The sequence below is a fragment of the Domibacillus sp. DTU_2020_1001157_1_SI_ALB_TIR_016 genome (genome assembly GCF_032341995.1).
Lineage (GTDB): Bacteria > Bacillota > Bacilli > Bacillales > Domibacillaceae > Domibacillus > Domibacillus indicus_A.
This window is the reverse complement of record NZ_CP135439.1, coordinates 807,400-922,742: the sequence shown is the minus strand read 5'-3', so window position 1 is coordinate 922,742 and position 115,343 is coordinate 807,400. Positions and strand designations below refer to the sequence as shown.

General features: G+C 45.3%; 117 protein-coding genes, 1 pseudogene, 1 riboswitch and 1 other annotated feature (2 of these 120 only partly in view). Of the genes and pseudogenes, 32 read left to right on the top strand and 86 right to left on the bottom strand.

Annotated elements, in window-relative coordinates:
- The 13 genes from sufD to RRU94_RS12375 form a co-directional block, all read right to left on the bottom strand.
- Positions 1-510, bottom strand: the 5' portion of a protein-coding gene (gene sufD / locus RRU94_RS12435) for a Fe-S cluster assembly protein SufD (RefSeq protein ID WP_315694614.1). It extends 801 nt beyond the left edge of the window; only the first 510 of its 1,311 coding nucleotides appear in the window; it begins with the start codon at positions 508-510; its stop codon lies beyond the left edge, outside the window.
- A 19-nt stretch (positions 511-529) separates the two neighbouring features.
- Complete coding sequence (gene sufC / locus RRU94_RS12430; protein ID WP_251269790.1) at positions 530-1,306, bottom strand: Fe-S cluster assembly ATPase SufC; 777 nt, start codon at positions 1,304-1,306, stop codon at positions 530-532.
- 175 nt (positions 1,307-1,481) lie between these two features.
- Positions 1,482-1,661 (bottom strand): YuzK family famiily protein, encoded by a 180-nt coding sequence (locus tag RRU94_RS12425; RefSeq protein ID WP_242234064.1) that lies wholly within the window; start codon positions 1,659-1,661, stop codon positions 1,482-1,484.
- 262 nt (positions 1,662-1,923) lie between these two features.
- Positions 1,924-2,778, bottom strand: coding sequence for a MetQ/NlpA family ABC transporter substrate-binding protein (locus RRU94_RS12420; RefSeq protein WP_315694612.1), 855 nt, complete (start codon positions 2,776-2,778; stop codon positions 1,924-1,926).
- A 34-nt stretch (positions 2,779-2,812) separates the two neighbouring features.
- Positions 2,813-3,481, bottom strand: a complete 669-nt coding sequence (locus RRU94_RS12415) for a methionine ABC transporter permease (RefSeq protein ID WP_315694611.1) — start codon at positions 3,479-3,481, stop codon at positions 2,813-2,815.
- Positions 3,474-4,499: a methionine ABC transporter ATP-binding protein gene (locus RRU94_RS12410; protein ID WP_251269793.1), complete on the bottom strand. Its 1,026-nt coding sequence runs from the start codon at positions 4,497-4,499 to the stop codon at positions 3,474-3,476. The genes RRU94_RS12415 and RRU94_RS12410 overlap by 8 nt, the downstream gene beginning before the upstream one ends.
- A gap of 71 nt (positions 4,500-4,570) precedes the next feature.
- A riboswitch (SAM riboswitch) is annotated at positions 4,571-4,676 on the bottom strand.
- Positions 4,677-4,764: 88 nt separating this feature from the next.
- Positions 4,765-5,061 carry a thioredoxin family protein gene (locus RRU94_RS12405; protein ID WP_315694608.1) on the bottom strand — a complete coding sequence of 99 codons (297 nt, stop codon included), beginning with the start codon at positions 5,059-5,061 and terminating at the stop codon, positions 4,765-4,767.
- Between the two features lies 1 nt (position 5,062).
- Positions 5,063-5,425: a toprim domain-containing protein gene (locus tag RRU94_RS12400; RefSeq protein ID WP_315694607.1), complete on the bottom strand. Its 363-nt coding sequence runs from the start codon at positions 5,423-5,425 to the stop codon at positions 5,063-5,065.
- A 202-nt stretch (positions 5,426-5,627) separates the two neighbouring features.
- Entirely contained in the window at positions 5,628-6,011 is a 384-nt protein-coding gene (gene gcvH / locus RRU94_RS12395) for a glycine cleavage system protein GcvH (protein WP_251269796.1), read from the bottom strand.
- A gap of 70 nt (positions 6,012-6,081) precedes the next feature.
- Complete coding sequence (locus tag RRU94_RS12390; protein ID WP_315694606.1) at positions 6,082-6,432, bottom strand: arsenate reductase family protein; 351 nt, start codon at positions 6,430-6,432, stop codon at positions 6,082-6,084.
- 550 nt (positions 6,433-6,982) lie between these two features.
- Complete coding sequence (locus RRU94_RS12385; RefSeq protein WP_315694605.1) at positions 6,983-8,749, bottom strand: acyl-CoA dehydrogenase family protein; 1,767 nt, start codon at positions 8,747-8,749, stop codon at positions 6,983-6,985.
- Positions 8,750-8,763: 14 nt separating this feature from the next.
- Positions 8,764-9,942 (bottom strand): acetyl-CoA C-acetyltransferase, encoded by a 1,179-nt coding sequence (locus RRU94_RS12380; RefSeq protein WP_315694604.1) that lies wholly within the window; start codon positions 9,940-9,942, stop codon positions 8,764-8,766.
- Positions 9,943-9,955: 13 nt separating this feature from the next.
- Positions 9,956-12,259: a 3-hydroxyacyl-CoA dehydrogenase/enoyl-CoA hydratase family protein gene (locus RRU94_RS12375; RefSeq protein ID WP_315694603.1), complete on the bottom strand. Its 2,304-nt coding sequence runs from the start codon at positions 12,257-12,259 to the stop codon at positions 9,956-9,958.
- Positions 12,260-12,444: 185 nt separating this feature from the next.
- On the opposite strand from RRU94_RS12375, the gene cls reads away from it, so the two are divergent.
- Entirely contained in the window at positions 12,445-13,971 is a 1,527-nt protein-coding gene (gene cls / locus RRU94_RS12370) for a cardiolipin synthase (RefSeq protein ID WP_315694602.1), read from the top strand.
- Positions 13,972-14,007: 36 nt separating this feature from the next.
- Here the strand turns inward: cls and RRU94_RS12365 are convergent, their stop codons facing one another.
- From RRU94_RS12365 to RRU94_RS12330, 8 genes are all read right to left on the bottom strand, one after another.
- A complete protein-coding gene (locus RRU94_RS12365; RefSeq protein ID WP_315694601.1) occupies positions 14,008-15,072 on the bottom strand; it encodes a M20 family metallopeptidase in 1,065 nt (354 codons plus the stop codon).
- A gap of 34 nt (positions 15,073-15,106) precedes the next feature.
- On the bottom strand, positions 15,107-16,318 hold the full coding sequence (locus RRU94_RS12360) for an MFS transporter (protein ID WP_315694600.1): 1,212 nt from the start codon (positions 16,316-16,318) through the stop codon (positions 15,107-15,109).
- An 11-nt stretch (positions 16,319-16,329) separates the two neighbouring features.
- Entirely contained in the window at positions 16,330-16,545 is a 216-nt protein-coding gene (locus tag RRU94_RS12355) for a hypothetical protein (protein ID WP_315694599.1), read from the bottom strand.
- A 70-nt stretch (positions 16,546-16,615) separates the two neighbouring features.
- On the bottom strand, positions 16,616-17,533 hold the full coding sequence (locus RRU94_RS12350) for an aldose 1-epimerase (protein WP_315694598.1): 918 nt from the start codon (positions 17,531-17,533) through the stop codon (positions 16,616-16,618).
- Between the two features lie 153 nt (positions 17,534-17,686).
- A complete protein-coding gene (locus tag RRU94_RS12345; RefSeq protein ID WP_315694596.1) occupies positions 17,687-18,397 on the bottom strand; it encodes a LutC/YkgG family protein in 711 nt (236 codons plus the stop codon).
- A complete protein-coding gene (locus RRU94_RS12340) occupies positions 18,394-19,824 on the bottom strand; it encodes a LutB/LldF family L-lactate oxidation iron-sulfur protein (RefSeq protein ID WP_315694594.1) in 1,431 nt (476 codons plus the stop codon). The genes RRU94_RS12345 and RRU94_RS12340 overlap by 4 nt, the downstream gene beginning before the upstream one ends.
- 13 nt (positions 19,825-19,837) lie before the next feature.
- The gene (locus tag RRU94_RS12335) at positions 19,838-20,554 is read right to left on the bottom strand and encodes a (Fe-S)-binding protein (protein ID WP_315694593.1); all 717 of its coding nucleotides are present in this window, start codon (positions 20,552-20,554) and stop codon (positions 19,838-19,840) included.
- Between the two features lie 131 nt (positions 20,555-20,685).
- Entirely contained in the window at positions 20,686-21,402 is a 717-nt protein-coding gene (locus RRU94_RS12330; protein ID WP_315695940.1) for a FadR/GntR family transcriptional regulator, read from the bottom strand.
- Positions 21,403-21,869: 467 nt separating this feature from the next.
- Here RRU94_RS12330 and RRU94_RS12325 point away from each other — a divergent pair, with 467 nt between their 5' ends.
- A complete protein-coding gene (locus RRU94_RS12325; protein ID WP_315694592.1) occupies positions 21,870-23,552 on the top strand; it encodes an L-lactate permease in 1,683 nt (560 codons plus the stop codon).
- A gap of 96 nt (positions 23,553-23,648) precedes the next feature.
- Here RRU94_RS12325 and RRU94_RS12320 read toward each other — a convergent pair whose 3' ends face one another.
- Complete coding sequence (locus tag RRU94_RS12320; protein WP_315694591.1) at positions 23,649-26,177, bottom strand: rhamnogalacturonan lyase; 2,529 nt, start codon at positions 26,175-26,177, stop codon at positions 23,649-23,651.
- Between the two features lie 405 nt (positions 26,178-26,582).
- Here RRU94_RS12320 and RRU94_RS12315 point away from each other — a divergent pair, with 405 nt between their 5' ends.
- Positions 26,583-26,753, top strand: a complete 171-nt coding sequence (locus tag RRU94_RS12315) for a hypothetical protein (RefSeq protein ID WP_315694590.1) — start codon at positions 26,583-26,585, stop codon at positions 26,751-26,753.
- Positions 26,754-26,800: 47 nt separating this feature from the next.
- On the opposite strand, the gene RRU94_RS12310 is transcribed toward RRU94_RS12315, so the two are convergent.
- The 3 genes from RRU94_RS12310 to RRU94_RS12300 form a co-directional block, all read right to left on the bottom strand.
- Positions 26,801-27,472 (bottom strand): DUF2306 domain-containing protein, encoded by a 672-nt coding sequence (locus RRU94_RS12310; RefSeq protein ID WP_315694588.1) that lies wholly within the window; start codon positions 27,470-27,472, stop codon positions 26,801-26,803.
- 12 nt (positions 27,473-27,484) lie between these two features.
- Positions 27,485-27,859 carry a DUF4181 domain-containing protein gene (locus tag RRU94_RS12305; RefSeq protein ID WP_315694585.1) on the bottom strand — a complete coding sequence of 125 codons (375 nt, stop codon included), beginning with the start codon at positions 27,857-27,859 and terminating at the stop codon, positions 27,485-27,487.
- A gap of 98 nt (positions 27,860-27,957) precedes the next feature.
- Positions 27,958-28,821: an STAS domain-containing protein gene (locus tag RRU94_RS12300; RefSeq protein ID WP_315694583.1), complete on the bottom strand. Its 864-nt coding sequence runs from the start codon at positions 28,819-28,821 to the stop codon at positions 27,958-27,960.
- A gap of 118 nt (positions 28,822-28,939) precedes the next feature.
- Here RRU94_RS12300 and RRU94_RS12295 point away from each other — a divergent pair, with 118 nt between their 5' ends.
- On the top strand, positions 28,940-29,263 hold the full coding sequence (locus tag RRU94_RS12295; protein WP_315694581.1) for an iron-sulfur cluster biosynthesis family protein: 324 nt from the start codon (positions 28,940-28,942) through the stop codon (positions 29,261-29,263).
- A gap of 29 nt (positions 29,264-29,292) precedes the next feature.
- On the opposite strand, the gene RRU94_RS12290 is transcribed toward RRU94_RS12295, so the two are convergent.
- From RRU94_RS12290 to RRU94_RS12275, 4 genes and pseudogenes are all read right to left on the bottom strand, one after another.
- On the bottom strand, positions 29,293-30,120 hold the full coding sequence (locus RRU94_RS12290; RefSeq protein WP_315694579.1) for a metallophosphoesterase: 828 nt from the start codon (positions 30,118-30,120) through the stop codon (positions 29,293-29,295).
- Positions 30,104-30,649, bottom strand: a pseudogene (locus tag RRU94_RS12285) (GNAT family N-acetyltransferase). The gene RRU94_RS12290 and the pseudogene RRU94_RS12285 overlap by 17 nt, the downstream one beginning before the upstream one ends.
- A 137-nt stretch (positions 30,650-30,786) precedes the next feature.
- Positions 30,787-31,251, bottom strand: a complete 465-nt coding sequence (locus tag RRU94_RS12280; protein ID WP_315694577.1) for a DinB family protein — start codon at positions 31,249-31,251, stop codon at positions 30,787-30,789.
- A gap of 26 nt (positions 31,252-31,277) precedes the next feature.
- A complete protein-coding gene (locus RRU94_RS12275; RefSeq protein WP_315694575.1) occupies positions 31,278-31,907 on the bottom strand; it encodes a GNAT family N-acetyltransferase in 630 nt (209 codons plus the stop codon).
- A 134-nt stretch (positions 31,908-32,041) separates the two neighbouring features.
- On the opposite strand from RRU94_RS12275, the gene RRU94_RS12270 reads away from it, so the two are divergent.
- Positions 32,042-32,230: a hypothetical protein gene (locus RRU94_RS12270; RefSeq protein ID WP_315694573.1), complete on the top strand. Its 189-nt coding sequence runs from the start codon at positions 32,042-32,044 to the stop codon at positions 32,228-32,230.
- A gap of 30 nt (positions 32,231-32,260) precedes the next feature.
- Here the strand turns inward: RRU94_RS12270 and RRU94_RS12265 are convergent, their stop codons facing one another.
- Together RRU94_RS12265 and RRU94_RS12260 are read right to left on the bottom strand one after the other, a co-directional pair.
- Positions 32,261-33,565: a globin-coupled sensor protein gene (locus tag RRU94_RS12265; RefSeq protein ID WP_315694572.1), complete on the bottom strand. Its 1,305-nt coding sequence runs from the start codon at positions 33,563-33,565 to the stop codon at positions 32,261-32,263.
- Positions 33,566-33,694: 129 nt separating this feature from the next.
- Positions 33,695-35,668 carry an alkaline phosphatase family protein gene (locus tag RRU94_RS12260; RefSeq protein ID WP_315694570.1) on the bottom strand — a complete coding sequence of 658 codons (1,974 nt, stop codon included), beginning with the start codon at positions 35,666-35,668 and terminating at the stop codon, positions 33,695-33,697.
- A gap of 167 nt (positions 35,669-35,835) precedes the next feature.
- Here RRU94_RS12260 and RRU94_RS12255 point away from each other — a divergent pair, with 167 nt between their 5' ends.
- A complete protein-coding gene (locus RRU94_RS12255) occupies positions 35,836-36,096 on the top strand; it encodes an HPr family phosphocarrier protein (RefSeq protein WP_315694569.1) in 261 nt (86 codons plus the stop codon).
- 71 nt (positions 36,097-36,167) lie between these two features.
- On the opposite strand, the gene msrA is transcribed toward RRU94_RS12255, so the two are convergent.
- Together msrA and RRU94_RS12245 are read right to left on the bottom strand one after the other, a co-directional pair.
- Positions 36,168-36,839, bottom strand: coding sequence for a peptide-methionine (S)-S-oxide reductase MsrA (gene msrA / locus RRU94_RS12250; protein ID WP_315694568.1), 672 nt, complete (start codon positions 36,837-36,839; stop codon positions 36,168-36,170).
- A 64-nt stretch (positions 36,840-36,903) separates the two neighbouring features.
- Positions 36,904-37,284: a hypothetical protein gene (locus RRU94_RS12245; RefSeq protein ID WP_315694567.1), complete on the bottom strand. Its 381-nt coding sequence runs from the start codon at positions 37,282-37,284 to the stop codon at positions 36,904-36,906.
- 183 nt (positions 37,285-37,467) lie between these two features.
- Here RRU94_RS12245 and RRU94_RS12240 point away from each other — a divergent pair, with 183 nt between their 5' ends.
- Positions 37,468-37,659: an alpha/beta-type small acid-soluble spore protein gene (locus RRU94_RS12240; protein ID WP_242234101.1), complete on the top strand. Its 192-nt coding sequence runs from the start codon at positions 37,468-37,470 to the stop codon at positions 37,657-37,659.
- Positions 37,660-37,741: 82 nt separating this feature from the next.
- Here the strand turns inward: RRU94_RS12240 and RRU94_RS12235 are convergent, their stop codons facing one another.
- The 4 genes from RRU94_RS12235 to RRU94_RS12220 all read right to left on the bottom strand — a co-directional run bounded on the left by RRU94_RS12235 (position 37,742) and on the right by RRU94_RS12220 (position 42,601).
- A complete protein-coding gene (locus RRU94_RS12235) occupies positions 37,742-38,443 on the bottom strand; it encodes a hypothetical protein (protein WP_315694566.1) in 702 nt (233 codons plus the stop codon).
- A gap of 108 nt (positions 38,444-38,551) precedes the next feature.
- A complete protein-coding gene (gene cysI, locus RRU94_RS12230; RefSeq protein WP_315694565.1) occupies positions 38,552-40,288 on the bottom strand; it encodes an assimilatory sulfite reductase (NADPH) hemoprotein subunit in 1,737 nt (578 codons plus the stop codon).
- A 28-nt stretch (positions 40,289-40,316) separates the two neighbouring features.
- Positions 40,317-42,146: an assimilatory sulfite reductase (NADPH) flavoprotein subunit gene (locus RRU94_RS12225; RefSeq protein WP_315695938.1), complete on the bottom strand. Its 1,830-nt coding sequence runs from the start codon at positions 42,144-42,146 to the stop codon at positions 40,317-40,319.
- Positions 42,147-42,355: 209 nt separating this feature from the next.
- A complete protein-coding gene (locus RRU94_RS12220) occupies positions 42,356-42,601 on the bottom strand; it encodes a hypothetical protein (protein ID WP_396120225.1) in 246 nt (81 codons plus the stop codon).
- 106 nt (positions 42,602-42,707) lie between these two features.
- Between RRU94_RS12220 and RRU94_RS12215 the strand changes: the two genes are divergently transcribed.
- On the top strand, positions 42,708-43,211 hold the full coding sequence (locus RRU94_RS12215) for a YceI family protein (protein ID WP_315694564.1): 504 nt from the start codon (positions 42,708-42,710) through the stop codon (positions 43,209-43,211).
- Positions 43,208-43,693, top strand: a complete 486-nt coding sequence (locus RRU94_RS12210; protein WP_315694563.1) for an immunoglobulin-like domain-containing protein — start codon at positions 43,208-43,210, stop codon at positions 43,691-43,693. The genes RRU94_RS12215 and RRU94_RS12210 overlap by 4 nt, the downstream gene beginning before the upstream one ends.
- A 51-nt stretch (positions 43,694-43,744) precedes the next feature.
- On the opposite strand, the gene RRU94_RS12205 is transcribed toward RRU94_RS12210, so the two are convergent.
- Entirely contained in the window at positions 43,745-45,214 is a 1,470-nt protein-coding gene (locus RRU94_RS12205; protein WP_410493021.1) for a flotillin family protein, read from the bottom strand.
- A 126-nt stretch (positions 45,215-45,340) separates the two neighbouring features.
- On the bottom strand, positions 45,341-46,513 hold the full coding sequence (locus RRU94_RS12200) for a Bcr/CflA family multidrug efflux MFS transporter (RefSeq protein ID WP_410493043.1): 1,173 nt from the start codon (positions 46,511-46,513) through the stop codon (positions 45,341-45,343).
- Between the two features lie 505 nt (positions 46,514-47,018).
- On the opposite strand from RRU94_RS12200, the gene RRU94_RS12195 reads away from it, so the two are divergent.
- Positions 47,019-47,825 (top strand): serine/threonine protein kinase, encoded by an 807-nt coding sequence (locus RRU94_RS12195; RefSeq protein ID WP_315694559.1) that lies wholly within the window; start codon positions 47,019-47,021, stop codon positions 47,823-47,825.
- Between the two features lie 299 nt (positions 47,826-48,124).
- On the opposite strand, the gene RRU94_RS12190 is transcribed toward RRU94_RS12195, so the two are convergent.
- The 17 genes from RRU94_RS12190 to RRU94_RS25700 form a co-directional block, all read right to left on the bottom strand.
- Positions 48,125-49,057: an aldo/keto reductase gene (locus RRU94_RS12190; RefSeq protein WP_315694557.1), complete on the bottom strand. Its 933-nt coding sequence runs from the start codon at positions 49,055-49,057 to the stop codon at positions 48,125-48,127.
- A gap of 60 nt (positions 49,058-49,117) precedes the next feature.
- Positions 49,118-50,149, bottom strand: a complete 1,032-nt coding sequence (locus RRU94_RS12185; protein WP_315694556.1) for a LacI family DNA-binding transcriptional regulator — start codon at positions 50,147-50,149, stop codon at positions 49,118-49,120.
- A 43-nt stretch (positions 50,150-50,192) separates the two neighbouring features.
- Positions 50,193-51,383, bottom strand: a complete 1,191-nt coding sequence (locus RRU94_RS12180) for an MFS transporter (protein ID WP_315694554.1) — start codon at positions 51,381-51,383, stop codon at positions 50,193-50,195.
- Between the two features lie 90 nt (positions 51,384-51,473).
- On the bottom strand, positions 51,474-52,325 hold the full coding sequence (gene fba / locus RRU94_RS12175) for a class II fructose-1,6-bisphosphate aldolase (protein WP_315694552.1): 852 nt from the start codon (positions 52,323-52,325) through the stop codon (positions 51,474-51,476).
- Between the two features lie 4 nt (positions 52,326-52,329).
- Entirely contained in the window at positions 52,330-53,208 is an 879-nt protein-coding gene (locus tag RRU94_RS12170; RefSeq protein ID WP_315694550.1) for a sugar phosphate isomerase/epimerase family protein, read from the bottom strand.
- 58 nt (positions 53,209-53,266) lie between these two features.
- Positions 53,267-54,301, bottom strand: a complete 1,035-nt coding sequence (locus tag RRU94_RS12165) for a bifunctional inositol 2-dehydrogenase/D-chiro-inositol 1-dehydrogenase (RefSeq protein WP_315694548.1) — start codon at positions 54,299-54,301, stop codon at positions 53,267-53,269.
- 46 nt (positions 54,302-54,347) lie between these two features.
- A complete protein-coding gene (locus RRU94_RS12160; RefSeq protein WP_315694546.1) occupies positions 54,348-55,763 on the bottom strand; it encodes a sugar porter family MFS transporter in 1,416 nt (471 codons plus the stop codon).
- Positions 55,764-55,780: 17 nt separating this feature from the next.
- Positions 55,781-56,674: a myo-inosose-2 dehydratase gene (iolE, locus tag RRU94_RS12155; RefSeq protein WP_315694544.1), complete on the bottom strand. Its 894-nt coding sequence runs from the start codon at positions 56,672-56,674 to the stop codon at positions 55,781-55,783.
- Between the two features lie 17 nt (positions 56,675-56,691).
- Positions 56,692-58,602: a 3D-(3,5/4)-trihydroxycyclohexane-1,2-dione acylhydrolase (decyclizing) gene (gene iolD / locus RRU94_RS12150; RefSeq protein WP_315694543.1), complete on the bottom strand. Its 1,911-nt coding sequence runs from the start codon at positions 58,600-58,602 to the stop codon at positions 56,692-56,694.
- A gap of 29 nt (positions 58,603-58,631) precedes the next feature.
- Positions 58,632-59,615, bottom strand: coding sequence for a 5-dehydro-2-deoxygluconokinase (gene iolC / locus RRU94_RS12145; protein WP_315694542.1), 984 nt, complete (start codon positions 59,613-59,615; stop codon positions 58,632-58,634).
- Positions 59,616-59,641: 26 nt separating this feature from the next.
- A complete protein-coding gene (gene iolB, locus RRU94_RS12140) occupies positions 59,642-60,457 on the bottom strand; it encodes a 5-deoxy-glucuronate isomerase (RefSeq protein WP_315694540.1) in 816 nt (271 codons plus the stop codon).
- 76 nt (positions 60,458-60,533) lie between these two features.
- Positions 60,534-62,003: a CoA-acylating methylmalonate-semialdehyde dehydrogenase gene (locus RRU94_RS12135; protein WP_315694539.1), complete on the bottom strand. Its 1,470-nt coding sequence runs from the start codon at positions 62,001-62,003 to the stop codon at positions 60,534-60,536.
- Between the two features lie 462 nt (positions 62,004-62,465).
- Positions 62,466-62,882 (bottom strand): hypothetical protein, encoded by a 417-nt coding sequence (locus RRU94_RS12130; RefSeq protein ID WP_315694538.1) that lies wholly within the window; start codon positions 62,880-62,882, stop codon positions 62,466-62,468.
- Positions 62,883-63,044: 162 nt separating this feature from the next.
- Positions 63,045-63,599 (bottom strand): histidine phosphatase family protein, encoded by a 555-nt coding sequence (locus RRU94_RS12125; protein WP_315694537.1) that lies wholly within the window; start codon positions 63,597-63,599, stop codon positions 63,045-63,047.
- A gap of 375 nt (positions 63,600-63,974) precedes the next feature.
- Positions 63,975-64,937, bottom strand: coding sequence for a sugar ABC transporter substrate-binding protein (locus RRU94_RS12120; protein ID WP_315694536.1), 963 nt, complete (start codon positions 64,935-64,937; stop codon positions 63,975-63,977).
- Between the two features lie 360 nt (positions 64,938-65,297).
- On the bottom strand, positions 65,298-65,921 hold the full coding sequence (locus tag RRU94_RS12115; protein WP_315694534.1) for an NUDIX hydrolase: 624 nt from the start codon (positions 65,919-65,921) through the stop codon (positions 65,298-65,300).
- Positions 65,922-66,273: 352 nt separating this feature from the next.
- Positions 66,274-66,357 carry a putative holin-like toxin gene (locus RRU94_RS25700; protein WP_375164517.1) on the bottom strand — a complete coding sequence of 28 codons (84 nt, stop codon included), beginning with the start codon at positions 66,355-66,357 and terminating at the stop codon, positions 66,274-66,276.
- Positions 66,358-66,734: 377 nt separating this feature from the next.
- Between RRU94_RS25700 and RRU94_RS12110 the strand changes: the two genes are divergently transcribed.
- Positions 66,735-67,184, top strand: a complete 450-nt coding sequence (locus RRU94_RS12110; protein WP_315694533.1) for a hypothetical protein — start codon at positions 66,735-66,737, stop codon at positions 67,182-67,184.
- A 103-nt stretch (positions 67,185-67,287) separates the two neighbouring features.
- On the opposite strand, the gene RRU94_RS12105 is transcribed toward RRU94_RS12110, so the two are convergent.
- The 3 genes from RRU94_RS12105 to RRU94_RS12095 form a co-directional block, all read right to left on the bottom strand.
- Positions 67,288-67,683 (bottom strand): hypothetical protein, encoded by a 396-nt coding sequence (locus tag RRU94_RS12105; RefSeq protein WP_315694532.1) that lies wholly within the window; start codon positions 67,681-67,683, stop codon positions 67,288-67,290.
- A 137-nt stretch (positions 67,684-67,820) separates the two neighbouring features.
- Entirely contained in the window at positions 67,821-69,626 is a 1,806-nt protein-coding gene (locus RRU94_RS12100) for a solute:sodium symporter family transporter (RefSeq protein WP_315694531.1), read from the bottom strand.
- Between the two features lie 228 nt (positions 69,627-69,854).
- Positions 69,855-70,259 (bottom strand): hypothetical protein, encoded by a 405-nt coding sequence (locus tag RRU94_RS12095; protein ID WP_315694530.1) that lies wholly within the window; start codon positions 70,257-70,259, stop codon positions 69,855-69,857.
- Between the two features lie 411 nt (positions 70,260-70,670).
- On the opposite strand from RRU94_RS12095, the gene RRU94_RS12090 reads away from it, so the two are divergent.
- Complete coding sequence (locus tag RRU94_RS12090) at positions 70,671-71,258, top strand: VanZ family protein (protein ID WP_315694529.1); 588 nt, start codon at positions 70,671-70,673, stop codon at positions 71,256-71,258.
- Positions 71,259-71,328: 70 nt separating this feature from the next.
- On the opposite strand, the gene RRU94_RS12085 is transcribed toward RRU94_RS12090, so the two are convergent.
- Both RRU94_RS12085 and RRU94_RS12080 read right to left on the bottom strand, forming a co-directional pair.
- Positions 71,329-73,251, bottom strand: a complete 1,923-nt coding sequence (locus tag RRU94_RS12085; RefSeq protein WP_315694528.1) for an S-layer homology domain-containing protein — start codon at positions 73,249-73,251, stop codon at positions 71,329-71,331.
- Between the two features lie 188 nt (positions 73,252-73,439).
- Complete coding sequence (locus RRU94_RS12080) at positions 73,440-74,846, bottom strand: N-acetylmuramoyl-L-alanine amidase (protein WP_315694527.1); 1,407 nt, start codon at positions 74,844-74,846, stop codon at positions 73,440-73,442.
- 242 nt (positions 74,847-75,088) lie between these two features.
- On the opposite strand from RRU94_RS12080, the gene RRU94_RS12075 reads away from it, so the two are divergent.
- On the top strand, positions 75,089-75,262 hold the full coding sequence (locus tag RRU94_RS12075) for a YjfB family protein (protein WP_315694526.1): 174 nt from the start codon (positions 75,089-75,091) through the stop codon (positions 75,260-75,262).
- 16 nt (positions 75,263-75,278) lie between these two features.
- Here the strand turns inward: RRU94_RS12075 and RRU94_RS12070 are convergent, their stop codons facing one another.
- From RRU94_RS12070 to RRU94_RS12040, 7 genes are all read right to left on the bottom strand, one after another.
- Positions 75,279-75,992, bottom strand: coding sequence for an SMI1/KNR4 family protein (locus RRU94_RS12070; protein ID WP_315694525.1), 714 nt, complete (start codon positions 75,990-75,992; stop codon positions 75,279-75,281).
- A gap of 29 nt (positions 75,993-76,021) precedes the next feature.
- Complete coding sequence (locus RRU94_RS12065) at positions 76,022-76,543, bottom strand: YfiT family bacillithiol transferase (protein WP_315694524.1); 522 nt, start codon at positions 76,541-76,543, stop codon at positions 76,022-76,024.
- A gap of 57 nt (positions 76,544-76,600) precedes the next feature.
- Positions 76,601-77,197, bottom strand: a complete 597-nt coding sequence (locus tag RRU94_RS12060; protein ID WP_315694523.1) for a dienelactone hydrolase family protein — start codon at positions 77,195-77,197, stop codon at positions 76,601-76,603.
- Entirely contained in the window at positions 77,187-77,507 is a 321-nt protein-coding gene (locus RRU94_RS12055; protein WP_315694522.1) for an antibiotic biosynthesis monooxygenase family protein, read from the bottom strand. Before RRU94_RS12055 ends, RRU94_RS12060 begins: the two co-directional genes overlap by 11 nt.
- 98 nt (positions 77,508-77,605) lie before the next feature.
- Entirely contained in the window at positions 77,606-78,430 is an 825-nt protein-coding gene (locus tag RRU94_RS12050; RefSeq protein ID WP_315694520.1) for a methyl-accepting chemotaxis protein, read from the bottom strand.
- Between the two features lie 179 nt (positions 78,431-78,609).
- On the bottom strand, positions 78,610-78,801 hold the full coding sequence (locus RRU94_RS12045; protein ID WP_242231693.1) for a hypothetical protein: 192 nt from the start codon (positions 78,799-78,801) through the stop codon (positions 78,610-78,612).
- Positions 78,802-79,074: 273 nt separating this feature from the next.
- On the bottom strand, positions 79,075-79,437 hold the full coding sequence (locus RRU94_RS12040) for a hypothetical protein (RefSeq protein WP_315694519.1): 363 nt from the start codon (positions 79,435-79,437) through the stop codon (positions 79,075-79,077).
- Positions 79,438-79,593: 156 nt separating this feature from the next.
- On the opposite strand from RRU94_RS12040, the gene RRU94_RS12035 reads away from it, so the two are divergent.
- The gene (locus tag RRU94_RS12035) at positions 79,594-79,971 is read left to right on the top strand and encodes a YkvA family protein (protein ID WP_315694518.1); all 378 of its coding nucleotides are present in this window, start codon (positions 79,594-79,596) and stop codon (positions 79,969-79,971) included.
- Positions 79,972-80,062: 91 nt separating this feature from the next.
- Positions 80,063-80,284, top strand: a binding site (T-box leader).
- A gap of 54 nt (positions 80,285-80,338) precedes the next feature.
- The gene (locus tag RRU94_RS12030; RefSeq protein ID WP_315694517.1) at positions 80,339-82,027 is read left to right on the top strand and encodes a 2-isopropylmalate synthase; all 1,689 of its coding nucleotides are present in this window, start codon (positions 80,339-80,341) and stop codon (positions 82,025-82,027) included.
- A 59-nt stretch (positions 82,028-82,086) separates the two neighbouring features.
- Here the strand turns inward: RRU94_RS12030 and RRU94_RS12025 are convergent, their stop codons facing one another.
- The 5 genes from RRU94_RS12025 to RRU94_RS12005 form a co-directional block, all read right to left on the bottom strand.
- The gene (locus RRU94_RS12025; protein ID WP_315694516.1) at positions 82,087-83,151 is read right to left on the bottom strand and encodes an ABC transporter ATP-binding protein; all 1,065 of its coding nucleotides are present in this window, start codon (positions 83,149-83,151) and stop codon (positions 82,087-82,089) included.
- A complete protein-coding gene (locus RRU94_RS12020) occupies positions 83,148-84,872 on the bottom strand; it encodes an ABC transporter permease (RefSeq protein WP_315694515.1) in 1,725 nt (574 codons plus the stop codon). The genes RRU94_RS12025 and RRU94_RS12020 overlap by 4 nt, the downstream gene beginning before the upstream one ends.
- An 11-nt stretch (positions 84,873-84,883) precedes the next feature.
- A complete protein-coding gene (locus tag RRU94_RS12015; RefSeq protein ID WP_315694514.1) occupies positions 84,884-85,912 on the bottom strand; it encodes an ABC transporter substrate-binding protein in 1,029 nt (342 codons plus the stop codon).
- 233 nt (positions 85,913-86,145) lie between these two features.
- The gene (locus RRU94_RS12010) at positions 86,146-87,894 is read right to left on the bottom strand and encodes a methyl-accepting chemotaxis protein (RefSeq protein ID WP_315694513.1); all 1,749 of its coding nucleotides are present in this window, start codon (positions 87,892-87,894) and stop codon (positions 86,146-86,148) included.
- Between the two features lie 121 nt (positions 87,895-88,015).
- The gene (locus RRU94_RS12005) at positions 88,016-88,471 is read right to left on the bottom strand and encodes a GNAT family N-acetyltransferase (RefSeq protein ID WP_315694512.1); all 456 of its coding nucleotides are present in this window, start codon (positions 88,469-88,471) and stop codon (positions 88,016-88,018) included.
- A 304-nt stretch (positions 88,472-88,775) separates the two neighbouring features.
- Here RRU94_RS12005 and RRU94_RS12000 point away from each other — a divergent pair, with 304 nt between their 5' ends.
- The gene (locus RRU94_RS12000) at positions 88,776-89,567 is read left to right on the top strand and encodes a YtvA family blue-light photoreceptor (protein ID WP_315694511.1); all 792 of its coding nucleotides are present in this window, start codon (positions 88,776-88,778) and stop codon (positions 89,565-89,567) included.
- 48 nt (positions 89,568-89,615) lie between these two features.
- On the opposite strand, the gene RRU94_RS11995 is transcribed toward RRU94_RS12000, so the two are convergent.
- Entirely contained in the window at positions 89,616-90,605 is a 990-nt protein-coding gene (locus tag RRU94_RS11995) for an S-layer homology domain-containing protein (RefSeq protein ID WP_315694510.1), read from the bottom strand.
- 549 nt (positions 90,606-91,154) lie between these two features.
- Here RRU94_RS11995 and RRU94_RS11990 point away from each other — a divergent pair.
- Positions 91,155-93,200 carry a bifunctional diguanylate cyclase/phosphodiesterase gene (locus RRU94_RS11990; protein ID WP_315694509.1) on the top strand — a complete coding sequence of 682 codons (2,046 nt, stop codon included), beginning with the start codon at positions 91,155-91,157 and terminating at the stop codon, positions 93,198-93,200.
- A 106-nt stretch (positions 93,201-93,306) separates the two neighbouring features.
- Here RRU94_RS11990 and RRU94_RS11985 read toward each other — a convergent pair whose 3' ends face one another.
- The 3 genes from RRU94_RS11985 to RRU94_RS11975 all read right to left on the bottom strand — a co-directional run bounded on the left by RRU94_RS11985 (position 93,307) and on the right by RRU94_RS11975 (position 94,944).
- Positions 93,307-93,900 (bottom strand): hypothetical protein, encoded by a 594-nt coding sequence (locus RRU94_RS11985; RefSeq protein ID WP_315694507.1) that lies wholly within the window; start codon positions 93,898-93,900, stop codon positions 93,307-93,309.
- Between the two features lie 278 nt (positions 93,901-94,178).
- Positions 94,179-94,379, bottom strand: coding sequence for a hypothetical protein (locus RRU94_RS11980; protein ID WP_315694505.1), 201 nt, complete (start codon positions 94,377-94,379; stop codon positions 94,179-94,181).
- 76 nt (positions 94,380-94,455) lie between these two features.
- Positions 94,456-94,944: a hypothetical protein gene (locus RRU94_RS11975; RefSeq protein ID WP_315694504.1), complete on the bottom strand. Its 489-nt coding sequence runs from the start codon at positions 94,942-94,944 to the stop codon at positions 94,456-94,458.
- A gap of 223 nt (positions 94,945-95,167) precedes the next feature.
- On the opposite strand from RRU94_RS11975, the gene RRU94_RS11970 reads away from it, so the two are divergent.
- Positions 95,168-95,986: a YwqG family protein gene (locus tag RRU94_RS11970; RefSeq protein ID WP_315694502.1), complete on the top strand. Its 819-nt coding sequence runs from the start codon at positions 95,168-95,170 to the stop codon at positions 95,984-95,986.
- A gap of 304 nt (positions 95,987-96,290) precedes the next feature.
- On the opposite strand, the gene RRU94_RS11965 is transcribed toward RRU94_RS11970, so the two are convergent.
- From RRU94_RS11965 to RRU94_RS11950, 4 genes are all read right to left on the bottom strand, one after another.
- Positions 96,291-96,542 (bottom strand): hypothetical protein, encoded by a 252-nt coding sequence (locus RRU94_RS11965; protein WP_315694501.1) that lies wholly within the window; start codon positions 96,540-96,542, stop codon positions 96,291-96,293.
- A 159-nt stretch (positions 96,543-96,701) separates the two neighbouring features.
- The gene (locus RRU94_RS11960; protein WP_315694499.1) at positions 96,702-97,562 is read right to left on the bottom strand and encodes an alpha/beta fold hydrolase; all 861 of its coding nucleotides are present in this window, start codon (positions 97,560-97,562) and stop codon (positions 96,702-96,704) included.
- 258 nt (positions 97,563-97,820) lie between these two features.
- Positions 97,821-97,985: a hypothetical protein gene (locus RRU94_RS11955; RefSeq protein ID WP_315694498.1), complete on the bottom strand. Its 165-nt coding sequence runs from the start codon at positions 97,983-97,985 to the stop codon at positions 97,821-97,823.
- 25 nt (positions 97,986-98,010) lie between these two features.
- Positions 98,011-98,487 carry a 2-thiouracil desulfurase family protein gene (locus RRU94_RS11950; protein ID WP_315694497.1) on the bottom strand — a complete coding sequence of 159 codons (477 nt, stop codon included), beginning with the start codon at positions 98,485-98,487 and terminating at the stop codon, positions 98,011-98,013.
- A 116-nt stretch (positions 98,488-98,603) separates the two neighbouring features.
- On the opposite strand from RRU94_RS11950, the gene RRU94_RS11945 reads away from it, so the two are divergent.
- The 3 genes from RRU94_RS11945 to RRU94_RS11935 are packed head-to-tail and all read left to right on the top strand — an operon-like array spanning position 98,604 to position 100,616.
- Complete coding sequence (locus RRU94_RS11945) at positions 98,604-99,062, top strand: OsmC family protein (RefSeq protein WP_315694495.1); 459 nt, start codon at positions 98,604-98,606, stop codon at positions 99,060-99,062.
- A 12-nt stretch (positions 99,063-99,074) separates the two neighbouring features.
- A complete protein-coding gene (hemG, locus tag RRU94_RS11940) occupies positions 99,075-100,469 on the top strand; it encodes a protoporphyrinogen oxidase (protein WP_315694494.1) in 1,395 nt (464 codons plus the stop codon).
- Between the two features lie 6 nt (positions 100,470-100,475).
- Positions 100,476-100,616 carry a hypothetical protein gene (locus RRU94_RS11935; protein WP_315694492.1) on the top strand — a complete coding sequence of 47 codons (141 nt, stop codon included), beginning with the start codon at positions 100,476-100,478 and terminating at the stop codon, positions 100,614-100,616.
- A gap of 40 nt (positions 100,617-100,656) precedes the next feature.
- Here the strand turns inward: RRU94_RS11935 and RRU94_RS11930 are convergent, their stop codons facing one another.
- On the bottom strand, positions 100,657-102,378 hold the full coding sequence (locus tag RRU94_RS11930; protein ID WP_315694491.1) for a methyl-accepting chemotaxis protein: 1,722 nt from the start codon (positions 102,376-102,378) through the stop codon (positions 100,657-100,659).
- A gap of 301 nt (positions 102,379-102,679) precedes the next feature.
- Here RRU94_RS11930 and RRU94_RS11925 point away from each other — a divergent pair, with 301 nt between their 5' ends.
- Positions 102,680-104,335, top strand: coding sequence for a sensor domain-containing diguanylate cyclase (locus RRU94_RS11925; protein WP_315694489.1), 1,656 nt, complete (start codon positions 102,680-102,682; stop codon positions 104,333-104,335).
- 87 nt (positions 104,336-104,422) lie between these two features.
- On the top strand, positions 104,423-104,560 hold the full coding sequence (locus RRU94_RS11920) for a YvrJ family protein (protein WP_315694488.1): 138 nt from the start codon (positions 104,423-104,425) through the stop codon (positions 104,558-104,560).
- A gap of 126 nt (positions 104,561-104,686) precedes the next feature.
- Here the strand turns inward: RRU94_RS11920 and RRU94_RS11915 are convergent, their stop codons facing one another.
- Positions 104,687-105,001 (bottom strand): winged helix-turn-helix transcriptional regulator, encoded by a 315-nt coding sequence (locus RRU94_RS11915; RefSeq protein ID WP_315694487.1) that lies wholly within the window; start codon positions 104,999-105,001, stop codon positions 104,687-104,689.
- Between the two features lie 132 nt (positions 105,002-105,133).
- Between RRU94_RS11915 and mgrA the strand changes: the two genes are divergently transcribed.
- The 5 genes from mgrA to RRU94_RS11890 all read left to right on the top strand — a co-directional run bounded on the left by mgrA (position 105,134) and on the right by RRU94_RS11890 (position 107,450).
- Positions 105,134-106,162: an L-glyceraldehyde 3-phosphate reductase gene (mgrA, locus tag RRU94_RS11910; RefSeq protein ID WP_315694486.1), complete on the top strand. Its 1,029-nt coding sequence runs from the start codon at positions 105,134-105,136 to the stop codon at positions 106,160-106,162.
- Between the two features lie 137 nt (positions 106,163-106,299).
- Positions 106,300-106,515 (top strand): DUF1659 domain-containing protein, encoded by a 216-nt coding sequence (locus RRU94_RS11905; protein ID WP_315694485.1) that lies wholly within the window; start codon positions 106,300-106,302, stop codon positions 106,513-106,515.
- Between the two features lie 17 nt (positions 106,516-106,532).
- On the top strand, positions 106,533-106,745 hold the full coding sequence (locus tag RRU94_RS11900; protein ID WP_315694484.1) for a DUF2922 domain-containing protein: 213 nt from the start codon (positions 106,533-106,535) through the stop codon (positions 106,743-106,745).
- Positions 106,746-106,790: 45 nt separating this feature from the next.
- Positions 106,791-107,081, top strand: a complete 291-nt coding sequence (locus tag RRU94_RS11895) for a hypothetical protein (protein WP_315694483.1) — start codon at positions 106,791-106,793, stop codon at positions 107,079-107,081.
- Positions 107,082-107,111: 30 nt separating this feature from the next.
- On the top strand, positions 107,112-107,450 hold the full coding sequence (locus tag RRU94_RS11890) for a hypothetical protein (RefSeq protein ID WP_315694482.1): 339 nt from the start codon (positions 107,112-107,114) through the stop codon (positions 107,448-107,450).
- Positions 107,451-107,723: 273 nt separating this feature from the next.
- Here the strand turns inward: RRU94_RS11890 and RRU94_RS11885 are convergent, their stop codons facing one another.
- Positions 107,724-108,530 (bottom strand): YitT family protein, encoded by an 807-nt coding sequence (locus RRU94_RS11885; protein ID WP_315694481.1) that lies wholly within the window; start codon positions 108,528-108,530, stop codon positions 107,724-107,726.
- A gap of 171 nt (positions 108,531-108,701) precedes the next feature.
- Between RRU94_RS11885 and RRU94_RS11880 the strand changes: the two genes are divergently transcribed.
- Together RRU94_RS11880 and RRU94_RS11875 are read left to right on the top strand one after the other, a co-directional pair.
- Positions 108,702-109,883, top strand: coding sequence for an AI-2E family transporter (locus RRU94_RS11880; RefSeq protein ID WP_251269911.1), 1,182 nt, complete (start codon positions 108,702-108,704; stop codon positions 109,881-109,883).
- Between the two features lie 57 nt (positions 109,884-109,940).
- The gene (locus RRU94_RS11875; protein WP_315694480.1) at positions 109,941-110,123 is read left to right on the top strand and encodes a CsbD family protein; all 183 of its coding nucleotides are present in this window, start codon (positions 109,941-109,943) and stop codon (positions 110,121-110,123) included.
- 100 nt (positions 110,124-110,223) lie between these two features.
- Here RRU94_RS11875 and RRU94_RS11870 read toward each other — a convergent pair whose 3' ends face one another.
- Positions 110,224-113,232, bottom strand: coding sequence for an efflux RND transporter permease subunit (locus RRU94_RS11870; protein ID WP_315694479.1), 3,009 nt, complete (start codon positions 113,230-113,232; stop codon positions 110,224-110,226).
- 130 nt (positions 113,233-113,362) lie between these two features.
- Here RRU94_RS11870 and RRU94_RS11865 point away from each other — a divergent pair, with 130 nt between their 5' ends.
- A complete protein-coding gene (locus RRU94_RS11865; protein ID WP_315694477.1) occupies positions 113,363-114,205 on the top strand; it encodes a TetR/AcrR family transcriptional regulator in 843 nt (280 codons plus the stop codon).
- Positions 114,206-114,252: 47 nt separating this feature from the next.
- Here the strand turns inward: RRU94_RS11865 and RRU94_RS11860 are convergent, their stop codons facing one another.
- A complete protein-coding gene (locus RRU94_RS11860) occupies positions 114,253-114,732 on the bottom strand; it encodes a hypothetical protein (protein ID WP_315694476.1) in 480 nt (159 codons plus the stop codon).
- Positions 114,733-114,914: 182 nt separating this feature from the next.
- Between RRU94_RS11860 and RRU94_RS11855 the strand changes: the two genes are divergently transcribed.
- Positions 114,915-115,343: the 5' portion of a methyl-accepting chemotaxis protein gene (locus RRU94_RS11855; protein WP_315694475.1), read on the top strand. 1,278 nt of this gene lie beyond the right edge of the window; 429 of the gene's 1,707 nt are visible here — the first part of the coding sequence; the start codon lies at positions 114,915-114,917; its stop codon lies off the right edge, out of view.

The following is a 115,343-nucleotide window of genomic DNA, read 5'->3' as shown; positions in this document are numbered from 1 at the left end:
AGGTTCTTGAATTTCAACATTTTTAGGCACGTATAAGAATACACCGCCGTTTACAAGCGCTGCATGAAGAGCGGTTAATTTATGCTCATCTGCTTTGACCACCTGCTGCATAAAGAACTTTTGGAAAACTTCGCTGTGTTCTCTTGCGGCTGTTGAAAAATCAGTAAAAATGACACCTGCTTCTTTCAATTGAGCTGATACGTTTAAAATAGAAGGCGTATTGTTGCGCTGTACATAAATGTTTTGTGAAGCTGTTTCTTCACCAATAACCGCTTGTGCAGCCTGTGGCAGCTGAGTAAGCTGGGTATACGCTGCACTTTGTACGCTGTGTGCGCCAAACTCGGTAAAGTTCCATTTATCGATTTTCGTTTTATCCGGCTTTGGAAGCGGAAGATCCGCCGCCTTGTTAAACGCATCCAGACGAAGGTTTAACAGCCATTCTGGTTCGTTGTTTGTAGCTGAAAAATCGCGGATTGCTGATTCATCAACTGACCATTTTGTTTCTGTCATGTTTGCTCCTCCTATACGATTACTGCACCGTTTCGTCTTCGATGCCAAGTTCCTGCTTGATCCAGTCATATCCTTCTGCTTCAAGGCGTTCCGCTAGTTCCGCTCCACCGGATTTCACGATTTTACCCTGCATCATAACATGAACATAATCAGGTGTAATGTAGTTCAGAAGACGCTGATAGTGCGTAATCATAAGGCAGCCAAAATCTTCGCCGCGCATTTTATTGATTCCTTTTGAAACCACTTTTAATGCATCGATATCAAGACCGGAGTCGATTTCGTCAAGGATCGCAATTTTCGGCTGAATTGTCATTAATTGAAGAATTTCGTTGCGCTTTTTCTCACCGCCGGAGAAGCCTTCGTTTAAGTAACGCTGTGCCATATCCTGGTCCATTTCAAGAACGTCCATGTTTGCATCCATTTGGCGGATAAATTTCATAAGGGAAATTTCATCGCCTTCTTCACGGCGCGCGTTTACAGCTGAACGAAGAAACTCAGCGTTTGTAACACCTGTAATTTCACTCGGGTACTGCATCGCAAGGAAAAGACCTGCACGTCCGCGCTCATCTACTTCCATCTCAAGCACGTCTTCACCATCAAACGTGATCGAACCTTCTGTTACTTCATATTTTGGGTGGCCCATGATTGCAGACGAAAGAGTGGATTTACCTGTTCCGTTCGGTCCCATGATCGCATGAAACTCGCCGCCTTTGATTTCAAGGTTTACCCCTTTTAAAATTTCTTTTCCGTCGATTGAGACGTGAAGATTTTTGATTGTTAACGTTGATTGTGACATCTTTTACCCTCCGTATTCATCGGCCGAGAAAACCGATTGTGTCTATTCTCAATTTATTCTCATTACAATCTTATAACAAATGAAATTTATATTCAACTTAGGAAAACGATTAAATAAAGTATTCTCAAATAAAAGCAGAAAAACCGGTTTTACAACCGGTTTTTCTGCTTATTCATTAGGAAAGGTGATTGGTAAATTTACGATTAAAGTCAGCAACCATACGTCTTGACTGTTGATAGTCTTCCTCACGGTTCTGCTCAATATCCATTCTCACTTCATGCTTCTGATTGTACTCCGCATAGCCGACACCATGCGATGCATGCATGGCTTTTTCCATACCTTCTGTGTACTTCATATCAAGTGAGTTACTAATGGGGAATCAATCCTTTTCGTTTTTTTTTGAAGAACTGGCTTTCGTTCTCTATCCTACCAGAGTCTTGCCAGGAGGCACAAAAGCCGTATGGCTTCTTCCAGCCTTCTCACACTGGGTGAGCTTCGTTACACTCCTTTATATAACCGCTGTCTCCGAATATAAACCTTTTACGCCCAAATTCTAAATTGCCAGAAAATAAAATAGGTAAAAAAAAGCGCCTGGCTGCATACCAGGCGCTTTTTTATTATTCTGTAACCGGAACGACTGCCCCGTTCCATTCTTTTGTAATGAAGTCTTGAATTTCTTTTGATTTCAATACTTCAACCAATGCTTTGATTTTCTCTGAATTTTCATCACCCGTACGTGTAACAATCAAGTTTGCATATGGTGAATCTGTGCTTTCAATCGCAACAGAATCTTTTGTCGGGCTGATGCCGGCATCAATGGCATAGTTTGAGTTAATCACAACTGCATCGCCTTCTTCGTTATTATAAATTTGCGGAAGAAGTGCTGGCTCGTAATCGTAGTCAAACTGAAGATCTTTTGGATTTTCAGCAATATCCTCAAGTGAAGCTTGGGTCTTATCGATACCATCTTTGATTTTGATTAAACCTTCTTTTTCTAAAAGCATCAATACACGGCCATGCTCAGCAACTGAGTTACTTAGGATGATCGTAGCACCTTTTGGAAGGTCTTTCAGGCTTTTATATTTTTTTGAGTAAACAGCCATTGGCTCAAGGTGAATAGCGCCAGCATTTGCAAAGTCATATCCTTGTTCCTTCTCTTGAAGCTCAAGGTATGGGATGTGTTGGAAGTAGTTTGCATCTAAATCGCCTTCTTCAAGCGCTGTGTTTGGAAGTACATAGTCCTGGAACGTTTCAATTTGCAGGTCGTAGCCTTGTTCTTTTAAGATTGGCTTTGCCTGCTCCAAAATAACTGCGTGCGGTGTGTTAGATGCTCCAACAACAATTGTTTTATCGTCTTCAGACGAACCGCCTGAAGACGATTCCTTATCTTCCGCTTTGTCCCCGCCGCCGCAAGCTGCAAGCACAAGCATAATGGCAGCTGTTAACAAGCCTAGAAGCCATTTTTTATTCATGGTTACATTCCTCCTAAAAAATAAATATATTTTATTAGCGTTTATCAAGCTTACGGACAGCCGTATCGCCGATAAACTGGATAATAAACACGATAACTAAAATCACAATCGTTGCCATTAAAGTCACATCACTGCGGCTGCGCTGGAAACCATCCAAGAAAGCAAGGTTCCCAAGGCCCCCTGCCCCAATCACACCTGCCATTGCCGTATAGCCGACAAGAGCGATGGCTGTGACCGTTAATCCAGATATAAGAGCCGGCAGTGATTCCGGGATCAGCACTTTGCGGATGATCGTCCAAGTGGACGCTCCCATTGCGCGGGCTGCTTCAATAACGCCACGGTCAATTTCGCGAAGGGCAATCTCAACCATACGAGCGTAAAACGGTGCTGCTCCAATAATTAAAGCAGGCAGTGCCGCGTTTTCACCAATGATCGTTCCTAATAATGCTTTTGTAAATGGAATCAGCAACACGATCAGTATAATAAATGGAATCGAACGGAACACATTGACAATGACGGCGGTGATGCTGTACACTGCTTTGTTCTGCCAGAGCTGTCCTTTTGATGTTAAAAACAACAGCAGTCCAAGTAGTATTCCTAAAACAAAGGTAATCACAACAGAAATACTGGTCATATAAAGTGTTTCATAGGTTGCTTCCCACATTTTTCCCCAGTCAACATTCGGAAACCATTGTTCAATCATACTCAATCACCTCCGAATCAACTTGCTGGGCATCCAAAAAGGCGACTGCCTTGTCCACTTCAGACGAATCGCCTGTAATTTGAACAAACAGCGTGCCATACGCGCCATTTTGTGTTTGAGAAATTTTCCCCTGCAAAATGTTTACTCCGACATTAAACGAACGAATCAATTCAGTTACAACCGGCTGTTCCACCGAAACGCCTACAAATGTCAGCTTGACGATTTTTCCTTCCGGATGCTCGGTAAGGAGGTGCTGAATTGTTTCTTTTGATTCCTCTGGTTCGGTGATCTGCTGAACGAACCGCTTCGTAATTGGCTGCTCCGGACGACGGAACACATCGAGTACCGGACCAAGTTCTACGATATTACCATTTTCCATTACGGCTACCCGGTGGCAGATTTTTCGAATAACATGCATTTCGTGCGTGATAAGCACAATCGTTAATCCAAGACGCTGGTTGATATCGACAAGAAGCTCCAAAATAGAGTCCGTTGTCTGTGGGTCGAGAGCTGATGTTGCTTCGTCGCAAAGAAGCACTTTTGGATTGTTCGCAAGTGCCCGGGCAATACCGACCCGCTGTTTTTGACCGCCGGAGAGCTGTGACGGGTATGAGTCGCCACGGCCTTGAAGGCCAACGAGCTCAATTAATTCATCCACACGCTTCGTGCGTTCTGCTTTGCTAACGCCCGCAATTTCAAGAGGAAATGCAATATTCTCCCGTACGGTGCGTGACCAAAGTAAGTTGAAATGCTGAAAGATCATGCCGATTTCCTGGCGTGCTTTCCGAAGTTCAGATCCTTTGATCGTTGAGATCTTCCGCCCCGCTACGGTTACGGATCCTTCCGTCGGTGTTTCAAGCCCGTTCAACATGCGGATCAGTGTACTTTTACCTGCGCCACTGTAGCCAATCATGCCAAAAATCTCGCCTTCCTGGATGGATAAATTTATATTATCGACCGCTTTAACCGGACCATTCTTCGTTTGAAATATTTTTTTTGCCTGCTCAATAAAAATCACGGGATCACTTCCTTTCCACAAAAAAAGCCTGACTGTCACAATGACAGAAAGGCGTTTTTGACGTTTCCTTTCTCTCATCTTCCGAAACATGCTGCTTCGTGTGATTTGGCACCTTTTCCTGTAAAGACGGTTGCCGGGCGTCATCGGGCACATTCCCTCAGCCACTCTTGATAAGAGTCGTTTTAATTTATGAATGGATTTTACCACCGTCTGAATACATATGTCAACAAAACATTCTGTAATTCCGACAATATTCGACGGCCTGTTAAAGTGACCGTATTTCTTCATATATATATGGAACTGACTGAAAAGCATAAATTTTCTTTTTTAATACACTCTGCTCAAATAAAAGAAGACACGGAACGCTCTCGATCTCAAAACGATGAGCGATTTCTTCGTAATAATTTATATTGATGCGTTGGAGCGGCACATCTGTATTCATCGCTTCAACAACATCAAGCATTTTCCCTGCTACCTGGCATGTACCGCACATCGATGTATACACATAAAGAGCCGATTTAGGCTTGGCTGTATATTCCAGGATTGATTCAACTGTTTTCATTTTAATGATGTGTTCCTTCCTGCTGTAAATACTCACTGCGCACGTCAATATCAGCCCCCATTAGGAGAGCCGCTAAATAACGGTGCGGCGCCGCAGCCACTTCTTTGTACCCGCGGTCAATGTAAAGGTGCCGGGCATGAGGAAGCTCGCGCTTAAACTGCTGGCGCAGCTTTTCTCCTGATGCATCGGCATCGACTAAAATGTATACGTCCCGCTCGAATAATTGCTCTACCAAGTCATCAAGACGTGCGACGCCGATTGTTCCATTGGTGCAAATAATATCTACCGGTTCTTTTACAATTTCAGCCACCCGTTTCCGATCAGATGACCCTTCGACGATAATCGTTTTTTCTACCATCATCACCAATCACCCCGCTGCACATTATACTTCTATTGTGGCGCGTTTTCGCCTAAAATGCAAAAAAGAAGGAGGCCCGGCGGCTAATAATATGGAATAAAAGCGACATCCTTCCACTTGTGCTTTTATTTCCCGTGACATATAAGCCCCTCGCGCTGCCTGCTGCCAGCCAAAAGCAAAAAGACCGGCACGGTGCCGGTCCCCCTGTTTAGTCTTCTTTTGTCATTTCTGCGTATTGCTCTGCTGTCATTAAAGCATCAATTTGAGAAGCATCAGAAGGTTCGACAACAATCATCCATGCTTTTTCATATGGTGATTCATTCACAAATTCAGGATTGTCATCAAGCTCTTCGTTAATTTCTACCACTGTACCGCTGACAGGTGCATACAACTCAGAAACCGTTTTAACAGATTCTACGCTGCCGAATGGTTCGTTAACTGTTACTGTATCGCCAACAGACGGAAGCTCAACAAAAACAATATCACCAAGTTCTGCTTGAGCAAAATGAGTGATACCGACCCGCACTTTCCCGTCTTCTTGTTTTACCCACTCATGTTCTTCAGAATAACGCAGCTCTTTAGGTAAGCTCATGTGTATGTACCTCCAGATAAGAATAATTTCACTTTACACTTTACTGATTATGAAGATGGAAAGCAAGAAATCACTGCCATTTTTGTGCATAGTCCTCTTCTTTAAAACCTACTGTTACCTTATCATTGTCTATAGCAAGCGGGCGCTTAATGAGCATGCCATCGGAAGCAAGCAAATCAAGCAGCTCATTATCATCGGCTGTTGCGACTTTTTCTTTTAAACCAAGTTCACGGTATTTTTGGCCGCTTGTATTAAAAAACTTTTTCAGTGGAAGACCGCTTTTTTCGTACGCATCTTTTAATTCTGCTTTTGACGGCGGCGACTCCACAATATGAATGGCTTCATATGAAATATTATGCGCGTCCAGCCACTTTTTTGCATTGCGGCATGTACCGCATTTTGGATACCAGTAAAACTTCATTTCCTATCACCTCATCACATCCATTTCGACATAAGCGTCCAAAATCCTTTTTCAAAGAAATGGATTCCGGTGGACGGCCGCAGAAAGCTGCCTCAGTGTGTAGACAAAGTCTTTCGCTTTTAAAAAAGAGCCGATAAGTGAAGCCTGCCGGACTTCGCGCCTCTAAGGGCAGTGCGGAAGCCTCCTCGGCTGCGCCTGCGGGGTCTTCCGACCACTGTACTTCCCGCAGGAGTCTTCGTTCGGCAGGCTTCACTAAGTGGTATTGCAGATCAATTAAGCAAAGAGAATAGACATTTTCTCTTTTTTAAACAGAAAGATACGACCTTATCAGCTCTATACCATCTTGTCCTGAGCCCCTTGGCGGCGGAAGGGCAGCGCAGACCGGTGGAGCCGCCAGGCGAAGCTGGGCTCAGCGGCCTGCCCCATGGAAAGCGGAACTGGCTGGACGCCGTCGATCCATCCCATTCATATGCACGATCATCCATATCATTTGTCTACTGTCTGCGGCGGCAAAAAGCCGCCTCTTTTTAAAAGGAGGCGGCCGCATTTGTTACACCGTATATTTTAGGGATAAATTCAGCCTGTCGGCAGCTTCACGCTTTTTGGCAATAACATTGATAGGGGTATGGCGGCTGAGCTTACGCAGGGCAGACAGCATCATGCGTAAAGCGTCTCCGGACTCGACAGCAGTGAGCGTTTCTTTTGCATGGGCTTCTATTTCATTGAATGCTTCCTGGCAAAAAATTTCGGTATAAAGCACTTTTTGACTGTTTTTTTCTTCGCCCGACACACTGATCGCTTTTTCTGTCCGCAGCACAGCCGACTCCATCGCATACACCAGGTTTGTCAGATCCGCAATGTTGGCGAGCACTTCCTGCTCGGATTCGAGCGATGGACCATACGTTTTAGCTGCAAGCCCGGCAGCGAGCAGCGTTATTTTTTTAGCCCTTTTCACAAGCATTTTTTGTTGGTCGAGCACCTCATCTCCCGGCTCTTCCGGCAGCAGCATCATGATTTCGTCCTGCAGCTCTCTAGCCCGTTCAAAAAGCGGCAGTTCCCCTTTTATCGCTCTTTTAACCAGTGTGCCTGGCACAAGCAGCCTGTTAATTTCATTGGTCCCTTCAAAAATCCGGTTAATGCGGGAGTCCCGGTACATGCGGGCAATTTCGTATTCCTCCATAAACCCGTATCCACCGTGAATCTGCACACCTTCGTCCACCATGTAATCCAGCACCTCTGAGCCGAAAACCTTGCCAAGAGAGCATTCGACCGCGTATTCAGCGATAGAGGAAGCGACTGCTTTTCCGTTCTTTTGTTCCTCAGCCGTTAAGCCGCTCATCCGCTCTTCAAAAAGACCAACCGTCCGGTAAATGGCGCTTTCCGCTGCATACAGTTTAGCAGCCATCGTACCGAACTTTTCTTTCATGAGAGGAAACTGGGCAATAGGCGATTTAAATTGTTTTCGTTCCGCAGCATATTTCAAAGAAATATCAAGTGCCCGCTTGGCGCTTCCAACAGCGCCGACACCAAGCTTATAACGGCCAATGTTTAAAATATTAAAGGCAATGACATGCCCGCGTCCTGCTTCACCGAGCAGGTTTTGGACCGGCACCTGTGCATCTGACAAAATAAGGGTTCTCGTTGAAGAGCTTTTAATGCCCATTTTATCTTCTTCCGCTCCGGTCGATACACCTGGATATTGCTTTTCAACGATAAAAGCTGAAAAGTGTTCGCCATCAATTTTTGCATACACAATAAACACGTCTGCAAAAGCAGAATTGGTAATCCACTGCTTCTCGCCATTTAAAATATAGTGGGTTCCGGCTTCATTCAGCCGGGCAGTCGTTTTCGCCCCAAGAGCATCTGATCCAGATCCGGGTTCAGTAAGCGCATAGGCGGCAAAGCGAGTGCCGGCAGCCAGGTCCGGGAGATACGCTTTTTTTTGATCTTCATTGCCAAACAACACGATCGGCAGCGAGCCGATACCGACATGCGCTCCGTGTGAGATCGAAAATCCGCCGGCAGCGGCCAGTTTTTCTGCGATTAACGCTGAGCTTATTTTATCAAGACTTAAGCCTCCGTATTCTTCCGGTACATCTGCGGCAAGGAGCCCAAGTTCTCCTGCTTCCTGCAGCAGTTTTACCGACCGGTCAAATTCATGCTTTTCAAGAAAGGGCACCTGTGGCATGACGCTGTTTAGCACAAATTCTTCTGTTGTTTTAGCAATCATTTTCTGTTCGTCTGAAAATTCTTCCGGGGTAAATACTGCGCTGCATGGAACGTCTTCGATTAAAAAGGAACCACCTTTTGCTGCCATACCTTTTCCCCCTTTTACGTAATCCGTTCAAATACACCAGCGGCTCCCATGCCACCGCCAATACACATTGTGACTACGCCGAACTGCCCGCCGCGCCGTGCTAATTCATGGATAAGCGTTAATGTCAGCTTCGTGCCTGTACAGCCAAGCGGATGGCCAAGGGCAATCGCACCCCCGTTTACATTCACTTTATCCATATCAAGGCCTAGCGTCTGTATGACGCCAAGCGCTTGGGAAGCAAAGGCTTCGTTTAATTCAAACAAGTCAATATCTTTAAGATGAAGTCCTGCCATTTTCAAGGCTTTTGGTATAGCGGCGACTGGGCCGATGCCCATCACTTCCGGCGGTACACCTGCGACCGCAAAGGAACGAAACCTGGCAAGTGGTTTTAAGCCAAGGGCATCCGCCTGCTCCCGCTCCATGACCATGACCGCCGCGGCTCCGTCAGATGTCTGGGACGCGTTCCCTGCTGTAACAGATCCAGCGGCAGAAAAAGCAGGACGAAGCTTGGCGAGTGCTTCCATAGATGTTTCGCGGCGCACACCTTCATCCATTGAAAAAGTGACTTGCTCTTCCTGTACGCGCAAACCCTCTCCTATGTGCCTGAATGTAACGCCCACCGGTACAATTTCGTCGTTAAATTTTCCTTCGGCAATGGCGCGGCCGGCTTTTTTATGACTTTCAACAGCAAAGGCATCCTGATCTTTACGGGAAATGCCATACTTTTTGGCGACTTCTTCTGCAGTATGGCCCATGGACATATAGTACTGGGGCATTTCTTCGGCGATTTTTACGTTAAGACGAGCTACATGCCCCATCATCGGGACAAGGCTCATTGATTCCACTCCGCCGGCGATAATCGTTCGGGCATAGCCGAGCATAATCCGCTCTGCCGCATACGCAATGGACTGAAGACCGGATGAACAGTACCTGTTAATGGTTACAGCCGGAACGTCATGCGGCAGGCCGGCAAGCGCCCCAATATTCCGGGCTACATTTAACCCCTGTTCGGCCTCAGGCATCGCGCAGCCGATAATCAAATCATCAATGTCTCCGCTGTATTCTCCTGCCCGTTTTACTGTTTCCCGCACAACGAGTGCACCGAGATCGTCTGGACGTGTATGGCGGAGTGTTCCTTTTTTAGCCCGGCCGACCGGTGTCCGCGCCCCTGCTACAATCACCGCTTCTTTCACTGAAATCCCCCTTTTAGTTGCGAAGTGGCTTTCCTTTCAAGAGCATGTGCTGCATGCGCTGCTGTGTTTTCGGCAAGGCGGCCAGCTGTAAAAACGCCGCTCGCTCAAGCTCCAGCAAATACTCTTCCTCTACTTCCGTTCCAAACGGCACTCGTCCTCCGGCAATGACCCAAGCGAGTTTTTGGGCAATTTCAAAATCATGGTCGGAAATAAAACCTGCTGTGTGCATGGACCGGGCTCCCATCAGCATCGTGGCATAACCCGTTTCTCCGGTGACCGGAATTTTTTTTCGAATCGGCGCTCTATAGCCTGTATCTGCTAAGTGAAGTGCAGCTTTTTTTGCTTCATAAAGCACATGGTCGCCGTTTAAACTGATTCCGTCCGATCGATAAAGAAACCCGCGTTTGCGTGCTTCTGCTGCTGAAGTAGATACGTGTGCCAGGGCAATCGTTTCGAACGCTTTGTTTGCAGCCGCCTGCAGATCTTCCCCGGGCATTTGGTTCAAGCAGCGGATATAAAGTTCTTTATTGCCTCCTCCTCCGGGAATCAAGCCAACGCCAGCTTCAACAAGACCTATATACGTTTCATGGGCGGCCTGGATGTGGGCGGCCGGCAGGCACACTTCCGCTCCGCCGCCGAGCGTCATACCAAACGGTGCGGCTACAACAGGCTTTGGACTGTATTTAATGTTCATCATCGCCTGCTGAAACTGTTTAACGGTTGCTTCAATTTCCCAAAGGTCCTCATCCTGCGCCGCCATTAAAATAAGCGCCAGATTTGCACCAACACAAAAGTTTTTGCCCTGGTTGCCGATCACGAGGGCCTGATAGTTTTTTTCCACTTCTTCTATCGAGAGATTGATCATTTGAATAATATCGAGACCAATCGCGTTGTTCGGCGAAGTAAATTCAAGCAGCGCTGCCCCGTCGCCGATATCATGCAGCCGTGCTCCACTGTTTTCCTTGATAACAGCTGTTCCTTTTGACAAATAAATCACTTTTTTGTCCTGAGGTACAGGCTTATAGGATTTAGTCAGCGGATCGTAATAACAATCATATTTATAAAAGGAATCTTTCATTTCTTTTACCCAGGCCGGCACCTTCAGCCCTTCTGCTTCCATTCTGGCAATGGATTCGTTTCGGCCGATTTGGTCCCAGATTTCAAACGGGCCTTCCTTCCAGCCGAACCCCCACTTCATTGCCCGGTCAATCGCAACAATATCGTCGGCGATTTTTCCGGTAAGCGCTGCCGAGTAAAGAAGCGTCGGAGCAAGTACCCGCCAAAGAAAAGTGCCCGCCTCGTCTTTGGCGTACAGGAGTGTTTTCCATTTGGCCGATCCTTTTTGCTGCTTGGCACGTTCCACTGAATCCGCTTTCAATTTCTTACGTGGACCGTATTCCATCGTTTGAGCATTCAGCTCTAAAATCGTTTGCCCTTCTTTCTTAAAAAAACCCTGCCCTGCTTTTGCGCCAATCCAGCCATTTTTCTGCATTTGCACAAGCAGTTTTGGCACTGTAAATACGACTTTTTCCTCTCCATCCGCCTGTTCATATACATTTTCCGCTACATGAATAAATGTATCGATCCCCACTACATCAAGCGTACGAAAAGTTGCGCTTTTCGGCCTTCCAATGAGCGGTCCTGTAACCGAATCTGCTTCTCCGAATGAGAGATTCATTTCCTCCATGACGTGCATTGTTTTTAATAAGCCGTACGTGCCGATCCGGTTGGCAATAAAGTTAGGTGTATCTTTTGCAATCACCACTCCTTTGCCAAGGATGTTCTCCCCAACTGATTTCATAAAATCAGTCACATCCGGATTGGTACAAGGTGTGGGAATCAGTTCAAGCAGCTTTAAATACCTGGGCGGATTAAAAAAGTGTGTACCAAGAAAATGCTTTTTAAAATCCTCGCTGCGTCCTTCAGTCATCGCTTCAATCGAAATTCCGGATGTATTGGAAGAAACAATGCTTCCGGTTTTGCGATGGACATCTACAAGCGCTAAAATATCTTTTTTTACATCAAGCCGCTCAACAACCACTTCAATGATCCAGTCTGCATCCGCTAATTTGTCTGCGTCGTCTTCAAGGTTACCTGCTTTAATCAAGGCAGCATAATCTTTTAAAGCAAGCGGAGCCGGTTTTTGTCCAGACAGCTCCCGAATTGCTTTTTCGGAAAGAGAGCTGCGGTTCTTTTCACCTTCTAGTACCCGGTCAAGAAGCAAAACGGGAATGCCTGCATTGGCTAAGTGGGCAGCAATACCTGAACCCATGACTCCTGATCCGATCACAGCCGCTTTACGAATAAGCTGAATCACAAATGAGCCCCCTTTTTGAATGAATACTCATTCATTTATCTTATTTAAACTATAACGCACCCTTTTTTAAATTTCAACGGTCGCATCAATGAAATTTTTGGGTAAACTAATGGAAACATTGATAAAGTGCTTTCTTTTCGGGATAAATCCGTCAGGGACAAGCATTGTAAAAGGGTGGGACAGTCATGAGAGAAAAGATTGTACAACTGTTTGTACTGGTCATCTGTATGGGGTTAATTTATTTTTCAATTCGTTTTTATTCCAATGAGTTATCGGTTGCCTTTACGTATTTAGCTGTCGGGGTTTCCGTTTTAGTTGTCATAAATCTCCTTCTGTTTGATTCACGCGGGACCAACTCAAAGGTAGCATGGAGTGCAATTGTCCTTGCATTTCCGCTTGCCGGCGCTGTCTTGTATGCCGTATTTGGACGGGATCCAAGAAGACGGCTGCTGCCAAAGCAGGTTGTCTCGGAAACCGTTAAATTTATCACCACCATGCGTCATCTAGGAAAAGAATGGGATATATCTGACCAGCTTCCAGAGGCGAAAAATATTCGAAATATGACTGGCTTCGAGGCGATGTCTGGCAATAAAGTAGATGTTTTAACAAACGGAGATGAAACGTTTCCAGCAATTTTAGATGCGATTCGGCATGCGGAACACCACATTCATATTCAATATTATATTTTCCGGGACGATAATATTTCTATCCAAATTCGCGATGCGCTTATTGAACGGGCAAAAGCGAACGTTCACATCCGTTTTCTTTTTGACGGTCTGGGCTGTTCAAGCCTGCCAAAATCTTTTTTAAAGCCGATGCGTGATGCAGGTATTGAAGCTTATGCATTTGATTCGATTATATCCCCATGGCTCACGCGTACTGCTAACTTGCGCAACCATCGTAAAATGGTCGTTGTGGATGGGCATACCGGCTTCACAGGCGGACTGAATGTCGGTGAAGAATATTGCAGCAACGCCCCTCAATTTAAAAAGTGGCGGGACACCCATATCCGTATTCATGGACCGGCTGTTCACCAGCTTCAGGAAGCATTTATAACAGACTGGATCCACGCAACAGGAGCAAAATCATCCTTGCTTGACGAATTGAAAGAACCGTTTCGATTTGAAGCGTATTTTCCCGCAAAAGTGGATGAAGCCGATCAAATGGTGCAAACCGTTTACGGCGGCCCCTATAATGAAGAACGTGACGTCCGGGATGCGATGCTGGAAATGATTCAATCCGCTGAAAAATCAATTTGGCTTACTACTCCATACTTTGTGCCGGATGATGAAGCGCTGGCAGCTATTCGTGTAGCAGCCAGAAGCGGAAAAGACGTGCGCGTTATTGTACCGGGAAAAGGTGACAGGGCGATTTCATTTTATGGAACAAATTCTTATTTTAAAGATTTGCTTAGCGCCGGCGTAAAAGTGTTTGCTTACCGGGATGACTCGTTTACGCATGCAAAAGTACTGCTGATTGACAATGTGCATGCGATTGTGGGAACAGCAAATTTTGACGTTCGGAGCTTTCGATTAAATCATGAACTTATGACATTTATGTATAACCGGACCCCGGCTGTAGAAAAACTTGAAATTGATTTTCTCCATGACTTTGCTGATTCTGTACCCATTACTCGCGAACGCTTTGAGCACCGGACCTTCTTTAAGCGGATTGGAGAATCACTGGCCCGTCTGCTGTCTCCCATTTTATAAAAAATCGGCTGCCGGATAAAAGGCAGCCAATTTTCACTAAAACCGGAAAATGTAGTCGGTTAAGATTTCTTTAAAAGTCACTAGAGAGTCAGTATCGACATATTCGTTTTTACCGTGATGATTGGCACCGCATGGCCCAAACTCTACTGCGGGAATGTCTCGGGCAGCGTAAAAACGCGTGTCAGCCGCTCCATGCTGGCCAAACATTTGAATATTCCGTCCAGATACATGCTCCGCTGCCTGCTGAAGACGCTTAATTAATGGATGATTCGGATTCGTCTGTACCGGTTCTCCCTCGCTTAATACGCGAACCGTGCCATTGACGACCCCTTTTATTTCTTTAAGCAGCACTGCCGGGTCCTGACCGGGCAGGTACCGAATATCAAGATCCATAATACAGCAGTCCGGTACTTGGTTGATCGCCTGTCCGGCTTCAATCCGGGCAAGATTAAGCGATGGATGCTCAAAATACGGCGTACTTACGCTGAAGATCGGCAGTTCTTCAATTCGTTTGTACGTTTCAACCGCATTTAAAATTGCATTATCACCAAGCCATGGCCGGCTGCCGTGAGCGGAAACCCCTTCAATTTGGATTTCCACCTGAAGGACCCCCTTTGCCTGTACAGCAATATCAAGGTTTGTCGTTTCTCCGCAAATCACAACGTCTCCAAGCAGGCCGTGTTCAACTAAATATTTGGTTCCTTTTTGCCCGCCTTTTTCCTCATCCGGCACGAGCGCAAGCATGACCTTGCATGGCAGCTCTTCCTGCACAAGCTCTGCCATTACATGCATCATGACTGCAACCGAGCCAAGCATATCAAAGCTGCCGCGCCCGTAAAGCTTTCCTTCTGCCACATAAGGAATAAATTGATCGGGACCGGCTGGCACCACATCGAGATGGCCATTTAAAATAACAGTCGGTCCTTTCTCACCGATCACAGACACGACGCTTTTTAAGCCTTCATTATTAATCACCCTGGCATGAACGCCGTTCGCAGTCAGCCATTCGGCGCAATACTCAGCTGCTTCGTTAATCCGTTCTTTCTCCACGGTGCGGAACTCAATTAGCTTTCTTGTTAATGAGATAATGGATTCTTTCAACCGCTCCCTCTCCTTTACTGCAAAAAATCTGTTTCTATATAACTTCCTTTTGGCGTCGTAAATAAACATACAAAAAGAAGCTGAATAGAGCACTCAAGAGCGCACAGGCACCAATAAACAAATAGCCGGCCTGCATACCGCGTACAACTCCCATACCGGCGCCCGCATATTCTGTTACGGCAGTAATAATAGCGCCAATAATGACATTTCCGGAAACAGTGAAAATACCCATAATCGTAACCACAAACGTAATGGCTGTATCACTATTTTCCCGATAACGGCGGGCGATCATCGCCATGACGGTCGGATAAACAGGCGCAATGCCGATGCCGGCTGCTGCTAGTAATAAGGCACCGGGCTCACCTGCTGCAATGCCAATGAAAGTAAAAGCGGCTGAAAGGGCGCCGAATAAGATAAGCGATACAGTAAAACCGATTCGGTCCGTAATCGGTCCAAGAAACAAACGGGAAAAAGTAAAGAATAAAAAGAAAATCGCCAGCATCTGGGATGCATCCGCATTTGTCCAATCGTATGCCTTTTCCAAAAAGTTGACGAGCCAGCCGCCGACAGACATTTCAGCTACCACTCCAAATGAAAGAATCAGCACAATAAGCCACAGAACCGGGTCACGTGCAAGCATCCGAACTGGAATCCGATGTTCAGGCTGTACATCTTCCTGCGGAAACCGGCTTGCCAGAGCTGGAATCATCGGAATAAGGGAAAGCAGCATGACCGCAAGATACATTCCGCGCCAATCCAGCTCCGCTCCGCCAATGGTCAGCTTCATTAAACCTGAAGCAAGCATAGGGGCAACAATCGAACTAAGCCCATAGAAAAAATGAGCTAAGTTCATCATCATCCCTGTATTTTTTACAAACAAGCGCGCACTTAAAATAGCCAGGACAATTTCCAGCATACCGTTTCCAACGTACATAAAAAAATAAGCTCCTGCCAGGCTTGTGTAGGTGGAAGACAAATAAATAAATACACCGGAAAGGGCCATGGAGCCAAACGACAAAGCACTCATGGTCTTGATGCCCCATTTTCTCGTTAGCTGCGCGGTAAACGTGCAGGCCAGCAAATAGGCAATGGAATTAAAAGCTAACAGTGTACCGACTTGAAAAGCATCCAGATCGAAATCTGTCTGGATACGCGGCATGGCCGGCCCTTTTACATTTTCTGAAAAACCAAAAATAAGAAAGCCGACGAACACAGTCGCCAGCATAAAAGAATAATTTCGTTTCATTTTTTATCTCCTTAAAAAATCAGCAGGTACGCGGCGCCGATCATAATGCCTGCAAAGCCGGCCATCATGGCGAGAAAGGTTAGTTCCGGCAAGGTCCCTTTTGAAGCTGATTTGAGAGGTTCGGAAACTCTTTTTTCCTTCCGACCCTGCAGCTCATCCGCTTCTCTTCTCAGGTAGTCATCCGGCGTCGTTTCCGTTAAAAGCGTTTCGATGAGTGATTTTTTCATATTTCCCTCTTCTTTCAACACTTTTCCTCATTATACCAAAAAACCCGCAGTGACATCACTGCGGATTACATTAGGAGATGACTTCAATTTCTGTTCTTACTGTATCTTCTTCACCCGGCATCAGGATACGCAATCCCGTTTCTTCAGGTGAAAGGTTCATATTAAACGCATTGGTGATACATGTATAAGGCTCTGGGCAGACAAATCCTTCCTTGCCATTTCCATTGTAGATGACCCAATGTTTAAAAGAAGAGTCCGTTCGATATGTAACCGTACAGCCTGTTTCCCTATTATGCATAACGGCCTCGTTTCCTTCGTCAAAAGCTGCATACGCGTCATCAAGCGGCATGGCCTGTAAACTGATTTCTTTCATCGGCTCCCCCGGCACCTGCTCTCCTGTAGGAATCGCTTCATCCGTCAGCAGCCACTGGCTTTTTTTCGTTAAGGAAAAAGAAGAATGCTTTTCATCAAATAAAAAAGAAGTATGGTAGCCGATTCCCCATGGGAATGGTTCGTCACCATTGTTTTTAACGGTCGCTGTTTGGCGTAAAACAGCTCCGTCAAGCTCGTATGTTAACTGGATAGATGCCCCTTTATAGATCGCCGGCTGGTCAAGCTGAATCATCGTCTGGATAGTCACAACACCTTGTTCTTCTTTTTCATTCGTGACCTGCCAAGGCTGGTCGTATACAAAACCATGAATGTGATGCTTGTCAATTTCATTGATTGGAAAATGGTGCGTGATGCCGTTAAATATAAACGTACCGTTTTCAATTCGATTCGGCGGAAACAAAACCGGAATGCCATTGAGCATCGGGTTTTCAGTTAATGCCGCGAACGAATCCGGCTTCACGAGCAATTCTTTTCCCGTTTTCTTATCGATTAATGAAATCACATTGCTCCCAAATGACGGGATCATGAGAAGTTGAAGGTAATCGTTGGATGCTTGGATGGCTTCTTTTCCATCAAAAAGTACATGTTTAATCATGGTTACTCTCCTTTGCGCGCGACATCGCTGCCAGAACCTTTTGTTAACGATTTGCCCATTTCATAAGTTTTATAAACGTACTCTACAGGAAATCGCAAAATTCTAATGTTGAAACGGGCAGTCCGGCCCATCAGCCGCTGTGCAGCTTCAGCATTACCGGTCTTCAATCACAATATACGCGGCTTTAACAGGACCATGCACACCCACAACGAGGTTCATTTCAATATCAGCAGAGTTACTTGGACCGGTAATAAAATTGATGCATGACGGAATCGTCTCACCCGCCTGCACACGCCGGGAAATTTCCTGCGCTGCCTGCGTCATACGCGGTACAATCGTACTTTTCGGCACGAGGGCAATATAGTTGCGCGGAAGAAGGCTGACCGTGCGCCCTTTTCCAGCACTGGAAAACAGGACGACCGTACCGGATTCAGCAAGGGTAATATCACTGAAAGTAATACCAATGTTCGCCCGCTCTGCCTGGACGATATTTTCTCGGCCACGGGCAGCATCCCATTCGTTTACTTCCACATTACGCAATGGCCATGTTTCTTTCAGCAGCCCATCCAGGCCGAACTCCGTAAAGCGCGGGTCCTTCCAAAGGGATATCGGTCCGCCGCCGTATAAATGAACGGCCGCTTCCAATACTTCCGCCAGCTTGCTGCTGGTCGTTTCAATCAATTCAGTATGAATCAGCCGGCACTGGTCACGCAGCACATTCAATAATTCGTCCGGCGTTTTATCTGTCAGTGTTTTATCCTGCGGACGAAACTGCCAGTTTCGCTCCGGCTTCACACTTGTATTACGGCTGCGGCCAAGCTGCCTGGCCACATTGTTTAAAAAAGCTTCACGCTGATGGATCATTGTCCGCCGCCTCCTTTTTCATGCTGTTTAAACCAGTCACGGAAGCGCTCCTTATTTGGCGCCGGAAATTCCCGGATTTCTGTCCATGCTTTTAATGGTCCCGGCCCGCTTGAAATGCGGTCATTTTTCGTAAACGGCTTCATCATCGCCGCGGCCATTTTCGAGCCTGCTGCATACATAGGATTTGAAGCGGCTCCAAGCCCAAACGCTTTCATCGCAAGCTTTTCAGAAATAGGTGCGCGTCCTTCTCTTTCTACAATCACCTGCCGATGCTTGTGCAGCAGTTCATGCAGCGGAATTTTCACCGGGCAGGCGTCCGTGCAGGCCGCACAAAGCGTCGAAGCATAAGGAAGATCTTTAAAGTCATCATAGCCGCCAAGAAGCGGTGTGAGAACGGCTCCAATCGGCCCCGGATAAATTGAATTGTAGGAGTGGCCGCCAATATGGCGGTATACCGGACAGACGTTAATGCAGGCCGCACAGCGGATACACTGCAGAACGGACTGAAATTCCGTGCCTAAAATCTTAGAACGCCCGTTATCCACGATTACAAGGTGAAATTCTTCCGGTCCATCCGCATCTCCTTTCTCGCGAGGACCGGTAAGTGCTGTGATATAGCTCGTTAATTTCTGTCCGACCGCACTGCGCGTCAAGAGGCCCACAAGCACTTCAAATTCTTCAAATGTTGGTACAATCCGTTCCATGCCCATCACAGCAATTTGCGTTTTGGGCAGGTCCGACACAAGCCCTGCGTTTCCTTCGTTCGTCACAAGACCTACAGATCCAGATTCCGCAATGGCGAAGTTGCAGCCGGTAATGCCGATATCGGCTGTTAAAAATTCCTGGCGTAATGTTTCACGCGCATGAAGTGCCAGCTCTTCCGGTTTGGAAGTCATCTTATAATCTAGCTTGTCAGAAAACACATCCCGAATCTGCTCTTTGTTTTTATGGAGTGCCGGCGCAACGATGTGAGAAGGCGGATCGTGTTCATCCAGTTGCAGGATATACTCGCCAAGATCTGTCTCAATCACTTTGCAGCCTTCCTCTTCCAGCACTTGATTTAAACTGATTTCCTCTGTGACCATTGATTTAGCCTTCAGAATTTTTTTGCCGCCATTCGCGTTTACGACTTCACGGATATACCCAGTCGCTTCGTCTGCCGTTTCGGCAAAAAACACATGCCCGCCGCGCTTTTGAAGGTTCTCGGCCAGCTCGTGCAGATAGTAATCCAGATTATTTAACACATGCTTGCGGATTTCTTCTCCGTGTGAACGCCATTCTTCCCAGTTTCCAAGCTCTTCTGCCGCATCAAGCCGGCGTGTGCGGAGCCGTTCCTGTGCGCCCGCTACCGCACCTCGCATAAAGGTATCTTCCATGTTTTTGTTGACGTTTTCTTTAAATTTGCCTTCTCCGATTTTCATTGCCATGCTGTTTCCCCCCTCACCGGCTGTTTAACACTTCCGCGATATGCATCACGCGGATTGGTTTTCCTCTTCGTTCTATACGTCCGCCGATATTCATCAGGCAGCCGCCGTCGGCTCCAATTAAAAAGTCGGCTCCTGTCTGCTCGGCCGAGTCGACTTTTTCATCGACCATCTGCTCTGAAATATTGCCCATCTTCACGGAAAACGTGCCGCCAAAGCCGCAGCAGTTATGCGCATTTGGCAGTGGTTCAAAGCGAAGCCCTTCCACATTTTGAAGCAGAGTCATTGGCGCATCTTTTACACCAAGAAGCCGTGTCATATGGCAGGACGGGTGATAGGTCGCCACACCGTTTAGCTTTGCACCTACGTTTTCCACTCCTAATACATGGACGATAAATTGGGTCAGCTCATAGGTTTTTGCGGCCAATCGTTCCGCGCGCGGACGCCAGATGGGATCATCATAAAAAATATGCTGGTATTCTTTAAACATCGTGGCACAGGATCCGGATGGAGTTACGACGACCTCCGCGTTCTCAAATGTCGTAATCATTTTTTTCATGGCATCTTTTGATTCTTCAACATATCCCGAGTTGTAAGCCGGCTGTCCGCAGCAGACCTGCCCCATCGGAAATTCAATGTTGCAGCCAAGGCGTTCCAGCACTTCTACCGTTGCTTTGCCTACATCGGCCTGGAACATGTCAACGATGCACGTAATAAAAAGTGTAACCTTCACGTTGCTTCACCCCGAAAGTAAGGTCATCAGATGACCTGTTTATTAGATTACTTATAATCATACTACAAACGCTTTCATTTTCCAAGGTTTTCTTCTGATAGAGAGAAAGCCGGTACAGTGCGGCTTTTCCTCTATGTGATGTTCAGATGCTCGCGTAGAACAGATTCAACATAATCAAGATGGACTGTCATGGCTTTCCTGGCCGCTTCTGTTTTTTTGGACTGAATCGCCTTTAAAATCGCTTCATGCTGCTGATTCAGCTGTTCAACAGTAGCACTCGCTTCATATAAACAAATACGGCGCGTTTCCCGCATCGATTCAGCTGTCATGTCCGAAACATGATTCATTAAGCTTAACAAAAGATCATTGCCGGCCGCTTTCGCAACAGCTAAGTGAAAAGCAAGGTCTGCTTCCTCTCCTCGCTCAGCATCTCCAGAATGAGTAACCATATCAGAAAGAGCACGCTGCATCCCTTCTATGTCTGCCTGAGTACGCCGCGCTGCTGCAGAGGCGGCAATGCCTGTTTCCAAAATCTTACGCACTTCCATTAACTGCTGCAGATCTTCTTTATTCATCAGCAGGGCGCTTTGAAGAGGAAAAGCAATATCTCCCGGTTCAAATGCATTCACATATGTGCCTTCTCCCTGCCGCATTTCAATGAGCCCCATCGCCCTAAGAGATGTGAGTGCTTCCCTAATAGCAGATCTGCCGACTTGAAAGCTTTCGGCCAGCTGCTGGACAGAATCAAGCTTTTCACCTGGCTTTAAGTCTCCTGAACGAATCGACTCAAGCAGCGTATCTGCCACTTCTTCATATATTTTTTTCGGTTTAATTTGTTTATATTTCAATGCTTCTTTCACCTCTTCTCCCATTATAAACGTTCTCTTTAAAAATTTTTATTGATTTTTTGAAAACTTTGCCACTATAATCAAAACAGGTCATCAGATGACCTAATCATTTCCATAAAATTAATTGAAATCGCTTACTAAGGAAGGGGGCGACAAATGATCTTTAGCTTTTTCGCACTTTTTGTGTTTTAGTTTGTCAATCGTGGGTTCATATGGCTGGTGGATTGTAAGGTACCTTTCCATCATGCTGGTTACTTTGTTCATTTTGTATACTAAAATTCACCTTACTTATACTTCCTTAATTAAATTTTTCTCGGTACATAATCATCCGTGTGTTTGCGTGATCATGACCTTGCCTTGGATTCACGAGATTAATGCCTGTTTTATCACACAAACTGGCTGTTTTTTTGTCTCGGAAAAGGTGTTTTAGATTAATGACCATTTAATTTGAAAATGAGGTGTTATATATGATATGGACACAAAACTTTACGCCAGTTGGGGGAAGTTTATTATGGTCTTCTCTAGCAGCGTTAACTCCCATTTTGTATTTCTTTTGGGCGTTAGCTATTAAACGCATGAAGGGCTATGTAGCAGGTATTACAACCCTGCTTGTAGCACTAGCTGTAGCGATATTCATTTATGGAATGCCTGCCGGTACGGCGGTAATGTCCACGACCCAAGGAGCTGTTTATGGCATACTGCCAATCGGCTGGATCATTATTACTTCCGTTTTCCTGTACAAATTAACCGTAAAGACCGGTCAATTTGATATTATTCGTAATTCTGTACTGTCTATTACGGAAGATCGCCGTTTACAAGCCCTTTTAGTGGCTTTCTCATTTGGCGCTTTTCTTGAAGGAGCAGCAGGTTTCGGTGCGCCAGTTGCGATTTCAGCTGCACTGCTGGTTGGACTTGGCTTTAATCCTTTGTACGCAGCCGGTATTTGCTTATTGGCAAATACTGCACCGGTTGCTTTTGGTGCTATTGGTATTCCCATTACAGCCATGGAAGGACCAACAGGTGTTCCAGCAATGGAAATCTCCAAAATGGTCGGACGCCAGCTTCCGCTTATATCCGTTTTTATTCCGTTTTATTTAGTTGTCATTATGGTTGGATTTAAAAAATCTCTTGAAGTGATGCCAGCTATTTTAGTTTCAGGTATATCCTTTGCCGTCACACAATATATCAGTTCAAATTTTTTAGGCCCTGAACTTCCGGATATTTTATCTGCATTGGTTTCGTTATTCGCCTTAGCAATCTTCTTGAAATTTTGGAAGCCGAAGAACGTCTTTCGTTTTCAATCTGAAGCTGAAGTAGCGGCTTCCACTACAAATGCCCATGCTTCAAAAAAATATACAAAGGGTGAAGTGTTTAAAGCCTGGTCTCCTTTTTTAATTTTAACATCATTTATTTGTGTTTGGGGCATTCCACAAGTTAAAAGTGCGTTAACCGGTCACTACGAAGGAACGAACAGCGTTTTGAAAACCATTAATTCGATTGGCCATCCGCTAACATTCCTTCCTGAAGTTCCGGGCTTAAATAACTTGATTTTAAACGGAAACAGTGAACCTATTCCTGCTGTGTACAAACTAGAAATATTGGGTGCGGCAGGTACAGCTATTCTTTTATCAGCTATTGTTACGAAATTTATTGTGAAAATTTCATGGAAAGAATGGGTCAAATCATTCACTGAAACTTGCAATGAGTTAAAATTTCCAATCCTGACTATTATGGCAGTAGTAGGCTTCGCTTACGTGACAAACTCTTCTGGCATGAGTACAACACTTGGGATGTTATTAGCTAAAACAGGGGCATTATTCCCTTTCTTCTCCCCTGTATTGGGATGGCTCGGTGTATTTATTACAGGTTCTGATACATCAGCAAACCTATTATTCGGCAACTTACAAAAAATCACTGCAACATCCATTGGAATGGACCCGCTTCTAGCACTGGCAGCGAACTCTTCCGGCGGTGTAACGGGAAAAATGATTTCTCCTCAATCTATCGCAGTAGCTTGTGCAGCTGTAGGATTGGCAGGCAAGGAAGCTGACTTATTTCGCTTTACTGTGAAACATAGTATATTCCTGCTTCTGATTATTTGTATTCTAACGTACTTGCAATCCAACATATTATCGTGGATGATTCCATAATTTCATTTTCATTCATTATGATCTAAGCCACTCTATTCGGTGCCTTTTACATGAATAGAGTGGCCTTTTCTCTAAGACATCCTTTTCTTCATATTATTATTTGTTCAGCCATTCTTCTTTCAGCTGTTCTGCCTGGTGTGATAAATTCAGCTTTGCTCTCTCCGTTCCTTCTTGTTCAAGAATAGACTTGAACTTGTCCAAGAATGCTATAGCCTGTTTACTGTTCCCTTTTTCTGCTTGATGCAAAGCTTGCTTGAGGGCATTGTCCAGCTTCCGCCCGGCTGGATGGGAAAGCTCTTCCGCTTCAATATAATCATTAAGTAAGTTTTGAAGGGTCTCGGCTGTCCCCGGTGTATGGTATTCCGGCTTCGGTACAGAAGACCAATCCGTATCCGATGCAAAGTAAAAGCTTGTGTACGCCGGCTGATTATAGACGATGTTTTGTCCGGCAATACCCGTTCTGTATTGCGTATCGTGCATCAGCGTATACATTTTCCGGTCTGTTTGCTCGGTGCTTGTGAATATGCGAATTGCACTGCTGTCCGCGGTCCGCAGCATCAGTTCCTCACGCCAATCGCCAAATACATCCGCTACAAGAGACGGATTTCCTTTTGTACCGTTATTTGTACGCGTATTTTCCGCCAGCAGCTTTCTTCCTTCCAGCCAGTCATCGATACTTGGCGTACCTTCCCCTGATCCATTTATAATTTGCGTCGTCATATCGGGCGCCCATTTAATGTTCATGTTAGTGCCGGAAATTTTCGTGCCGATTTGCTCTCCCTGGGCAGTCCGCAGGTCTACTGCCCATGTTTCCAGCCCTCTTTTGGATGGATCAATGTCTCCCACCATGCCTCGTCCCGTGTCTTTGCCGGTATAAGCACCGTAAATGACCCGGCCGGTTTTCGCATCCCGCATCGCATAACCGTACGGAGCATAAGCGGCGCCTTCATGTACCATGAAGATTTCCAGTCCTTCACGGTCCGGATCTATATCCGTTACATGAATGGCATCACCATGGCCAAGCTTCGCGGTAGTTCCCGGCACAGCGCTTTGTGCCGGCATTGTATCTGTCGAGCTGTAAAGCAAACTGCCGTCATGATCAACCGTTGCCGATCCGTACACGATTTCCTGCTTCCCATCTCCGTCTACATCTGCTGTACTTAAGAAATGAGCACCCTGGTTGGCAAGTGCCCCGAGGGCCGGATCTTCACCGCTTATTCCATGCGGACTGTCGTTAAAAGGATTTTCCATCGGTGTCCAGCCGCTGTCTGCTGTCCATACTTCGCGCAGCTTTTCGCCGTCCCAATCATAGGAAACAAGTGCCGCACGTGTATAGTAGCCGCGTGCAAAAACGGCAGATGGTGTTTTGCCGTTTAAGTATGCGACTCCTGCAAGAAACCGGTCGACCCGGTTGCCTGGCTCAATCCGGCTCATCGCATAATCTCCCCACATCAGTCCATCATCATGACGGCTGACTCCATACGGGATGGTTTCCATCTCGGCACCGGTCTCTCCGTTAAATACCGTCATATACTCAGGACCGCTTACAATAAACCCTTCGAAATTCCGTAAATTATTACGTGTACTTCTTGCCGGAGCATACACATCCATAAAGTAATCAGCTAATTTTTGAGCGTCTTCTCGAGACAAAGGATACGTATATTGCGGCTTAATGCCAAAGCTTTCTTCCAGTGTTTTCGGCCAGCTGCCATTTACAACTTCTTCATGCTTATGCCAATTCATAAACATCTCGACAACGTGATTGTAGTAATCTTTTTTGCTCATTCGATAGTCATCCGTATGGACATAACCTGCTTCTATATCTTCCTTTGGCATCGTAATATATTTTTGCGATATCACATCGCCTTTGTCGTTATAACGAATAATTTTGGTGCCTGGCGCCGTTTTGAACATTGATTCCGCTTTGCCGTCCCCGTCAAAGTCGTACACAAGAAATTGAGTATAGTGTGCACCCGAGCGAATATTGACGCCGAGGTCAATCCGGTATAAAAGCTTGCCTTCAAACGTATAACAGTCAATGTAGGTATTGCCTGTGTAGCCAATCTGCGACACATCTTTTGAATTAGAGGGATCCCATTTGACGAAAAATTCATAGCGGCCGTCTCCATCTACATCACCGACACTCATGTCGTTCGCTGAATACGTATACCGTTCTCCGGTCGGTGTAACACCGTCTGCAGGCTTTTGCAGTTTTAAATCATGGTATTGCTGCTTCCATGGCTGTACTGCATCACTTTGATTTAATTCTTTGCCGTTTTTAACTGCGCGGACAAAATAGGAAGCATTCGCTGTACCAGCTGGATCCACAAAATTGGTACTGTCTTGAACAGCTGCGATTTTTTGTCCGTTCTTATAGACGTGGAAGTCCACACCTGTCATGCCTGTTTCGGCGTACCCATCCACTTCGTTTCCGAGGAGCCGCCAGCTGAGAAAGACACCGCTTGATGTTGGAACAGCCTGCAGCCCTCTATCCAGTGCTTCGAGCTGTACGGCTGCGGAAGGCTGTATTGTTTCTTCGTTTGCTGCATAAGCCGCCCCTGTCCATGAAGATAAAAGCAGCGGCAGCGCTGCAATAGGGGCGATCATTTTCGATTTAATATACATGAACTTTTCCACCACCCTCTTTTTGCAAGCGTTTTCAAAATCCTCCCTCAGTATAATTTGTTTATTTAAGCCTTAACAGGCAAAAAGCAGATGAAATTGTTTAAAAAACCGGGAGACTTTTCACATGAAAATCATTTTCAATTATGAGTTGACAGATTTGGAAACACCGGGTAAGATAATACTTGTAACCGGTAATGATAATCATTATCACTTTAGCTTTACCCCACCGATTCATTGTGCATTGTTTGGCGGTCCGAATGCCCATCCGGACCGCCCCCTTTTTTGTTCTTTTTTAATAAAATGTAAAAACTTTGTAAAGTTCTTCCCACTCTGTTTATTCCTTCTTCCATCTGGGAAGTAGATGACTGTTTTTCATTCTATCTTTTTTTCAAGGAGGAGTTCGGTATGGATTCTATGCTGAAAAAGAAGGTTGCGGCCGGCGGAATAACTATGTTTTTAACGATTGGCGCTTTAGCAGGCTGCGGCGGTTCTGAAGAAGAAACGGATACTGATACAGACACCGAGGAAATGGAAACAGAAGAAGCCGAAATGGAAGATGAAGAAGAAAGCAATTAACGTAAATAAAAGCCCGGACTTTTTATAGTCCGGGCTTTACTGCGCTTTTAAAACTTTTTTCGATAATAAATGGATAGCCCAATTATAACGGGTGTCAGTAAAAGGGTCGGTATAAACCAAAGCAGCATACTCACCTTTTCAATATCTAGCAGCCTCGGTGCACCAAACACAGTAAAAGCGGTAATGGTAGCAATGGAACAGCTGAGCATGCCGCCAAAATGCTCGAACCACCAATGCTTTTTTTGTGAAGGTGGACGGAGCCAGTACCCAAGCTGCGTGGCGCTTAGAAACAAACCGAGCACGGGAAACCAGGACAGAAGCGGCACATGCTGTGAAAAACCGTAGATGCTCATCCCGATGGATGAAAACAGAAGCAAAACAGGAAATCCTAGATCAACGGCTTGTTTGTGTATGCCTTTACGATCTTTGAACCGAAGTACCCTTATGCCATAGTAAGCCGTTGAGGAACTAAGCACAGCAATAAACAGCAGAAACAGAGAAAAAGATACCGTCTCCTGGGAGCTTGCTGGATCTATCAGCCTTACTGTGGACAAATACACAGCAGAAACCGCAACTGCAATCATGCCGCTCGTATACAGCCAGCCGGACCGCCGATGAGCTTTGCCGCCTTTTTTCGTTACGAGCGGAATCCAAAATGTAAAAAGCGCTGCAAAACCGCCGAAAATATGCAGCATGAGAATGAGGTCAAAAAAACTCATTTACCGTCCCTCCTACTTTAATATAAATGCCAGGGGCCCGTTTATAATCCAAAGCAAGCCTACTAGCAAAATCATAGTAAACAGAGATAGAATATACTGGCGGCTTTTCCGTTCAAATTTCCACTCAAAAAAAGCACGTGCACTATATAAAAGAAGGTAAAAAGCAATCAGCAGATAAAACAGCTCAACCCCAGGATTCCAAAAAGCCACAGCAATTCCGCCGGTAAATACAGCTCCTGCAATGCTCCATTCCGTCCAGCGGTGTGTTTCATTCACATATCGATACAGCCTGCCTTCTCTTTTCGGCACTCGGAATACTTTGCGAACTGCTTTTTCCAATACAAAGGCAGCCACAAACACCGCAGCCGCAAATATCAAAAAATTCATTTTTTCTCCTTTTCTTTTCCCTTTGCTATACGTATGTTATTTTAAATGGTTTCATTTCAACGTAAAAAACGGGCAGCCATTACGGCTGCCCGTTTTGCTTATTTTCCGACTCCAAGATACGTAAGTGCCTGCGGAAGGCCGTGAAATGTTTCAAGCCGGCTGAAATCCAAACCTAACTGAATTGCTGTCTGTGCTGTTTCCGGCCGCATGCCGGATACAACCGTTTGAATACCAAGGAGCTGCAGCGACTGGGTTAAGCCAAACAATTGATTGGCCACAAAGGTGTCAATCACTTTCATGCCGGAAAAGTCTATCACCAAATGCCCTACTTGCTGTTTGGCACATTTGACTGGGATGGATTCAAGCAAAGACTTCGCTCTTTTTTCATCCATCGCACCGATCAAAGGCAAAATAGCAATTCTTTTGGAAACCGGGATCACCGGCGCATCTATCTCTTCAATCAGCTGCTCCTGGCCCTGCAGACGGCTGCGGGTTAAATAATAGTAACGGGTAGAAAACTCAATGATCAACGTATCTAAAATGGAATGATACACGGCACTCCAGTTTAAAATATCTTTTTTATCAATGTCTTCTTTTTCTAAACTGTATTCTGTGATAAAGTCCCAGATCAGGTTTCTTGTTTTGTTAAGCGCCTCAATAACTTCATAAATGGGTGTATCCCACTCAAGGCGAGTGTTCACCACAATCTCGGTCCATTCCTTCAAGTTTTGTTCAAACAATGTTTGATCCGGCAAAAAACCGCTTGCGATCGTATAAATGGTAAAAAGATGCTGTTCTTTTAATTCTTTTTGAATCACAGAGCCGGCATTTTTTGCGTAAACAGACCTATCTGTTTTTTGTCTGGCTTCAAACCATTTTTTGCTTATATCAGCCGCATTCAAACGGATTGCTTCATAAAGAGCCTGGTCTTTTTTCTCCAATTCTTTTTCCTCCATCGCCATGTTCTTTCTTCTTATTTATTATACCGCTTTCCCCACTCAAAGAAACGATAAAACCAAGTCAAAAAAAGACGGGGGCGGATGCTCATATGCTATACTGAAACAAGAGGGGCGGATGAACATGGAAATCACAATTACACCGGCTGCGGTCGAAAAAATACATGCACTAAAAAACCGGGAGAACGGTATATTAAAGCTAAAATGGGATACAGAAGGAAACGGATGTGTGCTAAACGGCATTCCAACGCTCTGGTATGTGGATGAAGCTGATGCAGATCACGATGTGCTGCTTCAAACAAATGCGATGCCGATTTTAGTGGAAAAGCCGAAGATGGTTTTTTACGACGAAGCTGTTAAAATTGATTTTTCTCAGGAAGCCAACACATTTCAGCTGAAAAGCGCAAATCAAATGCTGAATGGCAGAATGGCTTTTCGCAATAAATAAAAAGAGCGGCTGCTTCGGCAGGCCGCTTTTTATTTTGCTTGTTTAAGGGTGACAACGACGATTTCCGGACGGTTAAAGATACGCTGTGGAGCCAGGCTGTTGCCCAGCCCGCGATTGACCACCATTGTAGAAGAGCCAAGCATATGGGCGCCGGCCGTATAAGAAGGAAAAAAACCCTGCCCCGGGGCAAATAAGCCGCCTACAAAAGGCAGCCGCACCTGGCCGCCGTGCGCATGCCCTGTAAAAATTAAGTCCATTTGAGTCCCAGCATAAAAAGAAAAAAGCTCAGGACGATGGGAAAGCAAAACGGTATACTGATCCCGCTGTTTAATGCTCTGTTGTGCTTGCTGGATGGCTTCACCCGTTTCCATCCTGGTCGGATCATCAATCCCCACAAGATTGATCGCTTCTCCGCCCCGCTGGATAACCGTGCTTTCATTTCGGAGTACGTGAACCCCCATTTTTTGCAGCCGATCTTTTTTTGCTGCAAAGTCCCCTTCCTCGTGATTACCGGTAACAAAATAAACGGGTGCAATGTTGACCATTTTCTTCATCAAATCATAGCCCGCTGCTTCGCCGCCCCGCCTGAGATCAATTAAGTCGCCTGTATATACAATGATATCCGGTTTTTCCCGTTTCACCTTTTCGGCAAGCACTTGCTGATGTTCCCCAAATGATTTGCTGTGCAGGTCTGACAACTGTACAATCCGGTATCCACTAAAGGAAGCTGGAATTTTTTCCGACTGTACTTGTAGTGCTGTAACAGTTAAGACATTATTTTGTATGTAGAAAAACAGCCCCAGGAGGACGAGAAAAAGAAACAAAAGAATAAGACGCTTGCTATTTCGCCGCTTCACGTTCGTCTCTCCCCTTCCACTCTTCCTCCAGCAGGCTCATTTCCCAAAGGTTCCAATACTCCTGCCCGCACTTGCGTACGTCACGAAGCAGCCCTTCTTTTTGAAAGCCCACTTTTTCATAGCAGGCAATCGCTGCATGATTAAAATCAAAGACCCCAAGACTGACACGATGCATTTTAAAGGTACAAAAAGCAAGCTCGACTGCTGCTTCAATCAAGCAGGCACCGAGACCACGGCCGCGTATAGATTCGTCACCGATCAGAACTTTTCCAATTCGTGCAGAGTCATTGCGCCGGTCGAGTTTTAATGAAAGATGTCCAACCACTTTCCCCGTTTCCTGCTCAATGGCTTTGAAAACAAAGGTATCTCAGGTTGGCTGATTGGCTTCTTTTATGTATTGTTCAAGCTGATAAACATGAAGCGGAAACTCAAAAGAAGAACCCGCCCACTGAATCATAAAAGCCTCACTTGGAATCCATTGCATCAGTGTTCCGAAATCTTCCCGTGTAAAATCCACAAGTTCAATCATTTAATGCCCCCTGTCCGCCACATACTCCAATTTGCCATGATCGTAACCCAATCATAGAATGGACGTTTAAACCCGAATGCTCCGCAAAATGCAGAGAATGAAAAAAGCGGGCTTCCCCGCAAAGCCCGCTCTTTCACCTACAATACACGCTTAATTGACTTAATCGTTTCAGAGTGAAGCCCCTCATGGTAAAGACTGTATGTCAGCATTTCTTCAACAGACAAAAGTGTTAAGCCGGCTGATGTGGTAAATGGCTCAGCAAGCGGGTGCGGCAGGCGGTGTGCTGTCTGCCGCTTGATGCGTTCTGTCTGATCTTTTAAAAGCGCACGCAGTTCATCCATTTCCGGCACCCCGTCCTGCCAGTCAGCTGGCTTTGTACCGCGTCCAAACCAGCTGTTAAACTCGTCCGGCATCACCATTTTATCACCGGTAAAATGGGAGCCGAACCGCTCTTGTACCAAATAAATATGTCCGAGATTCCACTTAATATTGTTATTGAATCCAGCTGGCACGAGATGCGAGGTTTCTTCATCAATTCCTTCTACTTCTTTGAGTGTCAGCTTGCGAACAAATGCTAACTGGTTAAATAAAAAATGCCCCATGCCCATTTCTCCTTTTTGCTGCTATTTTATTTCTTACGCGGAATGAGGAAAGCTTTATCCATCCGTTCATAGCCCTGTTTTGGATAAAAACCGATCGCTTCCGGTGCGGATAGAAGCACAAGCGCCACTTCATCGCTCAGCTCCGCTTTTACTTGTTTTAAAAGCGCCGCACCGATTCCCTGTCCTTGATGCTCTTTTTTAACAGCCAAATCGGAAATATAAGCACAGTATGAAAAGTCCGTGAGTACGCGCGCGATTCCAACCAGTTCCTGCTCCTGCCATGCTTCGGCTATCATATCCGCATGGTCAATCATTTTCTGCAGACGAGGCAGATCGTCTGCCGGGCGGCGAATATCAGAGGACTGAAAAACCTCCGCCAGCTGAGCAGCCGTAATGCCCGTATTCAGTCGATATGTAACCATGTTAAAAGCCTTCCTTTCCGCCTTCGTCATCTTTTCTTGTTCTACATTATAATCTTTTATACACGTTTTTCCAATTAAAAGAAAAAAGCTGTCTCGCAATAAAGACAGCTTCAGTGTGTAGACAAAGTCTTTCGCTTTTAAAAAAGAGCCGATAAGTGAAGCCGGCCGGACTTCGCGCCCCTTAGGGCAGTGCGGGAGCCTCCTCGGCTGCGCCTGCGGGGTCTCCCGACTCACTTTACTTCCCACAGGAGTCTTCGTCCGGCAGGCTTCACTAAGTGGTGTTGAAGATCCATAAACAAGGATTGAATAGACTTTTTCTCTTTCTTAAACAGAAAGATACGACCTTATCTTATTAGCTCTATGCAATCTTGTCGAAAGCCACTTGGCGGCGGGAGGGCGGCGCAGACTCCTATGGGACGAGCGGGCAGCTGAGACCGGTGAAGCCGCCAGGCGAAGTCGGGCTCAGCGCCTGCCCCCTGGAAAGCGGAGCTGCCTGGACGCCGCCGATCCATCCCATTCATGTGCATGGTTATCAATATGATTTGTCTACAGTCTGAAGCTGTCTCGTATAAAGACAGCTTTTTTTCTTACATCGTCTGCTCTGCTTTTTCTAAAAGATTAGTAGTCAGCTTTGACAAGCCCTCGGTTGTCTGGCTGATTTCCTGTATGGAAAGAACAATTTGATCCAGGTCTTCTTTGTTGCGGCCAAACATCGTTAAGTAGTTTTCCATTTCCATTTTGACTGTTGCCAGGCCGCCCTTTACTTGCTGCAGCTTCAACTGCGACTGTTCGTTTGATTGATTCACGTCTTCCATCTCACTGACAAGCCGGGTAATATTCATATTGTTTTGAACGATTAATTCGTTAATGCTGCTGCTCATTACTTTTGAATGTTCGGCAAGCTTACGCACCTCACTGGCAACAACGGAGAAGCCTTTGCCATGCTCTCCTGCACGCGCAGCTTCAATGGATGCATTCAGCGCAAGCAAATTGGTTTGATCGGCAATGTCCTCGATCCCTTTTGTAATGCCAATGATTTCTTCTGAAGCTTGTTTTAATTCACTAATCCCCGTCAGGGAAGCACTTACTTTCTCTGTTGACTGCTTAAATTGCCCTTCCATCTCTTCCATCTGCTTTTCGTTCTGAAGTGTTAAACCAACCAAGTTTTTACTGCTTTTTTCCGTTTGATCTGTTTCCTTTAACACCTGTTCAGCCCGGGAGCTTGTATCTAAAATCGCTGCTTCTGTTTGTTCAACGGATGCCGCTACTTCCTGGCTGACTGAAACAATCTCCTGCTGCAGTGTATATTTCGCTTCGTTTGCCCGGTGTACTTCATCCATCCGCACATTCATGTAGTGATCAATAACCATTTGGGCATCCAGGTTCATAGCGTTTGTAATCGCTTGAATCGCTTGAGATAACCGTTCCGGCTCGTGCTGATAATGCTCAACGATTTTCGGAATGATTAATGTGCTGAACGCGGAGTAAGAAGCAATAAACCATGTAACCGGGACTGAAAACCGGCTGTGTGTCTGCCCCATCTGCTTGCGCATATTTAAAAATGACTCATCGATTTTTCCAGTCAGCAGGCTGCCAAAATAATCGCCAAATACTCGTTTTAACCGTTCCCGGCTTGAATGATCCTGTGCAATTTTGGCCATCTCCGGGCTTTTCACTAAATGATCAAGCACATTTTCCAGCACTTCATCCAAAATAGCGTTCATAACCGGAGCCATTTGTCTAAGCGTGTCCACCTGCTCCTGCGTATAGCCCATGTAGTAAAGGCGAGGAGCTAAACGGTCATCGGGCGAAGCGGCTATCCTTGACTTGTCGGGAAATTGTACAGGCGCTTTAAACTCTTTTACTTGTTTATCTTTAAGGAAAGGAAACATCGTGATCCTCCATATTCTATAAGGTGCATTTTCTTTTTATTATGGAGGATCATGATAGGTCTTTGCAACTATAAGTGTGCTCCTCATAAGTCTTTTGACATCCGTTATCCTGTATATTCATTCAGGAATTTATTCCTCTTTTTTCTTCCATAGAGCAGATTTCACTTCTCCTTCAACAAAAGAAGGAGCTTTAATGCCAAGCAGGTTATACACATTCGGAGCCAGATCGAGCGTGGATACTTTCCCAATCGTGCCTCCTTCTTTAAATGAAGGCCCTGTTGCCATAAAGACGGGGCGCAAATCCTGTTTGGTCGAGTTTCCACCGTGGGTGCCTAATTCAACTGATGGCTTGCTGAAACGGCTCGTACCGTTTGCCATCATGTATCCCGGTGCACCAATCAACAAAATATCTCCAGCATGAGCATGGCCAAGCGGCTTTTTCTCCGTATCCTTAGACGACAGAACCGTTTCATATGGATGAATCGTTTCTTTTAAGCCCGCTTCCCATATTCCTTTCATACTTGCTTCCGGCAGCTTTGACAGCTCTTCTTTTTCTTTGCCGGAAAGAACAGCTTCAAAGCCGAGCTCTAGCATATTATTTCGGTTTTTCTGCTTTATTTCTGCTGTCTTGAATGCGTCGATGGCCTGGCGCTTCACATCGTCAAACTCATGTTTTTCTACAATGCCTTTTTTCTCGGTTGCTTTGGCATTAATATATACATGGGCGGCTGAGCCGCTCGGTACGGCATATGCTTTCGTTTTGGAGTAATCAATCGTACCGTCTTCGTTTGTCCTAAGAAGGCCCGCTTTCTTCAGTACGGCATTCGGCTCAAGCATCGTGTGTGCCGCTTCCATTCCATGATCTGATACGACAAATAAATGGTCATTGTCATCCATGGCTTCCACTGTTTTGCCGACTGTATCATCTGCCAGCTGATATGCCCATTTGATATACGCTTCATAACGGTCTGCTTTTTTCTTCGTATAGCCCGGCTGGCGCGGATCCGTCAGCGTATATTTATGCTCCTCATGATCAATCTGGGGACCATAAAAAAACAGTGCATCAGGCTTATACGTGTTCTTTATATAAAGAGACACATCTGTGATCCATGTATCGAACCGGGCACTGATTTGCTCATATTCTTCGCGGGTAATCCATTTTTTCTTCAACGCATCATCCTCAGACTCAACGGGAAAAAAGCCAAATTGCTCTGTAATGCCGGCTTCAAATCCGGCCGGTCCGCTGAACAAGCCGGATGTAACGGCTGTTTTAAAAAACGGTACCGGCTCCGTTAAATCCGTTGTTTCTCCTTTTACCTTGAAGGTAAAGCCGGCATGCTCCCCTTTGTCCATTGTCAGTGGGACTGTGCCCCATTCATCGCGCTTTGCACGTCCGTCTTCTGCGTTTATCTGCTTGTCCTCAGAAACGGTAAACTGATCGTAGTTTACACGCCTGTCATCCGTTGTATCGACTGCGAGAACAAACAATGTTCGGTTTTTAGCCCTTTTTAGCTTCAGCGGCAGGGCAGCTTCCTGCGGCGGACTAAAACTTTTTGGTGCCCCTTTCCAGCCCAGTGCCTCCTTGAACGAAAGCTCGTTTAAGCTGGCTTTTGCCCATGTGTCCCCATAGAAAACAGAGTAATCCGCCGTCTGGTTTTTCGTTTCTGGATTGGCTCCTGGAAATGCGACGGTCGCGGTTGTTTTTCCCTGCCGGCTTGCTTCGCTCCAGATCGGGGATACACGAATGGTTGTATGAAAAGCATCGTCTTTATTATTGAACTTTTTTTCCGGATCGTGGAACTGATTGCTGACAATGCCTGTTTTATCCGGAGTAGCACCTGTTGAGAGAGCGGCATGAGATGGGGCTGTTAAGGACGGCACAATCGTTTCCGGCTTCTTTGCCCACACTCCTTTTTCAATCAGCGTCTCCATATTTGGCAGGTCGCCTTCTTTTATGTATTTTTCCGTTAAATCCTGACGCATGCCATCAAAGGAGATCACGATGACATCCTGGTCTTTTGATTGGGTCCCTGTTTTTGCCTGAGCCGCAAAAGGATTCAGGCAAATCGACAGCCCGGCCGCTAACAGCAACAACTTCTTCATTTTTCCAGCCTCTTTTCTCTGTAAAAGTACGGTGTTCTTTACCCGAAGGAGAGGCGAAATAGGCCTGTTTCTTTTTGGCAGCTTCATCTTTCCGAAAGAGGTTCTATTTTTTATTGGAGTGGGTATACTGAAAATACTTTTATTCTTCGAAGAAAGGTCTGATACGCATGTTTGTCAAAACTGTTTACATAAGAAGCTTTACCCCGAAAACCGCTGTTCCGCTTGTTCATTTAGCCAGCCAGTTCGTATCCGATATTTATCTTCAGTATCAAAACCGGCACGTTAATGTGAAATCGATTATGGGGGTGCTGGCACTTGGTTCACCCAATGGGGAAATGACACTTACAGCTAAAGGAATCGATGAATACGAGGCCATTAAAGCCATCGGAGCTGCACTTGAACAAACAGAAATACGCCCCGTTTCATAGCGGGACGTGTTTTTTATGTGAAAATGGGGAATTGTATCAATTTGCCCTGACACCCTGACTCATTTTTCTGTTTACCAGCGGAGCCCGCGGATAAAAGCAGAGAGCTCCTCCTTGGCTGAATCAGAAATGGCCCATGAATGGATTTCTTCTTCAATCCGGGGCAAAGTAGTATATTCTCTTACAAATCCATTAAGGCGGGCGGTCAAAGTTGAATCGGTAAAAGAAGCGGGTGTCGTAAATACAGAGGCGAGTTTTTCCGCTGCCCGCTTAAACCGTTTTAAATGATACTTTTGATGCCGTTCTTCTGCAAGGGTAAAGACGGAAAACGGCTGAATCTCTGTTTCAATCTGCTCATTTCTTTTCGTTTCAAGCTCACGCTTGACCTGTTCAATGGCCTGCCTCTGTTCATCATTGTGATAAAAAAGAAGCGACATGTACTGGCGGTCTTTGTATTCTGTCCGGTTTGTTGACGTATGATTCGCCCAAAAGATATGAAGAATTTCTTCAAAAGAAAGGATATCCGGATCAAATTCAATCTGTACCGTCTCCGTGTGGTCTCCCATTTGCCGGTAGACCGGATCACTTGTTGTGCCACCTGCAAAGCCGGTTTTTGTGCGAATCACACCGGGCAGGGCACCAAAACGAGCGTCCGGGCTCCAAAAACAGCCCATGCCAAATGTAGCGGTTTGACGGTTTGACATGTGCGCCTGCCAGTTTGCTTCAATTTCTGCAATGGTATGCATGATTTCCCTCCTATACATATGAATCAAAACGAAATAAACTCCGGGCAGCTGAGGCCCGGAGCCGTTAGTCTTCAATGGCAACTGTAAAAGCACCTGTTTCTTCAGCAGTAATGACCGCTTGTTTTTGTTTTCCCTTATAATCTACGGTATACGTTTGAATTAACGCGTTCAGCTTGGCTGAATCGGTATCAAGGCTTGTGTCGGCAGGCTTTGCATCCATTGGCAGAAACCGCTTCGCCAGCTCTACCGCTGCCTGCGTACCCATCGGTATCGAACTTGACAGCTTATGTACGTTTTTTTCTTCGTCGATCCAGCACGTTAATTTGGCATTGATGCCGGGAACTTCAAATAAGATCATTTCATTGGTTGATTCGCGCGACGGCTGGCCGCATACATTCACAAATGCCTGGAGGGAGTCTCCTACTTTTGGATATCCATGATGCATGTAAATCACTCCTTTGACTAGATGGTCTGCTCTTTGGCTTTACCCTTATCTTCATCCACTAAAACACCTGTGCCACCTAAGTGGAATCCTTCCAAAAGCGATATCATTTGCTACCGCTTTTTCTGCATGTTTCTCCCCTCCAAAACAAATAGTATAAGCAAACAAAAGAGGTGGTGAAAAAACATGGCAAACAATAACCGGCAGCAGCTTCTTGTCCCTGGGGCAGAACAAGTTTTGGAACAATTTAAATACGAAATTGCCAGCGAATTTGGTATCACGCTTGGAGCAGATACTACTTCGCGGGCAAACGGCTCAACAGGCGGCGAAATCACGAAACGACTAGTCCGCCTTGCTCAGCAAGAACTTCAAGGCTAATTTTTCTTACGCATGCATCCTGCAAAATTGAAACGGAAAACCAGTTTGGTTTTTGACGCTTTATTTTCAGGGGCATGCGTACTTATTCTTTCTCTTCTCCCCAAATTGATACATACTGCTCCTCTATTTGGAATGCACGCTCGTTCCACTTTAACACGTTTTGCACATAGCCAAGGCGATCTGCGTTATATCGTCCGGCAATGCCCTGCCATGCATTTAACTCATACACGCCGTTACGGTCAAAGTCAATCGGGTAAAGTCCTGAAAGCGGTGAGACCCATCCTTCAACCGGCTGCTTTAATGTGCCGTCCGGGTTATAGATTTCGTTCAAGTAAGCAGCCCCTTTTGTGGTCAGGTCTAATATATACCGTTTAGCAGGCTGCCTGCTTGTCACTTCTGCTTTGTAATCATTTTTGTACTGGACACTGTATTGTGTTTGCTTGTTAAACAGAGCTGTGTCAAAAATCAAATAAAAACGGCCGCCAGCATAGGAATACACATAAGCGTAAACAGTACCGCCGCTCCCGCCTGTATCAGTCACCACCAGAATGTCTTTTACTCCATTGCCGGTAAAGTCGCCAAGAAATACCGTTGGGTTGTAGCCCGTGTTTTCAGGCAGCAAAAGCCGGAATGAACCGCCTGTACGCCTGTCCTGAACAACAAGTGTAATCTGCTGCAAAAACGAACTGCCGGCCGTTTGAACGGCTGTTAAGTACACAATATCCGGCACCCGGTCTCCCGTAACATCTCCATGGTGCACTTGAATGACTTGTTTTTCGTCCATTAGGGCACTCCTCTCCGCTGTTTGAAACCTCTTACCATTCGTATGCATACAGCGAAGTTTTTAGACAGCACAAAAAAGACAGGAACCTGGGTTCCTGTCTTTTTTATTTTATAAATTATGGAAATTCGTTCCGTCCGTCGTTGCTTCAACGATACCAGCACGAATGACGAAGTCACCGAAGTGCTCGCCTTCCTGGCGCTCATTTGCATAGCGGGAAAGAACGACGCGCAGTTCTTTTAAGATTTCTTCTTCTCCAATGTTTTCACGGTACATTTTACTTAAGCGGCTGCCGTCATGCGCAGCGCCCAAGTACATGTTGTATTTGCCAACCGCTTTTCCGATAAAGCCGATTTCGCCAAGCGCGTGGCGGGCGCAGCCATTCGGGCATCCAGTCATACGAATCGTAATTTCTTTGTCGCGGAGGCCGTTTTCATCGATGATTTCATCAATTTTATCCATTAAGCCCGGCAGGTAGCGCTCAGCTTCTGCCATCGCAAGACCGCATGTCGGCAGGGCTACGCAGGCAAGTGCGCTGCGACGGATCGCTGAATGGTGGCGTCCTTCTGTTAATCCATATTGGTCGATGAGCGCCTCAATTTTTTTCTTGTTTTGGGCAGACACATTGCCAATGATCAAGTTTTGATTGGATGTGAGGCGGAAATCACCTTTGTGTACTTTTGCAATTTCCCGAATACCCGTCATCAATTGATATTCAGGGTAATCCACAATCCGGCCGCCTTCAACAAACATTGTAAAATGCCATTTGCCTTTTACGCCTTTTTGCCAGCCGTACCGGTCACCATTATGGTCAAAATGGAAATCGCGTGCTTCGTCAAGCGTCCAGCCCAGGCGGCGCTCAAGCTCTGCTTTTACGTTTTCGAGCCCAAGACGGTCAACTGTATATTTAAAACGGGCATATTTACGAACAGAACGGTTTCCGTAGTCGCGCTGAATCGTAATAACTTTTTCCGCAAGATCAACAACTTTATCAGGTGTTACAAAGCCAATTACTTTTCCGAGCTGCGGATATGTTTGTGTATCACCATGGCTCATCCCCATACCGCCGCCGATTGTTACATTAAAGCCAATCAGCTGGTTGTTTTCAACGATGGCGATAAAGCCAAGATCCTGTGAAAACACATCAATATCGTTAGAAGGCGGTACCGCGATCCCGATTTTAAACTTACGCGGCAAGTAAAGCGGACCATACATTGGTTCTACTTCTTCCGTTTCCGGCGTGCCGGCTACTTTTTCTTCCCCGAGCCAAATTTCATGATAAGCACGTGACTTTGGAAGTAGGTCATCACTCAGCTGTTTTGCCAGTGCGTGAACTTCTGTGTGAACTTCCGATTGGTATGGATTCGACGTAGCCATAACGTTCCGGTTTACGTCTCCGCATGCCGCAATTGTATCCATCATCGTTGAATGAATGTCTTGAATCGTCTGCTTCATGTTCCATTTTAAAATCCCGTGGATCTGGAACGTTTCACGTGTTGTTAGTTTTAGGGTGCCGTTTCCGTATTTATGCGCCAGAGTATCCATCATCAGCCACTGGCTTGATGTTGCTACACCGCCCGGAAGGCGCACGCGCAGCATGAATTGATATGCCGGCTCTAATTTTTGTTTTTGGCGTTCTGTGCGCAGGTCACGGTCATCCTGCAAGTAGCTGCCGTGGTGTTTCATCAAGCGGTTGTCATCTTCTGGAATACCGGCTGAGATGCGGTCCTGCATCACTTCTGCAAGTGTGCCGCGCAATAAATTACTTCTTTCTTTAATGCCTTCTACATCACTTGGCGGGCCTTCTGGTGCGCGCAGCTGGTGAAGGTCATTTACCGTTTTGCTCATTGTGCTTGTCCCCTTTCGATCATAAAACTTAATATACGTCGCGCTGGTAGCGTTTTTGCTGCTGCATATCGGCTACATATTTCTCTGCCTGCTCGCGGCTCATGCTGCCTTCTTTTTCTACAATATCAATCAATGTCTGGTGTACATCGTGAGCCATATTTTTCTCGTCGCCGCATACGTAAACGGCAGCGCCTTGTTGAAGCCATTCGAACAATTCTTTGCTGTTTTCCTGCATCCGGTGCTGTACATATACTTTTTCAGCTGTATCGCGTGAAAATGCCACATCCATTTTTGTCAGCACGCCGTCTGCCAGCCACTTCTGCCATTCAGTCTGGTACAGGAAGTCGGTTACGAAATGCTGGTCTCCAAAGAACATCCATGCTTTTCCGTCAGCACCTGACTCTTCGCGCTCCTGCATAAACGCGCGGAATGGAGCTACGCCTGTTCCTGGTCCGATCATAATAACCGGTGTTTCCGGATTTTCCGGCAGCTTGAAGTTGTCGTTATGCTGAATGTAAACCGGTAATGTATCGCCTGGCTCTAAACGCTCGGCACAAAGAATCGAGCAAACACCACTTCGGTCACGGCCATTTGCATTATAGCGGACCGCACCAATTGTCAAATGCACTTCATCAGGATTCGCTTCTAAGCTGCTGGCGATCGAGTAAAGACGAGCCGGCATTTTCCGAAGTACATTCACAAAATCCTGAGGTGAAACGCCAAATGGTCCAAATTGCTGTACTACATCAAGCAGGTCGCGGCCGTGTATGTAGGCTTTCACTTTCTCGCTATCGCCGATTAAGTCATGAAGTTCATCTACGCCCGTTAACTGAGCGATTTTTTCCAGCAATGGTTTTGTTAATACTGTTATTTCATAATATGTTAAAAGCGCATTGCGTAATGAAAGGACATCGCCTTGTTTATTAATCGTCACTGTTTCATCCCGATTCCAGCCAAATGCCGCAATCAGTTCATCAACCAGCTTCGGATCGTTTTCTGGATAAACGCCAAGCGCATCACCCGGTTTGTACGTAAGACCTGATCCTTCAAGCGAAAGCTCAATGTGACGTGTTTCTTTGTTTGAACCGCGTCCGTTCAAATTAATGCTTTCAAGGATTTCCGCACGAAATGGATTTGTTCTTGAGTACTCAGATTCTGTCACTTGTGCACCTGCTGCTGCCGGTGCTGTTTGTGCTGCTGCCGGTGCCGATGCCTCGGACAAGCTTTTTACGACACTGTCAATCCACTCTGCTGCCGGCTCGTCGAAGTCAAGATCACAATCAACGCGCGGTACAATACGCTTACCGCCAAGCTCTTCTAAACGCTGGTCAAACTCTTTTCCTGTCTGGCAGAAAAATTCATACGAGCTGTCGCCAAGAGACAGAACAGAAAATTGAAGATCATCCAGTTTTGGCGCACGCTTGCCATGAAGAAATTCATGGAATGTAATGGCATTATCCGGCGGATCGCCTTCTCCATGTGTGCTGGCTACAATCAGCAAATTTTGTACTTTTTTCAGATTATTTGGCTTAAAGTCACTCATTGCCGAAACCGTGACGTTAAATCCGTTTGATTCGAGCGTTTGGCCGGCTTTTTGGGCTAAACGCTGTGCATTACCCGTTTGAGAACCGTATAAAATAGTTACATCTTTCGACACAGCTGGAGCAGCTGCCGCTTGAACGGGTACTGCTGCTTCAGCCGCAGCTGGAGCAGGTGCCGCTGAAACAACTCCAGACGGAGAAGCGGCTAAAAATCCACCCAGCCATACCTTTTGCCCTTCTGTAAGTGTTGGCAGAAGGCGATTCAGGAGCTCTGCCTGCTCCTCATTAAACGGACTGTTCGTTACTTGAAGTTGCAACACGATCCACCTCACAAATTTATAGGAAAATTCTTTTTAACGCCATAATAATACATTTATCGTAGTCGTATTATTCCTACAAGTCAAGTCGGTTTTAATTATACAAATCATTAGCGATTACTTATAGTACTGCCAAAAAAGAAAAGTTCAGGTCTCTGTTCATTAAAAAACGGCACCTTTCTTTTAAGGAAAAGGCGCCGTCAATCAAATTATTTTTCATCGTGTGTAGGATGTGCCCCTGGGTATTCTCTGGGCCGGTTTTCATGCAGATGCTTGAATTCGTACGTAAAGTTGCTCGCCACGTGCTGATCTTTTTTCCACGGCGTACTTTTTCCTTCTACTGGTTTTTCGTTATCAATTGGCTGTCCATAAGCCCCTTCTGGAAATTCTTCTGGAATCAAGGTCAACTGGTCCCGTACATTGTATAATTCTTTATAATCCGTTTTCTTGTCCACTTGCTCACCTCCTTTTTGCTTAGTATGTCCTGGCTTACTGTTTGTTTTATTCGTGACAATGCAGGGAAATAATGAAAAAAAGAAAAGATTAAGGGGGACTTTAATAATGGACAAACCAACATGGGTCGTGGATAAATCCCAGAGCCAGGTTTATGCTGCTGTCAATCATGTGAAGGGTTCCTTCCCTTCTTATGAAGCGACGATTGAAGCCGAGGCAGATCATTTAGTAACGGCGAACATCTCGTTTAATGTGGATCTGTCCACCATACAAACAGGCAATAAGGAACTTGATGCCCACTTGGTATCAGAGAAGTTTTTTGATGTGGAAAAATACGCAGAAGTACGGTTTATCGCTAACAATATTTTGGATCAGGAGAACGGGCAATACGAACTCGTCGGCGACCTTTCCCTGCACGGCGTAACCCGGACAGAATCTTTTTTTGTTACGTTTAATGAGAAACAGAATTCCGACACGGGTAAAACCGCCCGCCTTCAGGCAAAAGCCGTCATTAAACGCAGCGATTACGGTTTAACGCTCGAAACAGGAGGCGTGCATATTGAAGACGACGTAGAGATTGTGCTGGATCTTCAGCTGGTGAAAGCTGCATGAACAAGCGGCTTGTCCATATAGCGGCTTGTGCGATGCTGCTGTCGGCCTGCCAGCCGGGCGAACCTGAGCCCGAGCCGGCAGCCGAAAAAGGCGCACCCCTGCAGGAAATGGCCGCACAAAACAATGGGTTGTCTCTTACCGTGCGGAACGTATCTGACAGCGCCTTAAGACTGATGATTCAAAACGGGCGTAACACTGATTTTACATATGGCCGCGCCTTCCGAATTGAACAGCAGCTGGACGGTACCTGGTATGCTGTGCCGTTCAAAAAAAACAGGGATGCTTTCGAAGAAATTGCACTGTTGTCTCCCCCCCGCAAACAAACCATTGAAACGGTTGACCTTGGCCGTCTCCAAAAACCGCTCGAAGCGGGCAAGTACAGAATCGTCAAAGCGTTTCGTTCTTTTTCTATCGATGAAAATGGACGCAGTGTGTATGGAACGGAATTTTGGCTGGCAGCACCTTTTGAGATTGAAAACTAAATCAGCTCCACACCATAAAGGTGTGGAGCTGATTTATGAAAAACATTTTTGTCACTCTGTTTCTTTTTTATCCTCCGAAAATGAAGCAGCATCGACCCGTTTTCCTTTTGCAGCAAAGTTTTTTAAAAGACCTGCCACATCAATGCCGGTTAGTTCTTTTAATGGTTCCTGAATACCGAGCATCGTATCTGTGACACCTTTACTGACCGTTGGAATGCCTGATCCGCTGCCTGTTTGAATCACTTTAATCGAATCTACATTATTCAGCGGCTGAGCCACTTTTTCAGCAAGCAGCGGCAGCATCTCAATAATTTTCTCTGTAATAATAACCTCGCCGTGCTCTTCAATGGCTTCAGCCAGTAATTGGCGCGCCTTCGCTTCTGCTTCTCCTTTTTTCAAAACAACTTCTGCTTCGGCAAGACCGGCTTCCCGGATGATCCGTGCTTTTGCCGACCCGTCAATTTCTGATTTTCGTGCTTCTGCTTCAGCCCGTTTCGTTGTTTCATAAAAGTCAGCATCTGCTTTTGCACGGCGGATTTTTGTTTCTTCTGCTTCAAGTGTTACAAGTCGTTCCCGCTCCAGCTGCTGAATTCGGAGCTGTTCTTCTTTTTCGCGGCTGATCAAGATAAGTTCTGCTTCTTTTACTTCTTTGGCCAGCTTGGCTCGTTCAAGCTCATATGATTGTTCAGATTTTGCCCGGGCCCGTTCGGTTTCTTCTTTTATGGACGCGTCTTTTAAGTCTTTTGCTTTTTTTGCTTCAGCTGTGGCAATTTCACGTTTATACTCTTCCTCGCGTGCTTCCTGATCGGTTTTTGCTTTATGAATCCGCGTTTCCCGCTCGCTGTTTGCTTCGGCAATTTCTGCCTGTTTGCGTACTTCGGCAATGCGCGGGCGTCCGAGGTTATCCAAATAACCGTTTTTCGCATCTGCATCCCGAAGGTCCGTCAATCCAAGAGACGTAATTTTAAAACCCATTTCATCAAGCTGCTTTTGCGCAATTTCTGTTACCTGTTTATTAAAGCCTTCCCGGTCGCCGTTTATCTCTTCTACTGTCATTTTCGACAAAATCGCCCGCAGGTTGCTTCCCAGCACTTCGGTAATTTCCACTTCAATTTCAGCCTGCTCTTTTCCTAAAAACTGCTCCGCGTAGTTGGCAATGCCTTTTAATGTATCTGCCACTTTTACCATTGCCACAGCATCCGCTACGATCGGCACACCACCGTTTGTGTAGACGCGCGGTGTTGTCAGCTTTAATTGAAAAGACGTTAAATTGACGGGTGTTGAGGTTTGAAACATGCGCAGCCGATAGCCGCCGCCACGGATAATTTTCATCGAGCGTCCCTCATCATCGGTAAAAATATTGGATTCCTTTTCAATATCACCAAGCTTTGGTCCTGTAATCACAAGCGCCTCGTTCGATTTAGCCGTCCGATAGCGCACTTTCATAAAAAAGTACCAAAGCGCAGCTCCGATAGCAGCCAATACAAAAAGAATCATAATTATAAGAACAACATTTCCCATTTGCACCTAACCCCTTTTCTCTATAGAATGGATTCTTTTTTCTCTACGGAAAAATAAGGAAATGGTTTCGTTATTTTATAAATAGTGAAAACGACAGGCATTATACAATAAAAAAATCCACAATCGTCATGATTGTGGACTTTTTTTGGCACCCCGGGCGAGCCCGAAATACGCAATCATTGCTAACATGCTGGCACCGAAGATCGTCAATCCCATTGGAACAGCCGTGTTTTCACCGGCAATGCCGACAAGCGGCGCTGTCAGTGACCCAAGCGCAAACGGAAGCAGGCCAAGAAGCGCCGACGCACTGCCGGCAATATGCCCCTGCGTTTCCATCGCCAGAGAGAAAGCGGATGTACCAATGATGCCAATTGAAGAAACAAAAAAGAAAATGGGAATGACGATCGAATAAAGCGGTCCATGAATCAATACCATGATGACGAGCACGATGCTTGATACTGCCGACATCCACAAGCCGAACCGCAAAAACTTTGCTTCTGAAATGGTATCTGAAAACCGGCCGACTACTTGTGAGCCGATCATAATGCCAATGCCGTTCATACCAAACAGCAGGCTGAACAGCTGGGGAGATGCGCCATAAATATTTTGATACACGAAAGGTGTACCTGAAACATACGCAAAAATCCCGCCGACCATAAAGCCCTGTGCAAGCGCGTAGCCCATAAATTCCCGGTTTTTCACAAGGGAACCGAAGCTTTTAAACGTTTGAGCAATATTGCTTGGCTGGCGCCGTTCAACCGGAAGCGTTTCATCCATTTTCCATGTTACGACAAGCATTAACCCGATGCCGATCGCGCTAAGGACAAGAAACACACCGGACCAGTCTGTAAAAGCAAGCACGCCTCCGCCGACAATTGGCGCTAAAATCGGTCCAAGATTGTTGACAAGCATAAGCAGCGCAAAAAATTTCGTTAGTTCACGCCCGCTGTACATATCCCGCACAACTGCCCGGGAAACAACAAGACCGGCTGCTGCTGAAAATCCTTGAACAACACGTCCGGCAATAAACAAATAAATAGACGGTGCAAAGGCACAGAAAAGAGAAGCGGCAAAATATAAAAATAAAAAGAAGGCCAGCGGTTTTTTCCGTCCGCGCACATCACTCATCGGCCCGATCACAAGCTGTCCCAAAGCAAGACCGATCAAACAAGCCGTTAAGCTGATTTGTACAAGCGACGCAGTTGTCCCGTAGTCATCGGCAATCGTCGGAAACGATGGCAGGTACATATCAATCGTAAATGGGCCCATCGCTCCAAGCGCTCCAAGAAGAATCGCCATCTGCGTCCGCTTAATGGTACGTGTTTTTTCCAATTTATCCACCTCTTTTTCCAAAACAAAAAAGCGTTCGTCCAGAAGCCCATTTTGTTTCACAATATGAACAGTATAGCGGATTTGGTCTCGCTCGCCCAGCATTCCCGCTTGTTCTTTTCTGCTGATAGAATAAAAGAATCCCTTTTCTTTTTTGCCCGTTTAAACATACGAGTATAGTGGAACATATACACTGATCTTCTACGAGCCTTCTTCTGGGCTAAAAATAAAAAAAGCAAACAAAAGATGAAACCTTTTTTTATTTGATTCGTAGAAAAGAAAAACAGGAAAGTAGGGATTTCATGTTAAAGAAACTTCTTCAACAAGTACTGAATCAAAAATCTTCTCGCAGCCGCCGTTATTCCAGCAGTGATCACCGATATCGAAAACAATCCCATCAATCTTCAAAACATGGACATCATTACTACAAGAAAAAACGCGGTTCTTCTTTCAGCTCTTACAGCAGCTGAAGCGTATGCATATGATGTTTTCCAGGCTGATTGAACGTCCACTAAAGCCAGGCATTCTCGTTGGCGGCCGATTTCGGCTGGCAGGCCTGCTTGGCAGAGGCAGCTATGGCCTCACGTACAAAGCGAAAGACTTGCAGACCGGCCGGAATGTAGTGGTTAAACAGCTGCGCAACCGTAAACGGCACAAGCCGGACGAAATAAATTTCTTTTGGCAGGAAGCTCATTTTTTGCAGCAGCTTCGTCACCCGGCCATCCCCCGGTTTGTCGCCGCTTTTAAAAGGGATGGCGTGCCGTTTTTTGTGATGGACTCGATAAACGCTCCCAATTTTGAGGAATTAATTTTCCATCAAAATCAACGGTATACCGAAAAAGAAGCATTCCGGATCCTATTAGAGGTCCTTTATGTCGTCCAATACTTTCATCGTCAAGGGATCGTTCATAGGGACTTGCGCATCCCAAATATTTTGTGGGATGGGACAGCTGTGCATGTAATCGACTTTGGCCTCGCACGGATTCTTGGCAGCAACCCCACCTCTAGGCGCAGACGAAAAAAAGAGCACCCGCTTTTTCGGGAGCTGTCTGTTCGAAGCGATTTTTTTGCGCTCGGTCATTTTGTTCTGTTTTTGCTGTATTCTACATTCGAGCCCTCGTCCAAAAAAGAAAAAAGCTGGGAAGAAGAACTGACGCTTTCTTCTCCAGCAAAATGTGTGATTCGTCGTATGCTCCAGCTGGATCAGCCTTATGAGACAGCCGATGAGCTAATAGCGGATGTTCAATGTATCATAGATTCACCGGAAAAGCGCTGCCTTTAATGTAACGGCAGCGCTTTTCCCCTTTGGGCTGATTTATAAAATGTTAAGCCGTTTTTTTAAGCTTTATTCATGGAAAAAGTTGGTAGATAAAAAGCAGCCCTAGTACCAGGGCTGCTTCAGGCTGTTGACAAACGCCCGCTTTTGGCGTCACTTGCCAGCTGTGAATGCTCATGACCCCAAAAGGTCACTCCGCTTCCCTGCCGGCGGCGTTCCTGGAAAGTCAGACGTTTTCAATCAGCCTGCTTTCTTACTTTGTCTACACTCTCAAGCTGCCCTAATACCAGAGCAGCTTTGTATCATTATTGAAACACCTGGTCAATTTTGCTGATTTCTTCTTGTGTAAGCTGAACATCTAATGTTTTTAAGTTGTTTAATACTTGCTCAGGTCGTTTTGCACCTGGAATGATGACGTCAATCGCATCACGTGTTAAGTACCATGCCAGCACTAAATGAGCCAGTTCTACCCCTTTGCTTTCTGCAATCGGGCGAATTTGATCGACTTTTTCAAGGTTCGCTTCAAACGCTCCTTTTTGGAAGTATGGCAGGCCATTGCGAAGATCGTCAAATGTCGCATTTTTATCGTATTTGCCTGTTAAAAGCCCGGATGCAAGTGGGAAATACGGCACAAATGAAATGTTTTTCTCAGCAAGGTACGGGAACAATTCTTTTTCCGCATCGCGTGCAAGCAGATTATATTCTCCCTGAAAAACATCAACATGACCGTCTTTGTTCGCTTCCTTCAACTGATCGAGAGAGAAATTAGAGACACCGATATGGCGGATTTTCCCTGCATCCTTCAATTCCTTTAGCGCTCCAACCGCTTCATCTTTCGGTGTTTGTTCGTCTGGAAAATGGATATAAAACAAATCAATATAGTCCGTTTGAAGGCGTCCTAATGCTTCGTCTACGGCATTTTTTAAGAAAGCCGGAGAATTGTCAAATTTTTCGCCGTCATCCGTTAGAACATGTGCTGCTTTTGTGGCAATCACAGCTTCTGATCGATTTCCCCGCTCTTTTAACACTTCCCCAATCAATTCTTCCGAACGCTTCGGTCCGTAAATAAAAGCTGTATCAAGAAAGTTAACACCATGGTCAAGCGCTGTACGCACCATATCACGGCCGGCTTCTTCATCCAGGTTTGGATATAAGTTATGGCCTCCTACCGCATTGGCGCCAAAGCCAATCGGGTTTACACGCAAGTCTGTTTTGCCGATCTGCACAAGCTTTGTCATTATGTATACATCTCCTTTTGCTTTTTTCCACCCTTTTCCTATTGCCGGAATGAGAAGGGGCTAAACCCCTTCGGTCGCTCCAAACAATTGCTCTTTCTGATAAAACCCGCACGATTCCCGGATAATCAGCTCGTCTTTCATGACGAATTTTTTCCGGTCAATTGAGCCGCCTTTTAAAAGCGTTAAAAGCAAATCCGTTGCTTTTTGGCCAATCTCATATTTCGGCTGATCGATCGTCGTCATGTAAGGAGTGAAAAGAGACGCCATCCGCAGGTTATCAAATCCGACGATAGCTATATCTTCTGGTACGCGGAGACCATGGTCTTTGACCGCTTTGATCGAGCCAAGCGCCATCTCGTCATTAAACACAAACACAGCCGTCGGACGATCTTCAAGCGCCAGCAGCTTCACCATTTGATTGTAGCCTGAATCCAGTCCATCATCTCCTTCCTGTACCCAGGAAGGATCGATCGGCAGGTCATGGCCCATCATCGCCTGCTTGTAACCACGCAGCCGGTCCCGGCTTAAGATAATATCCATAGGACCACAAATATGCGCAATCTTCCGGTGTCCGACATTGATCAAGTGCTCGGTTATTTTGCGGGCACTGCTGATGTTGTCAATCGAAACCGTCGGAATGTCCAGGCCATCCATATATTCACAAGCAAGAACGATCGGAAACTGGGACGATAATTCTTCCAGACTGTCCCGATCCATCCGGGCGGTTAACAGCACGGCACCGTCTGCCTGTTTTCTATATAGAAGCTCAATATATTCTCTTTCCCGCTCAACCTGATTTTCTGTGTCACCCAAAATAACCTGATAGCCGTTTTGAAGCGCTGTATGCTCAATGCCGCGCAGCACTTCGGAAAAAAACGGACGGGTAATATCCGGCACCACGACTAAAATCGTCTTCGTTTCACGTGTGCGGAACTGGCTGGCGATCATATGCGGTTTATAGTTTAGTTCGTTGATCACCCGCATTACTTTTTCTTTCGTTTCTTTGCTGACCAAATCTGGCTGGCGAAGCACCCGGGACACAGTAGCCGGAGATACATTCGCCCGTTTGGCCACATCTCTCATTTTCATCATGTTGTTCACCTGCCTTTTCCCTGTTCCATTCTTATTATCTCTATTATAACGAACTCTCATTATTATGCTTAAATATTGATTCCGTTTTCATTTTCCCCTGCCATTTAAAACTAAACAAAGCGCCTAATACACCAACAGCACCAGAGAAATAAAAGCCTGCTTCCAGTCCAAAATACGTGTTTAAAATGCCGGCTAAAAAAGGACCGGCGAACATGCCAATAGCGTAAAGACCTTGATAAGCCCCCATGGCAGTCGCCCGCTTGGCGTGAGGGATTTCTTCTACGGCCATACCAAGAAAAAGCGGGAATAAAAGGCCAAGGGCAAATCCATTTACGAGCTGCAAAACAATCAAGGCTGCTTTTGTATCCGCGAACGGCATAAGAAAAGTAAAGATTGCTGCGGCAGAAAAAGCGATTTGCAGCGTGCCCCATTTACCCAGCTTCGGAACAAACCAGCTGCCGCTTAACAAGGTAGAAACGGCATGCGGCACCATAAAAGCAAATACAAGAATTGTGATGTCACCCGCCCGCATGCCGGCTGACAGGGCATAATCAGTCGTAAAACCGAACATCGTAGTAAACATGATGCTGTGCGCTAATATGGACAGCAGCGATACTTTTAAGAGCATCGGTTCCTTCAGCGCTGTTCCGAGCTCCTTCAGCCGAACTGGCTCCCGTTTTGTTTCTGTTTTTCCTTCTGCTACAAACAGCGAAAGCAGCAGGCCCGCGGCTCCGAAAGCAGCTCCGAACCAATAAGGTGCATGCCAGCCCCACTCTTCCACGATCCATGCACTAAGCGCCATTCCGAGGAGCTGGGCAAATACAACGGCAAAAGATAAATGGCCCATGGCCTGGTGCAAATTCCGCTCCGCTGCGTAGCTCGAAAAAAGAATGGTAAAAGCCACCCAGGTGGCCGCAGCGATGCCGGCCAGTGAACGGGACAGGAGCACCCATCCAAGGCTTTCAGTCAGCGCAAAAGCGAGGCAGCTGAACATACTGACTGCCATGCCGGCCACAACAAAGCCTTTCCGTTTGTTCCAAAGATCTGACCCGATACCGATGGGAAGGCGAAACAAAAACTGCATAAGTCCGTAGCTTGCCAAAACGATGCCAATAAAGGTATACGTGCCCCCTATCTGCTCGATGTAAGGAGAGAGCATCGGAATATAAATAAAGTGCGAAAACCAAAAAAGAAAAGAAATCAGTAAAAACAATCTTTGATTGCGTTTGTTCACATGCTCACATCCTGCTCTTCGGCTCTTTGAGAAAAAGGAGCCGTCCTATGCAATGGACCAGCTCCTCTCTCTTGATACCAGACAAGCGTATTAGGCTTTGCCGCTCGTGTTAAATTCTCTCATTTTCCCTTTTACAGCGTCCTTTACTGCTTCAATGGCCGGCAGTAAAATCAGCCGCGGCTCGTATACATCCGGGTTTTGGTTTAATGTTTCACGGACAGAGGCGGTCCATGCCTGGATGCTTTCTGTGTTGACATTAATTTTTGCGTGGCCAAGCTCTATGGCGCGCTGAAGTTGATGAAGCGGAATGCCGGAGCCGCCGTGCAGGACAAGCGGCACGTCCGTTTTCTCTGAGATTTCTTTCATTTCATCAAAGCCAAGCTGCGGCTCACCCTGATATGGTCCATGAACCGAACCAAGCGCTGCGGCCAATGCATCAATGTCGGCTTCTTCAACAATTCGGATGCATTCATCCAGATCCGCATATTGAATACCGCCGACCATGCCATCTTCCTGCCCGCCGACTGTGCCGACTTCTGCTTCAACCGTTACCCCTTTTTCTTTTGCATACGCGACGACTTCTTTCGTCATCGCAATATTTTCATCGATTGGGCTGTGGGAGCCGTCGATCATTACAGACGTATAGCCTGCATCAATCGCTTTCTTGCAGCGCTCGACGCTCATGCCGTGATCTAAATGAAGCGCAACCGGCACAGTAATGTTTAATTCCTCCATCAGCGCCTTGACCATGGCGGCAATCGTTGTGAAGCCGCCGAGGTAATCCACAAGCCGGTCGGATGAGGCCAAAATAATGGGCGCCCGTTCTTCTTCTGCTGCCTGCAAAAACGCCTGGGCAAATTCCAGTCCGTTAATATTGTACTGGCCGACGGCGTAGCCGCCCTGCTTTGCTTTTTGCAGCATATCTTTCATCGATACTAACATACAATCAGCCCTCGACTTTCTCCGTTAAACCAAGACCTTCTTTCATTTTTTGAAGCATCAGTTTACTTGACCAGTCCGCTTTGTCTTTCCAGGCAAATACAGCGTTTGTTGCGATACCATCAAAGTTCATTTCTTTCAGCTTGCGGAAAATGGTATCGAAATCTACTTCTGCTTCACCGATGTTCAAATGCTGGTGAACCGTTGCTTCTACTGCCGGCGGGTTCACAATGTAGCGAAGGCCGTCTGATGCCATATGATTGAATGTATCCGCAAATAAAACATGCGTGAGGCGGTCGCCTGCTGAATCAAACATTGGCGCGATATCACCTTTACCGCTGTCATAGTAGAACGTGTGAGCTGTAGAGTACACAAGGTTAATCCAGTCTTTGTCCAGTGCACGGATCATGTCCATCGCACCGTCATGTGTTTCAATGAAATCATATGGATGCGCTTGAAGGTTCAATTTAATGCCTTCGCGTTCAAAGATTGGCAGCAATTCGTCCATAGAACGGATAAACTGCTCTTCGCATACAACCGGATTGAATTTAGATCCGTTGAATTCACTGTTCATTAAATCTACTTCCAACTCAACCGCTACCTCAATGGCGCGTTTCCAGTTGCGTACGGCTGCCTGGCGGCGGTCTTCGTCTGGACCTGCCCAGTAGTAAAGAGGAAGAAGAGAAGAAATTTGAACGCCTGCATCACGGCAGTAGCGTTTTAAGTTTTTAATTTTTGCGCTGTCTACTTTTGGGTACTTGTAGAATGGGCAGAAATCCTCGCGCGGTGAAAGCTCAATGTAGTCATAGCCAAGCTCCGCTGTTTTATCTACCATTTCTCTTAAAGAAAGATCGGCATACATCGTTGGATCAAGTGCTAGTTTCATTTCAAATTCCTCCTGTTTATCTATAATCGTTACGGAGCCGGCCGAGCCGGCACCATTGTCAGTTTACAGCTGCTGTCTGCTTTTGGTAGAATGCTGGTTTTTCTTCAAGCGCTACGTCTTCTTTCTGGCCGGACTGCTGTGCTTTCACACACGCATCAGTTGTCACGGCAGCAATGTATCCATCCCACGACGTTGGGCCATTCGGCTCACCTGTTTGTTTAATTGAATCCATAAAGTCCTGCAGCTCTACATCGTAGGCATCGATAAAGCGGTCTTTCCAGTCAGTCATAATGCTTGTAGAAAGCTTCGCACTCTTGCGTGTCACGATGCTAGCCGGCTCCGGCAGGTATGCTACGCCATCCTCACCGATTACTTCACACTGAATATCGTAGCCGTAATGGCAGTTTACAAACACTTCTGCGTTAATGATAATGCCCGATTTTGTTTCTAAAATAATGATTTGTGGATCTTTTAAGCCTGCATGAGCACGTGCTGTTTTTTTCGGGTACAGCACTTGTACAGATTTGTAATCGTCATTGATCAGCCAGTGAAGTACATCGATTTCGTGCACCAATGTATCAACAACTGCCATTTCTGTTCCGTATGTTTCTGGTACTTCCGGGTTGCGGTGTACGCAGCGGACCATCAATGGATCACCGATTTCATTCGCGTCAATTGCTTCTTTTAATTGAACATATCCTGGATCATAACGGCGCATAAAGCCTACTTGAACTAGCTTTTTCCCGTGTGCCATTTCAGCCTGGACGATTTTCATTGCACCTTCTGCTGTTGTCGCAAGCGGTTTTTCACAAAATACGTACTTGCCTGCTTCAATAGCGTTTAATACGTTTTGTTCGTGTGCCGGGCCCCAGCTTGTAACCAAAACGGCATCTACGTTCGGATCCTGGCAAAGAGCTTTATCATCTTCATGGACAACTGCCTCAAGTCCGTATTGCTCAACAGCTAGTTTTGCAGATTCAAGATTCACGTCTGTTACCGCAACGATTTTCCCGCCTGCTAAACTGTTTGTAATGCGTTTAATATGTTCGCGGCCAATTGCCCCTGTTCCAATTACTCCAAATTTCAATGTCATGATTGATTTCCTCCCTTATATTACCACTTTTGTAACGCTTACATCATTAAGCGCGTTTGTTTTCTGTATAGCTTGCTACCGCTGGTTTTTTACCGTGATTGCGGAATTTTTGCTCTAATTGTTCAAGCGTAAGCCCTTTCGTTTCTGGAAGGAATTTTGCTACAAATCCAATCGCCAGGACGCCAAGTGCCACAAAAATATAGAATGTTCCAGATAGTCCGACTGCTGAAAGCATGATCGGGAATGACAAGCCGACTAAGAAGTTGACAAGCCATAAGAATAATACAGTTAAGCCCATTCCAAAACCGCGCAATTGCAGCGGGAAAATTTCGGAAAGCATCAGCCAGGTGACTGGTGAAATGGCGCCTTGCTGGAATGCAAGAAATGTAACGGTTAAAGTAAGAACAACGTATGGCAAGTTTGGTGAGCCTTCTAGTACGCTTGAGAAAATGGCAATCAACAAAAGGCATACAGTTGTACCGGCAAGTCCTGCCATCAGCATCGGGCGGCGGCCGATTTTACCTAACAGCCAAATACCGACGAATGTAGCGAGTACGGAAATCGCTCCGTTTGCAATGTTACCTACGAGTGCCGCTTCTGTTGTAAAGCCGGCATCTTTTAAAATCTCTGTTCCATAGTACATGATCGAGTTTACACCCGTAATCTGCTGCACAACCGCAATACCGACACCAATAAACATAATGCGGCGAATCCACGGTGTGGAAAGATCTTTGAAACCAGCTTGCTTTGTATGTTCTTCTTCAGTAAATGTTGCTTTAATTTCAGCTAGTTCAGTTTTTGCTTCTTGCTCTGAACGAATGCGGCTTAAAACAGCAAGTGCCTCACTGTCTCTTTTCTTAGACACAAGCCAGCGCGGGCTTTCCGGCACTTTCAGCATACCGATGAATAAGAAGATGGCTGGAAGAGCGGCAATCAGCAGCATCACACGCCAGATTCCTTCAACGTGACCGAGTGTTGTACCAAGGATAGCATTCAAAACAAAAGCTAAAAGCTGACCACTAACAATCATCAATTCATTTTGCGTTACGATACGACCACGGCGTGATGCCGGTGACATTTCTGCCAAGTAAGAAGGAACGGTAACGGATGCACCGCCTACTGCCAGTCCAAGCATGAAACGAGCAATGATCATAACGGTAACGTTTGGTGCAAGTGTACATCCAAGAGTAGCAACTAAGAAAATCACGGCCAGCATTAAAATGTTTTTTCTGCGTCCGTTAATGTCTGACAGTCGTCCGCCAAACAAAGCACCAAGTGCGGCACCGAAGAGAAGCGAACTTGCTACAAAACCTTGCGTTGCAGGCGTTAAGCCCAGCTCTTCTGTCATAAAAGGAAGAGCTCCATTGATAACACCTGTATCATAACCGAAGAGAAGTCCGCCCAGCGTCGAAATAATGATAATCTTACGTAAAAAAGATGATGGGGCTGCGTTTGTATTCATTGTTCATGCACCTCTTTTTATTTCTCCACGCGTGCAAGCAATGATTCGTCCAAATACCTTCGAGCGATCAATGCATACTCAAGCGGGTGGGCAATGGCTGGGTCCTGTTCTGCTTCAATGACGATCCAGCCTTTGTATCCATGCTCTTCAAGAAAGCGGAAAGGCTTCGTAAAATCGATACATCCGTCTCCTGGCACTGTAAACATTCCAGCTAAAAACGATTCTCTAAATGATTTTCCTGGTTGTTTGCATTCGTCCATTACCGACTCTCTAACATCTTTGAAGTGAACATGTTTAATACGATTCATATATTTTTCAAGAAGCGTCATATAATCGCCATCCGAAGCAAAAATATGGCCTGTGTCATATAAAAGGTGGACATGGTTAGAATCTGTTCCTTCCATTAAACGGTCAATTTCTTCCAGCGTCTGCACACCGGTTCCCATATGATGATGGAAGACAAGCTTTAAACCATAGCTGTCGGCAATCTTGCCAAGTTCATTCAGCCCTTCGCAAAGGATAGTCCATTCTTCATCGCTAAAGTAAGGCTTTTCGGCAAAAACATTTTTATCAAGACCCTGTATGCTGTATGTTTGTTCGGAAACCACTGCAACCGCTGCTTCCACTTCTTTTAAATACGCACAGTGGGCATGAAATTCCTGTGATGCTTTTTCAATGCCATCACGAATGATAAAGCTTGAAAACCACTGGCCCGCAATTTTTAAGTTGCGCAATGCCAGTTCCTTTTTTAAAACGGCAGGTTCAGGGAAGAAGCCGCCGACTTCTGTCCCTTGAAATCCTGCTACAACAATGTCGCTTAATAAATGAGATAGTGTATTTTCAGCGCCGATTTCTGGAATGTCATCGTTGCGCCAGCCAATTGGAGCAATGCCCCATAAAATATCCTGCATGATGTGCGGACCTCCTATTAATACATCTTCGCCGTTTCTAGTTTTTCCGCTCTTGCGGCATAGGCTTTTTGAACGCTTTCAGACTCGGATACTTCAGCAACGCCAACGTTCCACCAGCCATCATAGCCGTCTGACATTGTTTTCGGAAGTACTTTCATATCAATCAATGTGGAAACAGACTGCTTTTTCGCGTCTTCAAGCGCTGCTTTCAATTCTTCTACTGTGTTGGCTTTGTATGATTTTGCTCCGTAGGCTTCTGCCACTTTCGCGTAATCGATGTTCATAATCTTGTTATCATGTGTACGGAACTCACAGAAGTATGAACCGCTTCCATTATCCATCTGCAGGTTATTAATACATCCATAACCAGAGTTATCAAACAAGAGAATATTGATTTTTTTATCGTACTGAAGCGCTGTTACAAGCTCTGTATGAAGCATGAGGAAGCTGCCATCTCCAACGGCTGCGTATACTTCACGGTCCGGATGAGCGAGTTTCGCACCCAGTGCGCCGGCCACTTCATATCCCATGCAGGAATATCCATATTCCAGGTGGTACGTATTCGGTACATCAGAATGCCATAAACGCTGCAGGTCGCCTGGAAGTGATCCAGCTGAACCGATAACGATGCTGTTTGGTGAGACTGCTTCATTGGCAGCGACCAAAGCTGCCGTTTGTGTGAATTCAGTGTCCAGCACATCGGCATATTCATTCAGTGTTTCCTGAGAAAATTGATCCTTGATTTCCGGCGTGAAGTTTTCACGGTTGAATGTTACGTTCGCCAGACGGTCGCGTTCTGTCAGCCACTCTTCTTTCCATGCTGAAAGCAGGCCGCCAAATGCAGTTTCATAGTCTCCCAAAAGAGGTGCCAGCTGCTCAAGCGCCGTTTTTGCATCCGCGACAACCTGGAATCCATCCATCTTGTAAGCCTGAAGGCGACTAACATTGATATTTAAGAACGACGTTTTATCAAAATCAAACTGTGTTTTGGATGATGTTGTAAAATCTGTGTAGCGTGTGCCGACACCGATTACAAGGTCTGTATCGCGCGCCACTTTGTTTGCCGCCGACGTACCGAGAATACCGACGCCGCCCAGGTTATTTGGAAATGAAACTTCCACTGTTGATTTCCCAGCCTGTGTTTCTACAAGAGGGATATTATGCTTTTCGGAAATTTGTTTTAAAATGTCGCGGGCGCCTGAATAACGGGCACCGCCCCCTACAATAATGACGGGCTTTTTGCTTGCTTTAATCCGTTCTGCCGCGCCTTGAAGTTCGCGCTCTACCGCTGGCTTGCGGTCCAAATAATGAACGCGTTTTTCGAAGAAACGCTCATCATAATCAAACGCTTCCCCTTCTACGTCCTGTGCGATGCAGATGGTCGCCGGGCCCGCTTTGGCCGGGTCGGTCATCACTTCAAAGGCACGGATGAGTGCCGACATTAACTGTTCCGGACGTGTTACGCGGTCCCAGTAGCGGGAAACCGCCATAAACGCTTCGTTTGTGGTTACCGCTGTGCTGTGTTCATGCTCCAGCTGCTGAAGCACTGGATCAGGCTGGCGTGTCGCAAAGGTATCCGCCGGAAGCAAAAGAACCGGAATGTTGTTCGCAAACGCTGTTCCCGCTGCTGCGATCAAGTTTGCTGACCCCGGGCCGGCAGACGTGGTGACCGCATAAATTTTACGGCGGAGCATTTCGCGGCTGTAGGCGATTGCCGCCTGCGCCATTCCCTGCTCATTCTTTCCCTGGTAGACTTTCAAACGGCCTGCGTCCTGCTCAAGTGCCTGGCCGATTCCGACCACGTTGCCATGTCCGAAAATGTTAAAGATGCCTTCGACGAAAGGTGTTTCTTCTCCATCAACGTGAATGTACTGCTGATTTAAAAATTTAATTAACGCTTGCGCGGTTGTTAATCGAACTGTTCCCATCAGTTGCTCACCTCTTAACGAATCATTTTTTACACATGTACCGCAGCTGCGATCAGCTGCTCAATTTCAGAAGCAACAGGCATCGCATCAGACGAGCTGTGCTTGCTGACCACAATGGATGCGGAAGCACTGCCATATTTCAAAGCGGTTTCAATGTCTTTGCCGCTGACAAGTGCGTATAAAAATGCAGATGCATAGGAATCACCTGCGCCAAATGTTTTCAGTACGTTAGTTTTGTACGCCTGAGCACGGAATACTTCTCCCGATTTTGCGTACGCATATGACCCTTCTACCCCATGCTTGATGACAACAAGATCGGCTGAATGCTTGAATAAGTTTCCAATCGTTTCGTTGTTGTCGCCGCCCTGGATGTTTTCCATTACATCAAACTCATCGCGCGTGCCAATGACGATATCGGACTGTTCAGCAACAAGCGAGTAATAAACGGCTGTTTCTTCCGGCGACTGCCACGTGTATGGACGGTAGTCAAGTTCAAACACAATTTTCACGCCGTGTTTTTTCGCCAGGCTGACCGATTTCAAAACCGCTTCCCGTGACGGGCTTTTTGCCAGCGCTGTACCGGATACAAGCAGGATTTTTGCTTTTTGAATGTAATCTTCGCTTACTTCAGATGGCTCAAGGTACAAATCCGCTACATCATCACGGTACATTAGAATGCTGCACTCATCCGGGCTTAAAATTTCAGTGAAGGCAAGACCGGTTTTATGCCCTTCTTTATCTACCACCATATTTGATGTATCTACGCCGACTTCACGCATGTACTTTTCAATAAAACGTCCATGCTGGTCATCGGCAAGCTTGCCGATAAAGCCAACTTTTAAGCCAAGCTTCGCGCTGCCGATTGCGACATTTGCGGGTGAGCCGCCAACGTATTTCGTAAACGTCATCGTCTCTTCCATCGGCATGTTGTATTCGTTTGCATTTAAGTCGATGCAGGCACGCCCAATGGCGATTACATCAAGTTCTTTTTCATTATTGAATGTATAGTTCATCCGTTTTCACCGCTCCTTTAATTTGGTTAACGCTTTAAAATCCACTCATGGTCTGGATCATTGTAAAATTTCCAAATACGTGTCGGGCCGGCCATCACATTTAAGTAATAAGACTCATAGCCATCTGGTACGCCGACTGGATGGTATCCAGCTGGAACAAGCACAACGTCGCTGTTTTCAACGGTCATCGTTTCATCAATCGACCGGTCATCGGTATACACACGCTGGAACACAAAGCCCTGCGGCGGATTCATTTCATGATAGTAAGATTCTTCTAAGAATGACTCATCCGGCAGGTTATCCTGATCATGTTTGTGCGGCGGGTAGCTCGACCAGTTTCCGCTTTCTGTATAAACTTCTACGACAAGCAGGCTGTTTGCGCGCGGGTCGGAATCCGGCAGGATATTGTGAACCATCCGTTTATTGCTTAAAATGCCGCGGTTTTCAATGCCGACCTCCGAAGCTTTAATGAGTACCGTCGGCAGCTGCTCCTGGGAAGGGGAATAGCATAGTGCTACCCGGGCAGCCGTTGCGCCTTCTACGTGGAAAGTTTTATCGTTGGAAACATACACACTGTCTGTCGGCACTTTTTGGAAGACATTTTCACGCGTACCAAGGCTGCGGAATTCTTCGCTTCCTTCGGTTACGTGAATCTTGCCTGTCAGAGCGACAATGCAGCATTCTGTTTTAGTTAATGATTCAGTGTAAGTGGCGCCGGGAGCCAGATCAATGACTTTAAATCCGACATATTCGAGGGGGGAGTTTTCTTTTGTCACGTCATGAACGAGTGTGACGCCTTCTGACTGTTCTTTTTTCATTGGTTTTTGAAGCAAGCGGCTCATGTGATGTACCTCCTGATTTTTTCTTGAATGGCCTGCTGCCCGGATGGAGCCGGACAGCCAGGACAAATTCAAGATATTACTTTACGTAGCGTGCTGTGACCATTTTCTTGCGTGTAAAGAATTCAACGCCATCTTTGCCGTTCGCATGAAGATCGCCGTAGAATGAATTTTTGTAGCCGGAGAATGGGAAGAAGGCCATTGGCGCCGGTACACCGACGTTAATGCCAAGCATTCCTGCATCGATCGTTTCACGGAACTGGCGTACCGCTGCGGCGCTGTCTGTATACAGGCAGGCACCATTCGCAAGTGTAGAAGCGTTCGCTGTCTCCACACCTTCTGCCAGGTCTTTTACGCGGACGATGGAAAGAACCGGCGCAAAAATTTCATCCTGCCAAATCGTCATCTCCTGTGTCACGTTATCGAAGATGGTTGCCCCAAGGAAGTATCCGTCTCCTTTTGCGGCTTCGTCTTCGCGGCCGTCACGCACAAGCGTTGCACCCTGCTCAATACCAGCTTCAATGTAGCCGATTGTACGCTGTTTCGCATTTTCGCGGATGATTGGGCCAAGGAATACGCCATCATCTAAACCGTTGCCAATTTGAATGTTGTCGGCTGCTTCTTTTAGTTTTGCGATAAACTCATCGGCAATGCCCTCTTCTACTGCTACAACGGCTGCAGCCATGCAGCGCTCACCCGCTGAACCAAAGGCTGCGGCTGTTACTTCTTTTGCAGCCAGGTCAAGATTTGCATCTGCCAGCACGATCGAGTGGTTTTTCGCCCCTGCAAGCGCCTGTACGCGTTTCAAGTTCGCTGCTCCTGTTTTGTATACGTATTCTGCAACTGGCTGTGAGCCAACAAATGAGATGGCTTTCACTTCTGGGTGCTCAAGAAGGCCGTTTACCACATCATGCGCTCCGTTTACGATGTTTAGTACACCGTCTGGAAGGCCGGCTTCTTTGAATAGATCTACTAATTTCGCTGCCAAAAGCGGAGTACGTTCAGACGGCTTCAATACAAATGTGTTACCGCATGCGATCGCCAGTGGGTACATCCAGCAAGGAACCATCATTGGGAAGTTGAACGGTGTGATCCCGCCGACTACGCCAACCGGGTAACGGTACATGCCTGATTCGATATTTGTCGCGATGTCTGGAAGCTGGCTGCCCATCATTAGTGTCGGCGCACCGGCCGCGAATTCTACGCATTCAATCCCGCGCTGCACTTCACCCATGGCTTCTGACAAGCTTTTTCCGTTTTCAATCGTGATCAGCTTCGCCAGCTCTTCCCAGTTATCAACAAGAAGCTGCTGATATTTGAAAAGAACGCGTGCACGCTTTGGAACAGCCGTCTGCGACCATGTTTTAAACGCTTCGCTTGCTGCCTGCACCGCACGGTCTACGTCTTCTTTTGTAGAAAGCGGCACCTGGGCAATTTCTTCGCCTGTTGCTGGGTTTACAACCGTCTCGGTCTGGCTGGACAGAGAATCCACCCATTCTCCATTTATGTAGTTTTGTAATGTTTTCACTTCTGAGTTTACTGCTGACATGTCTGATTCCTCCTTGAAAAGTCGGTTTTTAAATAAACAAGAAGCTGGCCATTGGCTTAAAAACAGCATCTGACTGAAATCGATTTCATGATGTTTCAAAAATAAGAACGCTGTTTAAGAGACTTATCCGCTTAATATAGCGTTTCCATTACTGCCGTATTAATGATCTTAATACCCTTTACATTGCCTTATCAAGCAACACATTACTGAAATCGATTTCAGTCAATTTCACTGAAAACAGCTTATTGACGTTTTGATAGGATTATTAAAGAACTAATCCAGCGATCCTCACTAAATGAAAACGCTATTTGAAATCGATTTCATTCAGTTATTTCTGAACCTTCAAAACTTTATATTGAAAGTGTACAACACTCTTTTTGATTTGTAAACACTTTCAATGTAATTTTTTTCGACAAAAAATAAAGAACCCGACAAACGCTGTCAGGTCCGCATTTTCGCCCATTATTTTTTTTGAAAAACAGACAGAACGGCATAAATCAACACCATGATAAATCCTATTCCCGCTGCCAGAATAAATCCGTAAATTCCAACCATTCGGACCCAGCCAATTGTAAATGTAAAAAAGATCCAAGCATACACGATGCCTCCTAAAACTAAAGCAAGCGGCCCATTGAACGGAAATAGGCGCCTCCACTTCCAAATAAGCAAAGCGGCTAAAGCGCCTAGTATGACAAGCCCCGCTGCTTGATCCGGTCCGAAAAAAGGCAGCAGCCGTGACTGCTGGACATCTGCATCTGCGTCAGCTGGGGATGGCTGGGCGAGTCCTGTAAAAGTTGAAAAAATAGACCAAGCAGCTGCAATGGCAAATAGGGCAATCATCACCCAATTGATTTGTTGATAAAAAGACTTGTTTTGCATGTTATGGCTCCTTTTTGTGCTATACGACGGACTCCAGCCATTTTAAGTTAAAAGAGATATTGCTTTTATATAAAAACGGCTGGATATGAGACAAGCTGGTTCTTACTCTTTGTAACCGCATATGATTTTCCAGCTGTTTCTTTCATTATCTCATAAAAAGTGCTATTCAAGTGTGTAAAGGGTTGAGCACCAATGATTTGAATTGGTTTTCCGGCGGCCCTTCCACCCGTTTTTTCTCAGCTCGCCGGCTAACAGCTGGTTAAAAAAGCCGTGACCAACAAGAGCAATTGAACGGTGTTCAGCTGCAGCCAGCTGCTTCGCTCCTTTTTCTGCTCTTCGCTTTGCTTCTTTATATGATTCACAATGCCTGCTATATCCGGCTAACCACACTGTTCTCAGTAAAAATGTCCATACAGCAGGCGGCAGCTTTAAATAGGTAAAAGAAACAACTGGCAGCTCTACTTCACGAAACAGCACGTCTGATTGTACTTTAACAGCTGGATTCAAATGCTTAGCCGACTCGATGGATCGCACTAAATCGCTCGTGATGAGGCATGATGCATCCTTTATAGAAGCAACCGTCTCCTTCGGGCAGCTGCTTTCCTGTACGCCAGCTTCGTTATAAGCCTGCACCCATGCTGAAAATTCCCGCCCGGTCATAGATCTGCTTTCAGTATGGGCGGAACGGCCATGCCGGATTAATAAAATGGTTTTCATCGCCTTTATTTCTCACTTTCTATTAGCAGTTTTCGCTCAATGGTATAGTTTTATATAGTAATTGATTTGCCCGTGAAACTAGGTATACTCTTATCCTGCTCATTCAGACAATAGATGCTTCTAAGTATACATACTAGTATATTTACATTTTGCGTGAATGAGAGCAATCATAAGGATCTTTTATTTATTTGTTTATACAATGAAAAAGCTATTTTCTCAGTAACCTTTTTTCTGTAATTTGTTCATCATGAAATGCAGCCTGTTTAACATAATCCCGGTTTATTTTATATTTTCTTACTTCATTACAGCCGCTCGCTTAATAGAGGATGTCAAAGTGAAAAAAAGCCGCCCATTTGAATGAGCGGCTTTTTTATTTCACTTCCATTTTTCAGCATATTTGGCTGCATTCTCTTTTGTAACAAGTTCAAAAGGAATCAAGACATTTTTTTCTACCTTTTCCCCATTTGCCGTTTTCACTGCTGTTTGAATTGCACTCTTTCCTTGTCCAATGGCATCCTGGAAAACGGTAAGCTCCATTTTTCCTTCTTGTACATATTCTAAGGCGGGCGGAGTTGCATCAATACCGGCTACTAAAATATCGTCTAATTTCCCAGCCGCTTCAATGGCCATAATCGCACCGATCGCCATTTCATCATTATTAGCAATTACTGCATCTATTTTTTTATTTGTTTGAAGCCAGTTTTCCATTAACGTCATGCCTTTTTCCCGGTCATAGTCTGCTGCATCTTCAAGAACAACTTTCATTTTAGGGTTTTTGTCTATTACCTGCTTGTTTCCTTCCGTACGCTTCACTTGTGCTTCATGCCCTAGAGGTCCCATTAAAATGGCTACATTCCCTTTTCCTCCGAGCATTTTTGCTGCTTCTTCCATTTGGATAATACCAGCTTGAATCGATTCAGATCCTACATAAGCGGTTGCTTTTTCTACTCCATCAAAGGTTTTTAATAAAACAATACTTGGAATACCGGCCCCGTTGATCGTATCGAGCATTCCTTCTGCAGCAACTGTATCTACTGGAGAGAAAATAATAGTATCAACATCCTGGGAAATAAAGTTTTCGATCTGGCTCATTTGAGTGGAGCTATCATCTTGTGCATCTGTATAAATAAATTCAACAGAGGAGTGTTTCTTTTCCTCTTCTTTCATCGCATCCAGCATATAGGTCACATACTGATCACTGAAGTTTGCCATTGAAACACCTATTACTTTATGGTCTTCGGCTTTATCTTCCGGCCCCTCAGCTTCTTTACTGCAGCCTGCCAGCAGTAAAATGAATAAAAACCCCATTGCTGCTAACCATTTTCTAGATCTCTTCACGCATACTCCCCCTTTTTTGGTTAAGCGCTTTCTCAAAAAGCGCAAAATGAATACGCTTCCAATATTACAACTTTCTGTATTTTCTGTAAACAATATTTTTAAATAATAATGGAGTTTAAATGATTCCAATTTCCTGCTGCATGGATCCCTTTTCTTTAAAACTAAAAATAAAGAAGACAGCCTTTTAACCAAACCCTCTTGTTCCTCTTTTAAACACTTGTCAGTAAGAAGAGAAACAAGCCAGATGGATGTCCATCCGGCTTGTTTGCCTAAACTTACCTGAATGCAAAAGAACCTTCAAATAGATTATTTGAATGACAACAGAAAAGAGCACAGCCCAGATACTTCACTTTATAATGCTTACTTTGACAGCTTTGCGCCTATCGCTTCGGCAACTTGCTTCCAATAAGCCTTAGAGTGAGGTACAAACGACTGCTTATCTGCCCGTTTTCTAACGAATTCCTTTTCTCCAGCTTCGTTTATCCTAAAACCCTCCACTTCGATAAAGTTAATCTGACCGAAGCAAAAAGACTGAAAAAGGCCAAAAGGCGCCCGAACGAGGCCTGATACTTCTTCCTGCTGAAGCGTAAAGTTCACTTCTTCTTCAATCTGATGCATATATACATGCCTAAACTCTCTGTCTAGGAACCCTTCCAGCTCGATCGATTCTTTTATGATACCAAGCGGCTGTACATGGTGAATTGTTAAGTCGAGACCTAGTTCCTCGTTTACTTCTCGAATACCATCTTCAGCTGTTTCATCCTTCAGCAGATGTCCTGCCGCGGTAATGTCGAGCAGGCTCGGAAAATCCTTTTTCATGCTGCTTCGAATTTGAAAGTAAATGTACACGGTGTTTTCTTCTTTTTTTAACAGCCAATATTGAAATGTTTCATGCCAGTATCCTTCTTTATGAATCTCTCCCCGACTCGCCGTGCCGATTTCACGATGCTCTCCGTCAAATATTCGCAGTCGCTCACTTTCCATGTCTGTCCGTTCCTCCCTGTTTTATAAAAAGGTTGATTCACCTAACCCGTAATCATTCTAAAATCAGCCTGAATGTCTTTATCATAAGAAAGGAGCCTAAACTGTCGCAGCCGAAAGAATACAGCAAACAGATCGCTCCCACCCTCATCTGCTTCTTCCTTCGTTCTACCCTTCATTAAATTGATTTTCATTTATGCTGGATTGGGGTATAATTGGTATGTAAAGAAACATATTAAAAAAAGACCACTGGTGCGGCAAACACCAGCGGCCTTGCGCAGAATTCCCTTCAAGGGGGATCAGCAAATGAAAGTGAAAGGTAATCCACTCCCCTGCTTGTCGGCTCAAGGGTGGATTACTTTTTTTGTGTTAATGAGATGATTGAAACAACGAGACTAGCGAAAGCAATCATCAGCATCAGCGATTGAAAAGTCGTCATAGGCAGCACCCCCCGGGCCTGCGCAGGGCAGGTAGTGCAGACATTGCCCCAGGAATCGGCGCTCTTTGTCTGCCGGCCGATTAAAAGAATGCTGTCCACCCTTGAGACGCAATTCCAACGCACTTTTATTATAGCATAGAGCTGGTAAATATAGAAAACAAAACGGAACATTAGTTCTTTTTTAGTAGATTTTTCTATTCTTTAAGTATTTCAGGCTTTCAAACCTTGCTGCTGCCTCTGTCTCTTTCTCTTTTTTCTATTTTGTTTCGCAGCCGTTACAATGTCATTTCAATTCGGTTAAAAGAATTGAAAATCCGGTTAAGCGGCTCAAAACAAGGTACTAAAAAGATATAGATACCACTGAAGGAGGCAGCATAATGAAACGTTCATTTATTAAAGCGGCAGCACCAGCTCTTGCGGTTGGCCTTGCTTTCTCCGCTCAAGCCACAACAGCCAGTGCTTCTGTTCCCACCCACACTGAAACGCAACCGTTAAAAACCGTCCAAAGTCAACTTACAGTCATAGATAAAAAGCTCGAAGATATTCATGCCGATTTGGCAAGAGAACGAGTGATTTCAGAAGAAACTCGTGTCCGCTCACTCAGCCGGTTGAATTCTCTTCTTTACCAAACGAATACCGCTTCACAAAAAGTAGATGCGTTAGCCAAGCAGCTTGGCGGCGATACTCTCCAGACAGCTGATGCAGAGACAAAGCTGAATACTGCCGCTGCGCGTATTCTTGAAGTGCGTGACGCTTTGTTTATTCCGGACAGAGATGACCCGGCTAACACAGAAGATGTACCCGAAGGAGTTATGGATGAAAACTAAGAGAGGTGTAAAGGAGCTCCCTTCCCTATTGAAAGGAAAAGAGCTCTTTTTCTTTTTCTGACCGACAAATTCAGCATGCACAGCAGCGGCACACAGATATGATTTACCGCCAGACTCGTTTCGTTTCCCCTATTTCATACAAGTCAACTCCCAAAAATTCGTTGCACGACTCATCAGAAAACAAAAAAACAACATGCGGGGCGTCCGGATGTACTGCAGAACCTGTTGCTTTTTCGTTACTCAACCGAAAAGAATGCTTGAATCCGTTTGCTGTGACTTCCCGAACAAAAACATCTGCTGTTCCATTCAAATACTTTACTTTTTGAACGGTTCTTCCTGCCAGCTCGACGCCAATTACCGGTACCTGCCGGCCAAAATGGATTTTAACCTCCTGATTTTCCATCAAATCTACTGTTGCTGCTACAGAACCAGCTTTAAAATCCGTTAAATGTATATAAGCTCTTTCCGCTTTCTTATCATAAGTAATTTGCTCTCTCACCCTTTGTCCCCCTATCATTTAAGGCTGAAGGCCAAAATATTTCTCATGACCGCCGAAAAAACAGCCTGCTGCCATGCTTTTTACTTTACCCCGTCTTCGGTAAATAAAAAGCAAAAAAAGACGGTTTTGACCGTCTTTTATTTGCGGATTTCCGCTGCTTCAAGCTGTTCATTGATCGATGTTTCTGCTGCCTGGACTGTATTTTGTTTTTCAATATAACGGCTATATTTATCATTCCATCTTTTTATGGCCCATACGGCCACAACAGCCGTCAGAATGGCCAAGCTTGTTAATGCCGGCCAGAATAAGGGTGAAACGATCCCTCCTTCATATGCAAGACCAATTGGAGAGAAAACGATATAAAATTCAAACATCAGTCCGATCAGTACGACAGCCGTTGCCAGGGCATATTTCCATGGCTTCATATCAATCTTTGGATGTGGTGTGTAGCTCCATGCTTTTTTCGTCGGGTATAGCTTTCCAATAACAAGCATGATGATGAGTTCTGTTATAAATAAAATACCATACACATGAATATAATTGATTTCGAGCGAAAAACCAAAAAGGTGGTTTGTTCCCCAAATCATCATATAGTAGGTAATCACGTGGAAAACAATGACCACTTTAGCAGCAGCGGGGGGTACACGTCTGGCAAAAATGCCAATAAGAACGATCGTGATAATTGGAATGTTAAAAAAACCGGTAAAGCGGCGAATCAATTCCCATAAACCGTCTGGTGCATACATAAGCAAGGGGGATACGCAAAAACTGATAACCGCAAGCCCCGCCGTAAACCATTTGCTTAAGCTGAGAAGCTTGGCATCCGATAAATGAGGCTTCCATGGCTGAACAACATCAAGGGCAAACATCGTTGCAGCTGAATTAATCAGCGCATTAAAAGTGCTGAATACCGCACCAAGCAGTACAACTAAAAAAAGTCCCTGCAAGTACCATGGGAGAATATTGGCCGCCAGTGTCGGATATGCCAGGTCAATAGAGGACAGCTTTCCGCCATATAAGTGAAAAGCCATAACGCCTGGAAGCATCATAAACACCGGGACAAGCAGTTTAAAAAAGCCGGTATACAGTACGCCTTTTTGTCCTTCCGCCAGGTTTCGGGCTCCAAGTGTCCGCTGAATGGCATACTGGTTCGTTCCCCAATAAAAAAGATTCGCCCAAATCATCCCCGTAAAAATGGTCGCAAAAGGAACTGAATCGGTACTTGATCCAACTGCATTTAATTTTTCTGGATGGTTTGTGGCCATCGTTTGAAAACCTTCTGCAATGCTGCCGCTTCCTAGTTGATACAGCGCCATGATTGGAATAAGCGCACAAATGACGAGCAAGCCAATGCCAATAAAAGTATCCGACACAGCGATCGCCTTCATTCCGCCAAAAATGGCAAAAAACGCGCCAATGATGCCGATCACCCACACCATCATCCAAATGGACTGTGTATAAGAAATGCCAAATAAGCTTTCTACATCAAATAGCTTCATAACCCCCAATGCTCCTGAATATAAGGTCGATGGAATGGTAACGAAGACATAACCGAGCATAAATAACACAACCGCAAGCCGCCGGACTCCTTCGTCATACCGATCCCGCAAAAATTGCGGAAGTGTCGTAAACGCGCCGCCTAAATAGCGGGGCAGCAGAATCAGCGCCATGATGACGATCGCCAAAACGGCGGTGACTTCCCACGCCATGTTGCTCATATTCGTCCCATACGCCTGTCCATTTAATCCGACCATTTGCTCGGCAGATAAGTTTGTAAGAATCAAAGCCCCGGCAATAAAGCCGCCGCCCAAGCCGCGCCCGGCCAAAAAATATCCTTCTGTTGTGGAATTAGCCCCTTTTGTTTTTTTGTACGTCCAGATGCCGAGCAGCACAATAATGACCGCACTCGACAACAACGTAAACCAGATATTTTGACTGCCCATCCTATCGCTCCTTCCATCCCCTTTGTCTTTTTTCTTCATTAAAGAAGCGATCCATTATGTATAGTCGCTGAATGCAGGGCGTGTGCCCAGTAAGTATGCCATCCTCATACCCATGTTTCGATAGAATAAACCCCTTTCCCTTCCTTTTTTCCATCAATCAGAAAGAAACAGCCGGCTTTGAAGGAACCCTGCTGCCTAAAAGAATGCATACATCTTCAGTTCTTCTTTTTATTGAATAACTTTTTTCAATTCGTTCACTGACTCTTTCGACATCGTTCCGTACCCTTCATCTTCTTGCTCACCCAGTATTTCTGCCGTGCCCTTTTCATGCAGCCAAATTCTATAAGTTTGCAGCCGCTCAGGCATGCCAGCTTCCTCTTCAAAAAACAATATAACTTTTACATCTTCCATTGTCGCCATCGATACTTGGGTGCCAGGCTCCCACTTTACCTGCTTGAATACCTTCTCTAATGCCTTAACCTCTTCTTTTTTTACAATTGTTTCCGTCCCTCCAACAAGCTGGTTTTCTTCAAAACGTTCTACGTCAATTCTTGTTAAATCTGACTCTTCACTGCAGCCGACAATTAAGACTATCATTCCTGCAGCCATCAGCCCGGCTATTTTTTTTCTCATTTTTTCTCCTCCTTTTTATCAGCAAAACAGCGTTAGAAAAAGTCCAAATTAAAAAAGGATCTTCCATATCTTTATCGATTGTTTTGCGCTTTTCTTCATCCTGCTCACTTTCTTTTTGTTATTTTCTCCATTATATAGTAAGAAGAGCTTACAGCGGGTTGATTTTACAAAAAAAGCCAGACAGCTTTTGATCGCCTTTGCCAAATGAGCCATTGCCGCTTTTTGTTTACTGCTAATGAAAATAATAGAATCTATTCTTTAGATGAACCCATGAAATAGTTACAGAATTGTTTTCCAGCTTGTGAATCTTAAAGAAGATCATTCAGTCTTGTGATAAACTGATTGAAAAGGAGGCACTAGCATGATTGATCAATGTAAAAAAAAGCAAAAAGCAGAGCTGGAGCGGCATACGTGAAAACATCATTCGGCTTTTCTGCCTTGCTGTCGCAAGGATTGTTTCTCGCATTCCTTCCTGTTTGGTTTATGCTTTTTTCGTATCTTCACCCTGTGGTCATTGTTGTTGTATGGGCGACGCTGACCGCGCTTGTTTTCTTACTCGTGTACGGCTTTCGCCAGGATACAATTGATATACCGGCAAAGTTTTTAAAACGGATAATGGCCCTTTACACAGCGGCGCTGCTCATTCTGCTGTTTTTTCGGCCATCAAATCAGACTTATGAGAATATGAATCTTATACCATTGCACACAATCCGCCTTTTTTTAAGCGGAGAGGCAGATATATTTGTGGCCTTTTACAATATAGCCGCAAATGTCGTGCTGTTCGTACCATACGGCATGTTTTGGATGCTGACAGCGTCCCCTTCCCTTCTGCAGAAAACGCTTGTACCCGTTCTGGTTATTACCTTGATCGAATTGGTGCAGTTTGTTACCCACCGGGGCAGCTTGGATATAGATGACCTGATCTTAAATATCGCTGGCGTGTTCCTTGGATATGCGTTGTATCCATTGGGCCGGCGTGTTTTGCGTGTGATCCGCTAGCACTTCCAGAAACATAAAAATCCGGCAGACCTTCACGCAGGCCTGCCGGATTTTTGTGTTTTGCTTTTACTTATTCAGCTATAGGAAGCTTATTCACATAAGTACTGTACACATAGCCTGTCTGGGACGGGTTATCTGACACGATCTCCGCCCACTCTCCATCTTTAATAATGGTAACCGGCATGCCGCTCGCTTTGTATGTGTACAAGATGCTTTGACTTGTGCTTGGACCTGTGCGCACGTTTAAGCCCGGCGTGTTCGTGAAACCAATCGTATAGCGGCCAAAGTCTTGTTCGCCCATTGCCTGGTCAACCGTATACATATGGCCGGCAAATTTTGCACCCCAGTAAGGATCGGATGCGTACTTCACGTTTACGCCTGTTGTTTTGTTTCCAGGCACGGAGCCATTAAACCGCCAGTGAGTCGGTGTGAAATATCCCGCTCCTAAGTAATCTTTTGCAAGCGCCGTTACACCTTCTTCTACGGTTTTAAACACAGAGCCGCCAGTAGGATCAGAGTCGTACACTTTCAAGCCGAATAAATTATTGATCGTTTGTGCTTTATCACTCATTCCGTAATCACTTTCATGAATCGCCAGTGTAACGATCATAAGTGCGTTGACGTTATATAAGCTTTCTGCTTTTTTGGCCATCGTACCGAGGCCAATCAGTTTGCTTTTCGTTGTGGCATTTGCGTATTTAGAAAGGCCCATCTCCTGTCTTTCCGCCAGCACTTTTTGAATATAGGCATCAAGCTCGGCAGCGGTGTAATTCGTTTTCGTGCGGCCGGACAGGAATTGGAAATATTGATATTCACGCCCTGCCTGCTGACCTGCTTCATTGTAAAACGAGAAACCATCCCAGCTATAATACTTTGAGCCTGCCTGCATAAATGATGGTGCCGGTCCAGCTGTGTACGCGACTGTCTTGTTTGTGTCAACGTTATAAATGTGATGGACAATCAAACCATTTGATACAGAATAATAACCGCGCCCTTTTGCGCCTTCGTATGGTACAAGGCGTGTATCTTCCGGCTTCATAAAATACTCGCTTCCGCCAAGGTATACCTTTACGTATGCATCGGTCGAAGTAATATACTGCAGCTCGGTCGAAATGCCGCTGCTTCCAATCGCAGAGGCCGTCACATACGTTTTGGCCGTTTTCAGCGTTTCATCGGCATAAAGATCAACCGTCGCTTTACCGCTTTCCGGCTTGGCAAAAACCATGCCTCCATACTCTTTCATATACACAATTTTTCCATTTTCAAGCAGAAGCTCAGCCCCGTTTTTATCCATGGCTTGTTTGGCAGCATCAAAGGATTCATACGCAACAGCTGAAGGTGTAATCGTGCCAGCTGCATCAATCATCGCTGTTTCAAACGGCTTTACAATCGGCTCTGGCAGGTTTCCTTCAAGCATCCGGTAAATAAACGCAGCTGCTTGTCCGCGGCGCGCGTTATCCAGCGGACCAAATCGTCCATCTGTATACCCAGAAATGATACCTAAGCTGACACTTTTGCCGATTGCCACTCGATACGCCGAGCTGATATTGTCAATATCTGTAAAGTTCGGCTTTACATACGCGGCATCTTTCCCTAAATAGTTGAGCGCATTGCTGATCATAAGCGCCATATCCTGGCGGGTAATCGTTGCTTTTGGCGAGAAATTTCCGTCTGAACCGCCGTTAATGATGCCGGCAGCAGCCGCGGCATTTACATAAGGAGCCAGCTTAGCTGAAGCCGGGACATCTTTAAATCGCTCTGGTCCTTCCGGCAGCTGCAAGGCCCGGGCTAAAAACGTCGCGAATTCTTCCCGTGTGACGCTGTTGTCCGGCTTATATGAGCCATCTTCATAGCCGCTCATAATACCGGCTTCAATCACTGCACTCAGTTCTCTGCCAAGCGAATCGCCGGCCGCCTCTACATTATTTTCGGATAAAGGCACAAGCGGAAACAATAAGCTGGCCGCCAGCACATATGAACCTATTTTTTTCATTCTCTCCAAAACTCCCCTCACTGCTTATCTTGTATGTGCGTTTACAGCTCATAGCCGCCCTTTTTTCAAATAATTCCTTTAATACATCATACTGGAAAAAGAATCGCACTCCTACTCTTTTTTTCGGCTTTTCTTTCTTACTTGTTTAGAAGTCTGCCAAAGAAAAAAGGAAAGCCAGCTGGCTTTCCTTATGAATTAGCTAGATCGTATAATGAATCAACATCATAGCCTTTTGCTTTATAGTAATCCAAAATACCGTAGTAGAGGGCTTTAGCCATCACCGTCTGCCAGTAATCGGACTTTAGCTTGTCATTCTCCTCTTTATTCGTAATAAACCCTAACTCTACCAACGCGGCTGGCACTGTGTTGTATTTTAATACACCTAAATCCGTTCTTCTTACTAAACCGCGGTCTTTTAAATTCCAAGCCTGCAGCATACGGTTTTGAAGTTTTTCAGCAAGCAGCTTGCTGTCTGCTGAATTAGCCGTATTCGTGGCGCTGTAATAAAGTGTTTCCGTGCCGTTTGCACTTGAACTTGCTGCGGCGTTAGCATGGATACTGACAAACACACTACCGTTGTTTTTGCTCGCAAATGCAGCACGATTATTGATTGTGATAAATGTATCTGTTGAACGGGTCATCTTCACATTAAAGGGTGTTTGTTTTAACAGCTCGTTCACTTTCAAGCCTGTTTTCAGCACAACGTCTTTTTCCTGAAGTCCAAAGCCAATTGCTCCTGGATCCCGTCCGCCATGACCCGGATCTAAAATGATCGTTTGATTCGACAGGCGTGGATCACTTGCTGCGCTTTTTGTCTCTGTATCACGCAGATAAAAAGCATTAACGAAACCAACAACTTCCCCTGACTGAATATAAATCCAGTCACCCACTTTATGAGCTGCTGAAACTTGTGCATTTTCAGCTAGTTTTCCTTTTAAACCATAAGCGGTTGACGGGCCTGAGCGAATATTCAAGTCGCCCACATTCGCCCACATTGTCTTGCTAAAATCGTTCGTTTTGACTAGGCGAAACTCTGGATTGATGGCACGCGCAAGGAAAACGGCAAAGTCTGCGCGCTTCAGCAGCTGATCGGCACCAAATGTGCCGTCATCTACACCTTGAGCAATCCCGCGTGCTGTTAATGCTTTGGCTGCGCCTGACAGTGTACCGCCGAACGAATAGTCAAATGCTTTCGCCATCATGACCGCCATTTCGCCGCGCGTTACTGGTTTATCCGGCAAAAAGCGGCCGCCATCATAGCCCGAGAAAATCTTTTTATCTACCGCCGACTGTATATACCCGGACGCAAAATTCCCTGAACCTACATCCACAAAGTTAGTGGCTCTCTTTGTTCCATCCAACTGCAGGGCCCGTCCAATAAACGCCGCTGCCTCTGCACGTGTAACGGTCTTGTCGGCGCCAAATACTGTGGCGGATGATCCGTTTGCAATCTTTCCTTCGGCTAAATAATTAACTTCCTTTGCTGCACGGCTTGGCACATCAACAAACCCGGCTGCTTGAGCAGGCAGCCCGAAACCGGCCATTGATAGAATAAGGGCCAGTACCAAACCAATCATTGCTGCTTGTTTTTTCAAACCTTTTCCTCCAGTTCTCTTTTGTTACAAATTCCATCTCTCTATTGGTTAATTTTACATATTACATTATATTTTTCTATAATTTATCTATAATTGTAATCTAATTGTTATTTTTGATATCCAATAGTCATTATGTCCATATTTCTAAAAAATTACCTGTTTACTGGTTAAATGAAGATATTCTTCGAATCTTCTTATACTTTCGAACTATTAAGCCGATAATAAAAAGGGAGGTGAGACGTATGGATATCGCTGCTTTATCGACTGGTATAAGCCAGACTTCCCTTAACCAAAGTGTCAGCATTGCGCTGACGAAAAAAACGATGGATATGGCCCAGCAAAATGCCAGCCAAATGGTGCAAATGCTGCAGGCTCCTCATCCAACGCTCGGAAAATCAATTGACGTAAAAGCGTAACAGAAAAAGCAGCGGATCAATCCGCTGCTTTTTCTGTACGTATAATATAAAATGACAATGGTTTATCGCCTTCATATCCTTCTCCGTTATCAATTACACCAAGCTCTTTCACAAAATAATATAAAATGATGATATATTCCTTTAAGCTAGATGCAAGTACAACCCTTTCCTCATATTCATGATCCACCTCGACGACCTGCCCGTACCATCCCTTCGTATCCGGATCAAGGTCGATAGCAATAAAGTTGCCGCCTCCATCATGCTGAAAAGGAATTTTGTTGGACAGCATTTCATTATTTTTCACATAACCAGCCGGGATGGATCGAATCGGATACCGTCCTTTTGTATTGCGGCCCGCAAAGTCGACTTCACGGACAATTTCATCCCAGTTCATCAGCGGGTTTCCCCCAATATGCGCATACGCTGCGCCTTCTTGTTCAATATCTTCTATCCACTGATCGGCGTCGTTACCGTTATAAAGCGTATAAAGCATAACGAAGTCTTCAATCGGTTCTGCCTCATAATGGTTAAAAACCGAAAAAATCTGTCCTCTTTCATTTCCTGGCAAAAGCGGTGTGCACAGCCTGCCAAATGTTCCGCTTAAAAAAGCATGGTATTCTTTCCAGAGTTCTTCAAATGGCATTGATTTGTATGTATCGATAAATTCTTTTAAACCTGGTACGGAATGATACACACCATATTGATCATGATCACTCTTCGCTTCAAGCATTGCAGTCCCTCCATTGCTTTGTTTAAAACTTATACCCACCCTTTTTTCTCACATAATGAAGTAATATGCGCCAGATGATGACGGCCATGCCAGGCATAAATGCCAATGTTTTCGCCGATCGTTACATGGCCCGAATCAGGATGGATGAATGTTTTATTTACATCGTTTTTCGTGAGGCTTGATAGAAGCGCTGCCCATCGCTCATGCAGCGCTTCAAGTAAAGAAAGAGACACTTCAACGGGCAAGTGGCTGTCTGCCAGATTCGCCCACGCCGCCTCATTATACAGCTTGATAACAGGTGTGGCTTCAGTCAGGGCCAGTTTAAAGCGGATAAACGCATTCATATGACTGTCTGCGAGATGATGCACAACCTGCCGTACTGTCCAGCCGCCGTCCCGATAAGGTGTATCAAGTTGTTCATCTGTCAAATGTTCTACCGTTTGGCGCAGCAGCAAAGGAAAGGTTTTAATATCCTCTCTCCAGCCATTGATTACGTTTTCCGTTAATTCATCAGGCCGGGCAAAGGAGCCAATTGGAAATCTCTCATTCATTGCTTTTTCCTCCCCATTTAGTATCATTTCAGCAAGAAGCTGCTGCTCTATAAGCATTTAAACCGGAGCAGCCGCCATCCTTTTACTGATAAAAGTCAATGTATCACCCCATGCTTTTTCTGCCGATGCTTGATCATAGTTTGATGAAAAAGGATCACTGAATCCATGACCTGCTTCATACTGAATCGTGTGGATCAGCGGGTGATTGAGCGCTTTGATTACCTCACTCACTTGAAAAGACGGCTCCTCACTCGGAAAAAACAGCAGGACCGGACAGGCAGCCGATATGTGCAGATAGTTTCGAATACGAGAACTATAAAACCCGATAGTCCCCGTCAGGCCTGCTTCCTCGCTACAAAGCCACGCGACAGTTGCTCCTGCACTAAATCCTATTAAAAAAACTTGTTTATATTTCTGTTTGCACGCAGCAATTAGTGCTTTCACCTGCTCTGCTGCCTTGTGAAAACCAACATGTTTCATAAAAAAAGTATAAGCTTCACTTTCCTGCTCATAGGTGAAGGGTGCGGCTCTCCCAAGTAAATTAGGGCATTGTATATCCAGTCCTTTTACCGACAGTTTTCTGCAGATGCCTTCAATATGCTGATTGATTCCGTATATTTCATGCAGAACAATGGCGACCGCGTTACGAGCCATAAACTGGCTTTCCCTTCTCCAAATTGACCTGTTCAAAATGCTCAACCTCAGGAAACGGTTCGTAAAAGTGATGCAGCAGCTCTTTCCATTTCCCATACTCAGACGATTGTCTGAATCCGTCCGTATGATCTTCAAGCTGTTCCCACTGAACTAAAAGTAAGTATTTCCCCTTCACTTCCAGGCAGCGCTGCAATTCATGTCCTTTATATCCTTTCATCGAGGCGATAAGCGGCGACGCCTCGCGAAATACTTCTTCGTATTTCTTTTCCATTCCTGGCCTTACCTGCAGCATAACCGCTTCTGTTATCATTCTGATCGCTCCCTTTCCCTTCTATTGCTAAAACCTTACTAAAAAAAGAAAAAAATAGCAAAAAGCCCGGCAGAAGCCGGACTTAAAAGAATGTATTTCTATTTCGTTAAAATTGATTCCATGAATTCATTCATTTCTTCACTCAGCGCATTTAAATCCTCAATAAGCGCACTAAACTGGGCGACAAGCTCCGCCTGCTCGGCAGAAGATTCTTTGATCCGGCTTACTTTATCAGCCAGCGTACCAATGTTATCCGTAATCGCATGCAAAGAAGAAGTTACATTGTTTGTGACAGCAGTTGTTTGAAGAGCCAGCTTACGTACTTCGTTGGCTACAACGGAAAAACCTGCTCCGGCTTCTCCTGCCCGCGCGGCTTCAATGGACGCATTCAGCCCTAAAATATTGGTTTGCTGCTGAATTTTATGAATCTCACTCGCTTCCTGAACCGTTTGTTTCGTCCGGTCTAAGGATGCCTGTGACTGAGCAGAGATTTCTTCACTCGATGCGGCCAATTCCTGCGATTGGGCGGCAACCGTTTGAATACTGTTTTGCAGCCCTTCCGTAATGGAATGCATCCGGCTAATAAATGATTCCAGCCTTTCCTGTTTTTCAAGCGGCGCCGCTGTGGCAAGCGCACCGATGATCTGTCCGTTTTCATCCCGAATAGGAAACGCTTTTGCCTGCAATGCGATCCCGTAGATATGCTTTGGTATAACCACCGAGCTGCTTTTGCCCCTTAAAGCCCTGCGGAGATTTTGGTCCTCAGCAGGAATAGGATCCCCCTTTTTCAATCCAAAATCTACTTTCGGCGTTGGCAGGTAAGCAAGAAACTTTTCTTTATCTGTAATTCCTACCATTGTATCGTCTCCAACAATATGCTGTAATTCCTTTACAGCTTCCACCCATCCATTTAACCGGCTCATCTAAATCCCCTTCTTTATAAAAAGCTTATTCTCCTGTATATATCATCTTACTCCTAAAATATATAGAGGTGTTTTGTAATGAACAGGCATTTATGATCCTGAATAAATAAATCCATCAAAAAGAACCTCCAAACGCTGCTTGGAGGTCCTTTTTTCCCTTATTCGCTATTTAAATTCAGTTAAAATAAACTACTGAACAAAATATATTGATCTCTTAATTTTTCTTCATCGGATTTGTCGGCTGCGTCTCTCGTTACATCGCGTTCACGGGCTAAGATATAGACTCCGTCGTCTTCTGCGGCTAGTTTTGTTAAAACATGCATTGACTGAATATCTGCTGTACCAGGATCAAATTCGTGTAACGAAGCCATTTTTCATTTCCTCCTCTTAATTCAGTTTGATCTATCAGGCAACCTACTGAAAAAAATGAAAGAAGCTCGACATTATCCTGACATTTCCTTTTTGCACCGGCCCCGCCTGCGCCAAATACACTGACAGCCACTCACGCTATCCCGCCTAAGAACACACATGTCGTGTGTTCTTCTTTTTTACCCAGGCAAATCTATTTTCAAACCTTTTTCTATTATTTTTTATAAGATTATATATGTATTGAGCAGAACCTGCTGCCCAGGCTCAGCTCGTTCTTATACGGTCCTTCCCATCCTTACATCCAGCGCCGTTTTTACGACTTCATAATGATGCCCCTGCAGGCTCTCTAAACAATGCAGCAGGTGAAAAGGACCTGATCCATTCCATAAATGAAGCGCAAGCCGGCCAAGCTGAACCGCGCCGGCACTGAGGTCGTAGACTGAATCATCCTCTTCCCATTGAATGATCCAGTCAACCGGCGTTTCATGTGTGTCTAATTCAGATACTATATGTTCAAATACCATCGGCACGGCCAGCAAATAGCAGGCAGCCGCATATTCTAAATCGTACTGGGCAAATTCCCATTGAATTTGTGTTAATTTAAAATTGACGGCGTGGTGATCATCCACAAAATACATGTACACCGCTCCTTTTTTTCTTTACTTTTTGCGCAGCAGAACATCTTTTCAATATACCCACGCTTTCTTGTATTCATTCCCATCTAAAGGGGAGTGTTTCCAAAAAAGCCCCCAAGCCTATTTATCGTGTTATGATGTAAAAAAAGAAGGAGACGTATGATGAATCGTTTAAAGAAGTGGGCACGGCAGTTAAAGCGCCAGTTGTTTATGCTGTATTTCGCATGCCGCGATCCGCGGGTGCCCTGGTATGCAAAACTCTTTACTGCCTGCGTTGTCGCGTATGCATTCAGCCCGATCGATTTAATTCCGGATTTTATTCCCGTTTTAGGTTATATTGATGACATTCTTCTCGTCCCGCTCGGTATTTTTTTCGCATTAAAAATGATCCCAAAGCCGGTAGCAGCGGACTGCGAGGAACGAGCACAAAAGCTGATGAAAGATGGAAAGCCAAAAAACTGGACAGCAGGTGTTTTTGTGCTGCTTATCTGGGCAGCTGTTTTAACCTGGGTGGGACTATGGATTTGGCGACGGTAAAAAGTCCGTCTTCAGACAATTTTCTCACAATTTCTTCAATTCTCATTGACAAATCAGCCAATCGATAATACGATTGTAAAAAATGAAACGATAAAACGCTTTGATTGGGAGCATTAAGGAATCGTGATTGTCAAGAGAGCTGCCGCTTTGGTGAAAGGCAGTCAATCGCATCCCCAACTCGCCCATGAGCGGCAAAGCTGAAACGGCAGTAAGCTTTGACGGACGCCCCGTAATCAGCCTACAAGCGGGTTTATGCATTTGCATAAACCAATGAGAGTGGTACCACGGAAGGTTAACGCCTGTCGTCTCTTTACTAGAGATGACGGGCGTTTTTTATTGAGCCCGATACAGGAAAGGATGACAGAAAATGAAAAATGTAAACAAATACACGCGCAATTACTTTATGCCGCCGACAACAAGCTTAAAATGGACACAAAAAGAGTACATCACCGAAGCTCCAACATGGTGCAGTGTTGATTTGCGTGATGGAAACCAGGCGCTGATCATCCCGATGAACCTGCAGGAAAAACTGGAATATTTCCAAGTGCTTGTAGATGTTGGTTTTAAAGAAATCGAGGTTGGTTTCCCGGCCGCATCCGAAACCGAATATACATTTCTTCGCACATTAATTGAACAAGATTTGATTCCAGATGATGTGACAATTCAAGTGTTGACGCAGTCACGTGAGCATATTATCAAAAAAACATTTGAATCGCTTCGCGGTGCAAAAAGCGCGGTCGTTCACTTGTACAACTCTACTTCCCTTGCACAGCGTGAGCAGGTGTTTAAGCGTTCTAAAGAAGAAATTAAAGAAATTGCAGTCAGCGGCGCAAAGCTGTTGAAAAAATATGCAGCTGAAGTAGAAGGCAACTTTAAGTTCCAGTACTCGCCGGAAAGCTTTACAGGTACGGAAATTGAGTACGCGCTTGATGTATGCAACAGCGTCCTTGACGTGTGGCAGCCAACCGCTGACAACAAAGTGATTATCAACCTTCCGGCTACTGTTTCTATGTCTATGCCGCACGTGTACGCGAGCCAGATTGAATTCATGAGCGAAAACATGAAGTACCGTGAAAATGTGATTTTATCTCTTCATCCACACAATGACCGCGGCACAGGCGTTGCAGATGCAGAGCTTGGCGTACTCGCAGGCGCGGACCGCGTAGAGGGCACGCTGTTTGGCAACGGTGAACGAACTGGAAATGTAGATATCGTCACGTTGGCGCTTAATATGTATACACATGGTGTAGATCCGAAATTAAATTTGGATAACCTTCCGGCGATCCAGGAAGTGTATGAACGTGTTACCCGCATGACGGTTCCAGACCGCCAGCCGTATGCAGGCAAGCTTGTTTTCACCGCTTTCTCAGGTTCACACCAGGATGCGATTGCGAAAGGCATGAAATGGCGTGAACAGGAAGAACGCGAGCATTGGACCGTTCCATATTTGCCAGTTGATCCAGAAGATATCGGCCGCGAGTATGAAGGAGAAGTTATCCGCATTAACAGCCAGTCAGGCAAAGGCGGTATCGGCTATCTTCTTGAACAGGCATACGGCTTTGAACTTCCGCCAAAAATGCGTGAAACACTTGGCTATAAAGTGAAAAACGTGTCTGACCGCAGCCAAAAAGAATTGATGACAAACGAAATTCACGACATCTTTATGGAGGAATTTGTGAATGTAAGCGAGCCGGCTAAGCTAATCGATTATACATTTGAAGGAAAAGATGCAGTGAATATTACAATTGAAGTAAACATAAATAGCCAGTCAAGTGAATGGCACGGCAGCGGAAACGGCCGCCTGGACGCCGTGAATAATGCGATCCAAAAAGAGCTTGGCATTTCCTATAAAGATTTAACGTACAAAGAGCATGCCCAGGAAATCGGTTCACAGGCCAATGCCGTTTCTTACGTGAGCATCACATCTGACAATGGTGCTGTTTACTGGGGCTGCGGCATCGACCCGGATATCATGAACTCATCTATTAAAGCCCTGTTCAGTGCTGTAAACAATTTGTTGAAAGTAGAACAGGAACGCTTTGCAGCAACAAAATAATAGTAAAAACCCGTTCCCGGCTCGGGAACGGGTTTTGATGCTTCAAAAAAGCAGCTCCCTTAAAAGGAAGCTGCTTTTTGCGATGGTTCTGCTTTCACGCTTAAACTGACCGTATCGCCTATTCCATACTTTGGTTGAAAAACAGACTGGTGGACAGTCCAGTTTTCATTTTCCACTTCAATCGTATAGTGTATTTCCTTGCCTTGATATTGAACCGTCAGAACCGTTCCTTTTAAACCTTCTTCCTTTTCTCCGGCCAGCTTCCATTGTTCAGGGCGAACCGGGCATAGTCCCTCTTTTTTTAAAGACTCCGTTACTCCGATGTCCGGCCACCTTTCCCAAGGAAATTCATTTGGAATGAAAAAATCCTGCTCCCATTTTCCTTTCACCATATTACACTTGCCAACAAAGGAAGCGACAAATGCGGTTTCCGGTCTTGTGTACACAGCTTCCGGTGATCCGATCTGTTCAATTTTGCCGTGGTTCATCACCACAATTTTATCGGCCATTGCCAATGCTTCCCCCTGGTCATGAGTCACATATACAACGGATGCATGGGTTTCACGGTGAATACGCTGAATTTCATTGCGCATTTCCACGCGCAGTTCGATATCCAGGGCGCTGAGCGGCTCGTCCATCAGCAGTACATCTGGCAGCGGTGCAATTGCCCGCGCCAATGCTACCCGCTGTTTTTGACCGCCGGAAAGCTCAGCCGGGTAGCGGTCGAATAGCTGCTCAAGCCCCACTAGTTTTAATACCTGCTGCGCTCGCGCCCCTATATCCTGCTTCCACTCATCACGTGTATGGTGATGATGACGGAGCGGAAAAGCCACATGTTCATACACCGTCATATGCGGCCAAAGCGCAAAAGATTGAAAAACCATACCGATGTTTCTTTTCTCAGGCGGAACAAGCCGTTTTTTCGAAGCAGCCAGAAAGCCGTCTATATGGATATCTCCTGAAGAAGGCTTCATAAAACCAGCCAAAAGCTTTAAAAATGTTGTTTTCCCGCAGCCGGATGGTCCAAGAATGGCGGTAAATTCCCCTTTTCGTATGCTCAAATCCATTTCATGCAAGGCGGTAAAGGAGCCATACTGTTTTGTTACATTGTTGACTTCAATCATTGCTTTTTCATCACCTTTCGCTCCCACTGCCTGCTCAAAGCAGTAAAAAGCAGGCCGCCCGTTAAAATGGCCAGCACGAGTACGCTTGCAAAAGCAGTGGAATACGTTGTATAGCCTGCTTGTTCATAATTAAAAATCACAACACCAATCGTTTCCGATCCAGTTGACCAAAGCAGGCTTGAGACAGTTAATTCCGTCAGCACCATTAAAAAAACAAGGAGTGCGCCGCCGGCAAGTCCCGGAAATAGAAGCGGCAGCAAAATCCGCCGCCATTTGACCCAGCCATGTGCACCTGACACTTTCGCCGCTTCTTCCATAGAGGGGTCTACCTGCAAAAGTGCCGTATAGCTGCCTCTAACCTGCAAAACAAAAAAACGGGTAACGTACGCAATGAGCAAAATCCATACCGATCCGTAAAGGCCGGGATTCCAGCCTGGGATTGGCTGCATCCATGCAAAGATCATGCAAAGGGCCAGCACCGTGCCTGGCAATGCATAGGGAACTGTCACAAACAGCTCCATCCATTTTGCAAGAAAGCCATCTCCCCGATAACGCAGATAAGCCAAAGCAGTGCCCGCTACAAGACAGATGCCCATCGTGAAGACTGCCAGCCATACACTGTTCCACAAGGCAGAGCCAGTTTTGGCATCTTCTAAAAACACATAATAATAGTTTTCGAGCGACAAATTTTCAGGGCGGAAGGGGAGCCCGTATGCTTTAATAAGTGAAAGTGCCCCCATGGCAAGAAACGGCACCAGGCTTGTCACCCCTAAAAACAGCCATATGCCCGCTTCAAGAAGCCGCTGCGGGCGCGAAGCCAAATAAATGCGCGGATTTGTATCACGCACTACGGTTTCGGTGACCCGGCTTTTTTTCAGCAGCAGCCACTGTAGAAAGGTTCCGGCAAGTGCAATGGCGCCAAGCAAAACAGATAAAACGGCAGCGCGTGCAAATGATGATGGACCAAATCCAGCGATCTGCTCATAAATATAAGTGCTGAGCACACGAATATTAGCGGGGATTCCTAAAAAAGCGGGAATACCAAAGTTGTCCAGGTTGGTTAAAAATGCAAGGAGACCGCCGCCCGCAATACCGGGCAGGGCAAGTGGCAGCACAACTTTCAGCAGAACGTGTTTTCTGCCAGCTCCAGACGTTCTCGCTGCGTCTTCCAGCTCCCGTGGAATTTTGCGGAATACATCTACTGTAAACAAGTACACAAGCGGGTAATGAGACATTCCCAGCAGGAAGATGATGCCGCCCATGCTGTATAAATTGGGCGCCCAGCCGAACAGTGAAAATACAGGGCCGCTTTTTCCTAAAAATTGAATCCAAGCAAGCGTTGTGATATACGATGGAATAATAAACGGCAGAAAAATAAATAACTGCATCCATCGCTTTCCACGCAAATGAACATAGGCCATAATCCAGGCCATTGATACACCGAGGACAAGCGACAGTATAGTGGAGCCTGCTGTCGTATATAGGGTGTTTTTAACAGCTGTCCATGTAGCTGCTTCCTTCAATATACTTTCATAATGAGCCGAGGACCATGCACCATTATCAAGCAAACTAAGAAGGAGAAGACGAAATACGGGAACAACGAACACAAACACAATAAGCAGTAATCCAAGTACCATGAGCCATTTTTTCGTTCCAAAAAAAGAAGAGAAAGAAGGGGTTTCCCTTCTTCTTTCCGGTGCGACTGATTGAGGTGAAATCATTCTGCTTACCTTTACTGCTGGCCAAACATGCCGCCGAACAGCTCCTTGTCTTCTTCACGTGCTTTTAAAAGCTCTGACGTATCTGATGTAAGCACATTGAGTTCCTCTACAGTCCGCAGTCCTTCCGGTGCCTCGATCCCTTCCCGGATTGGCGTATAGCCAATTTCTGCTGCAAGCTTCTGCCCTTCTTCAGATAAAACAAAGTCTACAAAGGCTTTGGCGGTTTCTTCATTATCGGTGTTTTTCATAATGCCGACCGGCTCGGTGATAACCGGCACGCCTTCTTCTGGATAAACAAGTTCAACCGGCGACCCATCCTGCTTTGCACGTGCCGCTACAAAATCAACAACCATACCATATGTTTTCTCACCGGATGCAACGGCTTCAAGCACACCGCCGTTTCCTTTCGTAATGCTCATTTCATTGTTTTTCAAGCTCTTATAGAAGCCCCAGCCTAATTCCTCCTGCCGTGTGATCACACCTAAATTGTAGGCAGCAGCGCCAGAATAAAACGGGCTTGGCATAATACTTTTTCCTTTTGCTTCCTTTCCGGCCAGCACGCTCCAGCTCGTTGGCATTTCGGCCGCTTCGTTTGTGTTTACGACAAGTCCGGTGGCCATAACTTTTGTTCCAGTATAAGTGCCATCCGGGTCTTTAAAATCGTCGGGGATGTGTTCCGCTTCTGAAGACTCATAATTCATCAGCATATCTGCTTCTTTTAAGCTTTCAAATGTGACCGCATCGGCAACAAGCAGCACGTCCGCCTGTACACTCCCTGCCTGCTTTTCTGCCTGCAGCTTGGAAATGACTTCTTCTGTTCCTGAGCGGAATGTTTCCACTTTCGCTTCCGGATACTTTTCTTGAAATGCCGTGACAAGTGCCTGTGCATCTTCATCAGGCTGTGATGTATAAAAGCTGAGTGTGCCTGATACACCCGCTTCTTTTTCACCACCCGCTGCTTCCCCTGATTGCAGCGCCTCCTGTGAACATCCTGCTGAAAGTACGGCTAGTGCCAAAGATGGCAAAACATAATGACGCATGAAAATTCCTCCGCTTCTTTTTACTCCATTTTCTTGTCATTTATTGTAACGGTTCATTGTGAACCAAGAATAAAACAAAAATAAAAGTTATGTTGAGTTCTTGTAAACGAATGGAAAATCAAAAAAAGCTGTATATCAACGGTTTGGAGCCGATTGTAAAGGCACTGTAAAAAAATGTTCATCTTTTTTAAAATAAAAAGCAGCCTTTTAAAAAGGCTGCTCGCTGTTTATAACTATAAAGTAAATTTTCGGTTTAATTCATCCAGCTCGCCCGACATAACCTGCAATTTATCCACCTGGCTTTGTGTCACTTCCGCCAGATGATTCATTTGTTCGGCGGATGCTGTTACTTCCTCAATACCCGCTGCATTCTGCTCGGAAATAGCGGCTACTTCCGTCAGGGCATTAGACATCTCGCTTTGGCGTGTGAGTACTTCTTGAAGACGGCTTTGCATTTTTTTGATAGCATCATCCATAGAATGAATTTCCCCTGTAATATCCTTAAATGCTGCTCCAGTTTGATTTAATCCATTTTTACTTTCTTCCACCTGCTGAAGTCCCTGCTCCAGGAAAGAAGCCACCTCATTCGTCGTTTCATTTACACTTTGAACGATACGCTGAATTCCTTGAACGGATGTAGATACTTGATCAGAAAGCTTTCGCACCTCTTCCGCCACTACGGCAAAGCCTTTTCCTGCATCGCCGGCGCGCGCCGCTTCGATTGCTGCATTCAGCGCCAGCAGGTTTGTTTGATCCGCGACTCCGCTTATAAAAGAAACGAGTGCCTGCACTTCATTTGTTTTTGCTTCGAGCTCTGTTACTTTTTGAACGGATTGGCGTACTGTCACATGTGTTTTGTCCATTTGGTCAATGGCTGATGTCATCAGCTTCTCGCCTTCTCTCGTCCTCTGCATAACTTCATTAGATGAGCCCGAGATCGCGCTGCCCTGTTCTGCAGTTTCTAAAACAAGAGAAGAAAAGCGATTCATGCCTTCTGAAATGCCGGCTGCTGCTTCGGCCTGCTGCTCTGTGGCAGTTGCCATTTCCTCCATTGTCACCGCAATTTGGCTGCTCGATTCTTTCATATGGTGAGACATCTTATATAATGAATCGCTTTGGTCCCTCACCTCTACAGAGTGAAGCTGAATGTCTTGAAGCATACCTTCAAGCGTCTCAATCATGGTTTGAATCGACCCGCTCAGAACACCAATCTCATCATTGGAAGCAGCCTGAAACGTCTGTGTTTCCTCCTTTGCTTCATGAATGTTTCCATTTGAAACAAGCGCTGCTGCCCGATTTAGTCTTGCAAGTGGGTTCAGTCGTTTCGTCAGGAAAAAGAACAGGATGCCCAGCAGTAAAGCGAGTGCTCCTAAAAGCCCTGCTATAAGCAGCGGAATAGAATTCTTCATTACATTTTGAATGATGGTTTTTACAATATTGGCTTCTAGATCTACACCAAGCACCCCGACTACATTGCCACTGGCATCTTTAATAGGAGCAAAAGCAGACATGTAGTCGCCGTAGTCTGGATCACTCACAATCTCTGTGGCAGCTGTTTCTCCTTCAAATACAGCTGCTACGTCCTTATAGCCCGTTGCGGTCGTCGGTTCTCCGATCGCCACGGCATCTTCCGCTTTTTCCATGCCATCTACCATGATACCAAGTGAGTCCTGCCCGTCTGCCTGCAATGTATATACGTACATAGCACCAATTTTTTCTCGATAGTCATTGAGCTGAATACGCAGCTTTTCATACGTTTGATCTTTTTTTGGATTTTCTAAAAAATCACTGTACACTTCGGGATCAATGCTTTCCGCAATCCGCTCGGCATGCAGAACAGCCGTTTCGCGGACAGTTTGTTCAATCGCTTTCTTTGTGTTTATGTACATAAACGATCCGATCAAAAGAAACAAACCGATCAACAAAGCTGTAACTAGTCCGATGACGGTCCGTTTCAAGGACCCTGCTTTTTTCCTTTTCATTGTATTTCTCCTCACTCCGCCCTTTATTTGCTATATCCTTTATTACATCGGTTTTTATGAAACTTTTTAAAGAAGCAGGTAATTGTTCTTCCAAAAAATATACGTTTTGACTGTGACCCTTTTAGGTAAGTGTCATAGCCATTCGAATCATATCATGGCATTGAATGCCGTTTTCCCAAATTTCTTCTTTGTAATGTCGTAGAAAAAAATCGCGGTCAATGCCGATCATTCGAAAGCCGTACTTCTGATAAAAAGCAATCTGAGAAATGCTTGAATTACCAGTACCAACTTCCATTGTTTGATAACCCCCGGCTTTAGCTTGTTTGATCGCGTGTTCCATAAGCTGCCTGCCAATGCCGGTTCCTTGGCGGGTTTCCTCTACAGCAATATTAACAAGCTCTATTGTTTCAGGATTAACAGGCAGAAGAATATACGCACCAATGATTCTGCTTTCTTCTTCAAGTAAAAAGCACCGTCCCCGTTTTACGTATTTCTCTATGATAGACCGGGAGGGATCAGCCAGCAGCAGCAGCTTATACGGCGGTGCTTCCAATGGTTGAAGCAAGCGAATGTTCATCGAATCGTCTCCTTGTAAACGCTGTCTTTCTTTCAGAATCGCTTGGTCAGAAAAGAGAAGAAAATTCCTATTCCTTCTACATATTATTTTCATAAGCACAATCAGTAATATCATACCATATTTACCTTGTTACCCCTCGAAAAATCCTGCTTTTTTTAAAGACGCATGCCAATGCATCATACTTTTAAACTATCAAAACGTTTGAATAAAGTAAAAAAAGGGTATAGAGTCATGGATAAACTTTTACATATTCGATTATTAAGCTGCCGGCATATAGGAACTGGGCACGAATAAAGGAGAGCTTATGGAATTTTTACAAGAAAAGCACGCTTCCTCATTATTGGTTTATACACTGGACCTTATTGAAAACGGGGCTGTCATCACAAATGCTGCTAAGCCTGACAATCCCATTGTGTTTGTCAACAAAGGATTTGAACGCGTAACAGGGTATTCAAAGAAAGAAGCGGTCGGAAGAAACTGCCGGTTTCTGCAAGGAGAAGAAACCGACAAAAGCAGCATCTCCGAAATGAGAAGAGCGATTAAGCTTGTACGCCCATTTGAACGTACACTTTTAAACTACCGTAAAGATGGCACACCGTTTTGGAACCGGATCAATATTAAGCCGGTCCGGCTGGATAACACGCTTTATTTTATCGGCCTCCAGTACGATGTGACGGATAAAATGAACTTGACTGTAGATATTGAAGCGGCAAAAAAAGAAATTGAAGATTTATCTATTCCCATTATTTCTCTTGATAATGAAACGATGGTCGTACCGCTTGTCGGCCAAATGGATGCAAACCGGTCTTTTCTGCTTATCGATAAGCTTTCTGACAAACTGTTCAAAACAGAAACGGAGCATGTGATTGTGGATGTGACCGGCCTCTATCTGGATTCTAGTATGACGGAGGAATGGATACAAAACCTTCGAAACACCGTTCGGCTGCTGGGAGCGGAGCTGATTGTCAGCGGCGTTTCTCCCAAAACGGCCTTTTACTTTAACCGGACCATGAACGATATCGCTGACATGCAGTTTTATTCCAGTCTGCAGGTGGCGCTCGGCAGCATTAAACGGAACCCACCGGGCAGGTTGTGAAGACTACATAGAAAAAAGCACTCCAAATATGGAGTGCTTTTTATTTTCTTATTGAGCGGCTTCGGTCGCTGGTACACCAGCAGGCTGTTCAAATGGTTCTTTTACATTTGCGCTCGATGTAGCTGTAACCGGTTCAAAGTTAAACGGCGCTACAATTTCTTTTTCAAAATCGCTAACCAGCATTGTGCCTTTTTTGCCCGTCAAATCTTCATGACGGATTGTTAATGTCATACGATCTGCTGACAATGTATAAGACGTGGGGTTAATTTCGTTTTCTGTGCCATCACTGTAATCAAGAGAAAAGTAAAGCAGGCTGGCAATTTCTCCTGGCGTATAATCGTCTGGTACTGCTTCCTCTAAAACAACCTGTGTAGAGGTAGCTGATGTAACAGTCGCTTTGACTGGAACTGGATAATACGAGTTTTCAAATTCAAACATAACTGCAGCATAAAGCAGGTTCGCAAACTCGCCACGGGTAATGTTTTGATACGTGCCATAGGATGTTGCTGTTTTTCCGTTTGTAATACCTGTGCCGTATAAAGCCTCGATATATGGCTGGAATACACCGCCTACGTCTGTAAACGGAGTTTCTTCCGCATAATCTTGAAGTTCAAACGCAGTAACAAGGAACTTCGCCATTGCACCACGGCTCAGCGGCTCGCCTGGCTTGAATTCCGTTTTCGTTACGCCGGAGACAACTCCGTATTCTACAAGGGCATTCACCGAACCTTTAACCCGAGTATTTAAATCTTTAAATCCAGCATCCGGCGCGCTTTCTGTATCCAGTCCAAGCAGATTGGAAAGAATAACGGCAGCATCTCCGCGCGTCAGCGTCTGCTGTGTACCAAATTTTGTTTCAGATACACCGTTAATGGCTTCGATCATATATAAAAACTCAACCGCTTCCGCATATCGGTCCCCGACATCTGTAAAAGGAAATTCATAATCTGCATGATCTGCTGCGCTTGCAGGTGCTGAGAAGCTTGCAACAGTGACAGTAGCGGCAGTAGCGGCGGTAAAAAATGTGTACTTATTCAAGTATGCTAGTCTCCTATCTAGTGTGTTGAGCTGATTTTAGCATTTACAGGCAGACACGTAAATAGTTCGCTAGCATTGGAAAAATGAGTATGCTTTCAAGGTATAATGGCACTTGTTGAAAACAAGGATCAATTTCATTTTTTTGACTGTTTTACAGGGCCTTTGTAACGATCTCTTATTCTACCTTCCTTAGAACATTTCACCTAAACATGAAATTATATTTACTGCAGTTCGCCATTTTAGAAAAAGGCTCCGGTTTCGTATTCTCTATTTCTGGTCAGCAATGACAACATCGGCTGCGGTCGGTTTTATTCCTTCCATCTTTAGTCCAGTGTATAAAACGAGGAGGAGAATTTGCTGAGAAAGACATCGTTTTTTACACATTTTAGCATAGAGTACTTCATTTAATTATTTTTCCTTATTTGTTTTATTTTTTAAAAGTGAAACAAAGCTTGTTATCTTTTTTAATAAATAGGTTTTTCTTCCTAGAAAAGAGGAGAGAATTGACCGATAATAAGGATAGGAATGTGTAGAAACGAGGAATTCTTTATGTTTACGTTATCCGCTCCATCAGGATATATCGAGCTATCCGGAGATCATTCACTTTCACTTGTACTGTTGTCCATTTTCATTGCATGCCTGGCTTCCTATACGGCTCTCTCTCTCTACGAACGAGTGCGAAAAAATAGTTTTTTCCACCAGTCGATTTGGCTGCTTTTATCTTCTCTCTCAATGGGATTTGGGATTTGGTCTATGCATTTTATCGGCATGAGTGCTTTTTCCATGCCTATGGAGATGCATTTTGATTATGGCTGGACCTTTCTTTCTATTGTGCCGGCGATTCTCGCTTCTTTTTTAGCGTTTTATTTAGTCAGCCGGTCCAGACATTCTCTTTTTTCGTTTGTTCTTGCCGGCGTGACAATGGGGATCGGCATCGCAGCCATGCACTACACAGGCATGGCTGCGATGGCTACAAATGCCATCTACCGATATCACCTTGGCCTGTTTATTTGGTCTATTATCCTGGCCATCTTCGTGTCATTTATCGCGCTATATGTTTTTTCCCGGTTAAAAAAGCTAATGGAAAAATGGACGTTCAAGCTTGTTACGGCTCTTTTAATGGGATTGGCCGTTTCGAGTATGCATTACACCGGTATGAGTGCGGTCACTTTTTTTGCTTTACCTTCCGCTATAACGGGCAGTCATGCTGATCATGCCAATATGAATATGCTCATTATACCGGTAACCGCCGGAATGTCTTTTCTGCTCGTCCTGCTGCTGTTTTCGAGCATATTAGACCGGTATATTGATTACCGCATCAGTTATTTCGACGGACTTACCCGCCTGCCTAACCGTCGCTTGTTTGAAAAAATACTCAATAAACCAGCTGAACGATGCAGTTTAGCGATCTGGCATTTCGACAATCTCGAACAAATCAACCAAAGCTACGGCTATGCATTCGGCGAGCAGGTTCTTCAGCAGGTTGCATGCACACTGCGGGAAGCGCATCCGGGCTTTACCGATTTATATCGCATTGATGAAAATCGCTTTGCTTTTCTTGCCCCGGCAGTCGAACCGGATATTTTAGTTCAGGCGATGAAAACAATCGCATTAAAATGGAAGGAACCCATAGAGATCGAGGAAAAATGGATTGAACTCACTTCCGTGTGCTCCGTTTCTTCGGTCAGCGGGACGGATACAACTCATCAGCTGTATGCAGAAGCGATGGCTGTATTGGAGTACCCTCTTCTTTCATACAATCATGACGTTGTTTTATATGACCCGGCCGTTCATGCATTTTCCTTTGAACAGGAGATTTTAGGAGGGCTTACACGGGCAATGGAAAAAGACGAGCTTTTCCTCGTCTATCAGCCTAAAATCATGGCAGATACAGACCGGCTTGCCGGATTTGAAGCACTCATTCGCTGGCGTCATTTTGAACATGGAATGCTGTCGCCAGGCATTTTCATTCCAATTCTCGAACAGCATCATCGCATCAATGAGCTGACAGACTGGGTCATTGACCGGGCGGCCCGGCAAATTGCTGAATGGGAAAAAAGCGGGCTTCCTAATCAAAAAATTGCTGTAAATATTCCAGGCAAGTACGTAACATCTCCCCGTCTAAAGGCGACTTTAAAAAAAGCGCTTGAACGTTACCATGTAAATCCGAAGCAGCTTGAGCTTGAGATAACGGAGACAAGCGTGGTGCAATCTGCTGAAAGTGCCATCCGGGCGATCGGCTCGTTCCGCGATCAAGGATTTTCTGTAGCGCTTGATGACTTTGGAACAGGCGTATCGTCACTGTCTTTTTTGCGTCAGATGCCGATTACAACGCTCAAAATTGATAAATCATTTGTTGATCGGGTGCCGCTTTCAGAAAAAGATTCTGCTATTTTAAACGCCATTATTACACTTGGCCAGTCGCTGAATTTGCATATTGTCATTGAAGGGGTTGAAAAAGCGGAGCAGGTACATTTTCTAACTGAAACCGCCCGTTCCCTTATTATACAAGGCTACTATTACGCTAAACCAATGGTACCGGATGAGCTTGCCGAATGGCAGACCCGTTTTTCAACGGCATCCGGCGTAAATTAATCCATTATAAAAAACGGCTGTCTCTCATCGAGACAGCCGTTTTTTGTTTTCATTTAGAATAGAAACCACAACTGCAAGCCGGGCAGCCAATGCTTGTTTTTCCTCGCTACCTGGCTGCTTCTATATAAATAAGCATTCCCCATTCTGCCTGCTGAATTGATTCTTCGGTTGTGGAGCTTGCGGCTCCGTTCACTTTGTTCATTCCATATCCCCAGATAGCTTTTCGTTCACCCGGTTTGATCTTCAAGCCTTCGTCGCCGGCATTCTCAGCAAGATCAGCTGCCCAGCTTATGGATGTGTCACTTGGAACATCAACGGATGAAGAAAGCGATAATTCATTGCCATTACAAGCAATGGTCACAAGCTGGCTGTTTTTATTTGACAGATCGGGCTGAAGCGAGAAGCTTATCTCTTTAATGTCCCCTTGCGGATCATTCGACAGCCGACTGCCTTTCTGCGCTATTTTGCCGTTTTGCCATATATCGAATGTAACAGCGACATCGGACGGCTTATTTAATATAACGGCATCGCCTTGAATATGGAGGTGTGGCTGTAAAGCTTTTTCTCCTCCTTTAAATAATTCACTGGCTTTGACAGTGATCACTTCTTCCCCGGACTGCTTTTTTTGCTTTAAACCCTCTCCCTGTGAACAGCCGGCAAGCAAGAAACCCGCCGCCAGCATATATGTCCATTTCTTCATTTCTTCCCTCCAAGATTCTGCCTGCCCTTGAACCATATAAGCGGAATCATCCCGCTCTTCGTGTCCAACCGTGGTATACGTATAAACATCCGGCTGGTCCGGCAGAAAAAATGATTTTCTTAACGATGCTGCTTCCTGCTTTCATCAATTATTGCACCTAACTTGTAATGGACAACTTCGCTGCCCGGGAAGGAAGCTGTTTTTTGTTTAAATCCTTCCTGCCCCCAAATAAAAAAAAGAAGCAGCACAGCGGCTGCATGTAAAAAGGATAAAACGGCTTAGTCACACTGTTTTTCCTCATAAGGATGTTCATGTTTTGTTTCTTGCTGACGTTTATAGGAATGCGAATCAAAAGACTGGCTGAGCTGAAGATCATCATACGGCGTGTAGTAATTGTCCGGCAGCGACTTCTTTTTAACAGCTCTCACAACCAAAAATATGGCAACGGCCATAACCATTAGGATAAAAAAGGCTGGCATCTGATCGCTCCCTCCTATGGGTGTTGTCACTATTTTATACCATTTTTGGAATATAGACCATGATTATTTCCAGCTTTTATGAATCTCGCCCGGCAGTTCGGTCTAAAATCCGGAAGACAATAGCCGCTAAAAGCACAGCTGATAAAAATAACAGAAACGTATTTACATTGAAATTTTGATGATTGATGTGAATGGAAAGCCCGGTTGTAATATTCTGTACGTACTGTTCATCCCATGTGCCGTAACGGTTCAAAAGTGCCTGCCTGATCACGCCGCGGTACGCTTCAAGTGAATGATGCCGGTAAAAAAGGGCAGCTGCTAAATGGGTAAGCAATAGAAGAATACTCATGCAATATGTTCTGGCTTGAAAAGAGTAGCGGCGCAGCAGTGTCCACCAGAGCACTGTCATCACGATGAACAGAGGGATAAGCCCCATTAAGATCAGCAGAGCGGGATTGCCGTTACCGGATGAGGCCCCGGGAGCCGGCGTCATCCAATATCCCAGCATAAACAAACCAAATACGATCAGTGTGAGGATGCATAACGTTACCTTTACCGCTTTCATTTTATCACCTCTTCGCCAGCATACCTTTTTTTCAATTTTTTGTAAATTCCATTTTAAAGAAAAAGCTGTCTCTACTAAAGACAGCTCTTCCTGTTTTATTTTCCATACACCTGGGCTTCTGTCACATATCCTTCTTTTATGAAGGTCTTTATGAAATAATTGGGTTACCTTTCTTTTTTTGTTATTATTTTATTAACAAAACCATCAAAATCGAGGTGTACAGATGAAAGATATTGAGCAGGCAGTGAGACGACTGCTTCCGGAAGAATGGCAGGAAACTTTTTTAAGTACACAGAAAGATATCATTGAATTCTCGTTTACATCAGATGGAGAGCTTCCGCTGATGACATCAAAAGCAGGCGGCTTCGGATACATACCAAACAGCATGGAGTTTCCAGTAAACCGAGAAGGCATGCCCCTATCGCTTCTGGCACAAATTAACTTTGCGGAATTGCCGGCACTTGATCCCTATCCTACCCATGGACTGCTGGCCTTTTACGTGGATTACTATGACGATTTGATTGGCGTTGATTTTGATGACTATGAAAATAAAGACGGCTACCGGGTTTTTTATTTTGAATCATTTTCTGAAGAGAGCTATTCTCGTGAAGAACAAGCAAACATGCACACGCCCTTTCAAGACGAGGAGCAGTATCCAATTGTTGATACGGAACTAGCAATGATTCCTTCACTGTCCAAACAAATTTTGCTGGCGGACACGGTAGAGTTTGAAAGGACCTTTCACATGAGCAAATTTGACTTTGACGGCTTTGATCCATACGATGAAAAATATGAAACGCTCATCGGGTTCGGCACCCAGCTCGGCGGCTATCCAAGCTTTACTCAGACCGATCCGCGCGAATACATGAAAGACGGAAAAGAAAACGATATTCTCCTGTTTCAGCTGGATTCATGTTTTGGAAGCGGACAGGACTGGGAAATTATGTGGGGCGATGCCGGCATTGGCAACTTCTTTATTTCACTGGAGGATTTAAAAGCGAAAAAGTTCGAAAATGTCTGGTACAATTGGGACTGCTCCTGAAGAATGAGCTTTTCCCTATTTCCCTCATGGAAATAGGGAAAAGTATCTTCAATAAAAGAGACTCTGCCGGCAACAGGGATGTAGAAGGCTTTTTATGCCGTTACATATTCTTTTAAAGCCTGAATCTCTCCCATTTCTTTTCCCCCTTTTTTTCGCTGAAGCTATAATTTCTTTTCTGCTCCTTACTTACGTAATATAGTGAAGTTTGACATTTCAGTAAATGAGGAATTTAAGGGTATTTTGTAGAATAAAAGCTAAGCCGCAGAGCCGCTTCCAAAAGAGGCCCGCGTCCGCTTTCCGCTTATCATAAAAAGGGAGCAAGAAAGCTTTTCTTATGCAGTCCGACTGGTTCTTTTTCGAAAAGCGGCAAATTGGATGGTGCCAGAAACAGCCCAATCGTATGAAACGGCATCACATCCGCTTCCTTCCATCTGCGGGCGATCCAGCTTCCATCAGCCATTTCTAACAAATGTAGAGACGGGATGTGCTTAAGTAAAATAAATTTCGTTAAGATCCACACATACACTGCCCATATCAATACTTTTCCAGCATACATACCTTTTACTCCTTTGATTCATTCCATCCAGCTTGTCCACCTTGATTTTTCAAGATGCTCCTTCCACTGCAAACGCCGTTTTTTGCAAACCATCAAAGGTTTATAAAAGACGGCGCTGCTCCTTTCAGTGATGACTGCTGCTATCCTTAAATCAGCCGTTTAGGTGATCACCCCATCCGCTTTTAAAAAAGCGGCAGCATCCCGGTGAACTTGCTCCGAACCCCTGCCGAGCCAAATCAAATGCCCCCATGTATTGTACAGTTTCAATGCAGCAGAAGGAATATGCGCTTTTGCAAAATAAGCGTGAGCTGTAGATACAGAGCGGTCGTTCAAGCTTGCTTGAATGAGTACCGGACAGGAAATACGGGAAAGATCCTTTTCTGTAAGCATTCCGGAGCTTTTTAAATCCATAAGAAAGCCTGTGCCAGATCGCTGACGGCAGTTCATTTTTCGCACCTCTTCGATGTCCTCTTTTTCCACAAGGTGCTTTCCTTCTGCATACGTAAGCGTGCTGAGTGAAAAAAACATTGGCCTAAACGACAGGCGCGGAAATGCAGTGCCGACAACTGAAAGCAGCTTCCACGTCAGCCACTCGAACGGGGGGCGAAAAATAACCTGAGAGGTTTTATATTCGGTATGTTCAGCAGTCAGCCATTTGCCGACAACTGCGCTTTGCAGGGTTAAAGTCCGTACTTTTTCTGGAAACAAGCCGGCAAACTTAACGGCGGTTGGCCCGCCGGCTGATATGCCGATGACATGCACCCGGTCAATGCCCAAATGATCCAGCAGTTCAGCGTAGCGTCCGACCGCTTTCTCGAGCGGGGCAGGCGTTGTTAAACCATAGCCTGCCCGCGACGGCGTAACGAGCTGAAATCCACGCTCTAAGAGAGGTGCATAACCAAATTCCTCGTAGCAGTTGGAATGCCCGCCATGCACAATGAGTACCGGCGTTCCATTTCCAACCTTTGAATACTCAACGATATAGTTGTTTGTTTCATATGTTCCGATGATTCGATTCAACCTGCTTCCTCCTTGTCGAACAAGCCGGGAGATCCATACGCTGTATAAACACTTTTGGCTTCTCCTCTTTTTGGTATAGTCTTTCCCATTGAAGTCCGTTTCTCATGCTGACACCGATAATTTTTCCGCTCCTAAACAAACACTTCAAGCCTGTCAGCTTCCCATAACCCGGGCAAACCCATAAAAAGCACCCATGGCTCCAAGCAGGGCAAGGCCGAGAAGCACAGTGCCGGTCGACAGTATCAGCGTGCGCGCCGTCTATTTCTTAAACCGCACGAGCGGTATACAAGCGGTAAAAATGCTGAGCGCGGTAAAGCCGGCGATGAGCCAGCCATGCGCGAAAAGAAGTGAAACATCTACGATAAACAGGATGGTGAGAACACACTCGGCCAGAAAAAAAGTGCCCAGCACTCCAGCTTTCATACGATCCACTCCTTCATGACCAGCATTATGCCGGATGAACATCATCGTCTATCTCATCCGAAAAGGCTTCTTCCGAGAGCACCCGAATGCCATGCCGCCGCAGCAAGGCCGTTGTGACTCCAGCTCCCGCTATTTTTTCGCCTGAGAAGCTTCCATTGTAAATAGCTCTGCTGCCGCATGACGGACTGTTTTCTTTTAATACGGCCGCCTCCGCTCCGATTTCCTGGGCGGTTTTAAGTGCTGCCCTCGCACCAGCAACGTACATATCCGTTACATCATTTCCAAACTGATCGATCACTTTGGCCCGTCCATCGAGCACATCTTCTCCGGTTCCGCCGACAATTTCAGCCGGCGGACGCGGCGTTTGAAATCCTCCCAATAATTCCGGACATACCATCACAGCTTTTTTCTCTTCAACGAGCTGGCGGATTCGTTCATCCAGCCGGTCTGTCCCGTTATAACGCACTTTCATACCCGCCAGGCAAGAACTGACCATGATCATGTTTCTCACACTCCACTTGCATGTCTTTTCCAAAGAATAACATAAAGAGCGGGTAAAAGCGTCTCTCCCGCTATTTTGGGCAAAATGATTTACACTGGAGAAAAGGAGTGAATGTTATGGCAAAGCATATCTTTACCCTATCAGCTGACTGGCCAGGCGGGCGCAACGACAGCGGTACGATCCAGTCTGGCCATTTAAAAACGAAGGTGTCGATTCCACCTGAAATGGATGGTCCCGGCATTGGCACCAATCCTGATGAGATGCTGCTTGGCGCAGCGGCCACCTGCTATATTATTACGCTGGCGGCAATGATGGAGCGCAGCCGGCTGGAGAAATCATCTCTTACAATGACCTCCGAAGGTGTAGTGGACGTAACAAACGGCGTGATTACATATGAACGCATTATCCATAATCCGCAGATTGTGCTGCCAGCGGATGCAACAGAAGCCGATGTGCAAAAAGCGCACCGGCTCGCGGAAAAAGCGGAATCATCCTGCATGATCAGCCGAGCTGTTAAAGGAAATGTCGAAATTGAACTGAGGGCTTCCGTTCAAAAAGTGCTATCATCGTCTTGAGGAGATGAAATGATGAAAACAGTTGTTATAATTGGCGGCGGCATTACGGGCGTGACCGCACTTTATCACCTGACAAAAGAGCAGCCGGACTGGAACGTCGTGCTCATGGAACAAAATGAGACACTTGGCGGAAAAATCCGGACAGTCAAAGAGAATGGGTTTACGATTGAAACTGGGGCGGATTCGATGGTCGCCCGGAATGCCGGCGTTCTGCCACTCATTGAAGAGCTGGGTCTTGGAAATGAGCTTGTCTATAATGAAACTGGTGTATCGTATTTATATACAAATAATACTCTTCACAAAATTCCTGAAGAAACGGTGTTTGGCATTCCAACAAGCATCGAATCGCTGAACGAAAGCACGCTTCTGTCCGAAGAAGGAAAACGAGCGGCACTTTCTGATTTTGATAAACAAGACAATCCGTTTGGCCCGGAAGATTCGGTCGGTGACTTTTTAACCTATTATCTTGGCCCTGAAATTGTCGAGCGACAGATCGCTCCAGTCCTCTCCGGCGTTTATTCCGGGAATTTGAGCAATTTAACGATGAAGTCAACGCTTCCGTACCTGCTTGATTATAAAAACGAATACGGGAGTATCATCAAAGGATTTTCTGCCAATAAAGAAACGTTTCTCGGTGATAAAGCACGAAAAAAATTCGTTTCCTTTAAAAGCGGACTCGGTACACTGGTCGACCGGCTCGCAGAACGTTCACCGTCGGCCCGTATCTTAACAGACACAAAGGTAACAAGCCTTCAAAAAACAGGGAATGCTGTTTCGGTTTCGCTTCATACTGGGGAATCGCTTCTGGCCGATGATGTTGTACTCGCCATCCCGCACGATGCGGCGCAAAAGCTCTTAAATGATCCGGTGCTCGATACTCATTTTAACGAGCTGAAAAATTCTTCGCTTATCTCGGTTTATTTAGGGTTTAACCTGCCAGACGAACAGCTTCCGGCGGATGGGACCGGCTTTATCGTAACGAAAGGCACCGATTTAACGTGTGACGCCTGCACCTGGACAAGCCGGAAATGGACGCACACGTCAGCGGAGCGTAACCTGCTCGTCCGTTTTTTCTATAAAAGCTCAAATCCGCACTACTCTTCTTTTGCACGTTTGACTGAAGCAGAGCTTACCGAGGCGGCCCTTTTGGATCTGCAAAAAAGCCTTGGCATTTATAAAGCACCAATGACCGTCCAGATTACGCCATGGACGGATTTAATGCCAAATTACCACCTCGGACACAGTCAGGCTGTAGCGGGGCTTTCTGCTGAACTTAACCGGCATCACCCGCATCTGCATCTTGCCGGCTGCTCTTATTTTGGCGTTGGAATTGGAGCCTGCATCCAAAACGGCAGGCAGATCGCGCATACCCTTTCCGAAAACGGGGACACTGCTCATAAGGAGTGATGACCTGTGGAGAAAAAAACATACAATGAACGATTTGAAGAAAATACGAAACAAATTCAAAGGGAAAAGAATGAGCGTTTAGAAGACAAAAGCCGTCTGCCAGACGACCAAAATCGTATGAAAAGCGTAGAAAACCGGCGCACATAAGAAACAAGCGGCACTCTTTTATAAAGTGCCGCTTGTTTTTTTAAAGTTTAAACTTATGTACCAGTCCATCAAGTTCTTTTGCCATATGGGCAAGAGATTGAATGGAATCCGACATGTGCTCGGTTAAGCTGCTTTGTTCAACAACAATAGCCTGTACATGTTTTGTGCTGTCTGCCGATTGGGCAGCCACCTGTGCAGAATCTGCCACCGAAGCAGCAATTTCTTCGGAAGAAGCGGACATTTCTTCAGATACAGAAGAAACTTCTTCAATTTGGCGTGCGATTTCTTCTATTGAGGACAAAATCCTTTCAAAAGCCTCTCCCGCTTCCCGAACAAGCAAAATGCCGCTTTGCACGTTTTCTACTACTACATTCATTCTGTCAACAGACCGATTGGTGTCTTTATTCATATTCGTAATCAGCAAGGAAACTTTTTTTGCCGACTGTGCGGATTGCTCGGCCAGCTTCCGCACTTCCTCTGCCACGACCGCAAATCCTTTTCCATGCTCTTCCGCTCTTGCTGCTTCGATTGCCGCATTCAAAGCAAGCAGGTTTGTCTGGGAAGAAATGTCCTGAATCACCTGAAGAATGTCTGTTACTTCAACGGACTGCTGTTCCAGCTGCTTGATCGCTTCGCTTGACTGCCCGACGGATTCGTTAATATTATGCATTTGCTCAACAACATTTGTCACTTTTTGAAATCCGCTTTCGGCTTCAGCGAGCGTTAAAGAAGCCCGTTCCGAAACAACTGAGCTGGATGCGGCTGCATGCTGAATACCTTGGGACAGCTCACTCATCACGCCAGCACCCTCCTCGGCCCGTTTACGCTGAATATCGGTTCCTGATGCAATTTGCTGCATTGATGCTGTAACCTTTCGGCTTCCCTCGCTGATTTCACGCGCATCCTTTAAGAGTCCACCGGAAGTTTTCACCAATTGGTCCGTGCTATCGTTGATTCCTCCGATTACCTTTTTTAAATCATGGACCATTCCTTGGAAAGCCTCGGTTAAAACACCAAACTCGTCTCTTGAGCTGGGCTTGATATTAGAAGATAAGTCCCCGCCTTTTACCCGTTCTACTTCTTTTGTCAAACGCTTTAACGGCTTTGTTAAATAGTGGGTCACGAGAAAAATAACGAGCAGGCTCAAAACGAGGATCAGCCCGGTCAGGAGAATCAAATCGATTTTGTTAGCATGCATGGTTTTGTAAGCTTCACTGGCATCAAAGTCTGCCCCGATCAAACCGATTACCCTGCCATCTCCAGCCTTGATCGGTACATAGGTGGTCACCAGCGCACCATAATCGTCTGTGCGGCTCATCTCTGTTTGAACTTTCCCTGTTTCGAATACTCGATTCATCATGGCGTAGTATTCTTCGTTTTCTTCTATTTCTCCAAGCCCGGACGCATTTTCATCCCCTTTGGGCATGCCATCGACCATATAAACATAACGATAGCCATCCCCTTCCTCCTCACGAGCCATTGTATACAGATATTCCACACCATTCATTTCTCTTAACTCATTTAAATTGGCACGCAGTTCCTTGTAATAAACGGTTTCACCGGATTCTACCGTTATGTTCTCATATTGTGCTGTATCAATCATGCCGGCTGCACGGCTTGCAATATTTTCCGTTACACTGCTGAGCGAATCTTTCGCCAGCTGTTGTGCAGCATGGTAACTAACAAATGAAATAGCCATACAAGCCAGAAGAACAATCACTGAAAAAATAAAGAGCATTTTTCCTTTTATGCTTTTACCCACGCTATCCTCTCCCTGTCCATTCTTTGTTTATTTTAGTTGTTTTTCCCTTCACGCCAGCTAATGAATACGGACTAATGAATCATAAAGTTCCGAAAAACTAGTTATTTACTCTCGTAAAAATAAAAATAATAGCCATCTATTCCATTCCACAGTATACAACCAGTTCTTTTTTCACACAAAAAGAAATGTTCAGCCCAGTTTAGAAAACTAGCTTTTTTTTCATATAGAAGCACAAGAAAAATCGATACCCATCTAGTAAATTTGTTACAATAAAAGAAGAGAGTGGCAGTGGAGGAAAAAAATGAATCCCTTTTCACAGATATTTAATGGGAGATCCATGACGCTAAAAGGACGCTTTTTGACCGGCATTTCGATGTTGATTTTGTTTGGCGGACTGTTGTCTATCTTCCCTTTATTAATTTTTGTTCAAGAGCAGCGTGAACACGATGCTTTTACCAATTTAAATAAATCCCTGCAAATGCAGAATGAATTTATCAGCGAATGGCAGGATGAGCTGACACGCGACATTAACTATTTAAGTGAGCTGCCGGAGGCTTCAAACGCCGATAAAAGCTTTTATGAAAAACTGGAGCTGCTTGGCAACAATCGAACGCTTTTTTATGATTTGTTTTATGCCGACAGGAATGGACGTATTTTATACAATACCAATCCCCGGGCAGAAACGAGAAAAATCAATGTGTACAACACACCTTATTTTCAAGAAGGCATGGAGTGGCATACCTTTACAACCGGTGTACGGCTGATTGGCGAACGAAACATCCGCTCAATCATTTTTTCCGCTCCCGTTACCAATGAAAATGGCCAGTTTGGTGGCATCCTTGCTGGAATTGTCCTGGTGGATGATATTCGTCATATTGTTGGTGACTTTGCATACGGGAAAACAGGAAATGTGTACCTTGTTGATAAAACGGGCACCGTACTAAGCGCCTCCTCCCGCACGTTTCCTGTATCCCTAAAAAACACAAAGCTGTTTCAAGACGCGCTTCAGCGGCAAAACCGGACCGAGCCCTACCTCAATGCAAATGGAATAGAATCTATCGGCCAGTATACATGGATCAATGGAGATGAGTGGGTGCTGATCAGTGAAGTGTCCACGGCGGAAATTGAGCAGCCATTTCGGGATACGCTTTTTTTCATGAGCATTATTTTACTGGTTATTTTTGTTATTTCTTATTTTTTTATACGCCGTTTGATCGGCCGGATCACCGAGCCGATTCAGGCCCTGCTCGAAGGAACCACCATTTTGCGAAAAGGCCATTACAGCCACCGAATTGATGATCGAGTATTTACAAATGCATCTAAAGAATTCAGAGAGCTTTGTGGTGCTTATAACGATATGGCACGCGACCTTCAAAGGGAGCAGGCACTTCGCCTGCAGGCAGAAGAAGAAATGTGCCGGACCAATGAACAGCTGCGGCGCCTGTCATTCAGTGACAGCTTAACCGGCATTGGCAACCGCCGCTTTTTTGATGATATGCTGGCGCTGTCATGGAAAAAAGCGTTTGAACAGAAGGAGCCAATTTCTCTTCTTCTGCTTGATATTGACTTTTTTAAAAAATACAACGATCGATATGGGCATGATGCCGGTGACAGAGCGCTGCAGCATGTAGCAAAAGCAGTAGATGAGATTGCAAAAGAAGCTGGTGCTTCGGCTGCACGCTATGGCGGCGAGGAACTGGCCGTTATTTTACCGCCCGGCGTACCAGTGAGGAGTTTTAAACTTGCTGAACAAATCCGTCTGGCGATTGAACGTCTTGGCATTTTGCATGAAGACCATAAAAACAAAGTGATTACGGTTAGTATCGGAGGCGCCACTCTTACGCCTCAGCCTGGCGACCACCCTTCTCTTTTAATACGAAAAGCAGACGAAGCTCTTTATACGTCAAAGCGCAAGGGACGCGCCCGGACTACAACCTATGAATCTGTAACACTGTGAACGGAGCCGTTCACAGTGTTTTTTTTAAACGGGGTTTCGAATTGGGCGCATTCCCTGTATATAACCATTAGAAAGGAGGATGGTTTGATGGAGACGATACTGCCGCTTATCCAGGACGTCGGCTTTCCAATCGCGGTGACTTTTTATCTTTTGTACCGGATTGAAACGAAGCTTGATGGCGTCATTCAGTCTATTCAAAATCTGCCCGGTAAAATGAAAGAATAAAAGAAAAAGCAGCTCTCCTTTTCAAAGGAGGCTGCTTTCCATGGCAACGGCCGGGTTTCTGCATAGTCAGGCCGGAAAAAGTAGTTTTTCGAGTAGTCCGGCCCTATTTATATGTTTCCGGTTCTCTCATCCCCACTTCGCGCCCCACAGCTTCATTTCTTTAATAATCTTATGAAAATCCTGCCCTTTTTCAGTTAACGTATACTCGACGCGAAGTGGTACGGTCGGATACACGTTCCGCACGACAATGTCATTCGCTTCTAGACGGCGAAGCGTATCGGACAGAGATTTTGGACTGATCCCCTGGACAGCGCGTTCAAGTTCTCCAAACCGTTTCGTTCCGCAGAACAATTCCCGCAGGATTAAAAAAGACCATTTGGATCCAATGATGTCGAGTGCCCGTTCAATTGAACATTCAATAACCAATTCTTCTTTACTCATATCCATCCCCCTTACTATCTTTTTGATAGTACCTATACCATACCATATTACCTTTTAAAAATTTCACTACTTTTCAGTGAGAAATGAAAGCGTTACACTGAAAGAAGACTATGAAACAAAGGAGACTTTCATATGAGCTACCTAACCAACTCCGATCGTTATCTGGCAAACCCTGACCGTTACAAAGGCAGCATGCAGTACCGCCGAAGCGGAAAATCAGGTCTTCTTCTCCCCGCCATTTCACTGGGCCTCTGGCACAACTTCGGCGGTGTTGATACATTTGAAAATGGCCGGGCAATGCTGCGCCGGGCGTTTGATCTCGGCATTACTCATTTTGATCTTGCCAACAACTATGGACCGCCGCCAGGCTCTGCTGAAGCTATGTTTGGAAAAATCATGCACAGTGATTTTGCTCCGTACCGCGACGAAATTATTGTCTCTACCAAAGCCGGTTATTATATGTGGGAAGGTCCTTATGGTGAATGGGGGTCAAAAAAATATTTAACTGCCAGCCTGGATCAAAGCTTAAAACGGATGAATCTTGACTATGTGGATATTTTTTATTCTCATCGCCCAGATCCGGATACGCCTTTAGAAGAAACCATCGGGGCGCTGGATTTGTTTGTCCGCCAGGGAAAAGCTTTGTATGTCGGAATTTCGAGTTATTCTGCCGAACAGACAGCCGAAGCAGCAAGCATTGCCAAGGAACTTGGCACGCCGATTCTCATTCACCAGCCGTCTTATTCCATGTTCGAGCGCTGGATAGAAGACGGTCTGCAGGATGTACTGGATGAACATGGCATTGGTTCGATCGCTTTTTGTCCGTTGGCGCAGGGACTGCTGACAAATAAATATATTTACGACGTACCTGACAATTCTCGTGCCGCTAAAAGGACCGGATTTCTGGAGAAAGAGCGGATTACCGATGAAGTCCGGGCACAAATCCGTGCTTTAAACGACATGGCTGTGGAACGCGGCCAGTCGCTTGCCCAGATGGCTCTAGCCTGGGTACTGCGTAATGGCCGGGTCACTTCGGCCCTGATTGGCGCAAGCAAAGTAAGCCAGATTGAAGAAAACGTAAAAGCTCTTGACAACCTTCACTTTTCTGATGAAGAGCTTTCAAAAATCGATTCCATTTTATTACGTGACGTCAATGCCTGACAGCGGCCATCCCTTTTTAGGGGATGGCTTTTTGTTTACACATTGTATCTGTCCCGCATACATCCCATCTTTTTTTAAATAAGGGTATCTATTTTCCTTTCTTCCTTGTACATAAAGGGTGAAAGGAGGGGAAAACAATGGCACAAGCAACTTTAACGAAATCATCATTGCGCCTTATGTTTGACAATGGCGTAGATGAAAATGGTAAGCAGCTGTTCCAAACAAAAACGTATTCAAACGTAAAAACAGATGTCACGCCTGATCAGTTCAATGCTGCCGCTGCAGCGATTGCCGGGCTGTCTGCACGGCCGCTCGTATCCATTGAGCGAAACGATACTTCGACTATTAACTAAAAAAGGAGGAATACTGTATGGCTAAAACCCTACAGCTTCAATTCACTACTGCCGGAGGCGGCACGTCCAGCCTCACGATCGATACACCGGTTGAACCGGTGGATGCGGCAGCCGTTGCGCAGGCGATGAACGCGATTATCGCATCCGGCGTTTTTATGGCCTCAACCGGCTTATTCACCGCTTCCAAAAGTGCCAGCTTGATCGACCGTGAAGTAACCGAGATTTTGTAATCGTGAAGCCTGCCCGTTTTGAACCGGGCAGGCTTTTTCATACGATTGAAATTGATTTTAAAAATATCCATTTACAAAAATTATTATATTTTCTTTTCTATTATCTGCTTATTTGTTTATTTTTCTATTCCTTTTCTTATGGTGACTGATGTGTTTTTCTATACGTTCGGTGAATTTTCCATTTTTTTAATGTGGCTGTTTCCATTGCTCGGTATTCTTTGTACTCTTTTAGGGAAAAAAGGACGGACTGCACTTATCAGCATTCTGTTAAACAGCCTGGCTTTTTGTTTTTTATTTTTGCTCGTGTTCTTAAGGACAGGCGTTGTACCGATGTAATCAGTAAAAAAGCAGACTGGAGTGCTGAATATGACAAAATGGATTGTTTTATTTCTGTTGGCCGCTTATCCTGCTTTCTATTTGTGGGCCCCTCACCTATTCAAAGAAAAACAAGTGAAACAGGAAGTGCTCGCTTATTTAGAAAAAAGCCAAGGCTGGAGTGAAGATGACCTTTTATCTGTTAAAGTCGCTGATGACTGGATGTCAAACGGAACACCCTGGCGGTATCGTGTTACAGTGGTGCGAAAAAAGGAACCAGAAACTTACTACGAGTTTTACAGTGAAGAAAGCGGTCAGGTAAAGCTTTTTTCTATACCGTCCCAAAACGGCGTGTTCCTACTGGAACGTGCGAATAACTTCAATCACTGAAGCCAACCAACATAAGGACATCTATCAAGGTAAGAAAAATATAGAATGAAAGTAATGACATTGATCAACATAACTACTCTTCTGCTCATTTTTGCTACCGGAATTATTCTATGAGGAAGAACAATCAGCAGGAGAATGAATTACACTTCACTGAAAGAAGGCTGGACAGAATTTGATCAGACAGGAAAAATTTTTACTCCATGATCTCGTTCGTGCTTTTCTTACATGAAAAAAACAATAAAAAAACCGATCCGCAAAAGCGGAGCGGTTTTTTTATTCCCGGTGAAACAGCCCCATTACTTCAACCGTCTGCGTAATATTTACGAACGCGTGCGGGTCGACTTCTTGAATCATCTGTTTCACTTCATTTAATTGATAACGGGTAATGACGGTCATTAAGACGGAGCGGCTTTCGCCGGAATATGCACCTTTTGCTTCCGTGACGGTAATGCCACGATACAGGTTTTTCAGCATTTTCGCACAGAGCTCATCGCCTTTTGAGGTTACGATATGCAGCGTGAGCTTAATGTGCTTCGTGTGAATCGTATCGACCACTTTGCCTGTTGCGTAAATGGCAATCAAGGTGCTGAGGGCAGCATCCCAGCTGAACAGAAAGCCTGCGGCTACAATTACAACCGCATTCATGATGGACAGCAGTGTGCCGAGCGGAAAGTCCCGTTTGCGTGCCAGCAGCATCGCGATAATATCAAAACCTCCGGATGAAGCAGACGCACGGAAAGTCAGGCCGACTCCAGCACCCGTTAGCACGCCGCCGAACAAAGAAGAGAGAATTGGCTCAGTGGACAGCTGCGTGATGGGAATCCAATAAAGAAACAAAGACAGCGATACAACTGATAAAATTGTATAGGCAATAAATTTCTTTCCAAGCTTGACTACCCCGAGTATGAGCAGCGGAAGGTTTAATAAAAAGTTTAACAATCCGGTATTCAGTGGCGTAATAATGCCAAGCATGATCGCTACTCCGCTTAATCCGCTGCTTAAAATCTCGTGTGGGATTAAAAAGAAATTATACGCGATGGCAATCAACACGGAACCCGCCAGTATAAGCAAAATGTGCATAAAGTAGCTCCCCCTTTTTTTCTTCATTATAAGAGAAAAACTGGCAGTTCCTTTAAAAATAGTGTTTTCAGAAAAGCGGCAAATGCGTGTTTTTTTTCTTCTTATTGTATAATAGAAGGAATCAAAGGCAGCTTCGTTCGCCCTTGTGATTTGCCAGAGGAGTGGACCTGAATGAATGAACAATCCCCGCTCGTCCGTTTTTTAGGCGGACGCACAGCCCTATTCGTCTTAAGCCTTGTGCTTTTGCTTGGGCTTACTATTATGGTATATTCCCGAGTTTCCTTTATTTTCGACCCAATTTTCGGGTTTATCGGCACCGTTGCCCTCCCCGTTATTTTATCCATTGTTGGCTACTACTTATTAAGCCCGCTTGTGAATCTGCTGCAGCGCTATAAAATACAGCGCGGCTGGGGAATTTTAATTGTTTTCGTGGCGCTGTCCGGCCTGATTACCGTTTTGCTGGTGACTATCCTGCCTTTTTTGCGGGATCAGACTGAAGCGCTGATTGCTTCATTCCCAAGCTACGCCCGGCAGCTCGGCATGGATATCGATATGTGGGCACGCAACTCGCCCTTTGAAGCCCAATACATGGAAATCTCTAAAAATATGCAGACGAACGCTGAACAGTTTCTAGGATCCATTACGCAGAATTTTTCTGATTTTGCCGGACATACGCTTGACAGTATTACGAATGTGATCGCTACACTCACTAATTTTATTGTCTCGCTCGTAACTGTGCCGTTTATTTTATTTTACCTGCTAAAAGACGGTCATAAGCTTTATAACGGCTTCCTGCATGTGCTGCCGCCAAGAATGCGCGGCCGTACCGGGGCGATGCTGATTGAAATGGATGAACAGCTTCGCTCATATATTCAAGGACAAATGCTGGTGAGTCTTTGCATTGGAATTATGATGTATATCGGCTTTCTCATTATCGGCCTTGATTATGCGCTGCTGCTTGCGGCTATTGCCAGCGTAACCAGCGTTGTGCCATACCTCGGACCTGTCATTGCCATTACACCCGCGATTATTATTGCCATCGTGACCTCACCGTTTATGGTGGTGAAGCTTGCCTTAGTATGGACAGTTGTCCAGCTTTTAGAAGGCAAATTTATTTCTCCGCAAATTATGGGCAAATCGCTGCAAATTCACCCGGTCACCATTATTTTCGTTTTGCTGACGGCTGCCCACCTGTACGGCGTCGTCGGTGTGTTGATCGGCCTGCCGACTTATGCGCTTCTGAAAGTCATTGTTCAGTATATGTTTGGCTTATTTAAAGCTCGTTATAACCGTTTTTCCGAAAAAGCGGATGATCAGTATGCTGTTGTTGAAACGGATGATGATCTTGTTTAAGACTATGCAGCCCGGGTAAACATCTACTAGACGTATCAAAAAGGAGATGTTTTCATCATGGCACATGACAACAATGGACTTGGCGACAAATTAAAAGGCGCCGTAAACAAAGCAAAAGGTGAAGTAAAAGACCAGGCAGGGAATGCAACAGACAACACAAAAATGCAGGCAGAGGGAAAAGCTGATAAATTAAAAGGCGATGTGCAGAACCATATCGGTCATGCGAAAGACCATCGTTAACCACCTGCCAAAACACCCGCAGTGTAATAACTGTGGGTGTTTTTTACTTTCCATGGCCAGTGCACAAAAAAGCAGCTTCCTGATCAGGAAGCTGCCCTTTTTATACTCTTTTTTTCATCCATTTGGACAGAACTTCATACACAATCGGCACAATAACGAGTGTCAGCAAAGTTGAACTTGTCAAGCCGCCGATTACAGTGACACCGAGGCCTTTTGAAATCAAGCCTCCTCCTTCGAGACCGAGCGCAAGCGGAAACAGAGCACCAATCGTCGCCAGCGCTGTCATTAAAATAGGACGCAGACGTGTTGATCCTGCTTCGAGCAGCGCTTCACGCGTCGTTAAGCCTTCGCGTTCTTTATGAATCACTCGGTCAATCAGCACAATTGCATTCGTTACTACAATCCCAATCAGCATAAGCGCACCAATCATAGAGGAAATACTGATTGTTTCGCCAGCAATCAAGAGCGCCACAAGCGCACCGATAATAGCAAACGGCAGCGAGAACAAAATCGCGAATGGCGCGAGACCGCCGCCAAATGTAATGACGAGTACAAGATATACAATCGCGATCGCTGCCAGCATAGCAAGGCCAAGCTGCGTAAAGGATTCATTAATATCCTGCGTTACACCGCCCATTTCTACATTTACACCTGCAGGCAAATCAAGCTTATCAAGTTTTTCCTGCAGTGAACTGGATGCCGCAGATACATCGTCGCCTTTCAGCTCTCCGCTCACATCCACAAAAACTTTCCCATTACGGCGGGAAACCGTATCCGATGTTTCTCCTTCTTCTACCGTCATTACACTGCCGATTTTTACCGGCTGGCCGTTCATTGCTGAAACAGAACGGTTCGTGATATCGTCAATAGATTCGTATGACTGTGCAGGCACGTCAATATAAACATTGACGTCTTCCCCATCCCTTTCAATCGTCGTTAAAACCGGGCGTTCCCGCACCGGGCTCAGCTCCAAAGCGATTTGACCGGCAGTCAAGCCTGCTGCCGCCATTTTTTCTGGATCGGCAACGAGCGTGTATTCTTCATAGGCGTCTGCAAGACCCGTTTCCACCTTTTTAAAATCACCGCTGTCTTTCATCGTCTCTTCTACATCTGCCACAACCGGCTCGATGTCTTCCAGCTCTTCGCCGTAAATATTAACGGCGACTTCATTGCTTCCGGCGCTGGCCGAGAAGTCCTGCGACGCCCATTCTCCTTTAGAAACAGAGTCTTGCAAATCCTTGAGCGCATCTTCTTTTTTCTCTGTAAAGTCCTTTGTTTCTTCGTTATACATCACATAAAACATGGCGCTGTTCGACTGGCCCGGGTTCATCGGATTTTCACTTCCAACTGAATACTGAACCGTCTCTACATCGTCAATATCCATAAAGTAGCGCTCCGCATCAGCCGCAATATCCACTACTTCCTCCATCGTCTGTCCCGGCTCCGGGGCGTACGTGACAATGACCATTTTTTCTTCTTCACTCGGCAGGAAGCTGACGCCGATCTTCGGCACTAAGAAAAAGCTGCCGATCAGGAGCACAACTGCCGTTAAAAATGTAATGATTTTATGATTCAAGGTCCAGTTCAGCACAGAACGGTAACCCGCTGCAAGCCGTCCTGGCTTTTCTTCGTGTGCTTTTGCTCTAACGCCGCGTTTAAACAGTGTATGGGCGAGCATTGGCACAATGGTGACAGCTACCAGGAGCGAGGCAAGCAGCGCAAACACAACCGTCAGCGCAAATGGAAGAAACAATTCGCCTACCGTACCTTCTACCAGCCCAAGCGGCAGGAACACCGCAATGGTTACAATAGTGGAAGACATAATCGGCACGAACATTTCTTTTGTTGCTTCACGGATCAGTTCTTTTCCGCGCAGTGTCTCACCCTGAAGCGACAGGCGCCGATAAATGTTTTCCACAACCACGATCGAATCATCAATTACGCGCCCAATAGCAACTGTCATCGCTCCAAGGGTCATAACATTCAACGTAATGTCCATTTGTTTCAGTAAAATTAACGCAATTAAAATCGACAGTGGAATCGAAATAACCGAGATAACCGTCGAGCGTACATCACGTAAAAACAGCATGATAATAATAACCGCAAAAAGAGCACCGAACAGCGCTTTGTTCAGCATTGTTTTCACAGATTCTTCAATTGGACCGCCCTGGTCAAAAGTAGAAGTAATCGTCAGACCGTCCATATCACTTTCAAACTCATCTACTTTTTCTTTTACTGCATTGACAACGTCCACTGTATTCGCATCGGCTGCTTTTACAATTTGCAAGCCAATTGATTCCTGGCCGTTTGTCCGGGAAATCGATTCGGCTTTTCCGGTTAATTTCACCTCGGCGATATCCGACAGCTTGACGGGACCGATTGGAAGGTTCTGCAGATCTTCAAGCGTTGTAATATTGCCATCAACCATCACAGACTTTTCCGTGCTGCCAAATTCAAACAAGCCAAGCGGTGCTTGAATGTCAGCTCCTTGAATCATTTGAGTAACCGTGTCTTCATCCAGCTTCAGCTGGGCAAGCTTTGCCTGATCAAACACAACGGTTGCTTCCTCCACCTGCTGGCCGGATATTTGAACCGAGGCCACACCTTCAGTGCCTTCAATTTCCGGCACAATCTCCTCTTCTACAAGTGTTGTCAGCTCTTCCAGAGACAGGTTTTGGTCTGAAAGACTGAGCGCCATGACCGGAAATGCATTAATGCTTAAACGCGATACGTCAGGCTCCTGCACGTTTTCTGGAAAATCCAGGTCCTCAAGTGCTTCTTTCGCTTCCTGTTCCGCTTTTTCCATATCTTTTGAGAAGCTGTATTCTACTTGGACAGAGGAAGCGTTTTGGTAGGAAGTCGAGCTGACGACTTTTACGCCTCCTAAGTTTTGAAGCTGCTTTTCAATAGGTTCTGACACACTATCCGCCACTTCTTCCGGCGTCGCTCCCGGATACACTGTTGTTACTGTCACAATTGGCGGCGTAATATTAGGAATCGTCTCAAGCTTCATAGAAAGCCCGGCATACAAACCAGCCGCAGTTATGATGATGGTCATCAGCCAGACGGCAAATTTGTTTTTCAAGACGAAGTTAATTAACGCGTTCATGTTTCCTCTCCTTTATGACCAACCGGTCAGTTCTCTTTTCAATATATATGACTAATCGGTCAATCGTCAAATAATTTCCGGTTTCAAAAGGGTGACTTGTGGGTCATAATAGAAGTAGAGGTGAACGTCTATGACTGAGAAAGAACAACGAATTATCGAAGAATCCCTTAAACTATTTGCCCAGAAAGGCTTTGCTGCCACTTCCATACAAGAAATCGCAACCGCCTGCGACATATCAAAAGGTGCTTTTTATCTTCACTTTAAATCCAAAGAAGCATTGCTGTTAGCGGTTCTGCATTACTATTTCGACTTGTTATCAGCTAAAATCAAGACTATTGAATCCGAAGACCTGCCGCCGCGTGAAAAGTTTGTAAAACAAATTGAATGCCAAATGCGTGAGATTCAACAACATAAAGAGTTTCTTATCATGCAGGCACGCGAAAACGCAATTCCATTCAATGACGATATCGAAGCGTTTATTTTCAAAATGCGCACGGAGACGCATCAACTTTATCGAAACCGGCTGATCGGTATGTATGGACGCGAGATTGAACCGTACTTTTGGGACTTGTCCGCTGCACTTCAAGGCATCCAGCATGCGTTTTTGCATATGACACTTGTAGATGGAATAGAGCTGAACGTCCATTCATTTGCGGAGTTTTTATTAGACAGTGCCGATGATCTGCAGGCCGGGCTCAAGCGCCGTGCGAAGCCTCCTGTGATCGACTCGCAAGCAATGGAAAATTTGTTTAAGCATCACTTGAACGACGATCTTTTCGTTCTTTGGCTGTCTGATTTAAAGCAGGAAAACTGGTCTGATGACATCCTCGTTTCGCTTGATGTGATCGAACAGGAGCTCCAAAGCAGCAGTCCGCGGCCGGCTGTGCTGCGCGGTATGCTTGCCAATCTGACCGAAGAACCCAGCCTCCACGAGTTTATGCAGGCTGTGAAAAACTATTACAAACTTGGGTAACGGATCGTTTCATAAGAAAAGCCCTGGCAGGAATGCCAGGGCTTCTCTTACTTCGACTGTGGCCGGAATCCTTCTTCCAGCAAATAACGCTCTGCTTCTTTAAACGATTCAAAGCTTTCTTCCAAATTCAAACCTGTGTACACATTCCACAGCTCATCTTCATTCGCAAGCATCAGCACTTGTCCTTCACGGTTTTTCCATTCCGTTTCTTTCACAAGCTCTTCCTGCTCAATGGCTTCGTCTTCTGGTTTATCTGATAAATACCGGATCGAATCCGATACCGCTGCCCGGAGTTCACTTTCTGAAAAGTCCCGAATATTGACAAGCCCTTTTGAATCAGCTTCATACCCCGGCAAGTCGCCGACAAAAACAAATCCATTCCCATTTGGATGCAGGTGGTAAACGACCACTGTTTTTTCATACAAACTTTCCTCAAAATGGTAATTAACACGCTTTAACGACACATCTTTTGCTGTCAGCTGCGGAAATGTCGCAAGAATTGCTTTTTTTTCTTCAAATGTAAGCATGGTACGCCTCTTTTCTTTTTAGATGACCGTAGTATATCATTTGCAGCCTCGCTTTTAAAATTAAATAAAATATTTATTATTTCTCCCAAAAGCTGGCCAAAAGGGCTAAATATTTATCATTTTTTGTCGAAATATATAGCAAGATATCGACATATTACGACATAAACCAGGAGGTTATACCTATGAAGCATTTAAAAATTGGCCAAAAAATGTTCGTTTTAATCATAGTGGCTGTTCTTTTTCTGCTGATGATCGGCGGTACCAGCTATTTCTTTTTGAATCAGGCAGCCGAAAAGTCGAAGGAGATGTATGAAAATAAACTGATTTCCATTCAAAACATCGGCCAAATCCGAACGAATAACCGGAATATCACGGCTTATACACTGGAATTAATGATCACTACTGATTCAAACACGAACCAGGAGCTCCGCGAGAAAACGGAAAGCTCGATCGATGAAAACAACAAGCTCATGGAGGAGTACTTGAACGCCAGCAAATCCGATCCGAAAGAACTCGAAATGGCTGAACCGTTTGTAGAAGAATTTAAAACGTTCAGTGAAAAAGCAATCAACACTCAAATACTCGCTGGACAAAATAAAAATAAGGAAGCA

Coding starts and splice junctions, on each gene's coding strand:
- sufC (WP_251269790.1), bottom strand. CDS start 1,306: ATGTCACAATCAACGTTAACAATCAAAAATCTTCACGTCTCAATCGAC.
- RRU94_RS12425 (WP_242234064.1), bottom strand. CDS start 1,661: ATGAAGTACACAGAAGGTATGGAAAAAGCCATGCATGCATCGCATGGT.
- RRU94_RS12420 (WP_315694612.1), bottom strand. CDS start 2,778: ATGAATAAAAAATGGCTTCTAGGCTTGTTAACAGCTGCCATTATGCTT.
- RRU94_RS12415 (WP_315694611.1), bottom strand. CDS start 3,481: ATGATTGAACAATGGTTTCCGAATGTTGACTGGGGAAAAATGTGGGAA.
- RRU94_RS12405 (WP_315694608.1), bottom strand. CDS start 5,061: ATGAAAACAGTTGAATCAATCCTGGAATATACAGCCAAGCCTAAATCG.
- gcvH (WP_251269796.1), bottom strand. CDS start 6,011: ATGAGCTTACCTAAAGAGCTGCGTTATTCTGAAGAACATGAGTGGGTA.
- RRU94_RS12390 (WP_315694606.1), bottom strand. CDS start 6,432: ATGAAGTTTTACTGGTATCCAAAATGCGGTACATGCCGCAATGCAAAA.
- RRU94_RS12385 (WP_315694605.1), bottom strand. CDS start 8,749: ATGGCAGCAAAAGGTGGTTCCTTTTTAATCGAAGACGTTCCATGCAGC.
- cls (WP_315694602.1), top strand. CDS start 12,445: ATGAGAGAAAAGATTGTACAACTGTTTGTACTGGTCATCTGTATGGGG.
- RRU94_RS12360 (WP_315694600.1), bottom strand. CDS start 16,318: ATGAAACGAAATTATTCTTTTATGCTGGCGACTGTGTTCGTCGGCTTT.
- RRU94_RS12355 (WP_315694599.1), bottom strand. CDS start 16,545: ATGAAAAAATCACTCATCGAAACGCTTTTAACGGAAACGACGCCGGAT.
- RRU94_RS12350 (WP_315694598.1), bottom strand. CDS start 17,533: ATGATTAAACATGTACTTTTTGATGGAAAAGAAGCCATCCAAGCATCC.
- RRU94_RS12345 (WP_315694596.1), bottom strand. CDS start 18,397: ATGATCCATCAGCGTGAAGCTTTTTTAAACAATGTGGCCAGGCAGCTT.
- RRU94_RS12340 (WP_315694594.1), bottom strand. CDS start 19,824: ATGGCAATGAAAATCGGAGAAGGCAAATTTAAAGAAAACGTCAACAAA.
- RRU94_RS12325 (WP_315694592.1), top strand. CDS start 21,870: ATGATATGGACACAAAACTTTACGCCAGTTGGGGGAAGTTTATTATGG.
- RRU94_RS12320 (WP_315694591.1), bottom strand. CDS start 26,177: ATGTATATTAAATCGAAAATGATCGCCCCTATTGCAGCGCTGCCGCTG.
- RRU94_RS12315 (WP_315694590.1), top strand. CDS start 26,583: ATGGATTCTATGCTGAAAAAGAAGGTTGCGGCCGGCGGAATAACTATG.
- RRU94_RS12310 (WP_315694588.1), bottom strand. CDS start 27,472: ATGAGTTTTTTTGACCTCATTCTCATGCTGCATATTTTCGGCGGTTTT.
- RRU94_RS12305 (WP_315694585.1), bottom strand. CDS start 27,859: ATGAATTTTTTGATATTTGCGGCTGCGGTGTTTGTGGCTGCCTTTGTA.
- RRU94_RS12300 (WP_315694583.1), bottom strand. CDS start 28,821: ATGGCGATGGAGGAAAAAGAATTGGAGAAAAAAGACCAGGCTCTTTAT.
- RRU94_RS12295 (WP_315694581.1), top strand. CDS start 28,940: ATGGAAATCACAATTACACCGGCTGCGGTCGAAAAAATACATGCACTA.
- RRU94_RS12280 (WP_315694577.1), bottom strand. CDS start 31,251: ATGGGGCATTTTTTATTTAACCAGTTAGCATTTGTTCGCAAGCTGACA.
- RRU94_RS12265 (WP_315694572.1), bottom strand. CDS start 33,565: ATGTTTCCTTTCCTTAAAGATAAACAAGTAAAAGAGTTTAAAGCGCCT.
- RRU94_RS12260 (WP_315694570.1), bottom strand. CDS start 35,668: ATGAAGAAGTTGTTGCTGTTAGCGGCCGGGCTGTCGATTTGCCTGAAT.
- RRU94_RS12255 (WP_315694569.1), top strand. CDS start 35,836: ATGTTTGTCAAAACTGTTTACATAAGAAGCTTTACCCCGAAAACCGCT.
- msrA (WP_315694568.1), bottom strand. CDS start 36,839: ATGCATACCATTGCAGAAATTGAAGCAAACTGGCAGGCGCACATGTCA.
- RRU94_RS12245 (WP_315694567.1), bottom strand. CDS start 37,284: ATGCATCATGGATATCCAAAAGTAGGAGACTCCCTCCAGGCATTTGTG.
- RRU94_RS12240 (WP_242234101.1), top strand. CDS start 37,468: ATGGCAAACAATAACCGGCAGCAGCTTCTTGTCCCTGGGGCAGAACAA.
- RRU94_RS12235 (WP_315694566.1), bottom strand. CDS start 38,443: ATGGACGAAAAACAAGTCATTCAAGTGCACCATGGAGATGTTACGGGA.
- cysI (WP_315694565.1), bottom strand. CDS start 40,288: ATGAGCAAAACGGTAAATGACCTTCACCAGCTGCGCGCACCAGAAGGC.
- RRU94_RS12215 (WP_315694564.1), top strand. CDS start 42,708: ATGGACAAACCAACATGGGTCGTGGATAAATCCCAGAGCCAGGTTTAT.
- RRU94_RS12210 (WP_315694563.1), top strand. CDS start 43,208: ATGAACAAGCGGCTTGTCCATATAGCGGCTTGTGCGATGCTGCTGTCG.
- RRU94_RS12205 (WP_410493021.1), bottom strand. CDS start 45,214: ATGGGAAATGTTGTTCTTATAATTATGATTCTTTTTGTATTGGCTGCT.
- RRU94_RS12200 (WP_410493043.1), bottom strand. CDS start 46,513: ATGGCGATTCTTCTTGGAGCGCTTGGAGCGATGGGCCCATTTACGATT.
- RRU94_RS12195 (WP_315694559.1), top strand. CDS start 47,019: ATGCATATGATGTTTTCCAGGCTGATTGAACGTCCACTAAAGCCAGGC.
- RRU94_RS12190 (WP_315694557.1), bottom strand. CDS start 49,057: ATGACAAAGCTTGTGCAGATCGGCAAAACAGACTTGCGTGTAAACCCG.
- RRU94_RS12185 (WP_315694556.1), bottom strand. CDS start 50,149: ATGATGAAAATGAGAGATGTGGCCAAACGGGCGAATGTATCTCCGGCT.
- fba (WP_315694552.1), bottom strand. CDS start 52,325: ATGTTAGTATCGATGAAAGATATGCTGCAAAAAGCAAAGCAGGGCGGC.
- RRU94_RS12170 (WP_315694550.1), bottom strand. CDS start 53,208: ATGAAACTAGCACTTGATCCAACGATGTATGCCGATCTTTCTTTAAGA.
- RRU94_RS12165 (WP_315694548.1), bottom strand. CDS start 54,301: ATGACATTGAAATTTGGAGTAATTGGAACAGGGGCAATTGGCCGCGAA.
- RRU94_RS12160 (WP_315694546.1), bottom strand. CDS start 55,763: ATGAATACAAACGCAGCCCCATCATCTTTTTTACGTAAGATTATCATT.
- iolE (WP_315694544.1), bottom strand. CDS start 56,674: ATGCAGGATATTTTATGGGGCATTGCTCCAATTGGCTGGCGCAACGAT.
- iolD (WP_315694543.1), bottom strand. CDS start 58,602: ATGGGAACAGTTCGATTAACAACCGCGCAAGCGTTAATTAAATTTTTA.
- iolC (WP_315694542.1), bottom strand. CDS start 59,615: ATGAACTATACATTCAATAATGAAAAAGAACTTGATGTAATCGCCATT.
- iolB (WP_315694540.1), bottom strand. CDS start 60,457: ATGAGCCGCTTGCTTCAAAAACCAATGAAAAAAGAACAGTCAGAAGGC.
- RRU94_RS12135 (WP_315694539.1), bottom strand. CDS start 62,003: ATGTCAGCAGTAAACTCAGAAGTGAAAACATTACAAAACTACATAAAT.
- RRU94_RS12130 (WP_315694538.1), bottom strand. CDS start 62,882: ATGCAAAACAAGTCTTTTTATCAACAAATCAATTGGGTGATGATTGCC.
- RRU94_RS12125 (WP_315694537.1), bottom strand. CDS start 63,599: ATGAAAACCATTTTATTAATCCGGCATGGCCGTTCCGCCCATACTGAA.
- RRU94_RS12115 (WP_315694534.1), bottom strand. CDS start 65,921: ATGGAAAGTGAGCGACTGCGAATATTTGACGGAGAGCATCGTGAAATC.
- RRU94_RS25700 (WP_375164517.1), bottom strand. CDS start 66,357: ATGACGACTTTTCAATCGCTGATGCTGATGATTGCTTTCGCTAGTCTC.
- RRU94_RS12110 (WP_315694533.1), top strand. CDS start 66,735: ATGAAACGTTCATTTATTAAAGCGGCAGCACCAGCTCTTGCGGTTGGC.
- RRU94_RS12100 (WP_315694531.1), bottom strand. CDS start 69,626: ATGGGCAGTCAAAATATCTGGTTTACGTTGTTGTCGAGTGCGGTCATT.
- RRU94_RS12095 (WP_315694530.1), bottom strand. CDS start 70,259: ATGAGAAAAAAAATAGCCGGGCTGATGGCTGCAGGAATGATAGTCTTA.
- RRU94_RS12085 (WP_315694528.1), bottom strand. CDS start 73,251: ATGAAAAAAATAGGTTCATATGTGCTGGCGGCCAGCTTATTGTTTCCG.
- RRU94_RS12075 (WP_315694526.1), top strand. CDS start 75,089: ATGGATATCGCTGCTTTATCGACTGGTATAAGCCAGACTTCCCTTAAC.
- RRU94_RS12070 (WP_315694525.1), bottom strand. CDS start 75,992: ATGCTTGAAGCGAAGAGTGATCATGATCAATATGGTGTGTATCATTCC.
- RRU94_RS12065 (WP_315694524.1), bottom strand. CDS start 76,543: ATGAATGAGAGATTTCCAATTGGCTCCTTTGCCCGGCCTGATGAATTA.
- RRU94_RS12060 (WP_315694523.1), bottom strand. CDS start 77,197: ATGGCTCGTAACGCGGTCGCCATTGTTCTGCATGAAATATACGGAATC.
- RRU94_RS12055 (WP_315694522.1), bottom strand. CDS start 77,507: ATGATAACAGAAGCGGTTATGCTGCAGGTAAGGCCAGGAATGGAAAAG.
- RRU94_RS12050 (WP_315694520.1), bottom strand. CDS start 78,430: ATGAGCCGGTTAAATGGATGGGTGGAAGCTGTAAAGGAATTACAGCAT.
- RRU94_RS12045 (WP_242231693.1), bottom strand. CDS start 78,801: ATGGCTTCGTTACACGAATTTGATCCTGGTACAGCAGATATTCAGTCA.
- RRU94_RS12040 (WP_315694519.1), bottom strand. CDS start 79,437: ATGTATTTTGTGGATGATCACCACGCCGTCAATTTTAAATTAACACAA.
- RRU94_RS12035 (WP_315694518.1), top strand. CDS start 79,594: ATGATGAATCGTTTAAAGAAGTGGGCACGGCAGTTAAAGCGCCAGTTG.
- RRU94_RS12030 (WP_315694517.1), top strand. CDS start 80,339: ATGAAAAATGTAAACAAATACACGCGCAATTACTTTATGCCGCCGACA.
- RRU94_RS12025 (WP_315694516.1), bottom strand. CDS start 83,151: ATGATTGAAGTCAACAATGTAACAAAACAGTATGGCTCCTTTACCGCC.
- RRU94_RS12020 (WP_315694515.1), bottom strand. CDS start 84,872: ATGATTTCACCTCAATCAGTCGCACCGGAAAGAAGAAGGGAAACCCCT.
- RRU94_RS12015 (WP_315694514.1), bottom strand. CDS start 85,912: ATGCGTCATTATGTTTTGCCATCTTTGGCACTAGCCGTACTTTCAGCA.
- RRU94_RS12010 (WP_315694513.1), bottom strand. CDS start 87,894: ATGAAAAGGAAAAAAGCAGGGTCCTTGAAACGGACCGTCATCGGACTA.
- RRU94_RS12005 (WP_315694512.1), bottom strand. CDS start 88,471: ATGAACATTCGCTTGCTTCAACCATTGGAAGCACCGCCGTATAAGCTG.
- RRU94_RS12000 (WP_315694511.1), top strand. CDS start 88,776: ATGGAATTTTTACAAGAAAAGCACGCTTCCTCATTATTGGTTTATACA.
- RRU94_RS11990 (WP_315694509.1), top strand. CDS start 91,155: ATGTTTACGTTATCCGCTCCATCAGGATATATCGAGCTATCCGGAGAT.
- RRU94_RS11985 (WP_315694507.1), bottom strand. CDS start 93,900: ATGAAGAAATGGACATATATGCTGGCGGCGGGTTTCTTGCTTGCCGGC.
- RRU94_RS11980 (WP_315694505.1), bottom strand. CDS start 94,379: ATGCCAGCCTTTTTTATCCTAATGGTTATGGCCGTTGCCATATTTTTG.
- RRU94_RS11975 (WP_315694504.1), bottom strand. CDS start 94,944: ATGAAAGCGGTAAAGGTAACGTTATGCATCCTCACACTGATCGTATTT.
- RRU94_RS11970 (WP_315694502.1), top strand. CDS start 95,168: ATGAAAGATATTGAGCAGGCAGTGAGACGACTGCTTCCGGAAGAATGG.
- RRU94_RS11965 (WP_315694501.1), bottom strand. CDS start 96,542: ATGTATGCTGGAAAAGTATTGATATGGGCAGTGTATGTGTGGATCTTA.
- RRU94_RS11955 (WP_315694498.1), bottom strand. CDS start 97,985: ATGAAAGCTGGAGTGCTGGGCACTTTTTTTCTGGCCGAGTGTGTTCTC.
- RRU94_RS11950 (WP_315694497.1), bottom strand. CDS start 98,487: ATGATCATGGTCAGTTCTTGCCTGGCGGGTATGAAAGTGCGTTATAAC.
- RRU94_RS11945 (WP_315694495.1), top strand. CDS start 98,604: ATGGCAAAGCATATCTTTACCCTATCAGCTGACTGGCCAGGCGGGCGC.
- hemG (WP_315694494.1), top strand. CDS start 99,075: ATGAAAACAGTTGTTATAATTGGCGGCGGCATTACGGGCGTGACCGCA.
- RRU94_RS11925 (WP_315694489.1), top strand. CDS start 102,680: ATGAATCCCTTTTCACAGATATTTAATGGGAGATCCATGACGCTAAAA.
- RRU94_RS11920 (WP_315694488.1), top strand. CDS start 104,423: ATGGAGACGATACTGCCGCTTATCCAGGACGTCGGCTTTCCAATCGCG.
- RRU94_RS11915 (WP_315694487.1), bottom strand. CDS start 105,001: ATGAGTAAAGAAGAATTGGTTATTGAATGTTCAATTGAACGGGCACTC.
- mgrA (WP_315694486.1), top strand. CDS start 105,134: ATGAGCTACCTAACCAACTCCGATCGTTATCTGGCAAACCCTGACCGT.
- RRU94_RS11905 (WP_315694485.1), top strand. CDS start 106,300: ATGGCACAAGCAACTTTAACGAAATCATCATTGCGCCTTATGTTTGAC.
- RRU94_RS11900 (WP_315694484.1), top strand. CDS start 106,533: ATGGCTAAAACCCTACAGCTTCAATTCACTACTGCCGGAGGCGGCACG.
- RRU94_RS11890 (WP_315694482.1), top strand. CDS start 107,112: ATGACAAAATGGATTGTTTTATTTCTGTTGGCCGCTTATCCTGCTTTC.
- RRU94_RS11885 (WP_315694481.1), bottom strand. CDS start 108,530: ATGCACATTTTGCTTATACTGGCGGGTTCCGTGTTGATTGCCATCGCG.
- RRU94_RS11880 (WP_251269911.1), top strand. CDS start 108,702: ATGAATGAACAATCCCCGCTCGTCCGTTTTTTAGGCGGACGCACAGCC.
- RRU94_RS11875 (WP_315694480.1), top strand. CDS start 109,941: ATGGCACATGACAACAATGGACTTGGCGACAAATTAAAAGGCGCCGTA.
- RRU94_RS11870 (WP_315694479.1), bottom strand. CDS start 113,232: ATGAACGCGTTAATTAACTTCGTCTTGAAAAACAAATTTGCCGTCTGG.
- RRU94_RS11865 (WP_315694477.1), top strand. CDS start 113,363: ATGACTGAGAAAGAACAACGAATTATCGAAGAATCCCTTAAACTATTT.
- RRU94_RS11860 (WP_315694476.1), bottom strand. CDS start 114,732: ATGCTTACATTTGAAGAAAAAAAAGCAATTCTTGCGACATTTCCGCAG.